Annotated in this window: 86 protein-coding genes and 1 pseudogene (1 of these 87 running past the window's edge); 50 read left to right on the top strand and 37 right to left on the bottom strand. The window is 67.6% G+C overall.

Annotated features, from left to right (window positions below; all coding sequences use genetic code 11):
- The 4 genes from VDQ83_RS00435 to VDQ83_RS00420 form a co-directional block, all read left to right on the top strand.
- On the top strand, positions 1–269 hold the 3' portion of the coding sequence (locus VDQ83_RS00435) for an ExbD/TolR family protein (RefSeq protein ID WP_263395912.1). It extends 145 nt beyond the left edge of the window; the window shows 269 of its 414 coding nt (coding positions 146–414); its start codon lies beyond the left edge, outside the window; its stop codon occupies positions 267–269.
- Positions 270–273: 4 nt separating this feature from the next.
- Complete coding sequence (locus VDQ83_RS00430; protein ID WP_455433472.1) at positions 274–978, top strand: energy transducer TonB family protein; 705 nt, start codon at positions 274–276, stop codon at positions 976–978.
- A gap of 53 nt (positions 979–1,031) precedes the next feature.
- A complete protein-coding gene (locus VDQ83_RS00425; protein ID WP_455433471.1) occupies positions 1,032–2,753 on the top strand; it encodes a putative porin in 1,722 nt (573 codons plus the stop codon).
- 95 nt (positions 2,754–2,848) lie between these two features.
- On the top strand, positions 2,849–3,643 hold the full coding sequence (locus tag VDQ83_RS00420; protein WP_455433470.1) for a SapC family protein: 795 nt from the start codon (positions 2,849–2,851) through the stop codon (positions 3,641–3,643).
- Here VDQ83_RS00420 and VDQ83_RS00415 read toward each other — a convergent pair.
- The 3 genes and pseudogenes from VDQ83_RS00415 to VDQ83_RS00405 form a co-directional block, all read right to left on the bottom strand.
- Positions 3,607–3,693, bottom strand: a pseudogene (locus VDQ83_RS00415) (hypothetical protein); the annotation flags it as partial. The gene VDQ83_RS00420 and the pseudogene VDQ83_RS00415 overlap by 37 nt on opposite strands.
- Positions 3,694–3,788: 95 nt before the next feature.
- Positions 3,789–4,532 carry an SDR family NAD(P)-dependent oxidoreductase gene (locus VDQ83_RS00410; RefSeq protein WP_455433469.1) on the bottom strand — a complete coding sequence of 248 codons (744 nt, stop codon included), beginning with the start codon at positions 4,530–4,532 and terminating at the stop codon, positions 3,789–3,791.
- An 18-nt stretch (positions 4,533–4,550) separates the two neighbouring features.
- On the bottom strand, positions 4,551–4,958 hold the full coding sequence (locus tag VDQ83_RS00405) for a DoxX family protein (RefSeq protein WP_455433468.1): 408 nt from the start codon (positions 4,956–4,958) through the stop codon (positions 4,551–4,553).
- 92 nt (positions 4,959–5,050) lie between these two features.
- On the opposite strand from VDQ83_RS00405, the gene VDQ83_RS00400 reads away from it, so the two are divergent.
- A complete protein-coding gene (locus tag VDQ83_RS00400; protein ID WP_263395906.1) occupies positions 5,051–5,446 on the top strand; it encodes a winged helix-turn-helix transcriptional regulator in 396 nt (131 codons plus the stop codon).
- A 256-nt stretch (positions 5,447–5,702) separates the two neighbouring features.
- Here VDQ83_RS00400 and VDQ83_RS00395 read toward each other — a convergent pair whose 3' ends face one another.
- From VDQ83_RS00395 to VDQ83_RS00340, 12 genes are all read right to left on the bottom strand, one after another.
- Positions 5,703–7,745: a TonB-dependent receptor gene (locus VDQ83_RS00395; RefSeq protein WP_455433467.1), complete on the bottom strand. Its 2,043-nt coding sequence runs from the start codon at positions 7,743–7,745 to the stop codon at positions 5,703–5,705.
- A 42-nt stretch (positions 7,746–7,787) separates the two neighbouring features.
- Positions 7,788–9,071 (bottom strand): DUF3526 domain-containing protein, encoded by a 1,284-nt coding sequence (locus VDQ83_RS00390; protein ID WP_455433466.1) that lies wholly within the window; start codon positions 9,069–9,071, stop codon positions 7,788–7,790.
- Positions 9,068–10,507 carry an ABC transporter permease gene (locus VDQ83_RS00385; RefSeq protein WP_455433465.1) on the bottom strand — a complete coding sequence of 480 codons (1,440 nt, stop codon included), beginning with the start codon at positions 10,505–10,507 and terminating at the stop codon, positions 9,068–9,070. Before VDQ83_RS00385 ends, VDQ83_RS00390 begins: the two co-directional genes overlap by 4 nt.
- Positions 10,504–11,226, bottom strand: a complete 723-nt coding sequence (locus VDQ83_RS00380; RefSeq protein ID WP_455433464.1) for an ABC transporter ATP-binding protein — start codon at positions 11,224–11,226, stop codon at positions 10,504–10,506. The genes VDQ83_RS00385 and VDQ83_RS00380 overlap by 4 nt, the downstream gene beginning before the upstream one ends.
- Positions 11,227–11,912: 686 nt before the next feature.
- Complete coding sequence (locus tag VDQ83_RS00375) at positions 11,913–12,143, bottom strand: hypothetical protein (protein WP_455433463.1); 231 nt, start codon at positions 12,141–12,143, stop codon at positions 11,913–11,915.
- A gap of 187 nt (positions 12,144–12,330) precedes the next feature.
- Positions 12,331–12,690, bottom strand: a complete 360-nt coding sequence (locus tag VDQ83_RS00370) for a hypothetical protein (RefSeq protein WP_455433462.1) — start codon at positions 12,688–12,690, stop codon at positions 12,331–12,333.
- A gap of 151 nt (positions 12,691–12,841) precedes the next feature.
- Positions 12,842–13,798 (bottom strand): SDR family oxidoreductase, encoded by a 957-nt coding sequence (locus VDQ83_RS00365; RefSeq protein ID WP_455433461.1) that lies wholly within the window; start codon positions 13,796–13,798, stop codon positions 12,842–12,844.
- Between the two features lie 155 nt (positions 13,799–13,953).
- Entirely contained in the window at positions 13,954–15,330 is a 1,377-nt protein-coding gene (locus tag VDQ83_RS00360) for an NTP/NDP exchange transporter (protein WP_455433460.1), read from the bottom strand.
- Positions 15,331–15,562: 232 nt separating this feature from the next.
- Positions 15,563–16,681, bottom strand: a complete 1,119-nt coding sequence (locus VDQ83_RS00355) for an SDR family oxidoreductase (RefSeq protein ID WP_455433459.1) — start codon at positions 16,679–16,681, stop codon at positions 15,563–15,565.
- Between the two features lie 288 nt (positions 16,682–16,969).
- Positions 16,970–17,761 carry a MipA/OmpV family protein gene (locus tag VDQ83_RS00350; protein WP_455433458.1) on the bottom strand — a complete coding sequence of 264 codons (792 nt, stop codon included), beginning with the start codon at positions 17,759–17,761 and terminating at the stop codon, positions 16,970–16,972.
- 55 nt (positions 17,762–17,816) lie between these two features.
- Positions 17,817–19,220 (bottom strand): NTP/NDP exchange transporter, encoded by a 1,404-nt coding sequence (locus tag VDQ83_RS00345; RefSeq protein WP_455433457.1) that lies wholly within the window; start codon positions 19,218–19,220, stop codon positions 17,817–17,819.
- A 47-nt stretch (positions 19,221–19,267) separates the two neighbouring features.
- Positions 19,268–19,705 (bottom strand): hypothetical protein, encoded by a 438-nt coding sequence (locus VDQ83_RS00340; RefSeq protein ID WP_455433456.1) that lies wholly within the window; start codon positions 19,703–19,705, stop codon positions 19,268–19,270.
- A 213-nt stretch (positions 19,706–19,918) separates the two neighbouring features.
- Here VDQ83_RS00340 and VDQ83_RS00335 point away from each other — a divergent pair, with 213 nt between their 5' ends.
- From VDQ83_RS00335 to VDQ83_RS00305, 7 genes are all read left to right on the top strand, one after another.
- A complete protein-coding gene (locus VDQ83_RS00335; protein WP_455433455.1) occupies positions 19,919–20,584 on the top strand; it encodes a response regulator transcription factor in 666 nt (221 codons plus the stop codon).
- Entirely contained in the window at positions 20,584–21,984 is a 1,401-nt protein-coding gene (locus VDQ83_RS00330; RefSeq protein WP_455433454.1) for a sensor histidine kinase, read from the top strand. The genes VDQ83_RS00335 and VDQ83_RS00330 overlap by 1 nt, the downstream gene beginning before the upstream one ends.
- Positions 21,985–22,262: 278 nt before the next feature.
- Positions 22,263–22,919: a TetR/AcrR family transcriptional regulator gene (locus VDQ83_RS00325; protein ID WP_455433453.1), complete on the top strand. Its 657-nt coding sequence runs from the start codon at positions 22,263–22,265 to the stop codon at positions 22,917–22,919.
- A gap of 419 nt (positions 22,920–23,338) precedes the next feature.
- Positions 23,339–23,701, top strand: a complete 363-nt coding sequence (locus tag VDQ83_RS00320; RefSeq protein ID WP_455433665.1) for a DUF2946 family protein — start codon at positions 23,339–23,341, stop codon at positions 23,699–23,701.
- 53 nt (positions 23,702–23,754) lie between these two features.
- Positions 23,755–25,893 (top strand): TonB-dependent receptor family protein, encoded by a 2,139-nt coding sequence (locus VDQ83_RS00315; RefSeq protein WP_455433452.1) that lies wholly within the window; start codon positions 23,755–23,757, stop codon positions 25,891–25,893.
- A 10-nt stretch (positions 25,894–25,903) separates the two neighbouring features.
- Positions 25,904–26,530, top strand: a complete 627-nt coding sequence (locus VDQ83_RS00310) for an SCO family protein (protein ID WP_455433451.1) — start codon at positions 25,904–25,906, stop codon at positions 26,528–26,530.
- 84 nt (positions 26,531–26,614) lie between these two features.
- Positions 26,615–27,172, top strand: coding sequence for a copper chaperone PCu(A)C (locus tag VDQ83_RS00305; RefSeq protein ID WP_455433450.1), 558 nt, complete (start codon positions 26,615–26,617; stop codon positions 27,170–27,172).
- A gap of 198 nt (positions 27,173–27,370) precedes the next feature.
- Here the strand turns inward: VDQ83_RS00305 and VDQ83_RS00300 are convergent, their stop codons facing one another.
- Genes VDQ83_RS00300 through VDQ83_RS00285 form a run of 4 tightly spaced genes read right to left on the bottom strand, consistent with a single transcriptional unit; the run spans position 27,371 to position 31,895 of the window.
- On the bottom strand, positions 27,371–28,816 hold the full coding sequence (locus tag VDQ83_RS00300) for an efflux transporter outer membrane subunit (protein WP_455433449.1): 1,446 nt from the start codon (positions 28,814–28,816) through the stop codon (positions 27,371–27,373).
- Positions 28,813–29,697: an efflux RND transporter periplasmic adaptor subunit gene (locus VDQ83_RS00295; RefSeq protein ID WP_455433448.1), complete on the bottom strand. Its 885-nt coding sequence runs from the start codon at positions 29,695–29,697 to the stop codon at positions 28,813–28,815. The genes VDQ83_RS00300 and VDQ83_RS00295 overlap by 4 nt, the downstream gene beginning before the upstream one ends.
- A 1-nt stretch (position 29,698) precedes the next feature.
- Positions 29,699–29,908, bottom strand: coding sequence for a DUF1656 domain-containing protein (locus VDQ83_RS00290; protein WP_455433447.1), 210 nt, complete (start codon positions 29,906–29,908; stop codon positions 29,699–29,701).
- Between the two features lie 4 nt (positions 29,909–29,912).
- A complete protein-coding gene (locus VDQ83_RS00285) occupies positions 29,913–31,895 on the bottom strand; it encodes an FUSC family protein (protein ID WP_455433446.1) in 1,983 nt (660 codons plus the stop codon).
- 77 nt (positions 31,896–31,972) lie between these two features.
- On the opposite strand from VDQ83_RS00285, the gene VDQ83_RS00280 reads away from it, so the two are divergent.
- The gene (locus VDQ83_RS00280) at positions 31,973–32,791 is read left to right on the top strand and encodes an AraC family transcriptional regulator (RefSeq protein ID WP_455433445.1); all 819 of its coding nucleotides are present in this window, start codon (positions 31,973–31,975) and stop codon (positions 32,789–32,791) included.
- Between the two features lie 155 nt (positions 32,792–32,946).
- On the opposite strand, the gene VDQ83_RS00275 is transcribed toward VDQ83_RS00280, so the two are convergent.
- On the bottom strand, positions 32,947–35,067 hold the full coding sequence (locus VDQ83_RS00275; RefSeq protein WP_455433444.1) for an AAA family ATPase: 2,121 nt from the start codon (positions 35,065–35,067) through the stop codon (positions 32,947–32,949).
- 168 nt (positions 35,068–35,235) lie between these two features.
- Between VDQ83_RS00275 and VDQ83_RS00270 the strand changes: the two genes are divergently transcribed.
- From VDQ83_RS00270 to VDQ83_RS00245, 6 genes are all read left to right on the top strand, one after another.
- On the top strand, positions 35,236–35,490 hold the full coding sequence (locus VDQ83_RS00270; protein ID WP_455433443.1) for a type II toxin-antitoxin system Phd/YefM family antitoxin: 255 nt from the start codon (positions 35,236–35,238) through the stop codon (positions 35,488–35,490).
- Positions 35,490–35,915: a PIN domain-containing protein gene (locus VDQ83_RS00265; RefSeq protein ID WP_455433442.1), complete on the top strand. Its 426-nt coding sequence runs from the start codon at positions 35,490–35,492 to the stop codon at positions 35,913–35,915. Before VDQ83_RS00270 ends, VDQ83_RS00265 begins: the two co-directional genes overlap by 1 nt.
- A gap of 207 nt (positions 35,916–36,122) precedes the next feature.
- Entirely contained in the window at positions 36,123–36,770 is a 648-nt protein-coding gene (locus VDQ83_RS00260) for a DUF2026 family protein (protein WP_455433441.1), read from the top strand.
- Positions 36,771–36,774: 4 nt separating this feature from the next.
- A complete protein-coding gene (locus VDQ83_RS00255) occupies positions 36,775–37,698 on the top strand; it encodes a hypothetical protein (protein ID WP_455433440.1) in 924 nt (307 codons plus the stop codon).
- A gap of 10 nt (positions 37,699–37,708) precedes the next feature.
- A complete protein-coding gene (locus VDQ83_RS00250) occupies positions 37,709–38,470 on the top strand; it encodes an abortive infection family protein (protein ID WP_455433439.1) in 762 nt (253 codons plus the stop codon).
- A gap of 368 nt (positions 38,471–38,838) precedes the next feature.
- Positions 38,839–39,279: a SymE family type I addiction module toxin gene (locus tag VDQ83_RS00245; RefSeq protein ID WP_455433438.1), complete on the top strand. Its 441-nt coding sequence runs from the start codon at positions 38,839–38,841 to the stop codon at positions 39,277–39,279.
- 204 nt (positions 39,280–39,483) lie between these two features.
- Here the strand turns inward: VDQ83_RS00245 and VDQ83_RS00240 are convergent, their stop codons facing one another.
- The gene (locus VDQ83_RS00240; RefSeq protein WP_455433437.1) at positions 39,484–40,233 is read right to left on the bottom strand and encodes an SDR family oxidoreductase; all 750 of its coding nucleotides are present in this window, start codon (positions 40,231–40,233) and stop codon (positions 39,484–39,486) included.
- A 100-nt stretch (positions 40,234–40,333) separates the two neighbouring features.
- Here VDQ83_RS00240 and VDQ83_RS00235 point away from each other — a divergent pair, with 100 nt between their 5' ends.
- From VDQ83_RS00235 to VDQ83_RS00205, 7 genes are all read left to right on the top strand, one after another.
- Complete coding sequence (locus VDQ83_RS00235) at positions 40,334–41,284, top strand: AraC family transcriptional regulator (RefSeq protein ID WP_455433436.1); 951 nt, start codon at positions 40,334–40,336, stop codon at positions 41,282–41,284.
- Between the two features lie 162 nt (positions 41,285–41,446).
- On the top strand, positions 41,447–41,707 hold the full coding sequence (locus VDQ83_RS00230) for a helix-turn-helix domain-containing protein (RefSeq protein WP_455433435.1): 261 nt from the start codon (positions 41,447–41,449) through the stop codon (positions 41,705–41,707).
- 1 nt (position 41,708) lies between these two features.
- Positions 41,709–43,049 (top strand): type II toxin-antitoxin system HipA family toxin, encoded by a 1,341-nt coding sequence (locus tag VDQ83_RS00225; protein WP_455433664.1) that lies wholly within the window; start codon positions 41,709–41,711, stop codon positions 43,047–43,049.
- 178 nt (positions 43,050–43,227) lie between these two features.
- Positions 43,228–45,396 (top strand): type I secretion system permease/ATPase, encoded by a 2,169-nt coding sequence (locus tag VDQ83_RS00220; RefSeq protein ID WP_455433434.1) that lies wholly within the window; start codon positions 43,228–43,230, stop codon positions 45,394–45,396.
- Positions 45,393–46,811 carry an HlyD family type I secretion periplasmic adaptor subunit gene (locus tag VDQ83_RS00215; RefSeq protein ID WP_455433433.1) on the top strand — a complete coding sequence of 473 codons (1,419 nt, stop codon included), beginning with the start codon at positions 45,393–45,395 and terminating at the stop codon, positions 46,809–46,811. Before VDQ83_RS00220 ends, VDQ83_RS00215 begins: the two co-directional genes overlap by 4 nt.
- 68 nt (positions 46,812–46,879) lie before the next feature.
- The gene (locus VDQ83_RS00210; RefSeq protein WP_455433432.1) at positions 46,880–47,464 is read left to right on the top strand and encodes a hypothetical protein; all 585 of its coding nucleotides are present in this window, start codon (positions 46,880–46,882) and stop codon (positions 47,462–47,464) included.
- A gap of 44 nt (positions 47,465–47,508) precedes the next feature.
- On the top strand, positions 47,509–56,466 hold the full coding sequence (locus tag VDQ83_RS00205; protein WP_455433431.1) for a putative Ig domain-containing protein: 8,958 nt from the start codon (positions 47,509–47,511) through the stop codon (positions 56,464–56,466).
- Positions 56,467–56,521: 55 nt separating this feature from the next.
- On the opposite strand, the gene VDQ83_RS00200 is transcribed toward VDQ83_RS00205, so the two are convergent.
- The gene (locus VDQ83_RS00200) at positions 56,522–57,712 is read right to left on the bottom strand and encodes an FG-GAP repeat domain-containing protein (RefSeq protein ID WP_455433430.1); all 1,191 of its coding nucleotides are present in this window, start codon (positions 57,710–57,712) and stop codon (positions 56,522–56,524) included.
- A gap of 648 nt (positions 57,713–58,360) precedes the next feature.
- Positions 58,361–59,833 (bottom strand): sensor domain-containing diguanylate cyclase, encoded by a 1,473-nt coding sequence (locus VDQ83_RS00195; protein ID WP_455433429.1) that lies wholly within the window; start codon positions 59,831–59,833, stop codon positions 58,361–58,363.
- 200 nt (positions 59,834–60,033) lie between these two features.
- Here VDQ83_RS00195 and VDQ83_RS00190 point away from each other — a divergent pair, with 200 nt between their 5' ends.
- Both VDQ83_RS00190 and map read left to right on the top strand, forming a co-directional pair.
- Positions 60,034–60,246 carry a ParD-like family protein gene (locus VDQ83_RS00190; protein WP_263395890.1) on the top strand — a complete coding sequence of 71 codons (213 nt, stop codon included), beginning with the start codon at positions 60,034–60,036 and terminating at the stop codon, positions 60,244–60,246.
- Entirely contained in the window at positions 60,243–61,019 is a 777-nt protein-coding gene (map, locus tag VDQ83_RS00185) for a type I methionyl aminopeptidase (protein ID WP_455433428.1), read from the top strand. Before VDQ83_RS00190 ends, map begins: the two co-directional genes overlap by 4 nt.
- Positions 61,020–61,384: 365 nt before the next feature.
- On the opposite strand, the gene VDQ83_RS00180 is transcribed toward map, so the two are convergent.
- The 3 genes from VDQ83_RS00180 to VDQ83_RS00170 all read right to left on the bottom strand — a co-directional run bounded on the left by VDQ83_RS00180 (position 61,385) and on the right by VDQ83_RS00170 (position 64,589).
- A complete protein-coding gene (locus VDQ83_RS00180; RefSeq protein ID WP_455433427.1) occupies positions 61,385–62,281 on the bottom strand; it encodes a TolB family protein in 897 nt (298 codons plus the stop codon).
- Complete coding sequence (locus VDQ83_RS00175; protein WP_455433426.1) at positions 62,274–63,317, bottom strand: Gfo/Idh/MocA family protein; 1,044 nt, start codon at positions 63,315–63,317, stop codon at positions 62,274–62,276. The genes VDQ83_RS00180 and VDQ83_RS00175 overlap by 8 nt, the downstream gene beginning before the upstream one ends.
- A 408-nt stretch (positions 63,318–63,725) precedes the next feature.
- Positions 63,726–64,589, bottom strand: a complete 864-nt coding sequence (locus VDQ83_RS00170; protein WP_455433425.1) for a LysR substrate-binding domain-containing protein — start codon at positions 64,587–64,589, stop codon at positions 63,726–63,728.
- Positions 64,590–64,704: 115 nt separating this feature from the next.
- Here VDQ83_RS00170 and VDQ83_RS00165 point away from each other — a divergent pair, with 115 nt between their 5' ends.
- The 12 genes from VDQ83_RS00165 to VDQ83_RS00110 all read left to right on the top strand — a co-directional run bounded on the left by VDQ83_RS00165 (position 64,705) and on the right by VDQ83_RS00110 (position 77,674).
- Positions 64,705–65,313 carry an isochorismatase family protein gene (locus VDQ83_RS00165; RefSeq protein WP_455433424.1) on the top strand — a complete coding sequence of 203 codons (609 nt, stop codon included), beginning with the start codon at positions 64,705–64,707 and terminating at the stop codon, positions 65,311–65,313.
- Positions 65,314–65,420: 107 nt separating this feature from the next.
- Positions 65,421–65,831: a DoxX family protein gene (locus tag VDQ83_RS00160; RefSeq protein ID WP_455433423.1), complete on the top strand. Its 411-nt coding sequence runs from the start codon at positions 65,421–65,423 to the stop codon at positions 65,829–65,831.
- A gap of 17 nt (positions 65,832–65,848) precedes the next feature.
- The gene (locus VDQ83_RS00155) at positions 65,849–66,769 is read left to right on the top strand and encodes a pirin family protein (protein ID WP_455433422.1); all 921 of its coding nucleotides are present in this window, start codon (positions 65,849–65,851) and stop codon (positions 66,767–66,769) included.
- Positions 66,770–66,808: 39 nt separating this feature from the next.
- A complete protein-coding gene (locus VDQ83_RS00150) occupies positions 66,809–67,117 on the top strand; it encodes a hypothetical protein (RefSeq protein ID WP_455433421.1) in 309 nt (102 codons plus the stop codon).
- A 123-nt stretch (positions 67,118–67,240) separates the two neighbouring features.
- On the top strand, positions 67,241–68,416 hold the full coding sequence (locus VDQ83_RS00145; protein ID WP_455433420.1) for an efflux RND transporter periplasmic adaptor subunit: 1,176 nt from the start codon (positions 67,241–67,243) through the stop codon (positions 68,414–68,416).
- Positions 68,413–71,517 carry an efflux RND transporter permease subunit gene (locus VDQ83_RS00140; protein WP_455433419.1) on the top strand — a complete coding sequence of 1,035 codons (3,105 nt, stop codon included), beginning with the start codon at positions 68,413–68,415 and terminating at the stop codon, positions 71,515–71,517. Before VDQ83_RS00145 ends, VDQ83_RS00140 begins: the two co-directional genes overlap by 4 nt.
- A 130-nt stretch (positions 71,518–71,647) precedes the next feature.
- Positions 71,648–72,328: a response regulator transcription factor gene (locus VDQ83_RS00135; RefSeq protein ID WP_309914685.1), complete on the top strand. Its 681-nt coding sequence runs from the start codon at positions 71,648–71,650 to the stop codon at positions 72,326–72,328.
- The gene (locus tag VDQ83_RS00130; protein WP_455433418.1) at positions 72,321–73,670 is read left to right on the top strand and encodes a sensor histidine kinase; all 1,350 of its coding nucleotides are present in this window, start codon (positions 72,321–72,323) and stop codon (positions 73,668–73,670) included. The genes VDQ83_RS00135 and VDQ83_RS00130 overlap by 8 nt, the downstream gene beginning before the upstream one ends.
- Before the next feature lie 159 nt (positions 73,671–73,829).
- Positions 73,830–74,630: a MipA/OmpV family protein gene (locus VDQ83_RS00125; protein WP_455433417.1), complete on the top strand. Its 801-nt coding sequence runs from the start codon at positions 73,830–73,832 to the stop codon at positions 74,628–74,630.
- Positions 74,631–74,752: 122 nt separating this feature from the next.
- The gene (locus VDQ83_RS00120; RefSeq protein WP_455433416.1) at positions 74,753–76,204 is read left to right on the top strand and encodes an efflux transporter outer membrane subunit; all 1,452 of its coding nucleotides are present in this window, start codon (positions 74,753–74,755) and stop codon (positions 76,202–76,204) included.
- Positions 76,205–76,303: 99 nt separating this feature from the next.
- Positions 76,304–76,501: a hypothetical protein gene (locus VDQ83_RS00115; protein ID WP_309913658.1), complete on the top strand. Its 198-nt coding sequence runs from the start codon at positions 76,304–76,306 to the stop codon at positions 76,499–76,501.
- A gap of 186 nt (positions 76,502–76,687) precedes the next feature.
- Positions 76,688–77,674, top strand: a complete 987-nt coding sequence (locus VDQ83_RS00110; protein WP_455433415.1) for an aspartyl/asparaginyl beta-hydroxylase domain-containing protein — start codon at positions 76,688–76,690, stop codon at positions 77,672–77,674.
- Between the two features lie 104 nt (positions 77,675–77,778).
- Here the strand turns inward: VDQ83_RS00110 and VDQ83_RS00105 are convergent, their stop codons facing one another.
- The 3 genes from VDQ83_RS00105 to VDQ83_RS00095 all read right to left on the bottom strand — a co-directional run bounded on the left by VDQ83_RS00105 (position 77,779) and on the right by VDQ83_RS00095 (position 81,017).
- Positions 77,779–78,768 carry an MBL fold metallo-hydrolase gene (locus VDQ83_RS00105; RefSeq protein WP_455433414.1) on the bottom strand — a complete coding sequence of 330 codons (990 nt, stop codon included), beginning with the start codon at positions 78,766–78,768 and terminating at the stop codon, positions 77,779–77,781.
- Between the two features lie 79 nt (positions 78,769–78,847).
- Positions 78,848–79,486, bottom strand: coding sequence for a TetR/AcrR family transcriptional regulator (locus VDQ83_RS00100; RefSeq protein WP_455433413.1), 639 nt, complete (start codon positions 79,484–79,486; stop codon positions 78,848–78,850).
- A gap of 13 nt (positions 79,487–79,499) precedes the next feature.
- Positions 79,500–81,017: an FAD-dependent oxidoreductase gene (locus tag VDQ83_RS00095; protein WP_455433412.1), complete on the bottom strand. Its 1,518-nt coding sequence runs from the start codon at positions 81,015–81,017 to the stop codon at positions 79,500–79,502.
- 257 nt (positions 81,018–81,274) lie between these two features.
- On the opposite strand from VDQ83_RS00095, the gene VDQ83_RS00090 reads away from it, so the two are divergent.
- Positions 81,275–83,533, top strand: coding sequence for a methyl-accepting chemotaxis protein (locus tag VDQ83_RS00090; protein WP_455433411.1), 2,259 nt, complete (start codon positions 81,275–81,277; stop codon positions 83,531–83,533).
- 220 nt (positions 83,534–83,753) lie between these two features.
- On the opposite strand, the gene VDQ83_RS00085 is transcribed toward VDQ83_RS00090, so the two are convergent.
- The gene (locus VDQ83_RS00085) at positions 83,754–84,233 is read right to left on the bottom strand and encodes a VOC family protein (protein WP_455433410.1); all 480 of its coding nucleotides are present in this window, start codon (positions 84,231–84,233) and stop codon (positions 83,754–83,756) included.
- Between the two features lie 293 nt (positions 84,234–84,526).
- On the opposite strand from VDQ83_RS00085, the gene VDQ83_RS00080 reads away from it, so the two are divergent.
- Positions 84,527–84,682: a hypothetical protein gene (locus VDQ83_RS00080; RefSeq protein WP_263395867.1), complete on the top strand. Its 156-nt coding sequence runs from the start codon at positions 84,527–84,529 to the stop codon at positions 84,680–84,682.
- Between the two features lie 179 nt (positions 84,683–84,861).
- Here VDQ83_RS00080 and VDQ83_RS00075 read toward each other — a convergent pair whose 3' ends face one another.
- The 6 genes from VDQ83_RS00075 to VDQ83_RS00050 all read right to left on the bottom strand — a co-directional run bounded on the left by VDQ83_RS00075 (position 84,862) and on the right by VDQ83_RS00050 (position 93,970).
- Positions 84,862–88,035: a bifunctional cytochrome P450/NADPH--P450 reductase gene (locus tag VDQ83_RS00075; protein ID WP_455433409.1), complete on the bottom strand. Its 3,174-nt coding sequence runs from the start codon at positions 88,033–88,035 to the stop codon at positions 84,862–84,864.
- Entirely contained in the window at positions 88,032–88,736 is a 705-nt protein-coding gene (locus VDQ83_RS00070) for a TetR/AcrR family transcriptional regulator (RefSeq protein WP_455433408.1), read from the bottom strand. Before VDQ83_RS00070 ends, VDQ83_RS00075 begins: the two co-directional genes overlap by 4 nt.
- 229 nt (positions 88,737–88,965) lie before the next feature.
- On the bottom strand, positions 88,966–90,270 hold the full coding sequence (locus VDQ83_RS00065; protein ID WP_455433407.1) for a carbohydrate porin: 1,305 nt from the start codon (positions 90,268–90,270) through the stop codon (positions 88,966–88,968).
- Positions 90,271–90,543: 273 nt separating this feature from the next.
- Positions 90,544–91,473, bottom strand: a complete 930-nt coding sequence (locus VDQ83_RS00060; RefSeq protein ID WP_263395863.1) for a dihydrodipicolinate synthase family protein — start codon at positions 91,471–91,473, stop codon at positions 90,544–90,546.
- A gap of 136 nt (positions 91,474–91,609) precedes the next feature.
- Entirely contained in the window at positions 91,610–93,007 is a 1,398-nt protein-coding gene (locus VDQ83_RS00055; protein WP_455433406.1) for an MFS transporter, read from the bottom strand.
- Positions 93,008–93,112: 105 nt separating this feature from the next.
- The gene (locus VDQ83_RS00050; RefSeq protein ID WP_455433405.1) at positions 93,113–93,970 is read right to left on the bottom strand and encodes an IclR family transcriptional regulator; all 858 of its coding nucleotides are present in this window, start codon (positions 93,968–93,970) and stop codon (positions 93,113–93,115) included.
- 538 nt (positions 93,971–94,508) lie between these two features.
- Here VDQ83_RS00050 and VDQ83_RS00045 point away from each other — a divergent pair.
- The gene (locus VDQ83_RS00045) at positions 94,509–94,922 is read left to right on the top strand and encodes a hypothetical protein (RefSeq protein ID WP_455433404.1); all 414 of its coding nucleotides are present in this window, start codon (positions 94,509–94,511) and stop codon (positions 94,920–94,922) included.
- A 111-nt stretch (positions 94,923–95,033) separates the two neighbouring features.
- Here VDQ83_RS00045 and VDQ83_RS00040 read toward each other — a convergent pair whose 3' ends face one another.
- Positions 95,034–95,783 carry a DUF4440 domain-containing protein gene (locus VDQ83_RS00040; RefSeq protein WP_455433403.1) on the bottom strand — a complete coding sequence of 250 codons (750 nt, stop codon included), beginning with the start codon at positions 95,781–95,783 and terminating at the stop codon, positions 95,034–95,036.
- A 456-nt stretch (positions 95,784–96,239) separates the two neighbouring features.
- Here VDQ83_RS00040 and VDQ83_RS00035 point away from each other — a divergent pair, with 456 nt between their 5' ends.
- The 7 genes from VDQ83_RS00035 to VDQ83_RS00005 all read left to right on the top strand — a co-directional run bounded on the left by VDQ83_RS00035 (position 96,240) and on the right by VDQ83_RS00005 (position 115,113).
- The gene (locus VDQ83_RS00035) at positions 96,240–97,631 is read left to right on the top strand and encodes a sensor histidine kinase (RefSeq protein ID WP_455433663.1); all 1,392 of its coding nucleotides are present in this window, start codon (positions 96,240–96,242) and stop codon (positions 97,629–97,631) included.
- Between the two features lie 72 nt (positions 97,632–97,703).
- Positions 97,704–98,420, top strand: coding sequence for a response regulator transcription factor (locus VDQ83_RS00030; RefSeq protein ID WP_455433402.1), 717 nt, complete (start codon positions 97,704–97,706; stop codon positions 98,418–98,420).
- 617 nt (positions 98,421–99,037) lie between these two features.
- The gene (locus VDQ83_RS00025; protein ID WP_455433401.1) at positions 99,038–106,783 is read left to right on the top strand and encodes an SdrD B-like domain-containing protein; all 7,746 of its coding nucleotides are present in this window, start codon (positions 99,038–99,040) and stop codon (positions 106,781–106,783) included.
- Positions 106,780–110,160 carry an Ig-like domain-containing protein gene (locus VDQ83_RS00020; RefSeq protein WP_263395855.1) on the top strand — a complete coding sequence of 1,127 codons (3,381 nt, stop codon included), beginning with the start codon at positions 106,780–106,782 and terminating at the stop codon, positions 110,158–110,160. The genes VDQ83_RS00025 and VDQ83_RS00020 overlap by 4 nt, the downstream gene beginning before the upstream one ends.
- A 10-nt stretch (positions 110,161–110,170) precedes the next feature.
- Entirely contained in the window at positions 110,171–111,190 is a 1,020-nt protein-coding gene (locus VDQ83_RS00015) for an OmpA family protein (RefSeq protein WP_455433400.1), read from the top strand.
- Positions 111,191–111,864: 674 nt separating this feature from the next.
- Positions 111,865–112,671, top strand: coding sequence for a YiiX/YebB-like N1pC/P60 family cysteine hydrolase (locus VDQ83_RS00010; protein WP_455433399.1), 807 nt, complete (start codon positions 111,865–111,867; stop codon positions 112,669–112,671).
- Positions 112,672–112,851: 180 nt separating this feature from the next.
- Entirely contained in the window at positions 112,852–115,113 is a 2,262-nt protein-coding gene (locus VDQ83_RS00005; protein WP_455433662.1) for a methyl-accepting chemotaxis protein, read from the top strand.
- Positions 115,114–115,343 lie beyond the last annotated feature (230 nt).

Here is a 115,343-nt window from a genome sequence, read left to right as displayed (position 1 = left end):
AGGCCAGCTCGAGCATGGCGCTGGAGAAGCCGAAGACCAAGGCGATTACTGTCGACAACGCCGGCCAGATCTTCCTGGACGCCTTTCCGGTCAGCCTGTCCGAACTGGAAGACCGGCTGCGCAGCGAGAAGGCGGTCAACCCCGACTTCCCGGTGATCGTGCGCGGCGATGCGCAGGTGCAGTACGCGCGCGTGGTCGAGGTGCTGGACCTGCTGCGCAAGGTCGAGATCAGCCAGGTCGGGCTGGTCACCGGCAAGCCACAGGGGTGACGGCGTGACTTCCTCCCATCCCGATCGGGGCGGACCCACGCGCCCATGGCCACGCTGGCTGCCGGCAGTCCTCGCCTCCATCGGCCTGATCGCGGCGCTGGGCTTTCTGGCCTGGTACCTGCTCTTCAAGGACGCGGCGAGCACGCGGCGCCCGGTGGCGGAGACGCCGATGGTGATGTTGCCGCCACCGCCGCCACCGCCGCCGCCGGAACCGGAGCCCGAACCGGAACCAGAGCAGGAGCCGGAGGAAACGATGCCCGAACCCGAGCCGCTGGACGAAGCGCCCAAGCCGGCCGAGGAAGCGCCCACGCCCGACGCAGCGGATCCGGTGACCATGGATGCCGACGCGCAGGCCGGCACCGACAACTTCGGCATCCAGTCCGGCAGCGGCGGCGGCAGCACCGGCGCGGGCGGCGCCGGTGGCGGCGGCAACGCGTCCTACGGCCGCTACCTGGGCTACGTGCTGCAGCAGGCGGTGTCCCGCGACGAACGCATCCGCAAGCTGGCCTTCCAGCTGACCGTGCACGTGTGGCTGGACGGTTCGGGCCAGCTGACCCGCGTGGAGCTGTTGCGTGGCAGCGGCAACCACGAGGCCGACGAAGCGGTGCTCGCGGTCATCCGCGCGGTCGGGCGCGTGGACGAGATTCCGCCGGCCTCGTTGAAATTTCCCGCGCGCGTGCTGGTGCAGGGACGGCGTCCGGCCGGATGAGCATGCGTTCGAATCAACCCTTTCGAAGACTTCCAAACCTTGTGAGCAAGCAGATGACCCGTTCGACCATACGCTCCGCCTTGCGCGGACTGCGCACCACCGCCGTCGCCGCCGGCATCGGCCTGGCCCTTTTCGCCACCGGCGCGCAGGCGCAGGGCGCGCGCAGCGAAAGCACGATGATCAAGCTGATCCGCGGCCTGATCGACAGCGGCGCACTGAAGCCGGAAGTGGGGCAGGCATTGCTGGAGGAAGCCCAGCGCGAGGCCGCGCCGGCCACAGCGGCGTCGGCGATCGCCGCGCAGCCGGGCGACGTGCGGGTGCCGTACATCCCGGACACCGTGCGCGACGGCATCCGCGACGAAGTCAAAGCGCAAGTCATGGCACAGGCCAAGGCCGAGCGCTGGGCGGCGCCGGAGCAGGTGCCGGAGTGGACGCAGCGCCTGCGCGTGCAGGGCGACGTGCGCGTGCGCAACGAATCGCGCCTGTATTCGGAGCGCAACAGCGACATCGAGGTCGACTGGAGCCGCATCAACGCAGGGTCCGGCTACGACATCAACGAGAACACCAATCTCAACCTGCCGCCGCTGCGCAATACCCGCGAGGACCGCAACAATTCCTGGCGCATCCGCGCGCGCATCGGAGTGGTCGCCGACCTGGGCGAACACACCCGCGCCGGCGTGCGCCTGGCGTCGGGCAGCGACGACGGCCCGGTGTCCACCACGCAGACCCTGGGTGGCGGCCTGGCCAAGAAGGACGCATGGCTGGATCAAGCGTGGCTGTCCTGGTCGCCGGTCGACTGGATGGAGATCGTCGGCGGCCGCTTCGGCAATCCCTACTGGTCCACCGACACCCTGTTCTCCAACGACCTGAACTTCGACGGCATCGCGTTCAAGTACGCCGACGAAGTGGGGCCCGACGGCCTGTCGCTGTTCGCCACGCTGGGCATGACCCCGCTGGAGTATTCGTCCGACGGTTTCCCCAGCACCAGCCAGAACAAGATGCAGAGCGAGAACAAGTGGCTCAACGGCCTGCAGGTGGGCGCGGGCTGGGAGTTCGGCAACGCGCAGAAGCTGCGTGCGGCGGTGGCTTACTACGACTTCCGCAACGTCGCCGGCGAGTTGTCGCAGCCCTGCGCGCTGTATGCCGGCGCCGACCATTGCAGCACCGATTGGTCGCGTCCGGCGTTCATGCAGAAGGGCAACACGCTGATGCTGCTGCGCGATATCGCGCTGGATCCGCTGGACCCGGCCAACACGCCGCTGCCGCAGTACGTGGGCCTGGCGTCGGAGTTCGAACTGCTGGATGTCAACCTGAAATGGGAAGCGCCGGCGTTCGCCGGCTACGGCGTGCGCCTGGAAGCGAACTGGCTGCAGAACCTGGCCTACGACCCGGCCGAAATGTGGAAGCGCGCCAACGGCGGCATCGTCACCAACCTGGGCGCAGCGGCCGGCGCCGTCGCCGGGCCGCAGGATATCCGCAGCGGCGATACCGCCTACTTGGCGCAGGCCACGTTCGGCAACCTGGCGCTCACCCAATCCGGGGACTGGAACGCCTGGCTGGGCTACAAGCGGATCGAGGCCGATGCACTGCCCGACGGCTTCAACGACTCCAACTTCCATCTGGGCGGAACCAATGCCAAGGGCTACTACCTCGGCGCCTCCTACATGTTCGACAAGAACGTGTGGTTGAGCGGGCGCTGGATGGCGGCCAAGGAAGTGACGGGCGCGCCGTTGTCGATCGACCTGTTCCAGCTGGAAGTCAACGCCGGCTTCTGACGCATCCAGTGGCCCCGGAACGCCGTGCGTCGATACGTACGGCAATACCAATACCCCTTGTTGCACCAACGACATCGAACCAGACGGGACACGACATGACTTCCGAAACAATGGACGCCGCAGCCACATCGCCGACGGACCACGCCGCCGGCGCGCCGCCTCACGCCGGCACGCCGCCGCAGCCGGCGGCCTCGCCTTGGCCGATGTTCTATCGCCGGCCGGTGCTGCTTTCCTCGCACGACCACGCGGATTGGCGCGTGCGCCCGGCCGGCGTGGGCTTCGCCGCGCGCAGCCACTCGGTGCCGGTGGTGGCCGGCGAGTTCGCCGCGGCGTCGCGTTGCTACCCGCTGGTCTTCGCCGGCAACGACTACATGCCGATGGCGCTGCTGGGGCTGCAGGCGGACAGCAACCGCTTCGTCGACGGGGAGGCCTGGGCGGCCGGCAGTTATGTTCCCGCCTACGTGCGCCGCTATCCGTTCGTGTTCGTGCAGATGGACGAACCGGAAGGCTACGCGCTGGCGATCGACGCCGAGGCCGACATGGTGGTCGCGTCCGGTGAGGAGGGACTCGCCTTGTTCGAAGGCGGCCAGCCCAGCGAGTTGACCCGGCAGGCGCTGCAGTTCTGCGAAGCCTTCACCCGCGAAGACCGGGCGACCCGGCAGTTCACCGCGCAACTGGCCGCACAGGGCCTGCTGCTGGAGCGTACCGCCAACATCACCTTCCCCGACGGCCGCAAGGCCAGCATCGACGGCTTCCACGTGGTGGACACGGAAAAGTTCGCCACGCTATCCGAGGAGGTCATCGTCCAGTGGCACCGCAACGGATGGCTGTCGCTGGTGCATTTCCATCTGGCTTCGCTGGCGCGCTTCACTGACCTGATGGCGCGTTGAGCCGCCGGGTCGGCATCTTCGGCCAAGTACTTTGGCAGCGGCGATCCCAGGGCCTGCGACCACCACGTGGCGAGCTCCTGCGGATCCGCCGTGTCGATGGTGATAGCGTGAATTTCGTGTTCTTTCCTTGTCGATGGATAGCGAATCAGCGCGCGCTGTCGATGATGGAGCCGCCGTCGGGGGTGAGGCTCGACCCGGTGATGAACTGGCTGTCCTTGCTGGCCAGGAACAGCACGACCGGGGCAATGTCGTCTTCTGGCGAGCCATAGCGGCCCAGCGGATTGGTCGGCGCCGGCACGTTGGCATCCGCTCCCCAAGTTTCAGCGACCGGCAGCACGTTGTTCACGGTGATCTTGTCGGCCGCCCACTCGCGTGCGGCGGTACGGGTCAAGGCGCGCACAGCTTCTTTTGCCATGTTGTAGGGTGCATAGCCGGCCAGTCCGACAACGCCGGCCATCGAGCCGAAGTTGATGATGCGTCCCTCGCCGCTTGCCTTCAGGTGGGGATGGGCCGCCTGCATCGCGCGCAGATAGGCGATGGGACCGAGGTCGAAATTGCGTTGCAACTGCTCCGTCGACAGATCGAGGACGGACGAGAACGGCGCGGTGGGATCGAAGGCGTTGTTCACCAAGATGTCGATGCCGCCATAGGTGGCCGCTACCTTGGCGATCGCGTCCTCGAGTTGCTCGGCATTGCCGATGTCGCAGGGAACGCCAAGCGCGCTGCCGCCGGCAGCGGTGATGTCGGCCACGACCGCATCCACGTTCGCTGGCGTGAGAGAGAGGACGGCAACCTTGGCGCCTTGTGCTGCGAACAGCTTGGCAGTGGCGCGACCGATGCCGCGACCGGCACCCGTGACGATGGCTACTTTTCCGTTGAGGCGGGACATGGATTTCTCCTAGGAGGGTCAAAAATTGCTCTGTTGCGCCGCGAACACCGCGCCATATGTCGAAGGAGTGTCGCGAGCGAAGTTTTGCGTGGAAAACGAGACGACCAGCAGCACCAGGCCCAGGAACGCCGGTAGCGCGCCCTTGGGCTTGCGTATGCCCAGGTGCGCGGAGCCGGACAGCAGCAGGTGAAAGAACATGCCGGCATAGGCCAGGTCGCTCAGGGGCACGCTGACGCGCGACAGGATGGCCAGCGGCCCGAGCAGCTTGATCGCGATCATGAGCGGCACAAGGTAGGAAGCGGGATAGTTCAATTCGACCAGCGCTTGGCGTACCCAGTCCTTCCTGACGAGATAGAGCGTAGCGGAAGCGATATATAGAAATGTCAGTAATGTGGTGCTGACCCAGTAGACATATTGCGCAACCATAACGGGTTCCTAAATTCGGTTCAGATCGACTTCCTCCAAGAATGTCGTCTAAGATGAAACGCAACAAGTAGGATGAATAAGTGGTACTTAGTATGGAAAACATGACGAATGGCAATTCCGCCGTGAACATGCACGAGGAAATGCGTCGCGCGTTCGCACTGCTCTCGGGTAAATGGAAGCTGGAAATCATGTGGCTGCTCAACCAGCGGGTCTACCGCTTTGGGGAGCTACGCAAGGCGATTGCTGGCATCACTCAACACATGCTGACGGCACAGCTGCGCGAGCTGGAGGCCGACGGACTCGTATCGCGCACGGTGTTTCCGGAGGTGCCGCCCCGTGTCGAGTACGCGATCACGACCAAGGCGCGTGGCCTCGGGCCGACCATGGAAGCGTTGACGGTCTGGTGGAACGAGCACGGAGGCAGCGTGCCGGCGAAGCCGGCCGCACGCGGACGTAAAGCCAATACCGCGGGACGGAAGACGAAGTGATCTTCATGCCGTCAACGTGGCTGTAGGCGCGCCGTTGGTTGGTCGTCGGAACTCGACCTCAGTGCGCTGGAATATCTGAATATTGCGAATATTCAAGAGCGCGGTTCGGTTGTTGGTAGGCAACCAATAAGCAATCCAGGGACGTCGGGTTTAGTTCCAGGGGCTGCGGTAACTGGTCGCAATCCCGGCGTTGGAATGTTGCCACTTGCGCGTTACGCGTCACCGGGTGGAGATCCACCCGGCGCGCAGCCGGTGCTCAGAGCTTCAGGCTCAACGACACGAACGCGGACCGCGTGGGCGCGGGCGAGAACATCGGGCGTGCGTCGCTGCCCCAGAAGAAGCTGTCGTACCAGACGTAGGCGTATTCGCGGCCGGTCACGTTCTTGAGCTGCAGGTCGATGCGCGCGCGTTCGGAGAGCCGGTAGCCGGCGCTCAGGTCGAGCACCGCGAAGCCACCGAACTTGCCTTCGGTGTTGCGCGCTTCCAGGTAGTAGTCGCCCTGCGCACGTGCCTGCGCGCCGAAGCGCAGGCGCTCGGAGGCGTCGAACTCCACGCCGATGTTGGAGATGAAGCGCGGCGTCGCCAGGACTTCGTTGCCGGCGAGGGAGGTACCGTCGTCGGCGAACGCGCTGACCACCTTGGCCTCCTGGTAGGCGTGCGAGCCCCACAGCGACCAGCGCTCGCCGATGCGCGTGCTGGCCTGCAGGTCGACGCCACGCCGGCGCGTCTGCCCCAGGCCGACGGTGGTGCCGGTGGCCGGCATGTTGGCCACCTCGTCGGTGGCGTCCTGCTGCCAGATGGCCAGCCGGACGTCGGTGCCGTTGGCCCCGCTGAACTTGATGCCGGCTTCCTTGCCGGTGTTGACCGACGGTGCGAAGGCTTTCTGGCCGGCGGTGAGGTAGGCGGGCGCGGTGGAGCCGGTGAGGATCTGGAACGTGCGGCCCCAGTTGGCGTAGACGTTCAGCGCCGGGGTGAGCGCGTACATCACGCTGAGCTTGGGCTGCTCGATGGTGCCGTAGCGTTGCAGCGGCGCCTCGATGCCGCCGGGCAGCCGGGTGTGGCCATCGAAGCGGTCGACGCGGAATGCCGGCACGATCCGCAGCGCGGTCACGGGCGCATAGATCGCCTGGACGTAGGCGCCGGTGTTGTCGAGCGTGTAGCGGTCGTCGTTCTGGATGCGCCTCGGCGCGGCATCGAAGTCGGTCGGGATGCCGAAGCGGAAGCGGCTGCGCCGGTAGCGGTTGTCCTGATGCTCGCGGTTCACCCCGCCTTCGAGGGTGAGCGTGTCGCCGGCCACCCAGGTCAGCGTCGACAGCAGGCCGGTCTGGCGCTCGTTCCATTCGCGGCGCTGGCGCGGCGCATCGCCCACGGGGTAGTCGCTGAAGGTGACGTAGCGGTCGTCGTCGTAGCCGTTGTAGTACAGCTTGCTGCTCAGGTGCACGTTGTCGGACAGCCGCAGATCCAGGTGGGTGCTCAGTTGCCGCATGTCGCGATCGTCAAAGTCGTTGGCATTGCGCGGATCGGATGCGCGGCGGTCGGCGGTGAGCTCCTCGGCGGTCATGAATCCCGACTCGTCGGCCTCATGGTGGTACAGGCGGGCGATCACGCCGAACTTCGCCACGTCCGCGTCGCTGCCGAAGAACCATTTGCTGCCGACGCTGATCTTCTTCGAGCCGTCGTGCGCGCGGTAGCCATCGGACGCCTGCGCGCCGAGGAAATAGTTCTGCGCGAAGCCGTCGGCTTCGCGGCCCAGCGCGATCTGCGCCTCGCGGGTGTCGAAGCTGCCGTAGGTCAGCCGCGCATCGGTGTAGTCGCCGCCCTGGCGGGTGCCGAAGTTGATGTTGCCGCCGATGTTGTGCAGGCCGTAGCGCGGGTCGTTGGTGCCGCGGACGACCTCGATGTAGTCGATCTCCAGCGGGAAGAGCATGTCGATGAAGCGCTGGTTGCCGCTGTTGACGTTGCTTGGAATGCCGTCGATCAGGGTCTTGATGCCGTTGAGGTAGCCTTCGCCGTTGAAGGCGCGGAAGGTCACCTTGCCCGACTCGGCGCCCTGGCGCGTCTCGGTCAGCTGCATGCCCGGCATCTGGCCCAGCAGTTCCCAGCTCTGCATGACCGCCTTGTCCTCGATCCGCTCGGCACCCAGGACATCGACCGAGGTCAGCACCTCGTTGGCGGTCAGCTGGGCCTGGCCGTTGCGCACCTGCACGGCGCCCATGGTGGTGGCGGCGCCTTGCACTTCCGCGTAGGCGGCGGTGCTGGATTGGGCCGCAAGGACAGCGGCGATGAGGCGGATCTTCATGGGGAGGGATGCTCGTGAGTTCGTCGGCCGTTGCGGCCTCGGTCAAAGGGAGGAACGGCGGGCCGCACCGGGATCGGTGGGCGCGAACGCCGGCGCGCGCGCGAAGTCGTCCGCCGTGAACGGCCGGTCGCGGAACAGGTAGCCGTAGTAGAAGTGGCGCAGTTCGCCGTGGTAGGCGCGGATGCGGTCCTGGTAGGCCAGGTGCGCGCCCATGTCGGTGGATGCCCAGCGCGTCAGCAGCGCCTGCATGCCGACCGGCGGCAACAGCCAGCCCAGGCGCGTGGCTGCGGCCGAGCGGTGCTCGATGCCGTGGCGATAGGCCGCCGCCATCGCGGCCACGCTGTCGTCCCCATTCTGGTGGAAGGCCAGGTACCACTTGTAGTGGAAGGCGGTGCCGAGCGGCGCGGAATCGCTCCATTGCGGATGCCGCGCGTAGAACCGCTGCATGGTGACCTCGCGCGGGATGTCCCAGGCGCGGTTGACCGCCTCGCGCTGTGCGCGCGCGATTTCGGCGCCCTGGTCGACCGGGATCGCGCGCTCGATGGCCACATGCGACAGCGCCGGCAGTACCAGCGCGATCGCCACCCATGCGCTGACCAGCGCTGCGGCATTGGCCGCCGACGACCAGCCCCGCAGCGCCACCACAAGCGCCAATGCGATCCAGAACAACAGATACGCCGCGGTCAATCCGACGACGCCGACGATCTGCACGAACGGCACCTGCTGCTGTAGCGCGAAGCAAGCGAAGGGGATCGACACGCACGCCAGCAACGCGGCCCAGCGCACCACGCTGCGGCGCAGATACAGCCGGCGCAACGACGCGGGCAGGGCGCCGAGCAGGCGCTCGCGCCCGGACTCGGTGTCGGCCGAGCGCAGGTCGTGGAACAGCACAATGGCGAACACCGGCAGCAGGAACGTCAGCAGGAACGCGAAGTCGAAGCGCCCGGCCAGCGCCAGTTCGGGATTGAAGGTGTCGCCGTCGTGGATCTGCGCTTCCAGGCCCAGCGCGCGGACCCGCAGGATGTAGGGAGCGACATCGCGCATGCCGACCGCGGCGAAGGCCAGCGGGGCCGGGGCGTCCCACGTGGGATGGAAGGTGTAGTAGGCCGCGCTGCCCGCGTCGGTCGACGTGCCATGCGCTTTCATCACCGCCGCGAGGTCCACCTGCTGCAACGACGCGATGCGCGCGATCGCCTCGCGTTGGCTGCCGATGCGCTGCAGCCCCGACGCCAGGCTCGCTACCGCCAGCAACGCCAGCAGCGCAAGCCCGGCCATGGACATCCGCGAGCGCAGCACCATCAGGATTTCATAGCGCCAGATGTTCATCGCGTCGCCCCCAGTCGGCGTGTCGCCAGGCCAAGCAGCGCGAGTGCGGCCAGCAGCCACGCAAGCAGCACCAGCGCACTCGGGAGCAACGCCTGCAGCACGGCGGCTGACGCGCGCGGAACGAAGGCGAAGGCCGGGATGTCCTGCCAGTGCCCGCTGTCCACGCGCTTGCGCCGGTCGGCGCCCGCGTCGGCGGCGGTGTCGTCGGCATACGACACGCCATCGGCCTGCAACTGGTTGAGCTGCTGCACCATCCGGTAGCGGTGCGCTTCGGCCTGCTCCAGGAAGCGCAGATGCGCGGACAGGTCGGTCGCGGCCGCGGCCATCGACAGCTGGCGCAGCGCGATCGCCGGGCTCAGCGCGGCGAAGGCGGCGACCAGCCTGTTTTGCCGGTGCTGGATGTCGGCGCTGCGCGCGGCGTAGGCGTTGAACAGCCCGGACGTGAGGCGTTCGCCTTCCACCGCCACCAGGCCCTTGTAGTTGACCGGCAGGTCCTCGATGCGGGCGACGCCGTAGCGCGCCAGCACGTCGCGCTTGAAGCCGGAGAAGTACGCATCGTTCGGGTCGTGGCTGTCGCCGATCGCGCGCAGGTCCGCACCGATGGCCACATCGGTCTGCAGCCGGTCGGGCAGCGGATGCGCGGCGTAGGCCACGTCCGGCGCGATCCGCGGCACCAGCAGCGCGGTCAGCGCCCACAACGCGACCAGCGCCAGCAGCGCATCGCGCCGGCGCGGGATCAGGCCCGACAGCGCCACGATCAGCACGCACCACAGTGCCAGGTACAGCGCATAGGCCGACGCCAGCGCCAGCGCGACGGCAGCCGATGCGCCGGGCGCGGCGGCCATGCTCGCCAGGCCAGCGAAGGCCGGCAACAGGAACACCGCGGCCACCGCCAGCAACGCGCCGAGCTTGCCGGACACGATGACCCGGCCCGATGCGCCCTGCAGCATCAGCTGGCGCAAGGTGCCGCGTTCCCGCTCCTGGGCCAGCACCCCGTGGCCGAGGAAGATCAGCACCAGCGGCGCCAGGATCTGCAGCACGAACGCCGGCGTCAGCTGGCCGAACCGCACCAGCACCGAGCTTTGCATGACGTCGCCGAAGTTGGCCGTGTTCTGGCGGTGGCCTTCCAGGAACATGCTGCTGCCGGTGAACGGATCGACGCCGGCATCGAAGGCGGCCAGCGCCGACGGCAGCCGATAGACGAAATGTCCGTAGTGCACCACGCGGTGCGGATGGCGGTCCGGCTGGTTGTCGAACGCCGTCTGCGCCGCCGCCTGCTGGCGGGCACGGTAGTCCGCGGCGGCGCCCATGTGGTGCATCGACACGACGGTGGAGACCACCGCCAGCATCGCCAGCAACACCACGCCGGTCAGCGCGGTGCGGTTGCGCGCCATCGCCCGCCACTCGTTGCGCATCACCGAAGCGACGACGCTCATGCCGCCTGCGCCCGCCCGGCGAAATGCGCGTGCAGCGCGGCCAGGTCGAACTGGCCCCTGTCCGCCGCGTAGGCGATGCGGCCGCGTTCGAGCACGCCGATCCGGTCGGCGACCTCCATCGCGCCGACCAGGTCGTGGGTCACCATCAGCACCGAGGTGCCGCGCGCGCGGACCGATTCGAGCAACGCATGGAAGTCGGCGCTGGCGCCCGGGTCGAGGCCGGAGGTCGGCTCGTCGAGCAACAGCAGCGGCACTTCGCGCATCAGCGCCGCCGCGATCGCGACCTTCTGCCGCATGCCCTTGGAGAAGCCCGACAGCCGCTGCGTCCATGCCGGCTGCTGCAGGCCCGCCCCGCGCAGGGCCTCGTGGATGGCATCGCGGGATTGCCTGCGCCCGCTCAGCGAGAGCAGGTAGTCGACATTCTCCAGCGCCGAGAGGTGCTCGTAGAGCGCCACGTTCTCGGGCAGGTAGGCCAGTTGCGCGCGTGCCTTCGCCGGCTCCCGCCAAGGCTCGATCCCGGCCACGAACACGTGCCCCGCGGCGGGCTTGATGAAGCCGAGCAGGGCCGACAGCGTGGTCGACTTGCCGGCACCGTTGCCGCCGAGCAACGCATAGATGCAGCCGGGCTCCACGCGCAGGTCGAGCCCGGACAGCACGGGCTTGTCCGCATAGGAAACGGAGAGCTGGCGGATATCCACCGGGAGGGATGTGGCGAGCATGCATGGGCCCAGTCGCGCGAAACGGCCCGCATGTTAATGTAATAACATTACATTTCCAAGGGGCGAGGCGATCACGGCCTGCGTCGTTCCGGGTGACAAGCCCCTGTCCAGCTGCCTACCCAGTCGCCCCTCGGCCGCCACAGTGCCGCGGCAGGTTCGCGTGAGGCGGCCGCGGGGCCGCTGCGCGCGCAGTGGTGGATCGCCTCGACCAGGGCGGCGTCGAACTGTTCAGCCGCTGTGCCGGCGGACAAGCAGTTGGGTCCGGCCATCGGCGCAATTCATGCCCGGCGTATCGCTGGACACTGCAGGCGCTGGCCGAGCATGCCTGCAGATCGCGCTCGGCCTTCGCCCGCAGATTCAGCGAGGTTGCTATTGCCCGGCGACAGACGGGATGAGTTCCATGATTTCGTTGATCGACGGCGATTCTGTACCAGAGTCCGATGACCGGGCTCGACGGCTACCTATCAGTGCACGTACGGGTCGCATTGCGTTCGATCTCCCCAGGCGCACCGCCACCACGTGCGTCGCGGCGAGTCGCTGGCCCAGCCGTTGTCCAGTCGCCGGGGCCGCGGCGCGGGGCCGAATCCCATGCATCATCGGGCAGTGTATGGCGCCCACCGGCGAGCACTACGATGCACTATGGATGCCGGCCGCGCGCTCCGGGTAGGTACGGCCGCTAGCGATGTTCATCCAGGGAGCTGGCGCGGCGCGAACGCTCGGGATGGCATGTTCTTGTCGATGAGATCGGACAGAAAGGAAAGCACGAGTTCGCCTTTGTCTTCCCAGATGAGCTCTATCGGCCTTCGATCATCGAGGGCTGGAATCTGCTCTTCGGTTATCCAGCGGTAGACGTGCTCCGGGTCGCTGTCGAGCTGAAGCGCAAGATTGGCGACTTGGCGGACGATGCCGTGCTTCATGACGGTGGCCTCCTGTTCTTTGCCTGTGGGTAGACGGAGAAGGGCGAGTTCCGCTCGCGCGAATGGAACGCAGGATCCGCTCCAGGCCGGGCGTGAACCGATCGGGCGAACATGCGTATGCACTTGCGCGCGCACATGCCGGGCCGGGACCTGGAAGGGCGCAGGAGCGCCCCTTCATGCAGCGCGGTCACCGGGTGACGAAGACGGCAACAAGCAGCGCAAGAAAGATTCCAGCGTTGAGCTTGGGCTCCCGGTACTCCATGAACATGAACGTGATTGCGAGCCATCCAAGCGCCGCCGCGATCGACAGGACCAGCATCGGCGTCTCGCTCAGCAGGTCCCTGGCCCGCCAAGCCAGGAAGACCCCGAGCAGTCCGAAGGCAACCTGCCCCAGCGAAAAGGCGGAGTTCAGTCCGTAGTACAGCGTGGTTTCCAAGCTCGGTTCGCGTTTCCCGCGTAGATGCTGGGATATCACGTCGATGGCGAAATGCAGCACCCCGCTCAGGGCGAGCCAGCCGTAGGCCGCGTAGACGATGTACTTGTGCATGGTGGTTGCTCCTGAGGATCGGCGGGACGGGCGGCTTCTCGCGGGCGACTGCAGCTACGCGCCGGCGCACGGCCCATTGGCGTAGGTAGCCACGTGGCTCGGCCGTCGGGGAAGAAATCCGGTGCAGGGATGGCGGCGGCAGCGCGAGCGATCATTTCCCGATGTACGCCATGTCGGGAGCGCGTGTGTGGACCGCAGGGAAAGGCGCTCCCGTCAGCCGTTCCGACTCGCGCCACAGCTTTTCGGCGCCGCTCACGTCCAGCGCTTGCGCAGGCACCTTGGCGATGGCAGGGTGGCCTCGCGTCTCGCTCAGCTTGTCCGGGCCGTAGTAGCTGCCGCCTTGAACCTGCGGCGAAGTCGCGGCGAAAAGCGTGGGCAAGGCGCCCTGCGCGGCCGGCTGGAACAGGAACCACAGGACGCGGCGGGCGAGGCCGGAAGCGCTCCTGGCGCCCGCGCCATTGGGCAACAGATCGGTGCGCGAAACGCCCGGATGAGCCGCCACGCTCCGTATTCCCCAGCCAGCCGCATCGCTGTGGCGTTGCAACTGGAGCGCGAACATCAGGCAGGCCAGTTTCGACTGGCTATAGGCGACCATCGGCTTGTAGCCGCGCTCGGACTGCAGATCGTCGAAGTTGATCGTACCGCTGCGCGCGGCGACGCTTGAGAGCGCGACCACGCGCGGCTGGCTGGCCTTGCGCAGCAGCGGCAGCAGCTGCGCTGTCAGGAAAAAATGGCCGAGGTGGTTGGTGCCGAACTGCAGTTCGAACCCGTCGGCGGTCACCTGCCGCTTCGGAGGCGCCATCACCCCGGCGTTGTTGATCAGCAGATCGAGGCAGTCGATCGAGGAGCGCAGCCGCTCCGCGAACGCCCCGATGGAACCGAAGCTGGCGAGGTCCAGCGCTTCGAACCGCACATCCGCGTTGGGCACGCGTTTGCGGATCTGTTCGACCGCGAGCGCCCCTTTCGACGGGTTTCTACCGGCAATGATGACCTGCGCACCGGCGCGTGACAGCGCCAGCGCATCTTCGAACCCGAGGCCTCCCGTGCCGGTGACGACCGCTATGCGACCGCGTTGAGAGGGTGTGTCTGAAGCTTTCCAGTGGGCCATGGTGGTCGCCTTTAGAGTGGTTGCGCAAAGTGCATTAAAAATTGCACTCAGTGCATAATGTAAGTATCCGGATCCGGCTTTGCAACCGGCTGTTGGGCGCCGTGGACTCTTTTCCTTCAAGGGACCGTAGTGCCGTACCGGGGAGAGCGCGGGAACTACGCAACGGGCCGGACGGAATGATTGTTCGCGCCGCCGGATGGCAGGGGGCTGCCGCGCGCCAGCGGCAGCGCCGCGTGCCGCGCCTGCGCGTGGCCGAGCCACAGGCCCAGCGCCACCCACAGCAGCGCCAGCGGCACGACCACGCCGGCCAGGCCACCCATCGCCAGCCCGACCCGGCCCAGCGCACCCTCGGTCTGCGCTCCCACCACATCGCCTGCGCGGTGGATGAAGGTGTCGACGAGCGCCTTGGCCTTGTATTTGCCTTCGCGGTCGACCACGGTGAACAGCGCCTCGCGCGCCGGTTGGGTGATGCCGCGTTGCACTGCGTGGGTCACGGCCTCCAGCAGCACCAATACCGCGAACGAGCCGTAGATCGCCAACCCGACGAAGCCGGCCGCGGTGGCCACCGGCAGGATCGCCAGCGCGACGCCCAGGCCGAAGCGCTTGATGATCCGTCCGGCCAGGGTGAGCTGCAGCGCCAGCGCAGCGACATGCGTCCACATGTCCATCTTGCCCAGGATCGCCGCGCGCGCATCGATGCCGTCGGCGATCGCCGCGACCATCTGCAGGCGGGTGAAGTACACGAAGGTCACCATCACCGCCATCAGCATCACGTAGCCGGCGATGCAGGCCAGATAGGGCGAGCGGAGAACCAGGCCGATGCCGGCCCAGGCGCTGCCGCCGATGCGCGCGGCGTCATCCGCGCGCAGCGACGCGGCCAGGCCGGTGTCGGCCGCACGGTCGGGCACGACCCTCAGCAGCAGCCAGGCGGCCAGCATGCCCAGCAGCAGGAAGCCGCTGGCGACCAGCAACAGGCTGGGCGTGCCGAGCGGCTCGGCCAACTGCGAGGCGAGCCATGGGCCAAAGATCGCACCGAGCGTGCCGCCGATCGAGATCAGGGCGAAGAACCGCCTGCCCTGGTCGCTGCTGAAGCGTTCGGTCACCAATGCCCAGAACACCATGGTGACGAACAGGTTGAACACGTTGAACCAGACGTAGAACACTTGGCCGGCCCCCTGGCGTACCGCACCGGGTGCGAACGTCATCAGGCCCCAGAAGCCAACGAGGGTCAGCGCGAGGAAGCCGTAGGTCGCGCCGACGAACTGCAGCCGGCGCAAGCGGCTGACCAGCCAGCCGAACAGCGGGTTCGCCGCCAGCGTCAACACCGCGGTCACGGTGATCAGCCGGCGTACGCCTTCGATCTCGTGCTCCATGCCCAGGGCGTCGCGCGCGGGCCGCAACACCATCAAGGCGGTCAGCACGAAGAAGAAGAACAGCGACGCGATCAGGACCGGCCCGAGCTCGTCGCGGCGGAGGTTGAACGCGGCCTCCCACAGGGGCGGGCGCTGGATGGGCATGTCGGTCCGGCTCATGGTGGTTCCCGGGCGCGCCGGCGCCCGGGACGCCAGCAGTCGATCGATTCGGTCGAGCACGCGGCGGCCTTGCCGGATGCTCACAGGAAGCAGTCGCAGACGGAACGCAGGCATCGCACAGGAGTGCAAACACGCGATGACAGCGTTCTGTGACCTTCTCCCGTGCGCGACGTGCTGACGCTTCGACGCTGGAGTCCAAGGCGCGCGGCCGTCGCCCGCAGTGGCCGATGGATCAGCGGGCGCGCGTGGGAAAGCGCGTGCCGGTGAGTTCTTCGCTGATCGTCCACAGGTAGGCCGCCACCGTCGCATCGTTGGCTGCGGCGGGAACGGCCGCCAAGCCGAGCGGGCCGGCGAACTCGTTCGGTCCGGTCGGACCGTAGTAGGCCCCGCCTCGCGCCTCGGCCGCGGTGGCGGCGTACAGGGTGGGCACCGCGCCCTGGGCGGCGGTCTGCATGTGCTGGCGGTTGCTGGACCACTGCCGGCCCTGTGCGCTGTCCAGGCCGGGACCGCGCGCAACCAGTTCGGTCACCGCGACGCCGGGATGGGCGGCGATGCTGCGGATGCCCCAGCCTTCGGCCTCGCTGTGCCGCTGTAGCTCGAAGGCGAACATCAGGCACGCCAGCTTGGACTGGGCATAGGCGCCCATCGGGTCGTAGGCCTGCTTGGATTGGAGATCGTCGAAATTGATGCGGCCGCGATGCGCTGCGATGCTGGACACCGTGACCACGCGAGGCGACGGGGACTTGCGCAGCAGCGGCAACAGCTCGGCGGTCAGGACGAAATGCCCGGCGTAGTTGGTGGCGAACTGCATCTCCAGGCCATCGGCCGACGTGCCGCGCTCCGGCGGCGCCATGATGGCGGCGTTGTTGATCAGGCCATCGAGCCGGGGCAGGGCGGTGCCCAGGCGTCGTGCCAGTGCGCGAACCGAGGACAGGTCGGCCAGATCGACGGCTTCGAACTGCACCTGTGCGTCGGGCGTGCGCTGCTTGATCCGGTCGATCGCCTCCTGGCCCCGCTGTGGGTTGCGCGCCGCGATCACCACCTGGGCGCCTGCAGCGGCCAGGGCTTGGGCATCTTCGTATCCCATGCCGCTGGTGCCGCCGGTGACTAGGAAAATGCGGCCTTTCTGCGAGGGAAGGTCGGCCAGACCCCAATCGGGCTTCGGCGGGTTCTGCGCAAGCGCGCTGCCTGTCGAGAAGGCGCAAGCCAGCAGCACGCAGAGGAGGGCGAGGCGGTTGCGCCATCCGTAGCCGGCGGCACGCGAGTCCCGGGAGCGGTGGCCGCCAGTGCCGGTGGCCAGCGTCGCGCGCTGGCGTCGAGAGAGAATCGTGCGAACTGTCCAGTTGGTCATGATCGTCTTCCTAAAGATGAAGGGGAGGAGGGGGGCCGAATTCCTTGGCTGCGGTAGCGGCATTCCGTATGGCGCTTGGTTCGACAAGGGCGGTGAAGCCATCCGAGGTGGAGTCGTGGCCGACGCCTTTTGCCGCGAGGTCGCGTGCGATGGCTTGAGTTGGCGGGAGGGGCCGATCCGGTAGCCGAGGCAGGGGGACCTCACGGCGGATCGGTGCGTTCGGCGTCGCCAGGCGAGCGTCGCATCCGTGTCCCTTCGCCAGATGCATCGTCGCCTCGCGTGGCGGGATCAGAAGCGCCTGCTGAGCCCGAGTACCACGCGCCCGAGTCCGTTGCGTCCGGGTTCCAGCAGCGGGCTGTCGCTGAGCTCGCTTGGCAGGAACCGATACTCGATAGACCCGAGCAGCTGCCACTGCGTCGTTCCGATCGGCTGCATCAGCGTCAGTCCGACGCGCGGGACCAGGGCCGATCCCGGCGCGTACGCGGCGACACCGCGTGCGACTTCCTCGTCGAGTATTCCGAAGTAGTAGTTGGCCAGATCCGCCGACATCCAGCTCGCGCCCGCGCTGGTCGCAAGCGTGCTGCGGTCGAACGACCACGTGTACCGATAGTCCAGGGAGATCTGGTAGCCGTCGCTGGCATCGGACATGTCGTGGACGGTCTCGAGCGCGATCGTGCCCCACGTCGAGCCGACGCTGGCGCGAAAGCCGGCATCGATGCCGTCGTCGCGATCGCTCAGCAGGTCGGGATTGACGCCGTTGGCGAGAAGCTCGGTCCGCCCGAGATCGCCGATGTCGAACCCGTCGAGCCGGGCGGACAGCAGCGCATCGAGCGTGAACCCGCCGGACTTGTACAAATGCACGCCGCCGGAGATGCCGCGCAGGAACACGCGTTCTCCCTCGTAGCTGACCAGGGGAAAGGGCCGTACCCGCGTCCCTTCGCCGGCATACGGGCTGTCGATGGCCGCAGCCCCGGCACCGAGGGACCACGCGCCGGAGGCGGGCGGGGACTGCTGGCCGAGCGCGGTGGCGGGAAGCGCGAGAAGCGCGAGCTTTACGAGGTTGCGTGCTGTCATGTTCATGCGGTGGCTGCCGTGGTGATGGGTGGGTGGATTGGTGGAGCGCGGACAATTCGCGCTATGGCGCGGAAGAAGCGGTGGTAGGCGCCGCAGGGGGGCCGGGATTTTCGTGCCGGCTGCCGGAAGGCGCAGGCGCGGCCTGCGCCGGCGGCGCGCTGCGCCGCGCTTGCGCGCGTCCCAGCCACAGGCCCAGCGCGGCCCACGCCAGCGCCAGCGGGACGACCGCGCCGACCAGTCCGCCCATGGCCAGGCCCAGCCGCCCGAGCACGCCTTCGGCCTGCGCGCCGACGACGTCGCCGACGCGGTACATGAAGGTGTCGACGAAGGCCTTGGCCTTGTACTTCTCCTCGCGGCTGACCACGGTGAACAGCGCCTCGCGCGCCGGCCGGGTGATGCCGCGCTGCACGGCGCGGTTGGCGGCCTCGAGCAGGATCAGCGCCGCGAACGAGCCGTAGATCGCCAGCCCGACGAAGCCGAGCGCGGTGGCGACCGGCAGGATCGCCAGCGTCACGCCCAGGCCGAAGCGCTGGATGATTTTCCCGGTCAGGGTGAACTGCAGGACCAACACCGCGACCTGCGTCCACATGTCGATGCTGCCCATGATCGCCGCGCGCGCGTCCAGCCCGTCCGCCGCGGCCGCGACCATCTGCAGGCGGGTGAAGTAGATGCAGGTCGCCAATACGGTCATCAGCACGATGTAGCCGGCGATGCCGGTCAGGTAGCGCGACCGGAACACCGCGCGCAGGCCCGCCCAGGCGCTGCCGCCGATCGGCCCGGCCTCCTTCGCCGATCCGGCCGCGGCGCCGGGCGCCTGGCTGCCCGCCCGGTCGGGCGCCACGCGCACCAGCAACCCGGCGGCAGCCAGGGCCAGCAGCAGGAATCCGCCCGCGACCAGCAGCAGGCTGGGCGTGCCGAGCGGCTCGGCCAGCTGCGAGGTCAGCCAGGGCCCGAAGATCGCGCCCAGGGTGCCGCCCACCGAGATCAGGGCGAAGAACCGCTTGCCCTGGTCGAGGCTGAAACGGTCGGCCAGCAGCGCCCAGAACACCATGGTGACGAACAGGTTGAACACGCTGAACCACACGTAGAACACCTGCCCGCTGCGCTGCCCGATCGCACCGGGCGCGAACGACAGCAAGGCCCAGAAGCCCAACAGGCTCAGCACGAAGAACCCGTAGGTGACGGCGATGAACTGCAGCCGCCGCAGGCGGCTGACCAGCCAGCCGAACAGCGGGTTCACCGCCAGCGTCACCATCGCGGTGCCGATGAACAGCCAGCGGATCCCCTCTATGCCGCGCTCCATGCCCAGCGCATCGCGGGCCGGGCGCAGCAGCATCAGCGCGGTCAGCACGCAGAAGAAGAACACGGATGCGATGAGTACCGGTCCGGCCTCTTCGCGGCGGAGATTGAACAGGGCCTGCAACGGGCTTGGGCGACGCGGTGCCGGTGTCGTGGTTCGACTCATGAGTGGGGTCCTGGTCGGTGCACGCCGCACGGGCGCGCGTTGGCAATTCAGTCGGTCAGGCGCGATGGATAGCGCGCGTCGCCGAGCTGTTCGCTGATGGCCCAGAGGCGGATCGCGGCCTGGGTGCCGGTTGCGGCGGCGGGCAGCTCGGCGAAGCCCAGTGGCCCGCGCATTCCCATCACGCCGGTCGGCCCGTAGTAGCGTCCGCCCCGTGCATCGGGCGCGGTGGCGGCGTACAGCGTCGGCAGCGCACCGCGCGCCGCCGGCTGCAGGATGAGTCGGCCCAGGCTGCGGCGCGCAGCACACCGGCGCGGGGCGAAGAAGTGCTCACGCACATCGGGCAGAAAACGCCCAACGCGCACGTAGCTTGCAACGTCGGTGTCGGTGTCGGCCGCAGCGAGAGCGCGTCGAGAGGGAGTGCCGGTAGCTGTCCAGTGGGCCATGATCGGTGCCTTGCGGTGGAGGGAAAGAGGGATCGGGCGCATGCAATCCATGCATCGGCGGGAGCGGACGCCGCCAACTTCTGCCGGCGCGATTAATTTGGGTTTAAGGCGATCGGCACGCAGGCGCTTCCGCAGCGCGCCGGTGCCGGCCGCGGCGGGCGATGGACCCCGACGGGTTTTGACTGCGGCGTTTAATCCGGTATTAATGCCTGCATCGGAACATCGCCGATCGCTTCCTCTCCTGCCTGCGCCGCCATGGATGCACTCCTCCTCGTCGAAGACGACCACATGCTCGGCCGTGCGCTGACGGCCGCGCTGGGCCAGGAAGGCTGGCGCGTGTTCCATTGCGAGGACGCGGCCTCGGCGCGCGCCGCGCTGGTCGACCATGCCTTCGTCGCGGTGCTGCTCGACCTCGGGCTGCCGGGCGGCTCCGGGCTGGACGTGCTGGCGACGATGCGCAGCCGCTACGACCCGACGCCGGTGCTGATCATCACCGCGCGCGATCAGCTCAGCGACCGGGTCCGCGGACTGGACGCCGGCGCCGACGACTACATCGTCAAGCCGTTCCAGCGCGACGAAATGCTGGCCCGGCTGCGCGCGGTGCTGCGCCGCGCCCGCGGCGCGGTGACGCCGGTGCTGCGCTGGCGCGATGTCGAGGTCGATCCGGCCGCGCGGACGGTGACCCGTGGCGGCAAGCGGGTGAGCCTGAGCGCGAGCGAGTACAGCATCCTGGTGGCGCTGCTGCAGTCGCGCGGCCGGGTGCTCAGCCGCGATCAACTGCGAGACCGGCTCTACGGCGGCGACGCGGAGATAGGCAGCAACACGGTCGCGGTGTACGTGCACCAGCTGCGGCGCAAGCTCGGCGACGAGGTGGTGCTGACCGAATTGGGCTTCGGCTACCGCGCCGGGAGCGAGGACTGATGCGCGCACTGCGTACGCGGCTGCTGGTGGCGCTGGCGGCGGTGCTGCTCGCCGCCTGGGGCAGCTGGTTCCTGATCCAGTACCTGGAGATGACAGCGCGGCAGGGCGGCGAGGTCGACGGCATGTTGCGCAATGTCGCCGAGCAGATCCTGTATTCGCTGCCGGCGGATATCGCGACCGCCGGCCAGCAGCGGCAGTTCGCGCTAGGCGGCGAAGCGACGCCGGCCAGCGGCAAGTTCGCCGCGCTGGGATTCCAGGTCTGGGAGCGCGGTACCGGGCGGCGGCTGATGTCGTCGCGGCCGGCGCCGGCGCATGCGATGGTGCCGGACTTCGCGGACGGCTTCTCGGAGACGGCCATCGCCGGCGCACCCTGGCGCGTGTACGCGCTCAGCGATGCGGACGCACGGGTGCAGGTGCAAGTCGGCTTGCCGCAGGCCGCGCTGCGGGCCGAGCTGCGGCGATGGTTCGGCGCCAGCCTCGGCAGCGCGTTGCTGCTGCTGTTGTGCATCGGTGTCGCGATCTGGCTAGTGATCCACTGGTCGCTGCGGCCGGTGGTGCAGGTCAGCGAGTCGCTCGCCAGGCGTGCGCCGCTGGATTTGGCGCCGCTGCCGGAGCGCGGGTTGCCGGACGAGTTCACGCCGCTGGTGCGCTCGTTCAACCAGTTGATGGCGCGGCTGGCGCAGGCGCTGCAGCACGAGCGCCAGTTCCTGGACGAGGCCGCGCACGAGCTGCGCACGCCGCTGGCGGCATTGCTGACCCAGGCGCAGGTATTGCAGCACGCCGGCGACCGCGACGAGGCGCGCGAGGCGCTCGACCATCTGGTCGCCGGGATCGAGCGCGCCTCGCGGCTGGCGCAGCAACTGCTCGATGCCGCGCGGGTGGAGGGCGGCGGCGGCATCGCGCGCGCGGCGGACGTCGATCTGGCGCTGGTCGTAGGGATGGTCGCCGACGAATTCGAATTGCTCGCGCTGCGCACCGGCCAGTCGATCGAGGTCGAAAGCGGGCACGCGCCGGTGCACGGCGACATCGACGACCTGGGAATCCTGGTCCGGAACCTGCTCGACAACGCCTTGCGGCATGGAGGGCCCGGTACGCGCGTGCGGCTGGAAACCCGGGTCGAGGGCGAGGGGCGCGCGCCGATGGCGGTCCTGACCGTTGCCGACGATGGTCCGGGCATCGCCGAGGGCGAGCGCGAGCGGGTATTCGAGCGGTTCTACCGCGCCGGCACCGGCCATCGCGCACAGGGCATCGGCATGGGGCTGTCGCTGGTGGAGCGCGTGGTCGCCTCGCATGGCGGGCGGCTGCGCTGCGGCGCCGGGCTCGACGGCCGCGGCTTTGGCGTCGAAATCCGGTTGCCTGCCCTCCCTGCAAGCGGTTCCCACGCCGACCGCGGCCGCTAGCGCGTACCAAACAGCGCCGACCCGGCGCGCCGGCCACGCGCCGCGGCCGCATCGCGATTCGCGCACCGGCTGCGCAAGGCCGCCCTGCCGCACCCGGGCGAGGCTCGGGCCTGTTGCGGGCCAAGCCGTTGGCGGCGGCAGCCGCGCCGCCGCGACGAGAACGCGAGCTCGGCCACCGGCATCGCAACCGTCGTGGGACCGCGCCAGGTGGCTTGTCGACGGCGCTCCCGATGGCCACGCTCTGGTAAGCTGAGCGCATAAATCAGTGCACTGGATGCTTGGAATTGCGCCAAGTGCAATCATGCAACGGGCGCCCATTCACGATGTCGGAACTCCTTCCCCGCGCGGGCATTGCGCCCACAGAAGGCTTGCGCGAACGCAAGCGCCGCCAGACCCAGCAGCGCATCGCCGAGGTCGGCCAGCGCCTGTTCCTCAGCAAGGGCTACGACAGCACGACGCTGGACGCGATCGCGGCGGAGGCCGGCATCTCGCGCCGCACCTTCTTCTCGTACTTCAAGTCCAAGGACGACATCATTTTCTTCTGGCTGGACACCGACCGGGCGAGCCTGATCGCCAGCCTGCTGAAGACGTCGCCCGACGTGCCTCCGCTCGACGCGGTCCGCGATGCGATGGTCAAGCACATCGCGCAGTACACGACCGAACAGATGATCGCGGTCGACAACCTCATGCTGTCGAGCGAATCGCTGCTTGCACGCAAGCAGGCGCACTACGCGCAGCAGGAACAGGCGCTGTTCGATGCGCTGTGCGAGGTCTGGCGGCAGCCGGAACGCCGCGCGGCGCTGCGGATGGTGGCCATGGTCTCGATCGGCGCGATGAAGATCGCGCTGCAGGCGTGGCGGGAACAGACCGGCCAGCGAAAGCCGGCCGCCAAGTTCTTGCGCGACGCCTTCGACAATCTGAAATCGGTACTTTGACGGCACCGGGATCGGATCCGCCGGCGCCGGCGCGCCGATCGGCCGATGCCGCATCCATCCCGGCGAAGCGGCTGACTGCGACACGGGCGCGCCGCTCTCACCTCGCTGTCAATGCATGAGTGCCTCGAGCCGGCGGTTCGCAGCTTCGGTGGCGCATGCCAAGCGGCTCCACGTGTAGCCTGGACCAGGCTTGGTGCCGCCGGACGTCGAGCGCTTGGCCGACGGCGCGACGGCGCCGTTGTCCAGGCTGTACATCGAATTTCCTTGGACGCACCCGATCTCGCACCGATTCGCGCGAGCAGTGCTGGTAGCGTTTCGGGCCGAGCGGCAGCGGGCGCTCGCCAGGGACGAGCGCGCCACGGCTACAATGCAGCCGGATGCGACACCCGGCCTTCCAGCGCAGGATGATCTTGTTGGCGATGCTCGCCGTGGCGTTGTTGTTCGCCATGCCGATCGCATCGCGGCTGGTCGCGTCCGCCGCCGGCGATGCGAACGGCACGTGGGCCCAGCTGTGCACGGCCAGCGGCATGAAGCTGGTCAAGATCGCGGTCGGGTCGTCCACCGCGCCTGACGGCGAGGCGCCGGCGGCGCCGGCCATGGATCACATGCACGACGACTGCCCGTATTGCCCGCTCGCCGCGGGCATGGTGCTGCTGCTGTGCCTGCTGCTGGCCCTGCAGGCCACGCCGCGCCGCAGCGCATGGACGCTGCGGTTCGATGTCGCACGCGCGTTTCTGCATCCCAACGGACTGGGCTCCCGAGGGCCCCCGCTTTCGGCCTGAAGTCGATCCTCCGCGCGCCGCATGCGCGCGCCACTTCATTCCGGGAGTTCTTCATGTCGATTCTTTCCGTCGCGGCGCCGCGTGCGTCGCGCTTGGCCATGGCCATGGCCATGGCCGTGGCCGCCATTCTTGTGCCGAACGCCGCGCTGCGCGCCGCCGAGCCGGCCACGCCCACCACGCTTGATGCCGTCCAGGTCCGTTCGGCGGCGCCCGAACGCATCTACGCCGAACAGGCGCTGACGCCGGGTGGCGTCAGCGTGCTCGATGGCGATGCGTTCCACGAACGCGCGGTCGCCAACATGGCCGATTCGCTGCGCTACGTGCCCGGCGTCTGGGCCGAGAGCGGCACCGGCGGCGATGCCATGTTCCTCTCCAGCCGCGGCTCCAACCTCGATGCCACCGACTACGACAACAACGGCGTCAAGCTGTTCCAGGACGGTCTGCCGGTCACCACCGCCGACGGCAACAACCACAACCGCTTCATGGACCCGCTGGCCGCGCGCCACGCCATCGTCGCCCGCGGCGCCAATGCCTTGACCTACGGCGCCAGCAACCTGGGCGGCGCCATCGACTTCGTGAGCTACACCGCGCGCAACAGCGCGCCCTGGCAGGCCGCCATCAGCGGCGGCAGCCACGGCCTGCTCAGTGGCCGCTTCACCGCCGGCGGCGTCTCCGGCGACCTGGATGGGCAGGTGACGGTGGAAGGCAAGCATTTGGACGGCTATCGCGAGCACGGCCGGCAGAACCGGACCGGCGTCTACGCCAATGGCGGTTGGCAGGCGTCGCAGGATCTGGACCTGCGCGTCTACGCCATGCACGTGGACAACCGCGAGCAGTTGGCCGGCGCGCTCAGCAAGGCGCAGTTCGACCAGGACGCGTACCAGGCCAATCCGTCGGCGATCAGCGGCAACTTCCAGTGGAACACCACCACCGACCGCCTGGCGCTGAAGGGCGACTGGACGCCGGATGCGGACAGCCGGCTGGAGTTCGGCCTGTCCTACGAGAACCAGGATCTTTACCATCCCATCGTCGACAAGGTCATGGTCGACTTCGATGGCAGCGGTCCCGCGGCGCCCGTGGAAGTCTTCAGCCTGCTCAAGAACACCGACCAGCGCACCTGGGCCGGCATGGCGCGCTACAACGTCAACCGCGGCGATCACGACCTGCTGCTGGGCCTCAACCTGGCCGATACGCGCGAGACCGGCGGCAACTACCGCAACGACCACGGCCAGCGCAATGGCCGCACCGGCAGCATCGACAACCGCTCCGACAGCACCGAGGTGTTCGTCGTGGACCGCTGGAAGCTCGCCCAGGACTGGACGCTGGTCTACGGTGCGCAGGGCGTGTTCACCGGCCGCGACGTGCGCAACACCGACCTGGCCAGCGGCACGCTGCGCAATCCGAAGGCCGACTACCGCGCCTTCAATCCCCGCGTCGGTGCGATCTATACGATCGCCGAGGGCAGCGAAGCCTACGCCAGCATCAGCCGCCTCTACGAAGCGCCGACCACCTTCGACCTGGAAGACGACGTGCGCGGCGACGGCTCCACCCTCGATGCCATACGCGGCATCGTCTACGAGCTGGGCATGCGCGGCAGCACGCCGCCCGCTTCGCAGTCGGTGAGCTGGCAGTGGGACGTGGACGTGTACTACGCGCAGATCCGCGACGAGATCCTCTCCGTCGACGCCGCCGCCGCACCGGGCACCAGCCTGTCCGCGAACATGGATCGCACCGTGCACGCCGGCGTCGAGGCGCTGCTCAGCGCCAGTGTTCCGCTCGGCGACGGCGCGCAGCGCATCGAACCGCTGCTCAGCGCCAGCTACAACCGCTTCGCGTTCGATGGCGATCCGCACTACGGCAACAACGCCCTGCCGGCCGCGCCGGACTACGCGCTACGCGGCGAGGTGATGTATCGCCACCAGAACGGCTTCTACGCCGGGCCTACGTTCGACCTGGTGGGCGCGCGCCACGCCGACTTCAGCAACACCTATCGCATCGGTAGCTACGGCCTGGTCGGCCTGCGCACGGGTTTCGCCCGCGATCGCTGGCAGTTCTTCCTCGAAGGTAGGAACCTTGCCGACAAACGCTACGTGGGCAGCATGAGCGTGCGCGACCGGGCGAGCGCCGACGCGGCGATCCTGCAGGCCGGCGCGCCGCGCTCGGTGTATGCGGGCATGCGGTACCAGTACTGAGGGCGCGCACATGAACACTTCGACATTCGCGCTATCCCGACGGCAGGACGGCCGCCCAACGCGGCACCGCGCCCGCCATGCGGCGTTCCTGCTGCTCGCCTTGTTGCTGTGCGGCTGCAGCCGTCCGCCACTGCACGGCGCCGACCTGAGCGCGGCCGGGCGCGGCGTGAGCTTCTACCTGATCGACACGCAGGGCGTCCCGCGTCCGCTGCAGAGCTTCCGCGGCAAGGCGCTGGTGCTGTTCTTCGGCTTCACCCGCTGCCCGGACATCTGTCCCACCACGCTGGTGCGCGCCACGCAGATCAAGCGGCAGCTCGGCGAGGACGCGCGCCACGTGCAGTTCGCGTTCGCCACGCTGGATCCGGAGCGCGACACTCCCAAGGTATTGCGCACCTATGTGCAGGCCTTCGATCCGGACTTCGTCGGCCTGACCGGCACCGAGAGCGAGATCAAGATCGCCACCGCGCAACTCAACGTGGCCTACACCAAGGTGCCGATGGGCAACACCTACACCATCGACCATTCCACCCGCAGCTATGTGTTCGACGCCGCGGGCGATCTGCGCGTGGGCCTGGCGCACAAGCAGAGCGTGGAGGAGTGTGTGGAGGATATCCGCCAGGTGCTGGCGTACGACTGACCGCGCCCGCTCTCATACATCGCACCACAACACGCCGATCCCCGCATCGCGGCGGTCTTCTCCAACAACCCAAGAGGAATCACCATGAAAACCCGCGTCACCACACTCGTCGCCGCGATGCTCGTCCTGGCAGCCTGCCAGCCATCCAACGACCATGCAGCGCAGGACGGCCCGACCGCTGCGCCAGCTCCGGCCGCCGATGCCGCCGCCGCGCCTTCCCGCTCGGCGTCGCCGAGCGTGCACATCGGCCAGGCCTGGGCGCGCGCCACGCCGCCCGGCGCGGCTGTGGGCGCCGGCTACGTCACCTTGCGCAACGACGCCGACACCGCCGACAAACTGGTCGCGATCCAGTCGCCCGCCAGCGCGCGGGTGGAAATCCACGAAATGCGGATGGATGGCGACGTCATGAAGATGCGCCGGCTCGATGAAGGCCTGGACCTGCCGCCGCACGCAACCGTTGCGCTGCAGCCGAGCGGAAACCACTTGATGTTCATCGAGCCGCACGCGCCGTTCGTCGCCGGCACGCCGGTCGAGGCCACCCTGACATTCCAGCACGCACCGCCGATGACGGTCCATTTCGACGTGCAGCCGATGGGCGCCGATGGCCCTGGCGAAGGCGACCACGGGCAGCACATGCACTGACGCGTTGGCGTTCGTATTCGGCGCGTGTTCTCCGCCATCGGCGGTTCTTGGCCGATGGTGGAGTCAAGGAGCCGCGTTGTTGGCGGGACGTCGAAGTTCGGCCCAAGCGGTCGATTCCAACGACGTCCTATGCAGTGGATGGAATAGCGCTCGGCATGGTCCCGCTCAGGCACGGGGACATGCGCCGGCGATGGATCGCTATCGACGTGTTGCCGTCTGACCGGCCTCCGGCCCCGTGTCCGACCAGCCACCGCCGAGCGCCAGGAACAGATCCACCTGGCGGTCGACCAACTGCGCGCGCGAGGACGCAAGCGCCGATTCGGTGTCCGCCAGCGCCGCCTCGGCGGCAAGGACATCGAGGAAGCCGATCCTGCCGAACCGATACAGTCGCCCGGCCTGGCCGCTCGCGCGGGCTGCAGCGTCGCGCGCCTGGGCGAGGCTGCGTTCGCGGTCGATCTCCTGGGCATAGGCCGACAGTGCGGTTTCCGTTTGCCGCAAGGCCTGCAGCACCGCGCCATCGAACGACGCCAGTGCGGCATCGGCGTCGGCGCCGGCCGCATCGATACGGGCCTTGGCCAGCCTGCGATTGGGCCAGCGCCACGACAGCAGCGGTCCGAGGGTCGCGCCGAAGCTGTCGCCGGACAGCAGTTTCCCCAGCGAATTCGCCATGCCCGCGGAGGCGCCGATGCTCACCTGCGGGTACAGATTTGCCGTTTCCACCCCGATCGTGGCGGTGGCGGCCGCCAGGCTGCGCTCCGCCGCGCGGATGTCCGGGCGGCGCTGGATCAGTTGCCAGCCATCGCCGACCGGGATCGCGCGTTGCAGACTAGGCGGCTGCGGGCAACGGCGCGCGTCCTGCGGGTAGTCCGACGGCAGCCGGCCCATCAGCGCGGCCAGTTCGAACAAGGCCGCCTGGCGCTCGGCCACCAGATGCGGGATCGCCGCCGCGCTGCGGTCGACCGCGGCCTGGGCCCGGCTGACGTCGAACGCCGTGCCGCGGCCGCCCGCCGTGAGCCGGCGCGTGGCATCCAGCGTGGCGCGCTGCGTCTCCATCACCCGCTGCGTGGCCGCCAATGTCAGGTTGGCCGAGCAGGTGCCCAGATAGGCGCGGGTGACGGCCGCGGCGACGACCACCCGCACGTGGTCGCGTGCCGCGGCGACCGCCTGCGCATCCGCGCTGGCGGCCTCGATGCCGCGGCGGATGCCGCCGGCCAGATCCAGCGGATAGGACAGGTCGATGCCGAGCGCGTACACCTGCGGCGGCGACGAGGGCGAGGTGTATCCCCCGGCATGCGCCAGCGTGGCCGACGCGTTCGCGTCGGTGTGCAGCGCGCCTTGGGCGCGGTACTGAAGCACCGTCGCCGAAGCGCGCCGCAGGTTGGCGTCCGCCATGCGCAGGTCGGTGTTGGCCTGCAGCGCCTCGGCAACGTAGGCGTCGAGTTCAGGATCGTCGTAGAGCTGCCACCAGCGCTGCGGCGGCTCGGCCAGTGCGAACGCCGGGTCCTGGCCCGAGACGAACGCGCGCCCGGCCTGCGGTGCGGCCGCAACCGCGTTGGCCGGAACGCGGTAGTCCGAACCGGACACGCAGCCGGCCAGCGACAGCGCCAACGCGATCGCGCCGGCGCGGCGAACCTTGCCGCTCATTTGCAGGCACCCGATGCGCTCGGGATCACGGTCACGCTCGCGGTCCTGCCGATGATGAGCCGGGACTGCGGAGCGACATCGTCGATCCGGATGCGGACCGGAATGCGTTGCGCCAGCCGCACCCAGGAATAGGTCGGCGCCACGGCGGGCAGCAGGTTGTGCGTGCTCGCGCGCTGGTCGTCGGCAATGCCGGCGGCGATGCTCTCCACATGCCCGCGCACCGCGCGGCCATCGCCCATCAGCCGGGCGACGGCGGCGTCGCCTTCGCGGATGCACGCGAGCTTGGTCTCCTCGAAATAGCCTTCGACCCGGACGCTGCCGGCATCGATCAGCGCCATGGCCTGCGCCCCCGGCTGCAGGAAATCGCCGGCGTGCAGGTCGAGGTTGGTCACGATGCCATCGGTGCTGGCGCGCACCTCGGTGCGCTGTACGTTCAGCAGCGCCACCCGCCGCTGCGCCTGGGCCTGCGCCAGGTTCGCCAGTTCCGTCTCCACCTTGGCGGCGTTGCGCTCGCGCGTCTCCGAAGCGACCAGATCGCCCAGCGCCATGTCCCGTTGCGATTCGCGCCGGGCCAGGCCGAGCGTGGCCTGCGCGCTGCGCACGCTGGCCTCCGCCTGCTCCAGCGCGGCGGCGACGCGCGGCTGGTCCAGCACCAGCAGCAGCTGGCCGGCCTTCACCCGCTGGTTGTCGTGCACCAGCACCTGCGTGACCAGCCCGCCCATGTCCGATGCCACGCGCACCACGTCCGCGCGCACCCGGCCATCGCGCGTCCATGGCTGCGTTTCGTAGCGGTTCCAGATGGACAGGGCCGCGACGACGGCAATGGCGAAGACGGCGAGCGTGGCGCTCCAACGTCCAATGACCGCAAGCATGTGCTTCATTTCATTTCTCGAGCAGGGGCGCGAGCCGGATCAGCAGCTCCGCCAGGATCACGAACAGCGACAGGCCCACCAGCGGCCGATAGGCGAACACCCGGTACAGGCCGAGGCGCGCCAGCAGCCGCGACACCAGCAACGACAGCGCCAGCGCGACCAGCGCCACCGCCAGCAGGCCGGGAACGAAGACGCCATCGATGGAAAGGTCGGAAAACATCGCATCAGTCCCGTTGCACGATCAGCGGCGCCAGCAGGTCGCGGCGCAGAACCGAAAGCAGCGAGAGCACGCGTTCGCCTTCGGGCTCCTTGTCCGCGACCACCGCCATGCGCAGGCGGTCGAGGGAACCCAGCAGTTGCCTGTCCAGCGCGTGCGCGGGCATGGCACGGGTCCGGAAATGGGCGGCCGCCCGGTCGAGCAACTCGGCATGGCAGACGCGGGCGTCTTGGCCCTTCAGCGCCTTGCCCATCGCACGCAACTCGGCCACGGCACCTGCCGCGCGCATGTCCGCAAACAGCGTGCGCAGGGTGTGGGCGGCATCTGGATGGCCGCGCAGGCGCGGGGCGAGCAGCCCGAGCCGGTCCACCATGCGGCTGGTCCAGTCGGCGCTAGTGCGTCCACGTCCGCGGGCGCGACGTGCGATGGCGCGCGCGATCGACCCCAGCAGCCGCTTGCGGGTGCGCTGCGTGTCCATGGTCTGGAACAGCAGCATGCTGCACAGCGCCGCCGCCGTGCCCACGAACAGCGCCACGCTGCCGTTGAGCGCGCCCGCGAAGCTCGCGGCATTGGTGGCGCCCAGGCCGGCGATGAGCGGAAACGTCAGCACCACCCCCAGCGCGCCCATGATGAAAGCCGGGCGCGCCAGGAACGACCCGCACAGCAGCAACGCCGGCGCCAGCGCGGCCGCCAGGCCGATGAAATCGGACAGGCTCGGGAAGATCACGAAGCCGTACAGCAGCCCGACCACGACACCGATGGCCGACCCGGCCAGGTAGCGCATGACATGGCCGGCAGGCGCCTCGGTCGTGCCGAACAGCAGGCACGCCGTGCCGACGATGGACACCGCCGTCGCACCGTCGGACCACGCCGTGGCAATCCACAGGCCGCAACTCAGCACGATGCCGACGAACGCACCGAACGCGGCGCGCAGCGCGAGACGGTGATCGCGATGCAGGACGTGGCCGTTCGCCTTCTTCGCCAGCCGCGCGGGAACCTGCCGGCGCCAGTGCGGGTTGGCGGCGCGCAACTGCGCTTCCAGCAAGCGGCAATCGCGATGGGCGGTGTCCAGCTCGGCGAGGCGCGAGGCCAGGTTGGCCTGCAGCACGTCGCGCCAGCCGTCCGGGTCGGCCATGTCTACGGCACGCGCACCGCGCTCGGCTGCGCGCAACTCGGCCAGCGCATCGTCCACGGCACTGGACAGCATCAGCACGTCGAGCATCCGATCGTGCAGCGCCCGCAGCATCTCCACCTGGGCAGGGCCGTACGCGCTATCGAAGCGCAGGTGGACGGAAAGCGTGTGCAGCTCCAGCAGGTCCACCGCCGCCTTCGCGCGATCCTCCGCCAGCACCGTGTCCTTCTCAACAGCCCGCATGTCCTGCGTCCAGCGCTCGGCATCGGACAGGATCGCGGCCACGCGCGCCTGCACGCGGGGCGCCACCTTGCGCGGCAGCACCAGCCCATGCACCAGCGTGGCGGCCAGGATGCCGATGGCGATTTCCTGCACGCGGGTGATGGCGATGCTGAAGACCTCGCCGGGCACCATCACGCTCGGGAAGCCGATCAGGCTGGTCGTGTACCCGGCCAGCAGGAACGCGTAGGAACGCGGCGTCCGGTCGAGCATGGCCAGGGACAGGCACAGCCCCATCCACGCGGCCAGCGCCACGCTCAGCACCAGCGGCGCGTTGGCCAAGCGCGGCACCAGCGCCACCGTGGCGACCGCACCGCCCAGCGTGCCCACCAGGCGGAACAAGCCACGGCTCAGTGTGGCCCCGGACAGCGGCTGCGACACCAGGTACACCGTGCCGATCACCCAGAACGGACGCGTCAGGCCGATCCGCAACGACAGGTACAACCCGAGCAGCGCGGCGGCCAGGCACTTGAGCGAGAACAGCGCGGCCTCCCGATCGGCCTGCAGCGCGGGCGCCGCCAGCAGCGCGAGCGGCCGCGCGAGGAAGGAGCGGGCAGGGGAGGGGTCCGGCGTGTGCATGGGCACATCGTAGGCAGCGGCCCGCTCGCCGAATTTCGCTACAATGACAACGTTTCGCTAAATCCGGTCAACCTGACATGACGCGCGTGACGCTCCCCGGCTTCGATCTGGACCCGGACGCGACGGACCGGCCAGCGCTCGCCAGCCGCCTGCAGGTGGCCGACCACGATGCCGAGATCCCGGTGCACGAACACCGCAAGGGGCAGTTGATCCTCGCCCTGCACGGCGCCGTGACCTGCCAGGTCGAACGCGCCCTGTGGATCGTGCCGCCGCAGTGCGGCGTGTGGATTCCCGGCGGCATGCCGCACAGCAACCGCGCCACCGCCAACGCACGCCTGTGCTACCTGTTCGTCGAACCCGGCCTCGTGGACTTGCCGCAGCACTGCGTGACCCTGTCCATCTCGCCGATGGTGCGGGAGATGATCCTGCACCTGGCCGACGCGCCGCCCGACGACCCGCGCGACGGGCACACCGACCGGCTCGCGCGCGTGCTGCTGGACGAACTGGTGCAGATGCCGGCGGAACGCCTGTACCTGCCGGTCAGCCACCACCCGAAAGTGCGGGCGCTGGCCGACGCGCTGGCCGCGCATCCGGCGGACCGCAGCACCATCACCGACTGGGCCAAACGCCTGGCGCTGGGCGAGCGCACGCTGACGCGCCTGATCGCCCGCGAAACCGGCCTGTCCTTCGGCCGCTGGCGGCAACAGCTGCACCTGCTCATCGCCATCCGCGACCTGGCCGGCGGCGCCCCGGTCCAGCGCGTGTCCGAAAGCCTGGGCTACGAATCGGTCACCGCGTTCATCACGATGTTCAAGAAGGCGCTGGGGCTGTCGCCGACGCGGTATTTTGCGGTGCGGTCGCGGGGTCGAGCTTCTGGTGGGCTGGATGAGAAATGAGTCTTTGGCCGCGGAAGCGAACATGCGCAGCGTTGTGCTGGCGCATGCCACCAACCGCCCTTCGGTCGCTTGCATGCTGTCTGCTCTTCAAGATGAGCGGACGTTGGAAGTGAACCTGACACCGTTCTTGTTCGAGCAGCAGTTATGGTTCGCTTTTATGCTAAGCGCTGTTGCAGCATGCCTAATATGCCTTCTAGATTTTTTTGGGTTTCCTCCCCAAAAGCATCGTTGTGGCTCTCGCTAGAAAACTTTTCTGCCAGGTATAGCCCAATCTGTTTCTTGTTTGGCTTGGAAGTTAGGCCAGCATGAATTTTAATTTTTTCAATTGTGTCAATGCAGATTAGATCCTCGAGTCGTTTTCCTGAAAGTTTGGTGTCAATATCCGCAAGGGTGAATATTTGATCGTCGTTCAAGTACCAATTTGTTTGGTACTGCTCTTTTGCACGCCGTCCTGCTGCGTCGTCATCCAGTAAAACTAGAAAGTGGTCTCCGCGGCCAAGCAAAATTCCTATTTGCGGCCCAGATGCGCCGGCTCCCACTCCTGGCATGATAGAGAATTTGTGTTTTTTCTTTATATTTCGATTGGCAATTTTAAGCCCATAAAAGTCTGTGATGCCCTCCACCAAAACGTAAGGAGGATCTCCGATGACAGCTGGGGTTACATATTCCAACATGTCGATCACTGGTTGGAAGTAACTTGTGCGATTTGGATGTTGAGCAACGAAATTTCGGTATGGAGTCGCAATAATATTAGTTGGCTTTACATTCAGTCCAAATGTATCATCATCTGAGTCATAATCAAGGGCGGTATTTTCAATTATATAAGCACCGGTCACCCAGTTAGGATTTATCATGTGATGGCTATGAGTGGAATATACGATTCCATCGCCGTCAGCTACAGTGCGTGAGAAGCTCTTAAGAAGCTCGGTTTGTGCCTTTGCATGAAGGTTTGCGGCGGGTTCGTCGAAAACAAAAAGTGTTGAACTCTTTGCTTTGTGTTTAAAGGCTGTAAAAATTAGAAAAGAAAAAAACCAGCGAAATCCAAGTGATCGCTCGCTTATATAATATCTGCTTTCCCCATCGAAAATTGAGAAAGTGGCATAGGGTAAATCGTCTTTTTCAGCATCAATATGCCATTCAACCAAGATGTTTTTTGCTGATATTTTTCTGTGGAAAACTCTTTGCCAACTCCCAAGTACTTCTTTGGTGACTTTGCTTGATATTTTGGTGAAAACTGAATCAATCGGGGACTTTTGAGTGCCTCCAAACAGGCTTGAGAACCAATTTCCGGAGGTGTCAGATTCTTTAAACTTGTTAATCCTTTCCACTACATGTTTACCAAGATCAAGTCCCTCGTCGATACTGTCGAGTATGTCTTGAATGACCAGTCTATAATATCTATTAACGGCAGTTTCACTTGGGTGCTCTGCAAGGTATATTTTCTTGGGCATATCTACCAAGAAAGTAGGGAAGTACGCAATCCGGGGAAGCCCTTCGCCAATAGAATTCGCGACAGAATGCCACAAGCGAGAGCCTTCGTCCTTGAATTTACTATGATATTTGAATGAGGTCGTGGATCTACTTTTCGATTTTTTCCGTATATATAGGGTGAAGTTGAAGTAATTCATCGTACCTGTCGGTATACTATCTTCAAAGCTATAGCGACGTTCCACTATGAAGTCCTTCATTAACCTTGCTTTGTCGATTTCTAATCCATGCTTTTCTGCCAGGGCGTTTGCCCTTTCGAAATCTGATTCTGATATTGATACCATCGCGCTTATTCTTATATGTCCTGTAAACGCTGCTTTTTTGCTAACTGGTATCAATGTGTCGATAGCTGATTTTGAATGAATTCCATCAAATAGACTTGAGACGGCATTGTCTCCCGTCACAAAGTGCGATAATGCTTCTAATATCGTTGTTTTTCCGCTTTCGTTTAGCCCAATTAGTGTGTGGACAGGGGCGGAGTGTCCGGTATTGAACTTTAATGTGAGCTCTGTGATTCCCTTAAAGTTCTCAATTTTTACAAATCTAAAATTCGCCATTCCGTTTTGCTCCGCTTGTCCGAAGCCCAAATCTACTACTTCTGGCGATCGTCCAAAAGTGGGGGAAGCACCTGCTTGCAGTTGAGTTTGGCTCTTTGTAGTACTTTTGGAAGCAGTAATAGGAGCGATGATTGATCTTGGCGCCAAGTTGTAGTTGCCGCTACGGCCACGGTATGAGTGGTTCGGCGTCTGCGTCCCGTTGGTGACGGTGCGACCTAGTCGCGCCGTCACTGCGCCGCGGCACCGCCATGTTCTAAACAATCAGGTGCTACTTCGAGGATGTAGCGTCTGCTGTTCAATGGAGCGGAGCAACCTCCTGTCTCGCTCTCAGAGTCCGGCTGTTTGCCTATCTGGATTTTTGTAGTAACGTAACTACAATAGTTGACAGTTGAGGCGCTCATGACCATCACCACACTATCTAGCCGCGAGCTGAATCAGGACGTGACCCGGGCGAAGAAGGCGACTAAGAACGGCCCTGTGTTCATCACCGATCGCGGGAAGCCTGCGCACGTGTTGTTGAGCTTCGAGGACTACCAACGGCTGACCAGGCAGCGGCGCAACATTGCCGATGCGCTGGCGATGCCGGGCGTTGCAGACATTGAGTTCGAGCCGCCGCGCGTGACGATTGGAGCCAGGCCGGCTGATCTCTCGTGATGTACGTGCTCGACACCAACGTGCTGTCCGAGCTGCGCAAGGTGCGGCTCGGCAGAGCGGATGCGAATGTGGCGGCGTGGGCGGAAAGCGTCGATGCCGCCGATCTCTTCATCTCGGCCATCACCGTCACGGAACTGGAGCTTGGCGTCCTGTCGATTGAACGCAAGGACGCTACCCAGGGTGCCATGCTGCGTTCGTGGCTGGAACAGCACGTATTGCCTGAGTTCTCCGGACGCACATTGCCGATCGATACCGCTGTGGCGCAACGTTGCGCCCGGTTGCATGTGCCCGACAAGCGCGGCGAGCGCGACGCGCTTATCGCAGCCACGGCACTGGTGCATGGCATGGCGGTAGTTACGCGAAACGTCTCTGATTTTGAACCCGCGGGAGTTCCCATCGTCAATGCTTGGGAGCCGTTGCCATGATCACCTACGAGCTTACGCGCAAGGCAATTGGAAATTGCCCGCTATGGAAAAGCGAGGTTAGAAGTCAACCTGACCCCCGTCTATTCGAAATCGTTGCCGCCAGCGGCCGTCGACCAGATGGAGATAGGTGCATGAAAACGTCGGGAAACCTTAGAGCCTGATTCCATTCTTTAGGGGCGGCAACTCACGACCGGGGAAACAATAAATATGGCCAAGGACATAGCGGCTTCGCCGAAGCTCCAGCTCACGCTGCCTGAATACAATCGCATCTATGAGATCATCTATTCCGTGCTTGAAGGAAGAGCAAATACGCCTTTCGCATGCATGTTTTTTGCTGCCGCTGGGGCTCTGATCCTTAACAAGCACCACAAGATTCCAGCTCGTGCAGTAGCAGGCGCTTTTCTGCTATGTGCTGATCCTGCGCCTTCGGTCATCAGCATTGCGAAGAACGAATATGGCGTGGTCACGTCTGATCGAGATGGGTTTCATATGTGGGTTCAGACCGAAACCCATGTGATTGATTTCATGGCGCCGATCTTTAACGAGTCAATCAATGGCAAGGGCTATCCTGGCACCGTGCCGCGCAAAATGTTTCAGCGCTCGCTGTCTGCGGAAGTGGAGTCCATCGAGCAGCTGCGCGCGCCCGGCGACTACTTCACGATGCCCAGCATTGAGCTGACCAAGGAGCTTGTTGATTCACTATTTGAGCGACCTGCAAATGTGGATCTTCTGAATGCAGTAGATTGTTGGTTCAAGAAATACCCAAAGAAACTGGATGGCCTGAGTCTGTTAAATGACCTCGGCGAAGTGCACAAGCTGACCTTGAGCGCACCCCGGATTTCGGGAGCTTGGTAAGCGCATGATTACACTCAGCAATGAGCGGGGGCTTGTTCGCATTGCGTCTTGGGACGACATCGAGTCCGTCCCCGGATTCACGGCGGACATTGACCCAAAGACGGTGAGGCTCAAAGAGATCATCGGCAGCTACACGTTCGATGCTCTGATTCCATGCGGGCTTTCGACTTGTCACCAGCCCCACGGCAACGGATTCCTTGTTGCGGCGTCAGATGGGAGAGTGACCAACATCGGACGCATCTGCGGAAAGCGGCATTTCTCCGTGGAGTTCACACAGATGAGTCGCATTTTTCTTGCCGCTGTTAGGGCGCAACAGAACCGCGAGTTCTTGGGTGAATTGAGGAGCCGACTTCCCACCATCACGACAGAAGTCGCCACCATCAAGAGCGAACAGCATGGTGCCGCGTGGATCAATACCCGCGTTAATCAGCTCACCGGGAAATCTACTGCTCTTCCCACGCCGATCATCAATGCGGTTCGCCAAGCAGTCCGGCGAGGCAATGGAATTCTAATCATTGAGCGCGCGGCGACCAAGCAAGAGCGCGAAGAACGATCCGCTGCGGTGGATGTCAAGGGTCTTGAACACCTACGCCGAAATGTCTCGTTTGTTGTTGAGGATCAAGTTGGTCAATTGGATGGATTCGCTGCGCTTGCACCTGGCAATGGACTAAGGGAAATCCTTGGGGAGATTGAGCCGTTCCTGAAAGGCCTTTCGGAAGCAGATATTGAGAGCCTGCCGGACAAACAGCTCCGGGAGCTGTCGAAGGTAGGTGGCGAGCTTGATGCGAATCTTGATCGGCTTCGCGCCATTGTCGCTGCCGGAAGGCGATTGCTGACACGGCAGAACATTCAGCAGCTCATGCGGTTCGCCACTAGCAGCGCGGAAAACCGCTTGTTTGCGATGTTCTTGAGCGACCTTCCTAACTGAGTACTTGACCTTGAACATTCGCGACGCTTTGCAAGACCCCAGCATGTCAGGCAAGTTGATGCTTGCCTTGCAACGTGCGGTTTCTGACCAGTTCACCCAAACCGATTGGGAAGAGCTGGGCTACGAAACCGGCGAGCACGACTACATTGCCGGGCACCAGCGTCTCATGCGGAGCCTGTACTTTGGTGATGAGGACTATGGTTCTTGCGTCTTCCAAGCACTTCGGTACTTCGCTGACCACAACGCGGCTGCCATTGAGGTGCTTCTCAAGCGGAAGAAGATTCGGTTTGCATTGGAGAATGATGCTCCGGAGTTGCTGCATGATTTGGGGCTGATCGAGTCGCATGTTCCGGCAATTCCGTCTGGCACCATCACAGCGTCGCAAGTTGTGGAGCGCGCGCTGGCAGACGCGAATCATCTGCTAGCGAAGAGCGGTCCCATCAGCTGCATCGACCGCCTGCACACCGCGCTCCATGGGTACTTGAAGGACTTGGCTATTCGCGCTGGGCTAGTTGTTGATGACCAATCATCCCTCACTCAGCTCTTCAAGCTGCTTCGCGCCAGCCATCCGAAGTTCCAGCACCTCGGTAGCCAAGACAAAGACATTGTGCAAGTGCTTAACTCGCTCTCCAACGTGGTTGATGCGCTCAACACGATCCGGAATCATGCGTCGGTCGCACACCCCAACGAAAATCTGCTGGATGAGGCGGAAGCGATGCTTATGGTGAATATCACGCGTACCCTGTTCCACTACATCAACGCGAAGGTCTAGCGGGCGGCAAGATGTCGGGGTCAGGCTGACTTACTCTGCTCCCGCAGGATGTCCTGCAATTGTCTACAGGCGTCCTGCTTTAAACGTTGACAGCTTCTTTTGGTCGAGTAACTATTTATCCGCTACGGCAAATTCCGCAGCCGGGATTGGTCTCCCGAAATCTACAAGGCGCATCAGCGCCCATCTTCGATGTCCGGCGCTTTTTTGTTGCCCGATCGAGACGAGGCAGGGCTTGCAGCTTTATGGCGGGCGGTGCGCGGGGGCCTTCGGGCCCGCCGGTTGCCTTGTGGCCGGTAGACCAACCCGCACCGTCCGCCACCTTTGATTGGTCTCGGGGATGGCGGACTCCACTACACAAGGAGAACGTCATGTCCCGTAACGCTTCCGCTCGTTCGAAGTCCGCGTCTATCCGCCGCGCCGCCGAGGCGCCGCCATGCTGGCTCAAAGTCGAATCGCCCGATCCCTTGGCGGCCATTGCCGACGAACCGCTGCTACCGCCGCCTGGCTCAGCCTCGGCACTGCCTGCGTGCACCGAGGCCGACGAGGTCGCCGCGCCCAGACGCTCGATCCCGCGTCGGCCCACGCAATGCACCATCGGCTATCGCTACTACGATGTGGACCGCGATGGCATGCGGGTCGGGCGGCAGGTGCCCAGCTTGCGCTTGCATGGCCTGTGGCTGGAAGGCATCGGCTTTGCGGTGGGCGGCAAGGTGCGGATCACGATGGCCAATGGCGCCCTGTTGATCACGGCCGAGCCGGCGGCGCCGCCTGCGGCGAAGACGCGGCGCGGCGCCACTGCGGCGCTGTAGCCGCTTGGCCCTGTATGTGTAGCAGTTGGCGGGGCGCAATGTGTGCCCAGCACGCAATCACTGCTGCCTGCCGACCCTGCAAACCCTTGGCTTCCAGCGATGTCGTTGACCACCTGCCGCAGGTTGACGACACCGTTGCAGGTTTCCAGCAAATGCCGGAGCCGTCAGCCGCGTCGTGCGGACACGCCCGGCGCACCCGCCGGCTCAGCTTGCCTCTGCCGCCCACTGCAGGGCATCCACTCCGGCCGGCAGGTACATCGGTGTCGACGCATCGGTCGCCGCGCGCCAGACGGCTTCGGCGACATCCTGCATGCGCGTCCCCGCGCCGGTGGATTCGGCCATCCGCGCGATGGTGCGGCGCATGAAGTCGCCATAGATCGCATCGTCCATGCCGCGCAGGCGGGTGCGGGCGGTGTCGCGAAACCGCGTCTCGCCGGAAGAGCCGGGCAGCACGATGCGCACGCGCACGCCGAACGGCTTGAGTTCGCCCGCCAGCGATTCGGAGAACGCATTCACGGCCGCCTTGGCCGCCCGGTAGATGCCGACCAGCGGCAGCGGCTTGTAGGTGACGCTGGAGGTGACGTTCACGATGACGCCGGCACCGCGCGCGCGCATCTGCGGCAACACCGCTTGCGTGACCGCCATCGTGCCGAAGGTGTTGGTGTCGAACAGGGCGCGCACGGTCTCCATGTCGGTCAACTCGAACGGCGCGGGCGCGCCGAAGCCGGCGTTGTTGACCAGCACGTCGATCGGGCCGGCGGCCGCGACGGCCGCGCGAATGCTCTGTGCGTCGGTGACGTCCAACGGCAGCACGCGCACCTGCTCCGAGGGCGGCAGCAGGTCGTCTTGCGGCGTGCGCATCGTGGCGAGCACGCGCCAATCGCGGGCGAGGAAGTGGCGTGCGGTTTCCAGGCCGAAGCCGGAGGAGCAGCCGGTGATCAGGACGGTCTTCAAGGGGGATTCCTTCGATGGGTGGACGATGCAGCGACGATAGATTGCCGCCGCCGTACTCGCTACGATTCAGAGTCCTTGATTCGTTTGCGAGCGTCCAGCGATGGTGGATCCTCTTGCCGAGGTGGTCACGCTGCTGCAGCCGACCGCCCGGTTCTCCAAGCATGTGGTCGGCGCAGGCCCCTGGCGCATCCGGCGCTCGGACGCCGGCCAGCCCTTCTACTGCGCCGTGCTGGAGGGCGGCTGCCGGCTGGCGCTCGACGGCGGCGAGCCGATCGTGCTGCAGGCAGGCGATTTCGTCCTCGTCCCGGCGGCTTATGTGGTCACGATGTCCAGCCTTGTGCCGCACGAGGGTGCGGCCGAGACCATGCCGACCGCGCTAGGGCCGGGGCTGTTCCGGATTGGCGCGCAAGAGGGCCCGACCGACCTGCGCATCCTGGCCGGCCACTGCAGCTTCGGCTCGCCGGATGCGGCGCTGCTGGTCTCGCTGCTGCCGCAACTGGTCTGCGTGCGCGGCGAGCAACGGCTCGCCACGCTGGTGCACCTGGTGAGCGAGGAGTCGCGCGAGGCGCGGCCCGCGCGCGAGGTGGTGCTCGCGCGCCTGCTGGAAGTGCTGCTCATCGAAGCCCTGCGCTCGGCCGCCGGCACGGGGGCGTCGCCAGGCCTGGCGCGCGGGCTGGCCGATGCGCGCCTTGCAGCGGCGATCCGCGCGATGCACGAACAGCCCACGCGCGCATGGACGGTGGTGGCGCTGGCGAAGGAAGCCGCCCTGTCGCGCTCGGCGTTCTTCGAGCGTTTCGGCCGCACCGTGGGCATGGCGCCGATGGAATACCTGCTCGCCTGGCGCATGGCATTGGCCAAGGACCTGCTGCGCCGTACCGAGTTCGGCATCGCCGACATCGCCGAGCGCGTCGGCTACAGCTCCGCGAGCACCTTCAGCGTCGCCTTCGCGCGCCACGTCGGACAGCCGCCGACGCAGTATGCGCGCGCAAGTGGTCGCGGCAGCGCGCGCAGCCAAGCAGCGGTCTCGGATCGAGTCGAGGGCATGGAGTAGCTGCGCTTCGTGTCGCCCAGGCGACGCCCCCCGCCTCCGCTACGGCGCACGGCGATCGGACGCGGCCATGCGCAGAATGCCTACTTAACTTGCATATCAGCTATTTGACGCTTATTTGTTTTGCAGGTATTTTGCGTTTAGCTGGATTACGGGTACAGCCCAATGTCGATACGCCATGTTCTGGTCACCGCGACGCAGCTAGGCGCGACGCTGCAGGCCGCGCGCAAGGCCAAAGGCCTGACTCAGGAGGCGTTGGCTAGCCGTCTTGGCTTGAGCCAATCGCGCGTCTCCCATCTGGAACTGAACGCCCATGCGTTGAGCGTCGAGCAACTCTTGGCCTGGTGCGCGGCGCTGGGGTTGGAGTTGACCATTGGCGCCCGCGGCGACGCTGGCGCGCGCTCCAGCGCGCCTGTGGGGTGGTGACATGGGGCGCCGATCCCACAGCCGCAGCCTGTCCATCTGGACCAACGGCGTCCGCGTCGCGCGCTGGACGATGCCCACACGCGGGGACATGGAACTGCACTACGACACGGACTGGGTGGGTGCCGACGTTGGCCGGCCGCTGTCGCTATCGCTGCCGTTCAATCTGCAGAACCAGCCGCTCAAGGGCGAGAAGGTCTTCAACTACTTCGACAACCTGCTGCCGGATAGCGATGCGATCCGCCGGCGCGTGGCGCAGCGCTTCAGGGCGCAATCCACCGATCCCTTCGATCTGCTGAGCGCAGTCGGGCGCGATTGCGTGGGGGCGGTGCAGATCCTGGGCGATGACGAGGTGCCGCAGGATGTCGAACGCATCGACGGCGTGCCCCTGTCGGAAGAGGACATCGAACGACACCTGATCGAGACCGTCTCGCCGCATGCCTTCGCCGCGCACCGCGACCCGGATGCGGACTTCCGTATTTCCTTGGCTGGTGCGCAAGAGAAGACGGCCTTCCTGTGGTGGGGCGGCCAATGGCACGCACCGCGCGGTGCCACGCCGACCAGCCACATCTTCAAGCTCCCGATGGGCCTGGTGGGCGGGCGGCGGGCGGATTTCAGCACCTCCGTCGACAACGAATGGCTGTGCCTGCGGCTGTTGAAGGCCTATGGGTTGAACGTGGCCGATGCGCGCATCGCCCGCTTCGGCCAGCAGCGCGTGCTGGTGGTGGAGCGCTTCGACCGGCGCCTGGCGCCCAATGGACAGTGGCTCATGCGCCTGCCGCAGGAAGACTTCTGCCAGGTCGAGGGCTGCTCACCGCTACGCAAGTACGAGAACGAGGGCGGTCCAGGGCTCAGGGCTCTGTTCGGCACACTGCGTCAGTCGGTCGATGCCGAGGCCGACATGAAGACGGTGCTGGCTGCGCAGGTGCTGTTCTGGCTGCTGCGCGCGCCCGATGGCCATGCCAAGAATTTCAGTCTCCAGCTTCTGCCGCGTGGCCGCTTCCAGTTGACTCGGCTGTATGACGTGATGTCGGCCTATCCGGTAGTGGGCGATGGCCCCCATCAATGGTCGCCCTACGACATCAAGTTGGCCATGGCCCTGCTGGGCAAGAACAAGCATTACGCGATGCACAGCATCCAGCGCAGGCATTTCAGCAGCACGGCGCAACGGGTTGGCTACGCGTCGACCGCCGAGCCGGTCATCGAAGAGCTCCTGGCGCGCACACCTGCCGCCATCGCCGAGGCGCGCGCGGACTTGCCACAGGATTTCTCGCCGCGCGCCGCCGACGCCATCCTGGGCGGGCTCGAACAGGCTGCCGCTGCGCTCGAGGGGATGGCCCCTTAGCTGGGCCAACCGAAACAAGCGAACAGCGCGCCATGATGGCAGCGGCGGCGGCGATGCTTGCCAGGTCGTTGAGGTCGAGGGTGACAGCGCGAACGGATCGTGGGGTTGTTGACATCGCGTGAAGATCCCGCAATGCTCCGCGCCATTAGGCCATTGAGGGCCGCATAGCAGGGACGTTATGCAACAGGGGGGAGTCGCGTTAGCGCTCGTTGGGGAAGAAGTGCCTGCGGCAGATCCGCCGCCGGATCTTGCATTGCGTGGCCTGGTGCTGTTGGCGCAGTTCCACGGAATCGCGGCCGATGCGTCCCAGCTTGCACATGAGTTCGGCAGGAGCGGGGAGGCCTTCGACGAGGTCACTCTGCTGTTGGCTGCGCGCAAGCTTGGGCTGAAGGCCAAGGTCGCCAAGGTCCCGGCCGCTCGCCTGTCCATGGCGAACTTTCCGGCGCTGGCCTGGGGAACGGCGGGCGAGGCCTTTCTGATTGCCCGCATTCAAGGCGACCAGGCGCTGATCCACGATCTCGCCGAGCGACGTCCGCGCCAGATCGCGGTGGAGGAGTTGGAACGGCGGTATGGCGGGCGCCTGCTGCAGGTCGCTTCGCGCGCGTCGGTGCTGGGCCAGCTGGCCAAGTTCGACTTCACCTGGTTCATTCCGGCGATCGTCAAGTACCGGCGGATGCTGCTGGAAGTGTTCGTCGTCTCGCTCTTCATCCAGCTGTTCGCGCTGGTCACGCCCCTGTTCTTCCAGGTGGTGATGGACAAGGTGCTGGTGCACAACGGCCTCACCACGCTGGACGTGATCGCCATCGGCCTGGTCTGCATGGCGGTGTTCGAGGTGGTGTTGACCGGGCTGCGTACCTACGTGTTCGCCCATACCAGCAGCAAGATCGACGTGGAGCTGGGCGCGCGGCTGTTCCGCCACGTGCTGGCACTGCCGCTGGCCTACTTCGAATCGCGCCGCGTCGGCGACACCATCGCCCGCGTGCGCGAGCTGGAGAACATCCGCAGTTTCCTGACCGGGCAGGCATTGACCTCGGTACTGGACCTGCTGTTCACCGTGGTCTTCCTGGCGGTGATGTTCTGGTACAGCGGTTGGCTGACCTTGGTGGTGGTGATTTCGTTGCCGGTGTACGCGCTGATTTCCGGCGCGATCACGCCGGTGCTGCGCAAGCGCCTGCAGGACAAGTTCGCGCGCGGTGCCGACAACCAGTCGTTTCTGGTCGAGACCGTCAGCGGCATCGGCACGGTCAAGGCGATGGCGGTGGACCCGCGCGCCACCCGCACCTGGGACAACCAGTTGGCCGGCTATGTCAGCGCCGGCTTCGGCGTGACCCGCGTGGCGACCATCGGCCAGCAAAGCGTGCAACTGGTGCAGAAGCTGGTGGGCGTGGCGATCCTGTTCTTTGGCGCAAAACTGGTGATCGACGGAAAGCTTTCGCTGGGCCAGCTGATCGCCTTCAACATGCTCTCCGGACAGGTCTCGGCCCCGATCATCCGCCTGGCGCAGCTGTGGCAGGACTTCCAGCAGGTTGGCATTTCGGTCGAGCGGCTGGGCGACATCCTCAACACCCGGACCGAGCTGCCCGGCAGCAAGATGGCGCTGCCGCCCATCCAGGGCCGGGTCAGCTTCGAACGCGTGCACTTCCGCTACCGTCCGGAGGCACCGGAGGTTCTGGCCGGGGTCGAGCTGGACATCAAGCCCGGTGAGGTGATCGGGATCGTCGGGCGCTCCGGCTCGGGCAAGAGCACGTTGACCAAGCTGGTGCAGCGGCTCTACACCCCCGAGCGCGGCCGCGTGCTGATCGACGGCCATGACTTGGCCCTGGCCGATCCGGCCTGGCTGCGCCGCCAGCTCGGCGTCGTGCTGCAGGAGAACTTCCTGTTCAACCGCAGCATCCGCGAGAACATCGCGCTGGCCGATCCCGGGATGCCGCTGGAGCGGGTCATCCACGCCGCGAAGCTGGCGGGCGCGCACGACTTCATCACCGAATTGTCCGAAGGCTACGACACCTCGGTGGGCGAACACGGCACCGGCCTGTCCGGCGGCCAGCGCCAGCGCATTGCCATCGCCCGGGCGCTGATCACCGATCCGCGCATCCTGATCCTCGACGAGGCCACCAGTGCGCTGGACTACGAGTCCGAGCATGCGGTGATGGCCAACATGCACTCCATCTGCAAGGGCCGCACCGTGTTGATCATCGCCCATCGGCTATCGACGGTGCGGCGCGCCAACCGGATCGTGGTGGTGGAGAAGGGGCAGATCGTCGAGACCGGCACCCATGCCGAACTGGTCGACCGCCCGGACGGGCATTACGCGCGGCTGCACCGGTTGCAGGCGGGGGTGGCATGAAGCACGTCGTCGAGGGGTTTGGTGCGTTCGCCCAGCGCTACTGGGACGTGCTTCGCTCGGCCTGGGCCGTGCGTCGCGAGCTGGACTCGCCCGAGCGCAGCGACGACGAACGCGCGTTCCTGCCGGCCCACCTGGAACTGATCGAAACGCCGGTCTCCCCCACGCTGCGCTGGACGATGCGGATCATCGTCGCGTTCTTCTGCGTCGCCCTGCTGTGGGCGTGCCTGGGCAAGCTGGACATCGTCGCGGTGGCGCCCGGCAGGACCGTGGTCGATTCGCGCACCAAGGTCATCCAGCCAGCCGAGACAGCCGTGGTGCGACGCATCCTGGTGCGCGATGGCCAGCAGGTGAAGGCCGGCGAAGCGCTGATCGAACTGGATGCCACGACCACGGGCGCCGAGCTCGCCCAGGTCGGCGAGACGTTGACCGAGGCGCGCCTGGCTTCGTTGCGCCTGACCGCCCTGGCCACGGCCATCGACAGCGGCACAAGCCCGCACCTGGCCCCGGCGCCGGACGTGCCGGCCGGGCGCTTCGCCGCCGAGCAGGCCTTGGCCAGCAGCCAGTTCGAGGCATTGCAGGCCAAGCGCCACAACCTGCAGGCGGCCATCGCGCAGCGACGGGCCGAACTGCGGACCACGCGCGATGCGATCGAGCCGATGGCCGAATCGGCGCGCATCTCCAAGGCGCGTGCCGAGGACTACGGCCGCCTGGTCGAGGGCAAGTACGTCGGCCGCCACGACTACTTGTTGCGCGAGCAGGAGCGCATCGCCGCCGAGCGCGACCTGGCCACGCAGCGCAACCGGATGCAGGAGATCGGTTCGGCGCTGAGCGCGGCGGAGGAGGAACTGCGCGTGCTGGTGGCCGACTTCCGGCAGCAGACGCTGGACCAGTTGCGCGAGGCAGAGCAGAAGGTGGCGCAGGGCACGCCGGAGCTGGCCAAGGCAGGGCGGCGCGATGGCCTGATGACGCTGCGCGCACCGGTGGACGGCACCGTGCAGCAATTGGCGGTGCATACCGTCGGCGGGGTGGTCACGCCGGCGCAGGAGCTGCTGGCGGTCGTGCCGCAGGAGGCGCTGGAGGTCGAGGCGACGGTGCTCAACAAGGACATCGGCTTCGTGCGGCCGGGACAGCCGGTGACGGTGAAGATCGAGAGTTTCCCGTATACGCGCTATGGCTACCTGACCGGAAAGGTAGTGAGCGTGTCGCACGATGCGGCGCAGGACGAGAAGCTGGGGCTGGTGTTTCCAGCGCGGATCCGTCTGGACGGCAGCAAGCTGGACATCGACGGCGTGGTGGTGAGCATGAGCGCCGGCATGACGTTGAGCGCAGAGATCAAGACCGGGAAGCGGCGGGTGATCGACTACCTATTGAGTCCGCTGCGGCAACATGGCGGGGAAGCCTTGCGAGAGCGATGAGCGAAACCACAAGCTAGTCATTTGGTTAAAAATCGAAATTCTGATTTACGAAGCAATGGGGAGGGCTCATGAAAAATTCAAGCATGCGTGTCATTCGTCTGGCTCTTTTCTGCATCCTTCTCGCGATGCTGGCAGGTTGCGGTCGGGTGAGCCTCGCGTGGAAGGAGGAGGTTCGCCTGGCCGATGGGCAGCTGATCACCATTGATCGAACAGCCAAGGGTCACATTCAACGCGAACTTAGCGGGCCGACGGGCTGGGAGCCAAGCGAGGAGACGCTGCGTCTATCGGGCATATCGGGCATATCGGGCGCCAAGGCTCCGCCGACGTGGCGGTCAAACTTGGTTCCAATTGTGCTGGACTACGACGCGGCGACATCGACTTGGACCGTGGTGGCCACATACGCGTACTGTGGCACTTGGTACAAAATGGGAAAGCCGCAGCCCCCCTATGTCGAGTATGTATCGACCGATGGCGGTGAATGGAGAATAATTCCACTGGATCCAGGGCGCATCGGCCAACTCGCGAATCTGCTTGCCAACGTCCGCCATACCGGAGAGCCCGCTTTAGTCCGCGAAGCGGATAAGGCGGAACGGAGGCGAAGGGACTCTGATTGGTTCAAGGAAATCATGAAGACCAATAAAAAATATTGCTAGTGCATCATCCCACTTGGAAGTGACAACCACCTTAAGGACTGGATATGGCAGACAAACTTGACTACGCACTCCTGGCAAGCCGGGTCTATGATCGCCCAATCGCGAATCGAATCTCCTTATCGCGGGGATGGACGGAGGAACCAGGGTCATGGCACGACGACGACTTGATCACTGGGTTTTCTGCTGGTTTCTATAAGCGTGGCAACGAGGTCGTGATTTCGTTCGCGGGTTCCAATGAGGCCCTGATCGAAGATTTTGGCGTGGCAAACATACCGATCGGCCTTGGTGCAAGTTCGCCGCAAGTATTGCAGGCGATGGTCCTGGTAATGAAGGTCATGGCGCAGAACCCAGGAGCACAGATCAGCTTCACGGGTCATTCGCTCGGCGGCGGTCTGGCATCTATGATGAGTGTCTTCTTTGACTTGCCATCCACGACGTTCGATGCTGCGCCTTTCCAGGCCACCGCGGTCGACCCGGTAGAAGTTTTAAATCTTCATGCGCAACTCGCGATTGCGGGCTACTTTAATGCCGAGTTCGATACTTATGCGCAGTCTATGGCGGCCGAATTCGCCGTGCGGGAGTCGCAGGTAACCAGCTACTTCCTTGAGGGCGAGATCCTCGAATTGATTCGATTTCCCACAACAGTCATCGAAGGGAATGCGATGCCGGCAATAAGCATCGGCACACCTTCAATTCTCGACGGAACAAGCTTTCTCACGAGCCTGAGTCCTCGTGCTGAACTCCATTCGATGACGTTGTTGCAGGCGGCGATGTATTCCGAAGACTTCCGACTGGGAATGAGCCAGCAGCGCTTTGCGCTCGCGGAGTTCATCGATCCTTCGCTCTATGGAGGCAGTCCGGACGAGGAACCGCCAAAATTAATGGCGCAACTCATGATCCGTCACTTGGCTGATCTGGAGGCTGGCAGTTCGTTGGCGCGGCTGGATGCGATTGGCCAGGACCTGCAGCGCATCGGCACCGCGGGAACCGCATCCGAGACGACTCTCAACAAGGGCATCATCGACGCACTTGCCGAATACTATTTCTTTCAGAAAGACGCGGTCAGCGCCGGCTTGTTGGAGAACGTCAGTGGTGGAATCTCGCTAGATATGTCGCGCTTTTCCCAAAATGGAGATGGGCGAGGCAAGAACCGCCTTTCCAGAGCGTTGTGGGATTTCCTCAAGGATGGCGGCAGCACCTCTCCCTTGCTTAGTGGAATGGGAAAGCTGGTAATCCAGAATGGCGATAGCGGCCTTTCCTACGATGGCGACGGCAGCAACGAGCTTGTGATCGGTGGGAAAGAGAGCGACACGCTTAGAGGAGGGGGGGGCGATGACTACCTTTATGGTCTGGACGGTAGCGATGACCTAGAGGGTGGCGCAGGAAACGACTTCCTGGCAGGTGGGCTTGGCGACGACAACTATCGTTTCTGGAGTGGCGATACAACGGAAATTACCCTGGATCGCATCGCCGATTCGGACGGCAGCGGACATGTCTGGTTTGATGGTAGCGTCATCACGGTTGGGCAACGGACTTCGGAAGTCGCCTGGCTGGACAGCACAGGCAAGCTCCAGTTGACCTTTCTGGACAGTGGCAACGGCCGCGGCACCTTGGTCATCGACGTGATTGCAACGCATGGCAGCATCCGGATTCAGGACTGGGCCCAGGGCGATCTGAGTTTGAGCCTGGGCGGTCAAGTCCCCGTCGTTGATGGCTCACAACTGACCGGTGAGGATGATCTTTTCGGTAGCAATGGCAACAACGTTGGCGCCGACACTATCAAAGCATTGGGCGGCAATGATGGCCTTGAAGGCGGTGCAGGAGACGACCACCTCGATGGTGGTGCCGGTAATGACTTGATTCTCGGCGGCACGGGTAATGACGTACTGATCGGTGGCGAAGGCAACGACTACATCTACGATGGATACGAGCGGGCGAGCTTCAGCGAGCTTGACACGACGCCTGATCCCGATACCGGCAAGAGCGAACAAGACGAGTTCTACGAACGTGTGAACGAGCTGGGTGCCGCGGTCCTCGATCATGGCAAGGCCTGGTACATCGCGGATTTGATCTATGCGCCTGGCTGGACCGAACTGGATCCGAACGCTACACCGAGCGGAAACGACATGATCGATGCCGGCGGCGGCAACGACACGGTGGTGGCCGGCGACGGTAATGACATCATTCGCGGAGGAAGCGGAAACGACCGCCTGACGGGTGGCTACGACAATGACGTAATCTTCGGCGAGGCCGATGACGACACCATCAGCGGCGACTATCCGGATGCCGCAGGCGCCGGGAACTCTATAGGGTGGCGTTCGTCCGACCAGGCGCATCACAACGGCAACGACGTGATAGACGGCGGCGCCGGCAATGACAGCATTAGCGGCAATGGTGGCAACGACGTACTGTCCGGAGGCGACGACAATGACCGGATTTGGGGCCGAGGCATGGCAGGTGCTGCCGACAGCGACGATGCCGACAGCGACTACATCGATGGTGGCGCTGGCGACGACATTCTGACGGGCGATGACGGTGACGATGTCATCATCGGCGGCATAGGCAACGACAACATCTGGGGAGACAATAGCCAGGCCGGCACGCGTCACGGCAACGACAGCATCGATGCCGGGGCAGGCAATGACTTCGTCAGCGGTGGCGGAGGCGATGACATGATCGAGGGCGGTGCCGGCTCCGATACCCTGACCGGCGATGCTCGGGACATCGACGGATCTGTGCATGGACGTGACCTGATCCGCGGCGGCGCCGACAACGACATCATCGATGGCGGGGGCGGGGACGATGCGCTGTACGGCGACGATGGGGATGACCAGATCGTTGGTGACGTGGCTTCCGACGGAACGCTGGCCGCCGCCTATCACGGCAACGACTATCTGGACGGGGGCGCCGGAAACGACCTGCTGATCGGCAACGGCGGAAACGACCAGTTGTCCGGTGGGACGGGGGATGATGAATTGCAGGGTGGGGACGGTGACGATTTGCTCGATGGCGGTGCCGGCAAGGACGTTCTCTACGGAGAGGCCGGCGACGACACTCTCAGTGGAGGCGGCGACGACGACAGGCTGTACGGTGGTGTTGGCGATGACCGCCTCAGTGGCGGCGCTGGCGTGGATACGCTCGCAGGCGGGGACGGCAAGGATGTTCTTGATGGTGGTGAAGGCAACGACATTCTTGATGGTGAGGCTGGCAACGACACGATCTATGGCGGCGCTGGCGACGACACCATTGATGCTGACGACGGCGACGATACCGTCTATGCCGGTGTCGGCAATGACAGCATCTACGCAGGGGCCGGGAACGACATCATCCATGCCGAAGACGGAAATGATATCGTCACCGCCGCCGAGGGCGACGATCAGGTTTACGGCGGTGCCGGCAGCGATACGCTCCATGGCAGTGCAGGCAACGACACACTGTATGGCGAAGATGGCGACGACTATCTGATCGGTGGTACGGGCAATGACACCCTTATCGGTGGAGCAGGGCTGAATCGCTACTACTTCGACCGTCAATTCGGTCAGGATGTTGTCGAACTTGCCAGCGGTAGCCAGGACCAGATCTATCTGCAGCAGGGAATCGCGGCGGAGGAGGTTGCCTTCACCCGCGACCAGAGCGACTTGGTCTTGGCCATGGCCGACGGCAGCAGCCTGCGCTTGGCAGGCTATTTCGCCACTGGCACCGCCGCATGGATCCAACTGGGCGACGGTTCCTGGATCAGTCGTGAATTGATCGACTCAGGCGTCTACTACGGTGCCGTCACCGGCGGCAGCGGCGCTGGAGAAAACCTGCAGGGCACGGAAGGCGACGATCGCCTGTACGGCTTGGGCGGCGACGACACGATCGACGGCCAGGGCGGAAACGACTTGATCGACGGTGGCCAGGGCAACGATACCCTATCGGATGGGCAGGGCAACGACTTTGTCTATGGCGGCGCCGGAAACGATGTCATCAATCTCGTCCACAACGGGGGAGGGAACGGTTCGGATGTCATCGACGGCGGTGCCGGCGACGATACCTACAACATCGCCTGGGGCTCAGGTTACGATGTGATCGGCAAGCTGGATGCCGCCAACGCCGGTAGCGACACCATCAATCTGGTCGGCATCAGCCAGAACATGGTGATGAACTATCAGGTCGACGGCAACGACCTGATGATCTTCATCTCCGGAAGCGCCGGCAGTCCGGGTACAACCGCGGACAACATGGTCGTGTTGGAGGGCTTCCTCGCCAATGGCGGCCATCGCGTCCGCTTCGCGGAAGGAACCGAGCTCTCGGCTGCCGACTTCCAGCAGCGATCGTGGACGGGGACTTCGGGAAACGACACTTATATCGGAACTTTTGCGCCGGACGTCATCAACGGACTAGGGGGCAACGACACCCTTTCCGGGATGGACGGGAACGACAGCATCTACGGCGGCGAGGGTGATGATGTGCTCGACGGTGGCTCGGGCAACGACGTCCTGTACGGAGACGAAGGCAATGACATCGTTCGCGGTGGTGACGGCGACGATCGTCTCTACATGGGGTTTAGGGGAAATTATGTCGATCGCTATATCGGCGGCAACGGCAATGACGCCTATTACCTCAACCACAATTTCACCTCGTCTGTATCTCCGCCGACCACGCAGAGCAGCAATATCGAGGAAGAGGCTGGCGGTGGTATCGATACGCTCTATACCAACTTCTACAATTCCACGCTTGGTGCGAATGTCGAGAATCTGGTCTATACACCTGCCAACTTCTGGTATCCGAATTCGCCAAGCCAATTGAATGGCAACGAGCTCGACAATGTCATCCAGATCATCAAGACCTCCAGTGCGTTTCACATGCCGGACTTAAGCTTCCGGCTGGACGGAAAAGGCGGCAAGGACACCTTGATGGGAAGTTCCAGCAAGGATACCTATGTGGTTGACAGTGCGGACGACATCATCGTCGAGCAGCAGACAGACTACGACTCGATCGACACCGTCGAGGCGAGCCTGGACTTTTCGATCGAAACCCGGCTGGAGTTGGAGAACATCCGGCTAACAGGAACCGCCGTGTCGGCCACGGGGAACTCGGACGCCAACGTACTGGAAGGCCATCTCGTCTCCGGTGTCAACCAGCTATCCGGTCTGGGTGGCAACGATACCTACCTGGTGACGCGCAAGGACATCGTGATCGAGTCGGCCGGCGGAGGCAACGATACGGTGGTGATTGCAGGCTGGGACGAACTCACCGATGTCTGGATGTGGATTTCGGTTTCAGACTACGGCAATGTCGAGAACCTGACCTTGTACAACGTCGGCACTAGCGGTCTCAATGGCGCCGTATGGCTGCGAGGCAATCTACAGGGCGATGCGGGCGACAATGTCCTGATGGGCAACATGTACTCTAACGAGATCCGTGGTGGCGCGGGCAACGATATTATTAAGGGTTACTACAAGAATACAGGTGACAGCGAGGAAAGTAGCATCAATGGCGTGGACCTGCTGTATGGTGGGGATGGGAACGACACCATCTATGCATCGGTCTATGGTGCTGATATCTACGGTGGCAAGGGCGACGATATACTGATTGGTACTGGTGGAGCTGCCTACTCCGGAGGGCGCAGCGGTAGTGACCGGTTCTTCTACGACATCGGTGACGGTACAGATCACATTCGGTCCATCAACAGTGCCCGAGATACCGATCGGGTCATCTTTGGCGTGGGTATCGATCCGGATGACGTGACTTGGTCGAGGGAAGGAACCAGCCTGATCGTCCAAGTTGGTAGTGGCACAAACGACCGCCTTATCGTCGAGAACTACTGGCGCGAGGATTCGCCCGGCCAATTCACCTTGATGCGAGCTATCGAAGAGTTCGAATTCGCCGATGGCACGATCCGCCGCGGCGACCTCGACCAGCTGCGGGTTACCAACAATGCACCTGTAGCAACCTTGTTCGCACTGCCGTCGACCGTCCGGATCGGCGAGCCGTTCGAGATCATGCTTCCCGAAGGGGCCTTCGTCGACGATCCTGGCGATACGTTGACCTATTCCCTCTCAGGTCCCGAATGGATGAGCATAAATTCGCAAACTGGAACCATTTCTGGTACTCCACCGCAGAGCGCTGAATACGTGAGCTTTACCATTACGGCTGCGGACCGTTTTGGGCAGACCGCTTCCCGGTACCTGAGTTTTAGCGCGGTGCTCGTCCTGACCGGCACCCAGGGAGACGATTTGATTGTCGGCAGCACTCGGTCCGAGGAATTGCATGGTTTGGGAGGCAATGATCGCCTGGAAGGGAATGGCGGCAGCGATGTGCTGTATGGGGGGGCGGGCGATGATACCTATGTCCTCAGCAAAGATGCCTTCGTCACTGTGGTGGAATTGGCCGACGAGGGGTTCGATACCGTCGAGAGCGGGCAATCCAGTTACACGGCTGTGGCAGGTATCGAGCGGGTCGTCCTGATAGAAGGGAGCGAGGCGCAATCAGCGACTAGCGGCGACGGGTCCCAGGAGCTGATCGGAAACTCTGCCGACAATTATCTCGATGGTGGGGCCGGCGCCGACAAGATGACCGGTGGCCTCGGTGACGATTACTACGTTATCGACGATGCAGGCGATGTCGTCATCGAAGCCGCCGCCGGCGGTGCCGATGAGGCCATGTCCTATGTGACGTGGACCTTGTCAGGCAATGTGGAGATAGGTCATCTCGGCGACGGATCAGGCCTGGACTTGACAGGCAACGCATTGTCCAACCAACTGCATGGAAATGCCTGGGACAATGCACTGGATGGCGGTGGCGGCGCCGATATCTTGTATGGCTACGCTGGCAACGACATCTATTACTTGGACACTGATTCCGACCAGATTATTGAGCAGGCGGGCGAGGGCATCGACACGGTGGTGCGCGGCTTCGGCAGCCAGTACATCCTGGCTGACAATGTCGAGAATCTGCGCCTGACAGGAAACGCCAATCAAGGCAATGGCAACGCTCTGGACAATCTCGTCGAGGGCAACGCGATTGCCAACTCGCTGCTCGGCCTGGATGGCAACGATCAGCTGCGTGGCATGGCCGGCAACGACGCGCTGTGGGGTGGCAATGGCGACGACTTACTGGTGGGCGGCGAGGGTGACGACACATATGTCATCGACGCCACGACCGGCAGCGATCGGATCGACAACACCGGCGGCGGCACGGATACCCTGCTGACCAACGCAGTTGCGATCGGCCGGCTCGGTTTCGCTCGCGATGGCGACGACCTGCTCGTCACCATCGACGGAGCGGTCATCCCCGCGGCTCGGATTACTGGCCATTTCCTGGGCGGCAACGCTGCGATCGACTACGTCCAGGCCAGCGACAATCGCTACAGCGCCGCGCAGATCGCCGCCATCATCAGCGGCGGCAGCAATCCAGGGACCAGCTTCGACCAGACGCTGACCGGCACCGTCACCGGCGAACAGCTTGTCGGCAGCGCCGGCAAGGACCTGATCGAAGGCCTGGGCGGCGCCGACACTCTGTTTGGCATGGGCGGCAACGACACCCTGCGCGGCGGAGACGGCAATGACTACCTGGCCGGCGGCAACGGCAATGGCAGCGGATCGGGCGATGACGTGCTCGAGGGTGGAATCGGCAACGATACGTTGCGCGGTGAAGACGGTAGCAACACGCTGATCGGTGGGGCGGGAGACGACCAGTATGTCTACGGAGGGGGCATCGACGTCATCCACAACACCGGCGGCGGCACGGACTGGCTGATCTTCCAGAACGGCATCACAACGTCGCAGCTGGCCCTAGTCCGCGACGGCGACGATCTGGTCATCACCGTCAACGGCAACGCCAGCCAGCGCGTCACGGTCACCGACCACTTCCTCGGCGGCGACATGGCCCTGGACTACCTGCAGCCGGCCAGTGGCTCGGCCTTGAACACGGCGGCGATCAATGCACTGGTCACTAACAATGGCGGTGGGGGCGACAACGGCGGCGGTACGCCAGGGACTGGCAACGATGCGGACTACCCGTCGCAGAAGACCGGTACCGCCACCGGCGAGCAGATCGTCGGCACCAGCGGCCGTGACCTGATCAAGGGCCTGGGCGGGGCCGATACGCTGTTCGGCATGGGAGCCGACGACAAGCTCGACGGAGGCGACGGCGACGACTATCTGTCTGGCGGCAACGGCAGTTTCAGCGGATCGGGCAACGACATCCTGATTGGCGGCGCCGGCGATGACCAACTGGTGGGCGAGGACGGTGCCGACACGTTGTTCGGCGGCACGGGCAACGACACTTATTTCTATGCCGCCGGCTCCGGCGTGGACACCATCGACAACACCGGCGGCGGCACCGACTGGCTGTACTTCGATGGCATCGATCGCGCCCGCCTGACCTACCACCGCGACGGCGACGATCTGATCGTGCGCGTGGATGGTGATGCAGGGCAGCAGATGCGTGTGCTTGGCCACTTCCTCGGCGGCGAACGTGCGATCGCTTACGTGCAGCCTGGCGATGGGGGCTTTGCTATTTCGGCCGCGACCATCGCCGGCCAACTGACGCCGCTGGGTTCAGCCAGCCGCAGCGCATCTGCAGCCCCGCTGGCGGCGGCGCCGACGTTTAGCTTGAGCGAGGACGAGGCGAACAACTTGGCACAAGCCATCGAAGCCTTCGCCATCGGCGCACCGATCCTCCGCGCGCCGGCGACGATTGAAGTGGGCACGGCACCGGTGGCAAGTCCACAGCACGGGATCGTTCTGTCGCCGCCGGCCAGTGGTGGCGTTTCAGAGTTAGGGGGCGGCAAGTCGGAGCCGCCGATTTCACCTCTGGTCCCGGCTGGTGCGGTCCAGCAACCCCATGCTGAATTGCGCCAGCTTGTCGATAGCTTGGCCAGCTTCGCCGGCCAAAGCGTGCTGTCGACGTCCAGCGACATCGGGTTTGACGAACCTGGTATCTCCAGCAGGATGCCGACCTGGCGGATGTCGCACACCAGCCCCGGTCTGCGCTTGCGACAGATGGCACTGTAAGATCGAGAGGCGGAGGGCAGTGGCGACTGCCCTCCTGGTTCCGTCCTTGCCACGCTCAAGGGCAAGGGCACTTCTGAGCGGGCTGGCCCGGCGACGCCGCAGGCTTCTGCGGGCCGACTTTCGCGCGGTCGGTCAGCAGCAGGCGGGCCTGCGAGCGCCAGCCGCCGATGAAGATGTCGGGCTTGCGGTCGCCATCCAGGTCGCCCTGGGCCATGCTCCAGCCGCGGCCCACGGTGGCGCTGGGCATTGCCTGCAGGGTGACGTCCTCGAAGTTGCCGCGGCCGTCGTTCTGCCAGGCGCGCACCTGCAGCGGGACGAAGCCCGGCACCTGGATCGCGCTGACGAGCAGGTCCGGCGCGCCGTCGTGGTTGAAGTCGACCACGGTGCCGCCCCAGCTGGAAAAACGGTGGGCGGGCAGCCGCTTGCCGGTCTGGTCCTTGAAGCGGCCCTTGCCGTCGTTGATCAGCAGGCGCGTCTGCGGGTCCTTGTCCCAGCCGCCGTTGTTGCTGGTGAGGTTGAAGAACACGATGTCCGGGTGGCCGTCGCGGTTGGCATCGAACACGTGCACCTCGCGCGTCTCCAGCGGCACCGGCAGCTCGAGCCGGTCGCTCGCATCGACGAACCGGCCGGTGCCGTCGTTGAGCAGGAGCCGATTGGGGGGCGACTGGTTGGCGACCACCATGTCCAGGTCGGCATCGCCGTCCATGTCGGCCAGCGCGATGCCCTGGGTGTGGTCGTCGCTGGCCGGCAGGTGGGTGGCGGTCGCGTCGATGAAGTGCCCCGGGCGCTTGCTGTCGTTGAGCCACAGGAAGTTGCGGGCCGGGCCGGGCTTGTCCTCGGGCGTATTGCCGACCACGATGTCCGGCAAGCCGTCGCCGTTGACGTCGCCTACCGCCAATCCATTGCCCTGGCTGGTGCGCGGCAGGCGCGGGTTCATGGGCACGAAGCCGCCCTTGCCGTCACCGAAGAACAGGTTGTGCACTTCGTCGGCCTCGGCGACGAAGACCACGTCCATGATGCCGTCGCCATTGAAGTCCGCGGCGCGCACGTGCTCGTTGTCGTTCGGGGTGTCGCCGAACACGCCGGGCTTCCATGTCAGCTTGCCGTTGCCGTCGTTGAGGTAGAGCACGTTGGCGCCGTGCTCGACGGCGACGACCACGTCCAGGTCGCCGTCGCGGTCCACGTCGATCATCGTCGCGTCCACCGCATGCAGGTCGGGCGCCTGCGGCACGTGCGTGTTCGTCACGTCGACGTAGGGGCTGGGCGCCTGCCCCTGCGCGGATGCCGTGGCAGAGGCCAGGCAGCAAAGGAGGGCGGCACCCAGTGTCGTGCGCGATCTGTTCATCGAGGCAGAGGCTCCCTGGTCGAATGGCGATGCGTGCTAGCGCCACCATAGTCGCTCGTCACACCGTCCTCAAGATATTGACGAGTAGCTCGATTCCCCACGGCGGCGGCACCATTTGCCTGCTGAATGCAGTGGTATCCACTTCCTTCTTGAAATGCTGCATGCGACGCAGGAATCAACCACGGCGGAACCGTGCCTGCGTTCCCCGCACGTCTGCGTGCACACGCGGAACTGACGTTCCGTGTTTGTGGAGTCCGTGTGCGACCGGCACCTGACGCTACCTTTGCCGGGGGGACTTCGCGTTGGCGACCGTCATCTTCGGCACCGTTCCGCAACGCATTCGAACGGAATTTGCCGCCGATGGCGGCGCGTGGGTTGCAACGGCAGCTTGTTCTGCTGTGCCGTGCATGCCTGGCTGCCAGTGCCTTGGTCGGAGGCAGGGAATGACGTGTCCACCAGCCCAGGTGTCGCTGGGGTTCGTGTATTCGGCCTATCGCTTTCCGTCGTCACAGGCCGGTAGGTTTGCCACCGCCGCTCGTCGGGCCGGCCCTACGCAGAAACCCGATCCCGCCCCGCCTGCTTGGCCCGGTACAACGCAGCGTCCGCCTTGCCGACCAGGTCCGCAGCCGACCAGCGTTGGTCCTCGATGCTCGCGCATGCGACGCCGATGCTCACGGTCACCTGGGAACTCGTCGGGCTGGAGGCGTGCGGCAGGTCCAGTGCGTGCACCGCCGCGCGCACCTGCTCGGCCAGTTTCTCGGCGCCGGCCTGGTCGGTGAACGGCAGGACGATGGCGAATTCCTCGCCGCCGTAGCGGGCGGCGGCGTCGTGCAGGCGCAGGGCGCAGGCGGCCAGGGCCTGGCCCACCTGGCGCAGGCAGGCGTCGCCGTTCACGTGTCCGTAGGTGTCGTTGTAGAGCTTGAAGTGGTCGATATCGATCATCAGCAGCGCGACCGGCAGGTGCCCGGCTTCGCTCTGCTGCAGCGCGCGGCGCAGCTTGTGGTCGAAGCCGCGGCGGTTGTAGATGCCGGTGAGCGGGTCGATCCAGGCCTCGGTGCTGAGCTTGGTCTCGCTGGCGTGCATGCGTCGCAGTTGCTGGTCCAGCCAGATGCCGAGGCCGATGAACAGGACGCAGCCGATGAGGGTGATGATGGAGCGGCGCACGGCCAGTGCGCGCCATGGCGCGAGCACTTCGTTGGAGGAGACGCCGGCCAGTACCGACAGCGGATATGGGCGGGCCTGGGCGAATCCGGAAATGCGCTCCACGCCGTCCAGCGGGGACACGTTGATGACCCAGCCGCGGTGCAGTTCCTGCATCGTGCGGTGGATCGGGGTGCCGGCGATGCTGGTGCTGCTGAGGCTCTCGTCGCCGGGGTGGCGCGAGACGATGGTGCCGTCGTCGTGGATGATGGCGATGGAGCCGTGCCGGCCGACGTCGAACGTGCTGTGGAAGCGCTTGAAGTACTCCACGCGGATGCTGGCCAGCACGACGCCGCCGAAGGAGCCGTCGGGATTGTTGATGCGCCGGGTCAGGGTGACGATCCACGAGCCGTCGGAACGGCTCTGGATCGGGTGGCCGACGAACACCAGGCTGTCGTTCTGGGCCTGGTGGTGCTTGAAGTAGGCGCGGTCGGAATTGTTGTGGTGCCTGGGCCCGCCCGGCAGCGAGGAGTTCACCCATTTGCCGTCGGCGTCGTAGACGAAGATGGCGTGTACGCGGTCGGAGCGGTTGGCTTCTTCCACCAGGAACGCGTGCAGCGCCTTCGGCTCGGTGTTGCCGGTCTCCACGCGCGCGGCGATGCCCGACAGCACGGTCTCGGCGATTGCGAACGAGTCGCTGGTGTGCTGGGCGAGGGAGCTGGCCAGGTTCAGCGAACTGGTCTGCGCGGTGCGCAATGCGGTGGTTCGGGCGTCGCGCAGGGACGAGTACTCGGACGCGACCAGCATCGCCCACGCCGCGGTGACGAACAGGTGCAGCGCGACGCGCTGGACCAGGTACCTTCGGTGTTTGCCTGCAATCATGTCCGCCTGCCGCTCGGGGCTATTGGACCTAGCTCTGCAATCCCTGTGCCGCGATTGGCGGCGCCTCCTTGGCGCCGCGCCGGCGGGCATGTGCGGCAGCGCTTGGCTGGAAGGGGCGGGCGATTCAGGGTGATGCCGGCCGATTGCTGGGCATATACGAAACGTATATGATCCATGCATAACTTCCCTCGAGAGCCGACATGGGCATCGTCAACATCGACGACGACTTGCACGACCAGCTGCGCCGCGCCTGCACGGTGACCAGCCGCTCGATCAATGCGCAGGCCACCTTCTGGATCAGGATCGGGATGCTGTGCGAGATGCATCCGGAGCTGTCGTTCCAGGACCTGGTGGCGCGCGAGCTGCGCGCGGCCGGGGTGCAGCCGCAGGCGTTGAAGCCGGGGCGGGCGTGATCAAGCGGCCGGACGAACTCGCGTTGATGGCCGAGTCCGGCCGGCTGCTGGCGCAGGTGTTCGATGCGTTGGACCAGCTGCCGCTGGAAGGCCGCAGCACACTGCAGATCAACGATTTCGTGGAACGGATGATCGTGGAGGAGCTGGGCGCGCGGCCGGCCAGCAAGGGCCAGTACGGGTTCCCGTTCGTGCTCAACGCCTCGATCGACGACGTGGTCTGCCACGGGGTGCCCGCGGCCGACGATGTGCTGCGCAGCGGGCAGATCGTCAACCTGGACATCACCCTGGAGAAGAACGGTTACATCGCCGATTCCAGCACCACGTATCTGGTCGGCGAGGTCGCCTATCCGGCGCGGCGGCTGGTGCAGACGGCCTACCAGGCGATGTGGAAAGGCATCGGCGCGGTGCGCCCGGGCGCGCGGCTGGGCGACATCGGCCACGCCATCGCCCGCCATGCACGCGAGCACGGCTACAGCGTGGTGAAGGAGTATTGCGGGCACGGCATCGGCCGCGAGATGCACGAGGATCCGCAGATCCTGCACTACGGCCATGCCGGCACCGGGCTGGAACTGCAGGAAGGCATGGTGTTCACCATCGAGCCGATGCTCAACCAGGGCCGGGCGGCGATCCGCTCCGAGCCGGAGCAGTGGCCGGTGCATACCCGCGACGGCAAGCTGTCGGCGCAGTTCGAACATACGGTGGCGGTGACGCGCACGGGCGTGCGTGTGCTGACGTTGCGGTGTGATGAGAAACCGCTTTGTCGGATCGACTGATGCGGGTGCGGTGCGGGGCGTATACCGGTTTGTCGGAAGCTGGCGCGTGCATCACCGGACTCCCGCATCGTGCGCCGACGACATGGTGTCGCGCGGCGGGCGCGCTGGCATACCGCCGTTGCGGGCGACCACGATGCGTCCGTCCAGTCACACGAACTGGAACGCAACAGGCTACACGCTCAACAGGGCATGCTGGATCGTCTCGGGTTGGCCGGCGAAAGTCGGGAGAGGCATGGCCGCAGCGGATGCCTGCGCTAAACCGGGAAAACGCCAGGCAGGCCGCCTGGCGCAGGGTGGTGCCGCCGCACTGCGTCGCGCAGCGTCTAGACGCTGCGCGTCATTTCCGATTTCTCGGCGCCGAAGCGCTACGCCTGCATGCCTGCGGTCGGATAGGCGGCATACGCGAAGAACCTGCCGTCCGCGGACCAGCTATTGACGTTCATGCTGCCTTGGCCGCCGTAGACGCGCGCGAGGGTCTTGCCGGATCGCCACTCGGGCAGGTCGATCCGTTTGATCTCCACCCAGACGTCGCCCGGGTGGCCCTGGGTGCCGGGAGGAAATGCCAGGTAGACGAGCTTGGTTCCATCCGGCGACAGGTGGGGAAACCAGTTCGCGCAATCGTCGAACGTCAATTGCGCGATCTCGCTCCCATCTGCGCGCATGCGTGCGATCTGCATGCGGCCGTCGAACGCTTCGGTGTTGAAGTAGAGCCATTGTCCGTCCGGGCTGTATTCGCAGCCGTCCGCGGGACCGAGGCCATGCGTCAACTGGCGGTAGCCGCCACCTGCCGTGGACATGGTGTGGACCTGCGCCTGCTGCGCGCCAGGCGTCCCGCCGCGGTGCACGCCGATGAAGGCCAACTGCGCCCCGGCAGGGTCGATGCCATGCAGGAAATGCATCATGTCGGCGGCCTCCGAGATCCGCGTGGCGGCGCCCCCGGCCACTGGCGCACGATAGAGGTGGCCATCGTCCGCCGAGAGATAGACATGGCGCCCTGCGCGATCGACCACGTGGTCGTTGTTGATCGGCGGAATCCCCGAGATGGGGACAGAGCCGAGGCGCGCGTCGGACAACGACAACCGGAACAGGCGGCCGTTGCCGTTCAGGAGCAGCGCGTCTTCGTGCGCAAGCCAGTTCGGCGCTTCGAGCAGAATCTCCTGCGTTGCAAAGGCGAGCCGGGATCGGCCTTCCACCACATCCGCGATCCAGACTTCGCAACGCTGCCCTGGCTGCAGGGCGCGACCGCCTGGCGTGTCAGTCACCGCTACCGGTACCCAGTTGCGCCCGCGCCGCGTCCAGCGTGGCCATGATCCGGACCACCTCGTCGAGCGGATGAAGCGGCGATTCGGTGCGGCCTTCGCCGATGTAGCGTGCGGCCGCTGTCGCTTGCCACGCAAGGCCGCCGTAGCCCTCGATGCCGGTGGGATCCTTCCACACCGATGGTTCGCTGGCGTAGTCGTTGCCGGCAAGGCATAGCGTCGTGGGATTGTGGAACGACCCGCCGAGGTCGATGCGTCCCCCCGTCCCGGTGACATGGGCGGTGGAGCTGCTGCGGGCCACGATCGAACTGATCAGCGTCGATTGCGCGTGCCGTCCATGGGCCAGCACCACGGTGGAAAACGCGTCGACGCCGGCGTCCGTCAGTGCGCCGTTCGCCGCGATGGCCGTGGGCGCGCCCAGGATCATCGACGAGAACTGCACGGTATACACGCCGAGGTCGAGCAGCGCGCCGCCGCCGAGTTCCGGTTTGTGCAGGCGATGCGCGGGGTCGCTGGGGCCCAATTGGCTCAAGTCCGCAAAGACATGGCGCACGTCGCCGATCGCACCGTCGGCCAGCAACTTCCGCAGCACCGAGGTGTGCGGAAGGTACCGGCTCCACATGGCCTCCATCAGGAAACGCCCGCGCTCGCGCGCTTCCCGAACCAGCAGGCGCGCATCGTCCGCGCGCATCGCGATGGGCTTTTCGATCAGCACATGCTTGCCCGCGCGCAAGGCCAGCAATCCATTCGCCAGATGCTCGCTGTGGGGCGTGGCGACGTAGACGATGTCGACTTCGGGATCCTCGACCAACGCCTCGTAACTGTCGTACGCGCGCTGCAGCCCCCAGGTCCTGGCAAAGGCGTCGGCGCGTTCGGGATTTCGCGAGGCGACGGCGAATGGCCGCTGCCGGGTGTGGCTGCGCAGCGCCTCGACGAACGCCGATGCGATCGATCCCGGGCCGAGCACGCCCCAGCGCAGGGATGGCTCGCCTCGACCCGGGGAAAACAGGTCGGGTTCGGGAAACTTCATTGGCGCCATGAGCGTTGCTTGTGCGGTTCCAGGTCGGCGCATCGTAGCAAACGCGCGGTTTTACCCTCGCCGGTCTGCACTGCCGTTACCGCGCCTTCCTGACGGTGGTGGAGCAGGCTCCATCGGCTGGATGGTTGCTTGCTGTCGCAGGCAAACGCTGCAGGCGATGCTAGGTGGAGCGTTGTCGATCGCACCTGCGCGCGATGCACCGCCTGTGCTGCGAAAGGGTGCGCGTCCATGTGGCTTGCGATTGCGCGTGCATGCCGCCGCTCACGTTGTAGCGTCGGCAGTTCAACCGTGGGCTCGCGGCTTCGATCCAGTGCAGCAGCTTTGCGAATCGATGGATGCGCGTAGTTCGCCATCGGCCTTCGGGCGCACCTGTGCATCTGCACGAATCGCGCAGGCGCAGGATGCGTCTCAGCCGAAGTGTTCGATCAGCAGGTCGGTCAGCACGCGGATCTTGCGCGCCGGGTGCGCGGCCGGCGGCCTGACCACGTACAGGCCGGCCGCGGACGGGGGGTAGTCGGTCAGCACCCGCACCAACGCGCCGGAGGCGATGTGGTCGGCGATCAGGAAATCCGGCAATGCGGCGATGCCGAGCCCGGCCAGGACGGCGGCGGTCAGCGCGGCGCCGTTGTCGGCCTTGAAGCGCCCGCGCGGGTGCAGGGTGATCGTCTTGTCGCCGTCCGTCAGCCGCCAGGCCTCGGTGCCCTGCATCAAGGCTTCGTGCGCCAGCAGCGCCTCGGGCGTGTCCGGTTCGCCGTGCTCGCGCAGGTAGTCGGGGGTGGCCACCAGGCTGCCGCGCATCGGCGCCACGCGGCGCGCGACCAGGCTGGAGTCGGGCAGGTAGCCGAGCCGGATGGCGCAGTCGAAGCCCTCGGCGACCAGGTCGATGTAGCGGTCGCTGTAGCAGGTGTGCACGTGCAGCGCGGGGTGCCGGCGCGCCAGTTCGGCGAGCACCGGCGCCAGGTGGGTGGGGCCGAAGGTCAGCGGCGCGGCGATGCGCAGGCGGCCGCGCAGGTCGCCGGCCGGGAAGATGGTCTCGCGCGCCACGTCCATCTCGGCGCAGATGCGCGCGGCGTGTTCGCGGAAGGTGGCGCCGGCCTCGGTGACGGCCGCGCCGCGGGTGGTGCGGGCGAGCAGTTGGGTGCCCAGCTCCTCCTCGAGCCGGAGCAGGCGGCGGCTGACGATGGACTTGGCCAGGCCGAGGCGGCGCGCGGCCGGCGACACGCCGCCGGCATCGGCCACCTCGACGAAGGTGCGGAGATCCTCGATGTCCATGGATGTTCCTGTTTCTGCGACACGGAATGCCGGTTTGTGTGGCTAGTATGCCGGAATGGGGAACGTCAAAGTCTGCTCCAAGGTCGCCATCCCGGCGGCCACCGAGGAGACGGCAATGAGCAACAGCAAAGGCGTGTGGCGGTCGGAAGACGTGGCCCTGGTCCTGATCGACTACCAGAAGGAAATGTTCGAGCACGTGCGTTCGGAGACCGACGCGGCGACGATCGATCTGAACGTGCGCCTGTTGATCAAGGCGGCCAAGGCGTTCGGCATCCCGGTGGTGTTGAGCACCGTCGGCGTGCAGATGGGCGTCAACGGGCCGACCCGCGCCTCGATCCTGGAGGAACTGCCGGGCGTGGAGGTCATCGACCGCAGCTCGATGAACGCATGGGAAGACGGCGCCTTCCGCGCGGCGATCGAACGCACCGGCCGCAAGCGGCTGGTGTTCGGCGCGCTGTACACCGAGATCTGCCTGGCGTTCCCGGTCGTGGACGCGCTGCGCGACGGTTATGGGGCGATGTTCGTGGTCGATGCGGTCGGCGGCATGTCGCAACTGGCGCACCGCACCGCGATCGAGCGGTTGACCGCGGCCGGCGCGGTGCCGACCACGGCGCTGGCGCTGTGGACCGAGCTGTTCCGCGACTGGAAATCCCCGCTGGCCGACAAGGCGCGCGAACTGTTCGCCTGGTACGTCCCGGAACTGCAGGCGCTGGCCGCGCGCTGAGCCTGCGCATGCCTGCGGCGGTGCACTCCAATGCGCCGCCGCATCTGCATGGCGGCAGTGTCCGTTCCACACCTATTCCTCTTCACACTCCATCGAGACCGCACACCATGACCACCTCTTCCTTTCCCAACCACGCGCCGTCCGGGCGCCTCACCCGCGGCCTGTCCTGGACGCTGCGGATCTTCGCCGCCGTGGCCTTCCTGGCGGCCGGCGGCGCCAAGCTGGCCGGCGTGCCGATGATGGTCGAGGTGTTCGACCACATCGGCCTCGGCCAGTGGTTCCGCATCGTCACCGGGGTGATCGAGGTGATCGGCGCGATCGCGTTGCTGCTGCCGGCCACGGTCGCGTTCTCCGGCGCCTGGCTGGCGGCGATGATGTTCGTGGCCGCCGGCGTGCACCTGTTCGTGATCGGCGGCAGCCCGATCCCGGCGATCGTGCTGATGCTGGTCACCGCCACGGTCGCCTGGTTGCATCGCGGCCACTTCGCGACGGTGCTGCGCACCGTGCGTCCGTCATGAACGCGGGAGCGCACGCCATGCAGACACTGACCACCCCGGTTCTTCCCCTCGCCACGCCTGCGCCCGCGCTGCCGCGTGCCATCGTGTACCGCACCCGCGGCCATGGCGCAGGTCCCATCACCCGGCTGATGAGCCCGTCCGATCTCGGCCAGGCGCTGAAGCCGTTCGTGTTCCTGGACATCTTCGAGGCGCAGGGCCCGACCCTGCAGGCGATGGCCGGTATGCCGCTGCATCCGCATTCGGGCATCGCCACGGTCACCGTGTTCACCGAAGGCTCGATGCGCTACGACGACCCCAGCAGCGGCCGCGGCGAGATCGGCTACGGCGGCGTGGAATGGATGCGCGCCGGGATCGGCGTGTGGCACGGCAAGGAGATGACCCCGCCACCCGACGCGTCGCACATCCAGGGTTTCCAGCTGTGGCTGGCGCTGCCGGCGGCGCTGGAGACGTCGGAACCGCAGAGCCGTTACGTCGAAGCGCAGGACATGGCCACGGCCGGGCCCGCGCACGTGGTGATCGGCCGCTACGACGGCATCCACAGCCCGATCGACGCGCCGGACGGGATCAACTATCTGCTGGTCACGCTGCGTCCGGGCGAGCGCTGGGTCTACCAGCCGCCGGCCGGCCACCAGGTGGCGTGGCTGGCGCTCGCAAGTGGCGCGCTCGATGCCGGTGCGCCGGTGTCGCGCGGCGAGATGGTGATCTTCGCCGACGACGGCGCGCCGATCGCGCTGGAAGCGCGCGGGCAGGCGCCTGCCGTGTTTGTGCTCGGATCGGCGGTGCCGCATCCGCATGCGCTGCACATGGGCAACTACTCGGTACACACCTCGGCGCAGGCGCTCGCGGCCGGCGAGCAGCGCATCCGCGACCTGGGCCGGAAGCTGAAGGCCGCGGGCGACCGCAGCACCGCGTCCGGGACGATCCCGGTGTTCAAGTGAGGTAAGCGCCTGCGTCATCGGTGGCGGCGCGCGTGCAAGATGAGATGCACCCGCCTCGCCACCGCGCAGGAACTGCGGGCCGGGTGGGACGTCACGGCGGACGCGTCGGGCGTACCGCCGCGTTGCGCATGCGTAGTTCGGCGCGCCAGCCGGCGTGCCTTCGTGCAGCGCGGCCGCCTCTCCGGCCTCGACGTGCTGCGCAGCGTGCTGATCGTCACCCTGGAGATCACTCTGGAGAAGAACGGCGACATCGCCGATTCCAGCACCGCTTATTTGGCATGCCGCTGCGCGACTCCCGCGCAGGCGCGGCGTCACCGCTTGCGCCATCGAGCACTGCGATCGCTCTGAGCTTTTGCTGACGACCGCCGGCCGCGACCGCGGCGCGACATTTCCGCGACATCCGCGGCCGATGATCGGCGCAGGCCCCCTCTTGGGCCGAGCGGCAAGCGCGCCACAAGCGAAGGAATCCCAATGAAGCAACGCCGAATCGTGCCCATCGGCGCGGTGGTCCTGATGATGTCCATCGCCGTGGTGGTGGTGGCCGTGAAACCCGGAAGCGACAGCCAGGCCGACGCAACCGCCGCAGCGCCGGTGCCCGTGCTGTCCGTGGTCATGACGACGGCGCAGGTGGCCACGCTGCCCGTGCGCATCCCGGCCAGCGGCAATATCGCCGCGTGGCAGGAAGCCAGTGTCGGCACCGAAGTGGATGGGCTGCGCCTCACCGAGGTGAAGGTCAACGTGGGCGATACGGTGCGGCGCGGCCAGCTCCTGGCGCAGTTCGCGCCGGAGATGGTGGCCGCCGACGTGGCCGAGGCGCAGGCGTCGGTGGCCCAGGCCAAGGCGCAATCCTGGGAGGCGCAGGCCAATGCCGAACGCGCGCGGAAACTGGACAAATCCGGTGCGATGTCGACCCAGCAGGTCGATCAGCTGGTCGTGGCGGCCAGGACGGCGCTGGCCAGGCTGGACGTGGCGCAGGCGATCGAGACGCGGCACCGCCTGCGGCTGGCGCAGACCCGGGTGCTCGCGCCCGGCGACGGGATCATCACCTCGCGCTCGGCCACGGTCGGCGCGGTGATGCCGGCGGGACAGGAACTGTTCCGCCTGATCCAGGATGGCCGGCTCGAATGGCGGGCGAGCGTGGCGATGGCGGACATCGCAAGGCTGGCGCCGGGGCAGCGCGCGGTGATCGCCGTGCACGGGCAGCCGTCCATCGAGGGCCGGCTGCGGATCGTCGCGCCGGCCATCGATGCGCAGACGCACACCGGCCTGGTCTATGTGGATCTGCCGCCCGGCCGCGCGCTGCAGGCCGGTGCGTTCGCGCGCGGGCACATCGAGGTCGGCGCGAGCCAGGCGCTGACCGTGCCGCAGGGCGCGGTGGTGCTGCGCGACGGCTTCCACTACGTGATGCGCCTGGATCGCAAGTCCAGCGTCATGCTGACCAAGGTGGCGGTCGGGCGGCGCGTGGGCGAGCGCATCGAGATCGTCGGCGGGCTCGCCGCTGCCGAGGCCATCGTCGCCTCGGGGCTGAGCTTCCTGAGCGAGGGCGACACGGTCAGGGTGGTGCGCGGCGCCGGCAGCGCCGGGCGCAGCGCCGCCGCCGATCCCGCGCGGCCGACTGCGGCGGAATTTCGCGGGGCCGCGCCATGAGCCTCAATGTATCCACCTGGTCGATCCGCAATCCGGTCGCCACGTCGCTGCTGTTCATCCTGTTGACGCTCGCCGGCATCGGTGGGTTCCTGGCGATGAAGGTGCAGAGCTTCCCCGACATCGATTTCCCGATCGTCACGGTGAGCGCGGAGCTGCCCGGCGCCTCGCCGCCGCAGCTGGAAAGCGACGTGGCGCGGAAGATCGAGGACGCGCTGGCGAACATTCCGCGCATCAAGCACATCACCAGCACGCTGACCGACGGCACCGCGATCGTCACCGCCGAGTTCCATCTCGACAAGCCGGTGCAGGAGGCGATGGACGACGTGCGCGACGCAGTGTCGAGCACGCGCGCCGACCTGCCCGCGGACCTGCGCGACCCGGTCATCACCAAGGTGGACCTGGCGAGCAAGCCGGTGCTGACGTACACGGTGACCTCCACGCGGCTGGAAGGCGAAGCGCTGTCCTGGTTCGTGGACAACCTGGTCCGCAAGCGGCTGCTGGCGGTGCCGGGCATCGGTGCGGTGTCGCGCGTGGGCGGGGTGACGCGGGAAGTGCGCGTGGAACTGGATCCCGACCGCCTGCTCGCCTTGAACGCGACCGCGGCCGATATCTCCGCGCAGGTGCGCGAACTGCAGCAGGAGGCGTCCGGCGGGCGCGTGGAAGTGGGCGGCGCGGAGCAGTCGGTGCGCACCATCGCCACCGTCGCCACGGCCGACGACATCGCCTCGCTGGACGTGTCGCTGGGCGATGGGCGCCGGGTGCGCCTGGACCAGCTCGCCACGGTCACCGACACGGCCGCGGAACCGCGCTCGCTGGCGCTGTTCGACGGCCGCCCCGCGGTGGGGTTCGACGTGTTGCGGGCGCGCGGCGCTGGCGAGATCGATGTGGCGCAGGCCGCGCGCGCCATCGTGCAGGAGCTGAAAGCCGCGCATCCCGAAGTGCAGTTCACCGAGGCGGTGAACTCGGTCGATCCGGTCGTGGACAACTACCGCGGATCGATGACGCTGCTGCTGGAAGGCGCGGTGCTGGCGGTGCTGGTGGTGTTCTTCTTCCTGCGCGATTGGCGCGCCACCGTGATCGCCGCGGTGGCGCTGCCGCTGTCGGCCATTCCGACCTTCGCGGTGATGTACCTGCTGGGGTTTTCGTTGAATATCGTCTCGCTGCTGTCGTTGTCGCTGGTGATCGGCGTGCTGGTGGACGATGCCATCGTGGAGATCGAGAACATCGAGCGGCATCTGCTGATGGGCAAGCCGCCGATGCGCGCGGCGATCGAGGCCGCCGACGAGATCGGCCTGGCCGTGGTGGCCACCACCTTCACGCTGATCGCGGTGTTCCTGCCGACTTCGCTGATGGGCGGGGTGGTGGGCAAGTACTTCGTGCAGTTCGGCTGGACCGCGGCCATCGCGGTGTTCTTCTCGCTGGTGGTGGCGCGGATGCTGACGCCGACGATGGCCGCGTATCTGCTCAAGGCGCCGAAGACCGAGCCCAGGAGCCCGAAGTGGATCGCGGTCTATCTGCAATGGGTGCACGCCTGCCTGCGGCACCGCGCCGCCACCCTGGGCGCGACGGCGCTGCTGGTGCTGGGCGGGCTGGCGATCGCGCTGCAGCTTCCCGGCGAATTCATTCCTGCCGACGATGGCGACCAGACCCAGGTCACCCTGTCGCTGCCGCCGGGCAGCAGGCTGGCCGAGACCCGCGCGTTGGCCGAGCAGGCGCGGCGCACGCTGGCCGCCCATCCGCACGTGGTCTCCGTGTACACCGCCATCGGCGCGCCGGCCGCGTCGTCCGATCCGGACGAGGGCGGCGGGCCTGCGGCAGGCGTCACCACCGCCGTGCTCACCGCGAACCTGACGCCGCGCAAGGAACGCGACGGTGCGACCAGGCAAGCCATCGAAAGCCAGCTGCGCAAGGACCTGGTGCTGTTGCCGGGCGCACGCGTCAGCATCGGCAGCGGCGAGAGCAGCGAAGGCTACGCCTTGGTGCTGGCGGCCGAGGATGGACAACTGCTCGCGCAGCATGCGAGCCGCGTGGAGCGCGAACTCAGGAGCATTCCCGGAATCGGCGCGGTCACCTCGTCGGCCAGCCTGGTGCGGCCGGAGCTGGTGGTGCGTCCCGATTTCGCCCGCGCCGCCGACCTGGGCGTGACCTCGGCGGCGATCGCCGAAACGCTGCGGGTGGCGACGGCGGGCGACTACAGCCAGGCGCTGGCGAAGTTGAACCTGAGCGAGCGCCAGGTGCCGATCGTGGTGCGGCTGGCCAACAGCGGCCGCGACGATCTGGACACGCTGCGCCGGCTGCCGGTGCCGGGCGCGCGCGGGCCGGTGCCGCTGGAGAGCGTGGCGGATCTGCAGATCCTGAGCGGGCCTTCCGAACTCACGCGTTACGACCGCACCCGCAACGTCGATCTGAGCGTCGAGCTCAACGGCCTGCCGTTGGGCGAGGTCGAGGCCGCGGCGGCGGCGCTGCCGAGCCTGCGCAACCTGCCCAAGGGCGTGTCGGTGGCCGCGACCGGCGATGCCGAGGCGATGGGCGAGCTGGCGACTGGCTTCGCGATAGCGATGCTGTCCGGGGTGCTGTGCGTCTACATGGTGCTGGTGCTGCTGCTCAAGGACTTCGCGCAGCCGCTGACCGTGCTGGTGGCGCTGGTGCTGTCGGTGCCCGGGGCGTTCGTGGCCTTGCTGGCGACCGGCTCCACGCTGTCGATGCCGTCGATGATCGGCCTGATCATGCTGATGGGCATCACCACCAAGAACTCCATCCTGTTGGTGGACTACATCGTCATCGCCCGCCGCGATCACGGGCTGGACCGGCTGGCCGCCATCGTCGACGCGTGCCGCAAGCGCGCCCGCCCGATCGTCATGACCACCATCGCCATGGGCGCGGGCATGCTGCCGATCGCCATCGGCCTCGGCGCCGACCCCAGTTTCCGGTCGCCGATGGCGATCGGCGTCATCGGCGGGCTGATCACCTCGACCGTGCTGTGCCTGCTGGTGATCCCGGTCGCCTACAGCTACATGGACGACGCCATCGAAGCGGCCAAGGCGCGGCTGAAGGGGCGTGCGGACGCTGCCGCGCGCGGCGCCGCCGGGACCGGCGCATGAGCGGCGCGCGCGGTCCCGGTGCGGGCGGTGCCGGCCGCGACCGGCGGCGGCGCGCAGCGAGCGGCGCCATGCGTTTGGTAACGTGGACGCAGGCGGCAGCGCACAGGGCAGGACCATGAGCAAAGAGCATCTGTCCATTCTGATCATCGAGGACAACGCGCAGCTGGCGGCGAACCTCTACGACTACCTGGCCGGGTGCGGCCACAGTCTGGATGCCGCGCCCGATGGCCTGTCGGGATTGCACCTGGCCTCGTCCAAGGACTACGACGCGATCCTGCTCGACTGGAACCTGCCCCGGCTCGACGGCCTCACCGTGCTGCGCAGGCTGCGGCAGGAAGCCAGGAAGCAGGTGCCGGTGATCATGCTGACCGCGCGCGACCAGCTCGCGGACAAGATCGACGGCTTCGAAGCGGGCCTGGACGACTATCTGGTGAAGCCGGTGGCATTGCCGGAGATCGAGGTGCGCTTGCGCTCGCTGGTGGCGCGGCTCAAGCAGGTGGCCGCGCCGGACCACGTGCTGGCCATCGCCGACCTGCAGTTCGATCTGCGCACGCTGCAGGTCCGGCGCGCCGGCAGGAACGTGGCGCTGACCCGGATCGGGCGGCGCCTGCTGGAGCTGCTGATGCGCGAGAGCCCGAACATCGTCAGCCGCGCGCGGCTGGAGCGGGCCGCGTGGGGCGACATCGTGCCCGGGACCGATCTGCTGCGCTCGCATATGCACGTGCTGCGCCGGGCGATCGAGACGCCGGCGGACACGCCGCTGCTGCACACCGTGCCCGGCCACGGCTACCGGCTCTGCGACGATGCGTAGGCTGATGCGCCTGATCCGCCGGCCGCGCGGCGTGCACTGGTGGATCAGCGCGGCCTTGATCGGCTCCGGCCTGGCGATGCTGACCGCGCTGAGCGTGCAGAGCTTCAGGAGCCAGCAACTGATCGAGCACAGGTTCTGGGTCGATCTGCTGCGCTCCACCTCGGCCGACCACGCGGCCCGGGTGCGCGTCGGCCAGGCCGATGCGCTGCCGCAGAGCGGCATCGTGCGCTCCTGGTATGTCGCGCCCGGCCGCGCGGCTGCGCGCATGCCCGTGTATCTGGCGGCGCTGCCGCCCGGGCTGTACTCGACCGAGGCCGCGTATGGCACGTTCCAGGACAACGTCGCCTTCGAGGGCCTGGGCGGACACAGGAGTTTCCACGCCCTGATCGTCGATCTTCCGCCCGGCCGGCTGATCACGACCATCGATATCGCCCAGCTCGAGGACCAGCAGAACTGGAATTCCGTGCAGAGCGCCGTCTGGGGCTGCTTCTTCGTCGTCTTCATCGGCGGGGTGATCGTCTGGCTGCATGCCAACCTCGTGCGGCCGGTGCGGGATCTGGCGCAGCGCATGCAGGCCATCGTGCCCGGCACCGCCGGCGAGCGGCTGCCCACCACCTACCGGCGCGAAGAGATCCAGATGATCGCGCACGCCAGCAATGCGCACCTGGAACGGGTGGAGCAGTTCATCGAGCGCGAGCGCAGCGTGCTGGCGCAGGCCAGCCACGAGTTCAGGACGCCGATCGCGGTGATCTCCGGCGCGGTCGACGTGCTCAAGCAGATGGCGCTGCCCGACGTCGCCACGCCGGTGCTCGCGCGGATGGAAAGCGCGGTCGGCGATCTGTCGGAAACCATGGTGGCGCTGCTGCACCTGGCCCGCGAAGCCGGCGCGGGCGAGGAGCCGATGGATGTGACGGTGTTGCACGACCTGCTGCCGCGGTTGGTGGCCGATCACCAGCACATGCTCGGCGACAAGGCGGCGCACCTGCGGGTCGGGGAGATCGAGCCCACCTTCATCGCGGTACCCGAAGCCATGGTCCGCATCGCGGTGAGCAACCTGATCCGCAATGCGATCGAAAGCACCGACGACGGTTACGTCGAAGTCGCGCTGCGCGGCGGCGTGGTGTCGGTCGCCGACTCGGGCAGCGGATTCAATCCCGTCGAAGCGGCCCGGCGCTACCGCGAGAACCTGCGCCGATCGGCGCCCATCCGTGGGCAGGGCCTCGGCCTTTTCCTGATCGGCCGGATCTGCGACCGCTTCGGCTGGTCGCTCTCGATCGAGCCGGCCGCCGGTGGCGGTACGCGCGCCGCGTTGGACGTCGCGGCGAGCGTCATCGCACTGTAGTTTCCAGTACAGGCATCGTTCAGTCGCTCGCCGCAGCACGCGACATTTAGGCGACACCGCCGGTCCATTCTGAGGTGGATGTCTGCAGCGCCCCGTCGCCAACGCACGGCTCGCCGCAGACGCGCTCTCTCTCCACCACTCACTGAGGTTCGGCGTCCCATGAAGAAACTCCTGTCGCTTGCGTTGCTGTCTGCCCTGTCGCTCGACGCGATGGCCCAAACGGCGGATGCGGATGATGCATTTTCAGAGCAGGGGCCGCCGCGATGGGGGCTGGGGGTCGCCGCCGTGGTCAGCGACAGCCCCTACGCCGGCGAGGGCACCCGGGTGACGCCGTTCCCGCTGGTGAGCTTCCAGGGTGAGCGATTCTCCTTCAGGGGGCTGACCGCCGGCTACAAGCTGATCGGCGGCGATGCCTTCGAGCTGTCGGCGATCGCCAAATTCCGTTTCGACGGTTTCGACATCGACGACCTGGGCAAGAAGGAACTCGCCGCGAACGGCCTGGACTATCGGTTGCTCGAGGATCGCGACGACGGGCTGGATCTCGGGCTGGCGGCGACGTGGAGCGGTGCGGCAGGCGAGATCGAGGCGGAGATCCTGGCCGACGCGATCGACGCCAGCGGCGGCCAGGAGGTCTCGCTCCAGTACGGCTATCCGCTGCAGCTGGGCAAGGGCCGGCTGACCCCGAACGTGGGCGTCACCTGGCTGTCCAAGGACATGGCCAACTACTACTACGGCACGCTCGACGAAGAGGTCGCGCGCGGCGTGGTGGACTACAAGCCGGGCGCGGCGACCATTGCGCACGTGGGCGCGTCCTACATGCGGCCGATCGGCGAGAAGTGGTCGGTGCTGGCGTTCGTCAAGTACAGCGTGCTGCCCGACGAGCTCAGCGACAGCCCGCTCATCGAGCCGGACACCGACGGTACCGCGTCGATGTTCATCGGTTTCTCGCGCGGCTTCTGACCGTTCGGCGGCCACGGCGCTGGCCGTGGCCGCCGCTTCGATCGCACCGCTACGACAGTCGGGCGCGCGTCGCCCGGCCGGCGCCCGAATCGCGCGTTCCGCGCAGCAGCGAGAGACCACGCATGCATCCGCGTTCGACCTTCCACACCCGGCGATCGGCCGTGGCGTCCCTGGCCGTTGCGCTGCTGCTGGCAGGATGCTCCCTGGCGCCGGCCTATCAGCGGCCGCCGGCGCCCGTCCCGGAGCAATGGTCGGATGGCACCGCCGCGCACGAGACGAATGAGTCCACGCCTCCCGCTGTCAACCTGGATTGGCAGGAATTCGTGGTCGATCCGACGCTGCGCGAATTCGTCGCGTTGGCATTGGCCAACAACCGGGACCTGCGGCAGACGCTGTTGAACGTGGAGGCCGCGCGCGCCGAGTACCGGATTCAACGCGCCGATCGCCTGCCCACGCTGCAGCTCGACGCCAGCGGCGTGCGCCAGCGCGCGCTGGGGACGCCGGAGGTGGAGCGCAGTTACGAGGTCGGCCTGGGACTGGCGGCGTTCGAGCTGGACCTGTTCGGCCGCGTGCGCAACCTCTCCGCCGCGGCGCTGCAGGACTATCTGGCCACCGAGCGGGACGCGCACAGCGCGCGCGTCAGCCTGGTCGCCGAGGTGGTCCAGGCCTACCTCGTGCGCGACGGCGCGCAGCACCGCTACCGGATCGGCACCGACATCCTCGCCGCGCGCGAGGCCTCGCTGCAGTTGACGGCGCAGCTGCGTGACCTGGGCTTCGCCAACGAACTCGACCATCAGGAGGCCATCGGCCTGGTGGAACAGGTCAAGGTGGATTTGGAGTGGATCGACCGCGAGTTCCGCCAGGCGACCAACGCATTGACGCTGTTGCTCGGCGTCGCCGATGCGGGCCAGCGCCTGCCCACGCTGCCCGCCGACGGCACGGCGCTGGTGCAGAAGATCGCGCCGGGAACGCCGTCGGCGCTGCTGATGCGGCGCCCGGACATCCGCGCCGCGGAGCATCGGCTGAAGGCGCGCAACGCGAGCATCGGTGCGGCGCGGGCGGCGTTCTTCCCGCGCATCGCGCTCACCGGCACGTCCGGACGCGGCAGCATCGAACTGTCGGATCTGTTCGGGTCGTCGGGCCAGCGCCTGTGGTCGTTTACGCCCCAGCTCACCCTGCCGATCTTCGATGCAGGCCGCAATCGCGGCGATCTCGACCTGGCGCACGTGCGCAAAGACGTTGCCGTCGCCGCCTACGAACACGCCATCCAGGTCGCCTTCCAGGAAGTGTCCGACGCGCTGGCGGCCACCGACACGCTGGCGCGCGAGGAAACCGCGCAACGGGCGGCGGCGCAGGCGACCGCGGAAGCGTTGCGCTTGTCCGAGGCGCGCTACCGCAGCGGGGTCGACGACCACCTGCGCTTGCTGGACGCGCAGCGCAGCGACTTCGCCAGCCAGATGGCGCTGGTGGACGTGCAGACCCAGCGACAGATCGCGCTGTCCACGCTGTTCCGTGCGCTGGGCGGCGGCTGGCGCGGCGATCTGTCCGCGCCGGCGTCGTTGCCGGCGCCTTGAACGGATGCCAGTGCCAGCCGCACGCCGGCGCGTGCGCCGCCAGCCAGGAACGAGAGCAAGGACCATCCGCGCGATCCATCACCTCCCCCAGGAATCACGATGCACGCCCATCCCCCAAAGCAGAAAGACTGGAGCAAGCGCGAAGGCTTCCTCGCGCTGCGGGATCTTCCCGAACTGCCGTCGCTCAAGAAGAACCTCGCCGCGCGCCGCCACAACGCCTGGCTATGGCGGGTGACGGTGTGCTTCGTGCTGATCTCGCTCGTACTGATCGTGCGCGCGATGGTGCTGCATCCGTGAATTCGCGACATGAGCAAGCAAGGCATCGCGGCTGTCCTTGCGTCATGACTGCAGCACGTGGCGATGCCCCTAGCGCGTGAGTCGCCGCTGCCGCGCGCGACATTCCGATGACATCCCCGCTCCACCATCCGACGCATCCGACGCCATGGCGATGCCGCACGCGCGCGTCCAGCAACGAGACCTCCAATGCCGTTCAGCACGCTCGCCCTCTGCGCGATGGGCCTCTATGCCGTGGCCGCCATCGCCTACGTCTACAAATGGCGCGCCCGCCTGCGCTACGCCGGTTTCGGCCAGTACCTGCGCAAGAGCTGGCCGCTGTTCGCGCCATTCAACTGCCTGCTGTACATGGCCACGCGCCGGTTCGCGCGCCGTCCGGTGATCGACGCCGGCTACCTCGCGGGCATCTCGGTGCTGCGCACGCACTGGCCGCAGATCCGCGCCGAGGCGCTGGCCCTGCACGCCAGCGGCGAGCTGGACGCCACCAGCCAGCCCGGCTCGGCGGGCTACCACGACCTGGGTTTCCGCACGTTCTACAAGCGCGGCTGGAAGAAGTTCTACCTGACCTGGTACGGCGCGCCGCACCGCTCCGCACAGCGGCTGTGCCCGCAGACGCTGCGGCTGCTGGCGCAGGTGCCGGGCATCCGCGGCGCGATGTTCTCCGTGCTGCCGCCCGGCGCGGAGCTGAGCCTGCACGCGGACCCGCTGGCGTGCTCGTTGCGCTATCACCTGGGGCTGGCCACGCCCAATGACGCCGGCTGCTTCATCAACGTGGACGGCCACGCGCTGTCCTGGCGCGATGGCCAGGATTTCGTCTTCGACGAAACCTACCCGCACTTCGCCCGCAACGACACGAACGCGCTGCGGCTGATCCTGATGTGCGACGTCGAGCGGCCGATGCACGTCGCCGGCCGCGCATTCAACCGCGTATACGCGCTGCTGGCGCGCGCGCTGGCGGTGCCCAACACGGCGGAGGACCGGCGCGGCCTGCTCACCGGCGTGTTCGCGACGCTGGCGCCCTGGCGCATGCGTGGGCTGGCGCTGAAGGCGCGCCACCGCAGCCTGTACCTGGTGATGAAGTACGCGCTGAACCTGACCCTGGTCCTGCTGGCATTCCTGCCGGTGTACGCCGCGCTGCAGTGGGTCGAGCGCGCCGGCAGCGTTACGCTCGACTAGGCGCTGCAGCGCACCGGTCATGCCGGCGTCTGCCACGCAGGCGCGCATGCTCTGGCCGGGTGCGGAGCGATGGCGTGCACGTGCGCAGGCGCAGTGCAGGAAAACTAGGCGGACGGATCCTTGAAGTCGAACACCTGCCCAGGCTCGGCCGCAACGAATCGGTCGGCTGCAACGCCTGCCAGTTGCAATGCCTCGGTCAGCTTTTCGCGCGGCTCCTCGCGGCCTTCGTCGGTGAGCTGGAAGGTGCCCCAGTGGATGCCCAGCGCCTGTCGGGCGCCGGTGTCCAGGAAGATCCGCACCGCTTCCGCTGGGTCGACGTGTTGCGGCGCCATGAACCAGCGCGGCGCGTAGGCGCCGATGGGGATCAGGGCCACGTCGGGTGCGCCGACCCTGTCGCGGATCTCGCGGAAGATCGCGCCATCGCCGTAGCCGGTGTCGCCGGCGAACCAGACGGAGCCCCGTGCGGTCTCGACGAAGAAGCCGGCCCACAGCGCCATCCTGCGGTCTCTCACGCCGCGGCTCGACCAGTGGTTGGCGCGGGTGAGCGTCACCGTCGCGGTGTCGCCGAGCGGCACCCGGTCGTGCCAGTCGCCGGTCTGGATCCGCGCAGCGGGCGCGTGCTTGCGCAACAGGAGGTCGTTGCCCAGCGGCATCACGAACAGGGGGCGATGCGCCTGGTGCAGCTTGCCCAAGGTGGCGAGGTCGAAATGGTCGTAGTGGTTGTGGCTCAGCAGCACCGCATCGATCGGCGGCAGGTCCGCGAACGCCACGCCTGGCGCCGTGACCCGCTTCGGACCGGCGATTTGCGAGGGACTGGCGCGCTGCGACCACACCGGATCGGTGAGCAGGTTGAGGCCGGCGACCTGGATCAGCACGGTGGCGTGGCCGACCATGGTGATGCGCAGCCGATCGTGCCGCTCGGCGGGAACGGCCGGGCGCACCGGCACGCGGTCGGGCCAGCGGACCGTGCCCATGGCCGCCTTCCAGCGCAGCACGCGTGCCAACGAGTTGTCGACGGTGGGCTGGCCCGGGTTGAAGAAACGCACGCCATCGAAGTGGTCGCTGGCGGGGCCGTCGTAGTAGGGGTTCTTCATCGGACGTGCGATCCGGGCGATGGCGGGCGACGGCGCAGGGTGCGCCGCGGCGATGGGAACGGCGAGCTGCGGTGACGGCTCATCCGGTGACGCCCCTGGGCGCGATGCCTTGCAGCAGCAGGCGCCCGTGCTGGTCGGCCAGCGCGGCGAGGTTCGGGGCGTGCGCGCTGTCGCGGCCGAAGACCTGGTGGAACAGCATCGCCATCAGCATCGGGCCCATGATCGACAGCACGTAGAGCTTCGGGTCGCCGGCCGGGGCGGTGCCGCGCGCCTGGGCCTTCTCGATGAGGCCGGCAACGGTGGACATCACCCGGTCGATGGCTTCGGCGTGCCAGATGCGGGCCAGTTCCGGAAACGCGCGGCTCTCGCCGATGACCATGCGCAGGATCGCCGGCAGGCGCTGGTCGCCCATGCCGTCGGCGGCGCGCGCCAACAACAGGCTGCTCAGTTCGGCAAGTCCGCCGTCGAAGGTGGCGGCGGCTTGCTCGAGCGGCGCAAGGCTGGTCAGCAGCCCGTGCCGCACCACCGCGGCGAACAGGTCCTGCTTGTTGTCGAAGTAAAGGTACAGCGTGCCCTTGGCGATGCCCGCGCGCTTGGCCACGTCCGCCAGCTTGGTCTCGGCGAAGCCGTGCTCGACGAAGGCATCGAGCGCGGCGCTGAGGATCTCTGCGGGGCGGTCTTCCTTGCGGCGTTTCCATTTCGGCGGCGCGTCGGTCATGCGGTCGATGTGCTCAGTGCGGGGCGTATCCGTGCGCCACACGATACCCGTCCAGCGCCGCGAGCGAGGCGTTGGGCGCGGCGCAGGCGACGTAGCCATCGGGCCGCAGCAGATAGGCCGCATCCTGCGCGAAGCCGGCGTGCTGGTGCTCGGGTTGCCATGCGAACACGCGCAGGGCGATATCGTGCGCGTCGCACCAGGCCTGCAGTTCGGGCCGCGCGCTGCCGTAGACGTGCAGCTGCCAGCCGATCTGCGGCAGCGGCGCGTAGTTGTCGGTGTCGTGCGTCTGCACCCACGGCAGGCGATCGCCGCCGGCGACGTCGCCGGCCTTGCCGGCGCTCAACGGGCTGTCGCGATAGTGCAGCATGGTCTGCGAGACGGTGCGGAACATCAGCTCGCTGAGGTTGCGGCTGCGGTAGGCCAGGCTGGCCAGGGCCGGGGCGACGTAGGTCCTGATGAAGCTGGCGACGCCGCCTGCGGCGGTGACCAGGGTGAAGGCGCGGTCGGTGGTGTTGACCAGGGTGCGGGCGAAGGCCTGGCGCTCTGCCGCGTAGCTGTCGAGCACGGCATCGGACGTGCGGCCCTTGAGCACGTCGGCGAGCTTCCAGGAAAGGTTGATGGCATCGAGGATGCCGGTATTCATGCCCTGGCCGCCGACCGGGCTGTGGACATGCGCCGCATCGCCGAGCAGGAACGCGCGGCCATGGCGGAACGTCTCGGCGACGCGGTGGTGCACGCGATAGGTGGAGAACCAGTTGACCCGGTCGATGCTGACGCCGAGGTTGCGGATGGCGTCGTCGCTGACGTCGGCGAAACTCAGCTGCTCGGCGCGTTCGGCACGCGCGTCGCGCACGGTGCCGATGAGCCGGTAGTTCCCCGTCGCGCTGTAGGCCAGCACCAGGATGAAATCGCCGTCGCCCAAGGCGATGTGCGCCTCGTCGGTCGACTGCAGGCCGCTCAGTTCGACATCGGCGACGTAGAACACCTGCCGGTAGGTGCCGCCTTCGAAATCGACGCCGAGCCGATGGCGCACGGTCGAGCGCGCGCCGTCGCAGGCCGCCAGATAGCGCACCTCGGCGGCCTGCTCGCTGCCGTCGGGCAGGCGCAGGCGCGCGGCGACGCGATCGCCGTGGTCGTCGAAGGCGACGAGTTCGGTGTCGCGCTCGACCGCCACGCCCAGCGCCGCGAGCTGCGCGAGCAACAGGCGCTCGTGCTGGTCCTGCGGGTACACCAGCACGAACGGGTAGGGCGACAGGCCCGTGGCCGAATCGCGCAGCGCGATCCGCGCGCGGCGCTTGCCGCGGGCCCAGATGTTCATGGCCGGGGTGCGGTGGCCGGCGGCGACGACGGCCTCGGCGATCCCCACCTGCCGGTAGAGCTCCAGGGTGCGCGCCTGCACCGCCATGGCGCGCGAGGTCTCGCCCGGGCCGGCGCTCTTGTCGATGAGGCGCACCGCGATCCCCTGCCGGGTCAGCCACAACGCCAGCGTGAGCCCGGTGGGGCCCGCGCCCACGATCAGCACCTCGCTCATGCCGTACCTCGTTTATATGACCCGTGGGTCATTTAAATCAGTTCGCGGTCTTGCCGTCAAGCGGCGGGTGCGCACGTTCCCCGGTTTCGGCGGTTCCCTGAGCTGTTCAGCAAGAAACCGGGATGGCGCTCTCAGGTTTGCGCCGTGGGCGCCGTTACCTCTCCAGACAACGCCCCAATCCCTCGTGCATAGCGGAATTGGATGCCGCCGGCCGTCCATCAGCGACAGTCCGGACACTCTTGCCTGGAGTTGCGCTCATGAAGTGGTTCCACGATCTGCCTATCGCCCGCAAGCTGGCGGTGGGGTTCACCCTGACGACGCTGATGACGATCATGCTCGGCACCTTCGCCCTGGTCCGCCTGGGCGGCGCGCATACCGAACTGGCGGCGATGGCCGGCAACGAGATTCCGTCGGTGCAGCACCTGGGCGAAGTGCGCGCGCAGCTCGGCGAGTTCCGCACCTTCGAGCTGTCGCAGCTGACCATGCTGGCCAAGCCCGACAAGGTCGCCGACTACAACAAGCGCATGGACGCCACCACCAAGCTGGTGCGCGAAGAGCTGACCGCCTATGCGGCGCTGCCCGCCGACGACAAGGAGCAGGGGCTGTACCGCAATGTCGAGGCCGACGTGAACGGGTACTTCGGCGCCAATGCCGAGATGCGCGCGGCCATCGCCGCCGGCGATGGCGTGCTGGCGCAGCAGATCTCCGACGACAAGTCGCGGCCGGCGCGGCGCAAGCTGTTCGAGTCGCTCAAGGAACTGGGCGCCTACAGCGCCGAGCAGATGCAGGCGAAGATCGTCAAGGCCGACGCCACGCATCGCGCCAGCGTGATCGCCATCGTCGCCTGCATGCTGCTGCTGTCGCTGATCGCCGCCGCGCTGGCGGTGGTGATCTCGCGCGCGGTCACCGGCCCGTTGGGCAAGGCGGTGCATGCGATCCAGTCGGTGGCGCGCGGCGACCTGTCGGTGAACATCCAGGCCACCAGCGCCGACGAGGCAGGCAAGATGCTGGCCGCGACCCGCGACATGACGGTGATGCTGCGCCGGTTCTCCGGCGAGACCCAGCAGATGGTCGAGATGCACGCCGGCCCGGACATCGGCCACCGCATCCCGGAAGATTTCCCGGGCGTGTACGGCCAACTCGCGGTCGGCATCAACACGGTGATCTTCGAACACCTGGACGCGATCAAGGACGCCATCGCCGTGCTCAACCGGTACGCCGCCGGCGACCTGTCGCAGGATGCGCGGCGCCTGCCCGGCAGCCGCGCGATCCTGCACGAATCGATGGATGCGGCCAAGGCCAGCCTGCTGGCGATCAACACCCAGATCCAGTCGCTGGCGCAGGCCGCGGCGGTCGGCGACTTCAGCCAGCGCGGCGACGCGCTGCGCTTCGATCACGATTTCCGGGTGATGATCGAACACCTCAACACCATGATGCAGGTCGCCGACGGCAACCTGGGCCAGGTCTCGCAGCTGCTGCGGGCGATCGCCAACGGCGACCTGACCGCGCGCATGCACGGCGACTTCCACGGCGTGTTCGCCGGCATGCGCGACGATGCCAACAGCACCGTCGCGCAGCTGACCCAGATCGTCGGACGCATCCAGCAGGCCTCTTCCAGCATCAGCACGGCCGCCGGCGAGATCGCCTCGGGCAACGACGATCTGTCGCGGCGCACCGAGCAGCAGGCCGCCAACCTGGAAGAAACCGCCGCGTCGATGGAGGAGCTCACCTCCACCGTGAAGCAGAACGCCGAACACGCCCGCCAGGCCAACCAACTGGCGATCGGCGCGGCCTCGGTCGCCTCGCAGGGCGGCGAGGTGGTCGGCCGCGTGGTCACCACCATGCACGAGATCGACGCCTCCTCGCGCCGCATCGCCGACATCATCACGGTGATCGACGGCATCGCCTTCCAGACCAACATCCTTGCGTTGAACGCGGCGGTGGAAGCGGCGCGTGCCGGCGAGCAGGGCCGCGGCTTCGCCGTGGTCGCCTCGGAAGTGCGCACCCTGGCGCAGCGCTCGGCCAGCGCCGCCAAGGAGATCAAGGGCCTGATCGACGAGTCGGTCGGCAAGGTCGCGGTGGGCTCGCAACTGGTCAACCAGGCCGGCGACACCATGGGCGAGATCGTCGCCTCGGTGCAGCGCGTGACCGACATCATGGCCGAGATCGCCGCGGCCTCGCAGGAGCAGTCCGCCGGCATCGAACAGGTCAACCAGACCGTCACCCAGATGGACGAGGCCACCCAGCAGAACGCTGCGCTGGTGGAAGAAGCCACCGCGGCGGCGCGCTCGATGGAAGAGCAGACCGGCCACCTCAACGATGCGGTGGCGCTGTTCAAGCTGGACGCGCACGCCGCGGCGCTGGCGCCGGCGGCCGCGCCGCGCGTGGCTGCGGCGGCGCTTCCGGTGCGTGCACCAGCCAAGGCCAAGGCCGCCGCCCCGGCACGCCGCGCACCGGCCCGCGAGCCGATCCGCGAAGCGGTCGCGGCCAACGCCGGCGACTGGCAGGAGTTCTGAAGTCCCGCCAGCATCGACGCCTACGACGAGGCCCCGCTCCGGTGGGGCCTCGTCGTTTGTGCTCGGCGGGATGCTGTTGCGCGTGCCTGCTCAAGACGCTGGCCGAAGGCGTCGTTCCGCCGCTGGAACAGGGACTGCTGCCGGCACGGATCTGCGCAGTTTCCTGCTGCCCCTCGTCGCGACTGAAGTCGCTCCCACAGGGGGCTCGACGAGGCGCGGGTCAGCCGCGTCGCGCGGCCTCGATCGCGGCGATGTCGATCCTGGTCATGCTCATCATCGCCTCGAACGCGCGTTTGGCCACCGCCGGATCCGGGTCGGCGATCGCATCGGTCAGGGCGCGCGGGGTGATCTGCCACGACAGGCCCCATTTGTCCTTGCACCAGCCACAGGCGCTTTCCTGGCCGCCGTTGCCGACGATCGCGTTCCACAGGCGGTCGGTCTCGGCCTGGTCGTCGGTGGCCACCTGGAACGAGAACGCCTCGCTGTGCTTGAACGCCGGGCCGCCGTTGAGGCCCAGGCAGGGAATGCCCAGCACGCTGAACTGGACCGTCAGCACGTCGCCCTGCTTGCCGGAGGGGTAGTCGCCGGGGGCGTGATGCACGGCGTGCACCGCGCTGTCGGGGAACGTCTGCGCATAGAACGTGGCGGCCTCCAGCGCGGTGCCGTCGAACCAGAGGCAAATCGTGTTCTTGCTGATCATCTGGACTCTCCTGGGTAGAAAGAGACAGCGGTGCGCAAGGTGCCAGAACTGAGCAGGTGCATGGCGCGTGTGCAGCAATGGCATGTGCAGTTCGACGCAACGCAATCCGGTGCGCTCGTGTTGCACGGCGGATTCTACGTCGCTGCTGGCGCTGCGGGTCGAGCCGGAACGCGTGCGCGCGTCGCGGTCGGCGCACGCGGCTGGGCCTGGCGAGCGCCGATGCGGAGCCGGGCTAGCGGGCTCTTCACCTGCGATGTGGTGTCGTTGGACATCGCACAACCACGGAGCTTTGCATGGACACCACGCTGATGCCATGGGTCGCCGGACTGTTCATTTTGTTCGTCGGCGCGGCCTTCTACCTGATCACCCGGGCCAAGAACAATCGCAACCGCCCGGCCAAGGACGCGGCCGCGACCAAGGCCGGCGACGATGCCTCGTTGAGGAAGTAACCTGCGCGACGCGGCGGCGAATCGGCCATGCCGTGGGCGCCGGGCTGTGCGACGTGCGTGTTGCGATCGGACCCGAGCGCGCAGCGCTCACGATGCGTTGCGGGCGCCGCGCCGGATCGTCGCTCGCAGCGACGCGCCTGTGTCGCCTGCCTGCTGCGCCGTCCGTGGCTCGGCGTCGGTCACGAGAAAATATCCGCCACATAGCGGCCGTGTTCGCGCTCGATCCGGTCGGCCCAGGCGTTGGCCTCCTCGGCGCTGACGTCCATGCTCTCGCGATAGATCCGCACGAAGGTATCGCGTACCGCCGGTGCCATGCGTTCGCCGTCGCCGCAGACGAAGACGGTGGCGCCTTGCCGGAACAACGCGGACACCTGCGCGCGGTCCTGCCACAGGCGGTGCTGGACATAGGCCACGCCGTCCTGCGGCGCTTGCGAGAAGGCCGGGCGCACATCGACCACGCCCATGTCGCGCCAGCGCTGCAATTCCTCCCTGTATAGATAGTCGACGTCGGGATGGTCGATGCCGAAGAACAGCAACGCCTCGCCGACGTCGCGGCCGCCCGCTTTCTGGATCGCGCGCTCCTGCAGGAAGCCATGGAACGGCGCGATGCCGCTGCCGGCGCAGACCAGGATGACCGGTGTGGCCGGATCCTCCGGCGGGTGGAAGCTGGCCTGCGACGGCCGCACCGCGACCGAGACCGGCGCGCCTTCGCCCAGGCCGGCCAGGTAGCTGGAAGCCACGCCGCGACGGCGCCCGATCCCGGACAGTGCCGGCGCGTCGAGCACGGCCACGGTCAGCGAACACTGCGCAGGGTCGCGCAGCGGCGAGGAAGAAATGGAATATTGGCGCGCGCGCAACGCGGGCAGCGCGTCGAGGAAGGCGCCCAGCGACAGCTCGCAGGCCGGGAAGCGTTCCAGCAGATCGAGCAGGCTGGTCTTCTTGGCGAGGACCTCGTCGGCGTAGGCCGGCTCGGCGGCCAGTGCCTGCAGCGCGTCGCGATCGGGCGGGCAGCGCGTGGTGGCGGCCAGTTGCGCCACCTGCGCGCGGGTCGCCGGTTGCGCCAGTTCCACGTAGTCGGTGAGCACCTCGGCCAGCGCCACCGGATAGCCGCTGGGCAGGGCGGATGCGGCGCCGGGCCGCTTGCCGATGAGCACCTGGGTATCGCTGGCCAGGCCGAAGCGCCGCAGCACGCGCTCGACCTGCGCGGCGGGGTTGCGCGGCAGCACCGCGAGATAGTCGCCGGTGCGGTAGCGCATGCCCTCGGGCAGGGCGATCTCGATGTGGCGCTTGGAGCGCGCGAACGGCGCGGCCATGTCGACCAGTTCGCGGTTCTCGACGATGCGGCCCTGGTCGAGCTCGGTGAGCCGCAACGCGCCCAGGCGCGCGGAGGGAACGATGTCCACCTGCAGCGCGTGCGCGGTCTGCGCCGTGGTCGCCTTCCCCAGCGCCTGGCCGAGGTCGGGCCACAATCCGGCGTACCAGGCGTCGAAACCGCCGAAGAAATCGCCGCCGGCATCGGTTTCGCCGCGGGGCTTGAAGCGCGCGGCGCCGGCCGCTTCGAATGCGGCATCGACCCGCTTCGGAATCGCCTGGTAGGTGCGCGCCCACTGCCGGTTGCCGCACCCGAACACGGTGTAGCGCACGCCGGCCAGTTCGCCGGCGGGCAGCGTCTCGATCCAGTCCACGAAGCGGCGCGCGTTGTCCGGCGGCTGGCCTTCGTAGGAGGAGGCGACCACCACCACTGCGCCATCGCTGGGCAGGCGCGCGGCGTAGTCGTCCAGGGCCGCCACGATCGGCGCATAGCCCTGCGCCACCGCATCGCCGCCGATGCGCTGCGCGAACGCTTCGCACGAGCCGGAATTGCCGCCGTACAGCACCAGCAGCGGGGTGCCCGGCGAAGTGCCGTCGGCTGCCGGCGTCGCCGCCGGCGCCAGGGGTTTCTGCGGCGCGGACGGCACCGCGCTGCGGCGGCGCAGGGCGACGGCGTCGCGCCGGCGCGCGCGGATGCGGAAACCGTCCGGCTTCAAGGTCAGCGTTTCCGCCACCTCGAGCTGATAGTTCGGATCGACCTGGTCCAGGTCGAAACGCTGCAGGATCATGCTCAGCACCAGCTGCGCTTCCTGCATCGCGAAGCCGCGCCCGATGCAGGCGCGCGCGCCGTTGCCGAACGGTTTCCAGGCATTGGGCGGGAGCCGCTCGGCCGCCTCGGGCGCGAAGCGCTCCGGCCGGAACGCTTCCGGGTCCTCCCATACGGCCGGGTCGCGGTGCAGGCCGGGAATCAGCACGAGCAGGGTGTCCTGCGGCGCAATCGCATAGCGGCCGGCCAGTGTGGTCGCTTCGCGCGCCGCGACCGCGAACGCCGGCGCGGTGGGCCACAGCCGCAGGGTTTCCTGCAGGATCTGCTCGATGTAGCGCAGCTTGGCCAGGTCCTCGACCTGCGGCGGCTGCGTGCCCAGTGCGGTGTCCACCGCCTGGCGCGCGCGCGCCAGCGCCGCCGGATGGCGCAGCAGCAGATACAGCGCGAACGACAGCAGGCCGCTGGTCGTCTCGTGGCCGGCGATCAGGAAGGTCACCAGCTGATAGCGGATGTTCTCGTCCGACAGCGCTTCGCCGCTCGCCTGGTCGCGTCCGTACAGCATCAGGTTGAGCAGGTCGTCGCGCGAGGCCGCGTCCGGGTCGGCCCTGCGCTCGGCGATCAAGGTATCGGCGACGCTGCGGATCATCGCCAGGTCGGCTTCGTAACGGCGCCGGCCGGGCGCCAGCAGGCGATTGGCGAGGTCGGGGCGGCGCGCGCGCGCTCCGGCCTCGGCCAACGCGCCCACCATCGCCGCGACGAAGGGGTGCATCTCGTTCTGGTAGAAGCTGTTGAAGCGGTAGTCGAAGGCGCACAGCGCGATCGTGTCCAGGGTCAGCCGGGTCATGTTGTCGGCCACGTCGATCGCCGCGTCCGGGCCGAACCGCTCCCAGCGCTGCAGCATCTGTTCGGCGATGTCCTCCATGCGCCCGAACATCGCGCGCACGCCGATCGGGCCGAACGCCGGCATCAGCAGCCGGTGCGCCTTGGCCCAGTTGGGTTCGTCGTTGTAGGCGGTGAACAGGCCGTCGCCGCCGAGGTCGCGCAGCGCTTCGAGCGGGCGGTGCAACTTCTTCTCGAAGCGGGTCTCGTCGCAGACCTCGTCCACCAGGTGCTGCCCGCTCAGCACGGTCAGCGACAGCGGACCGCTGTTCAGGCGGAAGATCGGGCCGTGCACCTTGGCCAGGCGCATCAGGCTCTGCACGGGGGCATCGCCATCGAGGTGGTGGAAATTGCCGAGCAGCGGCAGCGAACGCGGTTGCGGGATTGCGTCGGTCATGGGGTGCCTTCCTGTGGGGAGCGCAGCGTGGCGAGCGGCGGGGCGCCGGCATCGCTGTGCGGGGGATGCAGCAGGATGGCGAGGACGGTCTCGACCAGCCGCGTCCGCGCCGTGGCGGCGCCGATTTCCGGGGCCAGCCGCGCCAGCAGCTGCGGGAACTCCGGCGGCTGGCTCAGCATGCTGTTCAACAGCACGAAGAACAGCGCCGGATGCGTCGCCTTCACGATGCCGGCCTCGATTCCTGCAAGCACCAGTGCATGCCCGGCCGCGTAGGCAGGGCGCAGCAACTGCTCGGTGACCACGGCGGCCCGCTCGGGGCTTTCGGAGACCACGCGCGCGACGAAATCGCGCACTGCCGGGTTGGTCTCGTAGAAGGCGGCCATGATCAGGATCGCGTCGGTCAGCCGCTGCAGCAGCGCGCGCCCGTCGTGTTCGGTCAGTTGCGCCATCGCTGCAAGCCGGGGCCGCAGGGCATGCGAGAGCTGCTCCACGCAGGCGCTCCACAGCTGCGCCTTGCTGCCGAAATGCACGCGCACCAGGCTCGGGCTCACTCCTGCGGCCGCGGCGATGGTGCGGATGTCGGCGCGGTCGAAGCCATGCCGGGCAAAGATGCCGGTCGCCGCCGACAGCAGCGCCTGGCGGCCGTCGGCCCGGTCTCTGGTCGGGCGGCCGCGGGGGCGTGGGGGTGGCTTGGCGCTCATGTCCGGGTGTGCGTCCGCATAAATGTTCAGATGTACATTTAATGCCGGCCGCGGTGTTCTTCAAGGTGGCCGTTCAGCGGGTAGTTCGTTTGCTGCTACGACCGCAGGCAGGGGCAGCGCTGCCCCTGCCTGCCAATCGCCATGGTGCTGGTGCCGGCGCGCGGCGAAGACGGGCGATCGGCGCCGTGTCGCTGCTTGCGCCGCCTTCTTCGCTCAAGCCGCAGGCGCTTCACTTCGGGGTGCCCAATCCGCCGATGTTGACCATCACCCGCAGGCCGATCACCAGCGCGTTGTCCGGCGCGCGGCGTGCGGCGGTGTTGCCGAGGATGTCGGGATTGACGATGTACTGCACGTTCGGGACCAGGGACAGCGGCAACTGTGCGACGCGATAGCTGTAGTTGAGTTCGAGGATCGTCTCGTTGCGCGAGATCCCCGGCGCGGCGCCGCGCTTGCGCAGCAGGTCGTTCATGTAGCCCTGCTGGTCGGCGCTGAAGCGGTAGTAGTTGGCGATGGCGCCGAATCCGTCGTTCGGGCGCGAGTCGAACGGGCCGGCGTAGTACAGGCCGGCGGTGAGCTGCAGGTCGTACACCTGGCGCGCATCCAGCGGCGCGGCGATGTTGCCGAACGCGACCAGCATGCGTTTGCTGGCCATGCCTTGCGGCCGGTAGAGCGCGCGTTCGCCCATCAGGTAGGCGCCCCAGCGCCCGCCGTCGTACATGCGCGCCGGTCCGCCGGACAGGCCGCGCAATCCGCCGGCCTGGTTGTAGCGCAGGTCGGCGTAGTCGGCCGAGTTGTACCAGAGGCCGGCCACGTAGCGCGGCGCGCCCTGGCCGCGCGCCGGATCGGGTTCGTAGCCGACCTCCAGCGTGCCGAGCACGCCGTTGCTGTCGGCGGTGCTCCAGTCCAAGCCGTTGGTGTTCTTGCGTTGCGGATTGAGTTCGAACGCGCCGACCGAGACGTAGCGCGCATCGGGCTTGTAGCGCAGCTTCGCGCCCCAGTTGACGTAGGGAAAACCGACGAAGCCGCCATCGGCCTGGCTCAGCTGGAACGGGCAATCCGAGGCGCCGACGAAGCGGCAACCGTAGCGGCTGCGCGCGAACTGCCAGGTGGTGTTCATGCGCCCGGCGACCAGCTGCCAGCGGCCATCGGCGAACGCCTGCTCCCAGGTCAGCTGCGCCAGTTGCGCCTGTTGTTGCGGATACCAGTAGCCCTGCACCTTGACCGCGTTGCCGATCTGGCGCTGCGACAGGCTGTCGCCGTAGTACCAGGCGCCGGTCGCGTGCACGGTGGCGCCGGGGATGCCGAACAGGCGTTCCAGATCCAGGTCGGCACCGGCGACCACGCCGCCGGCGTTGCGATCGCCGCGCGCCAGTCCGCCGCTGGCGTTGCGCGCATAGTCGTTGGCCCAGACGAAGCGTGGCGCAATGCCGTGTTCGTCCAGCCAACTGTCGGTATCGGCGGCAACGGCGGTGGCGGACAGCGTGGCCGAGGCCGCCAGCGCGAGGAACGGGACGAAAGAACGCGATCGGGACATGGGACGCTCCACGGGACGAGGCGATGCACGCGGCGGACGCGCGCGGCAGGGACGCGGCGTCGCGGCAGTGCGCGAAGGGAAGACAGCGTCCGGTCGCGGAGCCGTAGGACAGCGTCGCGTCCGTCACTAAGCGGACACGGCATTGCGCAGGCTCGTGGGAGGACCGGCAAAGTCGCGGCGACAGGTGCATTGCGCGGCGCCGATGCGCGCCATCGCCGCCGCGGACGGGCCGCGCGGCGGCGCGGCCCGTCGGACCGGATCGGACTGCCTGGGTCAGGCCACCTTGCCGAGGCCGGCGGCGGCCATCGCGTCGGCGATTTCCTTGTCGGCGCCTTCGGCCAGCGGCAGCAGCGGCGAACGCACCGTGGCGTGGTCGAGCAGGCCGCGCGCGGCCAGCGCCCACTTCAGCGCGACCGAGCCTTCCATGTGCGAACCGCGGTGATAGACGCTCTTGGTCACCGGCAGCAGGCGGTCGTGCAGGGCGCGCGCCTTGGCGTAGTCCTTGGCCTTGCCGGCGGCGATCATCTCGATCAGCGGCTCCGGCGCGATGCAGCCGTAGCCCACCAGCGCGCCGTCCACGTCGAACATGGTGTGCAGCAGGTATTCGTCGTGGCAGGTCAGCACCGGCACGTGCGGCCGCTCCTTGCGGAACACCGGGATCTCGGTGTCCCAACGCTTCATGTTGCGCACGCCGTTCTTCATCGCGATCACGCCCGGCAGCGCGGCGATCTCCAGCAGCGTGTCCAAGTTGTAGGTGGCCTTGGTCACGTCCGGGTACTGGAACAGGATCATCGGCAGGCCGCTGGCCTCGTGGATGGCCTTGTAGCGATCCTGCGGCGCGCCCTTCTGGTAGCCGAAGCGCAGCCAGCCGTGCGAGGGATAGATCAGACCGGCCGAGGCGCCGGCGGCGACCGCGCGCTTGGCTTCGTCGGCGGCGACGCGGGTGCCTTCCAGGGTGATGCCGGCGATGATCGGGATGCGGGCGTCGACCGCATCGCGGAACGCCTCGATCACCTTGGCCTGCTCGTCGCGCTCCAGGAACGTGCCTTCGCCGGCGTGGCCGAGCACGGTCAGGCCCTTGACGCCCTCGATGCCGCCCAGCCACTTGCCGATGCGCTTGATCGCGGGATAGTCGACGGCGCCGTCGCGGGTGAACGGGGTGACGGGCGCGGGAACCAGGCCTTTCAGGTCGATGTTGCTCATGCTGTTTTCCTCTTGTTTCGGATCAACGGGGGATGGAGTCGAACGCAGCGTCCGACGTGGGGGTGGTGCGTGGAGGCGCAGGAAGCGGCCTCTGGAGGGAGGCGTGCGGTGTGGGCGGCTGCGGCAGCCGATGCGCTCAGGGCGAGAGTTCTTCCAGCGATCGGCCCTTGGTTTCCAGTGCGCACAGCAGCGTCACCGCCGCGCCGGCCAGCAGCACGACGGCGAAGGCGACGAACACGTAGCGCAGGCCGATGCCGGCGATGACCGCGCCGACCACCAGCGGTCCGCTGGCCGACCCCAGGCGCAGCCAGGCGCTGCCCAGGCCGGTGCCGATGGCGCGGATGCGGGTGGGGTAGAGCTCGGCCGAATACAGGTACAGCGAGAAGGTGATGGTCTGCACCGCGGCGTAGGCCAGCGCTGCGAACACCAGCACCTGCAGCGCCGAGGTGCCGCCCAGCATCGCCAGCGCCAGCAGCGGAATGCTGCCGGCGGCGAAGGCGATGACGTACCAGCGCTTGCGTCCGACCTTGTCGATCGACAGGGCGCACACCACCGCGGCGGCGACGCCGGCCAGCGAGGTGAGGAAGCCATAGGCGATGCTCTGCTGCAGCGGCAAACCGAAATGCTGGCGATACAGCGTCGGCAGCCAGGTGATGATGCCGTTGGCCACCAGATAGGAGCAGAACCACAGGCACCAGATCACCAGCGTGCGCTTGAGGTAGACGCTGCCGAACAGTTCGCGCCAGTCCGAACGTTGCGCCTTGGGCAGCGCGTTGCGGTCGAACACCGGCGCCGGCAGCGGGCCATGGCGGCGCTCGGCGCTGCGCTCCAGTTCGGACACGATCGCATCGGCCTTGTCGTAGCGGCCCTTGGAGGCCAGCCAGCGCGGCGACTCGAACATGAAGAAGCGCAGCGGGATCATCACCACCGCCGGGATCAACCCGACCATGAACATCGCCTTCCAGCCGTAGGCCGGCACCAGGAAATAGCCGATGCCGCCGGCGGCGACCAGGCCCAGCAGGAACATCACTTCGTACAGCAGGAAGAAGCGGCCGCGTTTCTTGGAGCCGATCAGTTCGTTGATGTAGGCGCTGGCCACCGGCACTTCGCCGCCGGTGCCGATGCCCTGGATGAAGCGGAACGCCATCATCGCCGCGGCGCTGCCGGCGAACAGGCAGGCCACGTCCATCGACACGAACAGCAGGATGGTGAACAGCAGCACGTGCAGGCGGCCGACGCGCTCGGCCAGCCAGCCGAAGAACACCGCGCCGAGCAGTTGGCCGAGGTAGCCGGCCGACAGGATCATGCCGATCTGCGCCGGCGTCAGCTGCCACTCCTTGGCCAGCACCGGCATCGCGTAGGCGATGGCGATCACCGTGTAGCCGTCGAAGAAGGTGGCGGCGCCGACGATGTTGCGTGCCCACCACACCTGGCGGGTGACGGGAAGGCGTTCGAGCCGGGCGCCGATCTGCGCCTGCGCCTCGGCGGGCGGCAGCGAACGTACGGCAGTGGCGGTGGCGGCGGTGGTGGGCATGAGCATCGTTGCTGCCTCTCACAGGACAAGAAGAACCCGGCGCGGGCGCCGGAGCGTCCACGAAGCGGTCGGATTGCAGGGGAACCGGGCGGGGCGCCCGGGCGGTCAGGTGCTGGGTGCGGTCACGGCGATACTCCCGCTGGCCTGGATCGCGAAGGCGATGTCCTTGGCCGCGAGCAGGGTGGGTTGCAGGGCGGTGCGCAGCAGTTCGTCATGGCTGGTGCGCACCGACGGCGCGGCGACGCTGATCGCGCCGAGCGGATAGTCGTCGGCATCCAGCACCGGCACCGCCAGCACGCGCAGTCCCTCGGTCAGCATCGAGTCGAGGATCACGTGGCGGTCGCGGCGGATGCGTTCGAAGGTGCCGAGCATGGCGGCGATCTCCGGCGCGTGCGGCGCATGCACGTTCACCCCCGTCACCCGGGTCACTTCCTCTGGCGACAGGTGCGCGAGCATGGCCAGGCCGATCGCGGTGCGGGTGCTGGGCACGGTGGTGCCGATGCGGATATCCACGCCCAGCCGGGTGATGCCGGCGCGGACCCGCTCGATGTAGAGCACGTCCGGGCCCTGCAGCACGGCGAAGCTGGCCGCTTCGTTGACGTCGCTGACCAGTGCGCGCAGCAACGGGCGCACCACGCTGCGCAGGTCGCGGCGGGCGATGGCGTGGAAGCCGAGGTCGAGCACCTTCAGCGTCAGCCGGAAGCGGCGGCTTTCGGGAATGCGGCTCACGTAGCCGAGTTCGACCAGCGTGTTGAGCATGCGGAACGTGGTTCCCGGGTCGAGCTTGGCCAGCGCCGCGATCTGGCTCAGCGACAGTTCCTCGTGCTCGGAGGAGAACGCCTCGAGCACTCGGAAGCCCTTGGCCAGCGATTGCACGGTGCTGCGCAGCTTCTTGTCCGCCGCGGCCTCGTCGCCGTCTTCGGCGGCGGGATCCAGCGTACCTGGGGAGATCGTCTTGGTCATCTGCACATTCCTGGTGGCCGTCGTACGTCGCCAGCTTGCCGAACCGGCCGGATGGTGTCGCTTGACAAGCGCGTTTCGGATTGCGAAAATTATTTCGAAAGTACATGCCAAGGTTCGCCAAGCGCTCTCGCCGCGTCAAGTTGCGGCGCAGCATCGGTGGCGAGCCGGTCGTGCGCGTCGCGATCGGCGACATGGTCCGCGCCTGGTTCCAGGTGGCCGAGCGTGCGCCGCAGGATCGAATTCCCAATCTTCATCCCGGCTGCATTGCCCTGCGCGTGGCGCAAGACGTAGCGCCCTGTCGAAGTAGCTGGAGCCGTGTCTTGGATTCGCCGCGGCGGCGGCACCATGTGAGATCGGTGCGATTCCAATGCTTCGAGCGGCGTGCGCGCTGTGCCGGATCGCCATGTAGACGAACGGCTCCGCGATCGGCAGCGCAAGCGTTGCTGGCAGACAACCCCGCGCGGCGCCGATAGCGTGGCGTATGGCCCGAACCAACCGACAGGCGCCGCAACCACCTGCGCAGAAATGGTGGCAGACGTTGTCGTTCAAGCGCGCCGCCGCCGAGGTGTCGGCGGTGCTGGTGCTGGTCGGCGGCACCTACGGGTTCGTGCAGTACGTGGAGGTTAAGCCGCTGGAGCGGCGCCTGGCCGAAGCGCAGGCCGCCGCTTGCAAGCCGGCGCCGGCGCCGGCGTGGATGCCGTTCGGCCTGTTGCCGGGCGACAGCCGCGTTCTCTGGGACGGGGCGCTGACCGTGACCAACCTGACGCGCCGCGAAGACGGTGCGACCGTGCGACTGCGGGCGGCGCCGCGTGATGGTGCGCCGGTCGAGCGGGCAGGGCTGTCGCCAGGCGACAGCTTCGACGTGCCGGTCTCCGGACAAGGCACCTATCGGGTCTACTTGAAGAGGAATGCAGCCGATTTCATCGAAGGGGCCGTGCTGCATCGGCCATGACGGCTGCGATGGGCGAAGGCGGCGCGTGCCTGCAACGCCTGCGCGGCGATCTCGTTCTCGTCAACGGATGCTGGACCTCGCGCAGCGGCGTCCCGGCACTACTGCGGCTGGTCACCGCGCCTGCGCGGTCTCGACCACGGCGCCGTTCTCGTACACGGTCAGCTGGCGTGCGCCCGTGTCCGCCGCCGGCGCGAACACGAAGCGCAGGTCGCGTTCCATGGCAAAGAAGCGGGTCGGCGATTCGGCGTGCAGGGTCACCACCAGTGCGCCGGCGCTGAGCTTCAGATGGTCGCCTTCCACGGCGACGCGGATGTCGCCGATGCGCTCGCCGCGATAGTCGCCGGCGTAGCCGGCCAGGACCTCGGGTGCCAGGCGCAGCTGCGTGGTAGGCGGCACGTACGCCGCCGCGGCGTGCGCGTAGCTGTAGATGCGGCGCATGCGCCAATGGCCGTCCACCGACTGCCAGAGATTGGTGAACTCGGCCTGCCCGTCCAGGCGCTCGGGCTCGCCGTTGCGCTGCACGTGGAAGCGATGCGTGCCCGCCAGCAGCGCGAAGCCGCCGGCCAGCGGATGGAACTGCACGTCGCCGGCGGCCGCGTCGCGACGCAGGTGCATCGCCGGGTCGGCGCAGGGGCCATCGCGCAAGGATCGCAGCACCGCCGCCTTCGATGCGGTCAGGCCGGTCTTGTCGTGGTAGAACTCCACGTCGTCGGTGAGCAGTTCGCCCATCGTGCGCATGTCGCAGGCGTTGTAGGCCTGCCAGTAGCGCGCATCGGCGGCGCGCACCGCCGCTTCGTCGTCGGCCGCCGCGGCGGCGCTCAGGCCCAGCAGCGCGCACAGCGCAAGATGGCGAAGGGACATGGCGGACTCCTGCAGCAGGAGTGCGATTGCAACCCAACGCTGCGCGCCCGCCGCGTGCAACACGTCATGGGCACCGATGGACGTCGGCGTTCGGTGGTCATGGCGAAGGGCACCAAGCGCGGCAATGCAGCGAAGGCGGCGCTGCCGAGGCTGCTGATCAGCTGAAAGAGATGCCGTGCCGGCAGCGCCGCATGGCCGAGCCGCGAACGCACGACGTCGTCGCGTCGCAACCGCAGAAAAGCCGCGTCTGCACGTTGCCGCACACCGGCCGCTGGCGCTGCGCAATACCGTTACCATGCCCTGCGCCGCGACAGGCCGCGTGCGCCTGCATGCGGCCGCATGTCGCCAAGATGACGGCGATCGCGCGCGCGCGATGAGCGCGAAGATGCGTCAGCTACGCAATCGTCGCATACTGGGCACGCAGGGGTGCGAGGGGAGGAGTTGTTGGCGGTGCTGATGCAAGGCGGTGGGACGTTCAAACGAGTGCTGCACGGCCCGGCCAGATGGCTGCGTGCGGTGCCGATCGCCGACCCGGTGGATCTGCGCAATGCGCCGATGTTCCAGGTGGTGCTGTTGCTGTTCGGGACCCTGCCTGTCGCTGCGTGGCTGTATCGCGCGATCGCGGTGCCGGTGGCGTGGCGTCCCGGCGAATTGACCAGTCTGGCGTTGAGCGCACTGTTCAGTGCGGTCGCGCTGCTGGGCGTGGTACTGATCCGTTTCGGCCGCTTCCGCTGGGCCGCCTACCAGATGTTGGGCGTGTTCGCGATCTCGGTCCTGGCCAGCCACGCCGCCAGCGGATTCGGTGGGCAACGCTTCGAGCAGCCGGTGCTGGTGGTGCCGATGGCGATCGCCGCGCTGGCGGTGGGGCGGCCGGCGCTGTGGACGATGTTCGCCGCCGTCGTGCTGTCGTTCGCGCTCGGAACCTATGTGGACATCGGCAACGGTGAGCCGCAGGACGTCATCGGCGATGCGGTCATCAGCGGCGTCATCTTCCTGCTGATCGCGGTGGTGCTGGACCGCACCTCGGCCGCGTTGCGGCAGAGCCTGCGCGAGGTGCAGGTACGCGCCGAGCAACTCGGTCTCGCGCACGACACGCTGCGGCGCGAAGTGGAGGAGCGGCAGCGGATCGAAGACCAACTGGTGAACGCCAAGAAGGTGGAGGCGGTGGCGCGGCTCGCCTCCGGCCTCAACCACGATTTCAACCATCTGCTGAGCCTGGTGCTGGGCTACGTGCGCCAGGGACGCCGCGCCGGCGACGCGCCGGCGATCGCCGCGGCGTTCGACGGGGTCGAGTCGGCGGCCAGGCGCGCCACCGCGCTCAGCGCGAAGTTGCTCAGCTTCAGCCGTCAGGACGAGACCCAGGCCGAGACGCTGGATCTCGGCGAACTGGTGGCGACGTTGCGGCCGCTGCTGAAGCAGGCGCTCAAGCCCGGCATCGCGCTGGAGGTGCAGGTGCCGCCCGGGCTGCAGGTGCATTTCGACCGGCAGCAGCTGGAGTTGATCCTGCTCAACCTGGTCGCCAATGCCGACGATGCGATGGAACACGGCGGCACCGTGACCCTGCACGGCCGGCGCGTCGGCGGCGAAGCCTGGCTGCAGTGCCGCGATACCGGCCCGGGCATTCCCGCGGCCCTGCGCGAAAAGATCTTCGAGCCGTTCTTCACCACCAAGCCGGTGGGCCACGGCACCGGGCTCGGCCTGGCGATGGCCAACGGGCTGATGCAGCGGCATGGCGCGCGCATCTGGATCGACGCCGAGACCGGCGCCGGTGCCGCGTTCGTGCTGAGCTTCCCGCACGGGCAGGCGCAGCCGCCTGCGCTGGCGGGCGCGAAAGGCGTGGAGGGCTAGCCGCGTGGCGTGTGCTTGCCGATTGCAGTACGCCGCGTGTGCGTGGCTGGCGCCGTCCGGGACGTGCCGGCGATGACGGCGTCGCCGGGGCTGGTGCTGGCCGGGGTGCGGATCGCGGTGGTCGAGGACGACCCCGAACTGCGCGCGATCGTGGTCGACGAACTGCGCCACGAAGGCGCCCAGGTGCTCGGGTTCGGCAGCGCCGAGGCGTTGTACCGGCACCTGCTGGGCGATGTCTGCGATCTGGTGGTGCTGGACGTCGGGCTGCCGGGCGAAGACGGCTATTCGGTGGCGCGCTATCTGCGGCAGATCGTGCCGCAGGCGGGCATCGTGATGCTGACCGGCCGCGGCGCGAACACCGACATGACCCGCGGCCTGATGCAGGGCGCGGACCTGTATCTGGTCAAGCCGCTGGACGTGGAACTGCTGATCGCCGCGCTGGCCAACCTGCGCCGGCGCCTGCAGCCTGCGGCACCGTCCGCGGCGCCGGCCGTGCAGGACTGGCGGCTGAGCGACGACGGCTGGACGCTGTTCGCGCCGGGTGCGCGGACGCTGGCGCTGACCGAGGCCGAGCGTGGTCTGTTGAAGACGCTGTTCGCGCAGCGCGGCGCGCCGGTCGACCGCGACACGCTGATCGCCGCGGTCACCGATGCGCCGTGGGATTTCGATCCGCACCGCCTGGAGGTGCTGGTACACCGGCTGCGCGCACGGGTGACGGCCGCGACCGCGGCGACGCTGCCGCTGCGCGCCGTGCGCGGGCAGGGGTATCTGCTGGGCGAGGCGGCGTAGCCCAGCCGACCCGGTCGGGATAGGTCGCGCTGTGCCTGGCGCGTGTGCGGCCGGTAAGGCCGGGGGCTGTCTTCCGCAGGGAGCCGAGCCGCTGCGGCCCGGTGCGCCCGAGCGTATCCCTTCGAAGTGCCGTGTTCGGCGTCCGGGCGGCTTCGCGCCTCGGACCGGCGGCCGCCTGCCGCGCCGCCCGCGCATGACCACCCGCACGCCGGCACCGCCGATTCGCCTCTCCAATCGCGCAATGTCCCCAGGATGTCTCCCGGATGTCCCGCATTCGTGCATGGGCCGCGGATCCGATGCTTGCGCGATCGGTAGACAGATTGGCGGGTTTCGCCGGCTGCGCCGGCGTCCATTCTTTCGTCACAGCCCAATAACGAGGGCGTCCCATTGCGGTTGCGGCATCCGTCTCGTTGCGCGCGTGAGGAAGTGAGAGCGAACGCGAACCGCTGCTACTGACTGCCTGCACTCGCCTGCGCAGAATCCGCGCCACCACACCGGCAGGCCCAGCCTGCGCTTTCGGAGTGGGTTCCGATCCCGATCGCAGCGCGCCCCGCACGGCTTAGGCCTGGGGCGCCGGTTCGTGGGTCCGGTTTGGATGCTTGGGGAGAGAGAGGCACATGACTTATCTGATGCGCGGCAGCCGCATGGCTGCATTGCGGGCGTGGGCGCGTGTCGCCTGCGGCGACCACCGCGTTCCGGCGTTGCCGGGGCGAAGCCTGCGGCTGATGATGGCCGTGTTGCTGCTGGCCGCGCCTGCGCTGGCGGCGGCCGCGGACCTGCAGATCACCAACCTGTCCGACACCGGCTACGATCCGACGCCGGCCGGCGGCACCGTGGTCTACAGCGTCACTGTCGAGAACAGCGCCGCCGATACGGTCAACAACGCGGTGGTGATCTTCGATCTGCCCGCCGGCGCCCAGGCCGGCGCACCGCTGCCGGCCACCTGCAGCGTCGCCGCCGGCAACGCGCAGCGCATCGAGTGCCGGGTCGGCACCCTGGTCGGCACCTTCTCTTCCAACGGCGCGCCGGTGACTTTCCAGTTGCCGGTGAGCACGGTCGGCCTGGCCCCGGGCACGATCGAGATCCGCGGCGCGATCGGCGTTGAACCCGGCCTGCCGGCGGCGAGCACGCCGATCGCCTCGCTGCTCGATGGCGACGCGTTCTTCGCCGGCGACAGCAACGCTGCCAACAACCGCCGCCTGGAAGCGACCACGCTGGAATCGGCGGGCGACCTGAGCGTGGAGAAGACCGCCACGCCGAACCCGGTCGTCGCCGGCGCCGAGGTCACCTATACCGTCACCGTGCGCAACGCCGGGCCCAGCGCCTCGGCCGGCTTCACCGTGGTCGACACGTTGCCGGCCGCGGTGCAGTACGTGGCCAACAGCTTCAGCGGCAGCGGCTGGACCTTCAACAGCGGCACCATGACCGCCACCCACGCCGGTTCGCTGGCCAACGGCGGCAGCAGCAGCTTCACCTTCCGCGCCCGCGTCACCGCGGCCAGCGGCAACATCGTCAACACCGCGCGCGTGCAGGCCGGCTCCACGCCGGACCCGCTGCCCGACAACAACACCGGCAGCGTGACCACCACGGTCAACGCCGGCGCCGACCTGGCGCTGAGCAAGAGCGTCAACCCCTCGCCGGCGATCTCCGGCCAGCCGGTCACCTTCAACATCCAGGTCCGCAACCAGGGCCCGAGCGCCGCGCTCAATCCGCGCTTCGTGGACAACCTGCCCACCGGTTTCCTGGCCACCGGCGGCACCGTGCCGGCCGGCTGGACCTGCACCAACAGCAACGGCAACGCCACCCGCACCTGCGCGTTGAACGGCAGCCTGGCGGTCGGCGCCGTGGCCGATTTCACCATCGAGAGCACGGTGCCGGCGTCCGGCACCAACAGCAGCGGCGACGTCACCAACAGCGCCACCGCCAGCTCCGACACCCCGGATGCGAACAGCGCCGACAACACCGGCAGCACCACCTTCACCGTGCTCGCCGACGGCGCCGACCTGTCGATGCAGAAGACCAAGACCCCGGCGCTGGTGCCGGTGTGGAGCGGCATCGGCAGCGATCTGGACAGCCGCATGACCAGCACCATCGTCGTGCGCAACATGGGTCCGCGCCCGGCCACCGGCCAGGTGCAGACGGTGGATACGCTGGCCACCGGCGAAGAGCTGTTGCAGCCGGACGGCAGCGTGGCGCAGCCGGGCGTGCCGTTCGCCAGCGGCGCGTGGACCTGTTCCGTAGACCAGGCCTACAGTGGCTCCAGCGTGCAGCACGTGACCTGCGACCTCGGCGCCGGTTCGCTGCCGTTGGCGGTGGGCGCGCAGGCGCCGACCCTGCAGCTGCTGACGCGTGCGCGCAGCTCCTCGGCCAACCTGCTCAACAACGCCTGTACCGGCGGCTCCGGCGGCTCGATCGAACCGCTGACCGGCAACGGCATCGACCGCGACCCGGAAACCGACAACGACTGCTCCGGCGCGGGCACCCGCACCACCGACGAGCGCGCCGACCTGGCCATCGCCAAGCAGACCAATGGCGTCGGCGCCGCCGACAACGTGCTGGCGGCCAACCAGGACACGCTCAGCTACACCCTGACCGTGACCAACAACGGCCCGGACAGCACCACCGGCGTGGTGGTCAACGACACCGTGCCCGGCTTCGTCAACGGCCGCACCCAGATCAGCGTGACCACCACCCCGGCCGGCTGGAACTGCGCCATCAACGGCGCCTCGGTGGTCTGCCGCTCCGGCACCACCGCGCTGGCCAACGGCGCCACCGCGCAGATCGTCATCCAGGTCCAGCGCGCGCTGTTCGACAGCTTCAACCAGGCCGCCGGCACCTGCGGCGGCACCGCCATCAGCGGCGCGTTCTGCAACACCGCCGGGGTCGGCATCGATGCGGCCGTGGCCGGTTCGGTGGGCGAGCTCAACGGCAACAACAACCAGGCCTCGGACTGGATCCGCATCGCGCGCGTGGCCAACGTCGCCACCACCGCCAAGACCATTTCCTCGGGCACGCCCGGCCGCGCCGGCGTCAACACCACCTATGTGATGTCCTACATCAACCGTGGCCCGTCGACGGTACCCGGGGTGATCTTCCGCGACGTGTTCACGCTGCCGGCCAACGATTCCGGCTTCGTGCTGGTGTCCGCGCAGCGCACCGGTGCCGGCACCCGCGCCTGTACCGCCACCGCTGGTGCCGGAGTGACGGTCACCGTCGACGCCGGCGGCACCTCCTACGCCAACCCGACCGGCGCGCCGGCGCAGGTCACCGTGCAGTGCCCGGCGCTGCCCTCGCTCACCAACGAGCAGACCGAAACCCTGCAGGTGGTGATCCGGCCAAACGTCAACAGCGGCAACACCGGCCGCCAGTTCGACAACATCGCCGACTTCGTGGTGGACATCGATGGCGACGGCACCGGCGATGCGACCGCGGGCACCGATGGCGACGGCAACACCTACGACTTCAACACCGACACCAGCGACGACAGCAAGAGCGCGCAGCTGCCGTTCGAGGCCGGCCAGGTCGACCTGATCACCAACAAGGTCGACACCGGCTTCACCGGCGGCGTGGATCCGCTCGGCTACGACGAGACCAACCCCACCGCGAACCTGATCACCTACCGGATCACGATCCGCAACAACGGCCCGTCGGTCGCCACCGACGTGCGCTTGGCCGACAGCTTCACTCCGCCGTCCGGCCGCACCGTCACCTTCATCGGCGCCTCGGCCACGCCCACCGGCACCTTCGACCCGGCCGCCTGTTCGGTGACCTCCGGCAGCAACCCGACCGTGGGCGCGGTGCAGGTGCTGAACTGCCTGATGCCTGGCATCGGCTTCAGCAACAACGTCGCCGGCGTGGTCGCCTCCGGCCAGACCAGCACGCTGTACCTGCGCTACCGCTACGACACTCCGCCGGGCGCGGCCGGCGACACGGTCAGCAACCTGGCCCAGGCCACGTCCGCCGAGGCCGACAGCAACACCGCCAACAACGACGCCAGCCAGGAAACCACGATCCGCGCCTCCGCCGATGTGGGCGTGAGCAAGCACGTGATCACCACTGCGCCCGATGCCGATCCGGATGCGGCGCTGCCGGCCAACGCCACCTCGGTGGGCCTGCGCCAGCCGTTCTTCTACGTCATCGACGGCATCAACAACGGTCCCGGCGCGAGCCTGTCGCGCGACCGCAGCGGCACCAGTCCGCTCAACGGCACCGGCACCGTGGTCAGCGACACGCTGCCCGCCGGGCTGGTGGTCGTCGGCCAGGTGACCTGGCAGAAGAAGGGCCCGATCCCGGGCGGCGGCGGCGGCGAAGTGCCCAACGGCACCGGCAGCTGCACCCAGGCCTCGGCCACGCTGACCTGCAACCTCGGCGACGTCACCGTCGGCGGCAAGCTGCGCATCGTGGTGCCGGTGCGCTGGGATACCTATCCGGGCGCGTCGGCGATCAACAACACCGCGACCATCACCACCGAGCAGGTCGATCGCGTCCCGCCGAACAACACGTCCACCGTGCCGATCCTGGTCACCCGGGCGTCGCTGGCCGGCACCGTGTTCGAGGACCGCGACCGCGCGGGCGGCAACGGCGGCGTGCGCCAGAACGGCGAACCCGGCATCGCCGGCGTGACCATCGTGCTGACCGGCACCGATGCCTATGGCAATGCGGTCAACCGCAGCACCACCACCGCGGCCGACGGCAGCTACAGCTTCGATAACCTGTCGGCGGCCGGCGCGGGCGGCTACACGCTGACCCAGACCCAGCCCACCGGCTACCGCAACGGGCCGGTGGATCCGCCGGTCGCCGGCGCCAGCGCGCCGTCGCTGGGCGGCACCTATGCCGCCGGCAGTCCCAACTCCAGCTACACCACCGTTCCGGTCGGCGCGACCGACGCAGCGGTGCGCTACGACTTCCCGGAAGTGCGTCGCCCCAGCCTGTCCGGCCGGGTCTATGCCGACCTGAACTTCAACAACGTGCGCGACGGCGGCGACCCGGCGATCGCCGGCGCCACCGTGGAACTGCTCGACGCCACCACCGGCGCCGTGCTGGCCACCACCAGCACCGACGGCAACGGCGCCTACCGCTTCGACGATTTGGATCCGACCCTGACCTACAGCGTGCGCGAGCCGCTGCCGGCCGGGCAGTACAGCAACCGTCCCAGCGCGATCAATCCCGGCCAGATCGGCGGCGCGGCGTGCACGCCGGGCAGCTGCGTGGCCGGCACCGCGGTGGCCGCCCCGGGCGGTCCGGATGCGGCCACCACCGACCGCATCTCGCAGATCCAGCTGGGCGCGGGCCTGGACGGCACCGAGTTCAACTTCGGCGAGAACCCCAGCGGCAGCGCGATCCAGGGACAGGTGTGGCGTGACGACGACAATGACGGCGTGATCGACCCGACCGAGACCGGCCTGGCCGACGTGGACGTGGTGCTGACCGGCACCGACCAGAACGGCCAGGCGGTCAATCTGACCACCAAGACCGACGCGACCGGCAACTACAGCTTCATCGGCCTGCTGCCGGGCACCTACACGGTGACCGAGCCGACCCAGCCGACCGGCACCCTCAACGGCAAGACCGTGCCCGGCGACAAGGGCGGTACCGCCACCGACGTGGCCACCACGCCGTCGGCGATCGCCACCATCGTGCTCGGCGTCAACCAGCAGGGCCAGCACTACGACTTCGGCGAAGTGCAGGCGGCCTCGCTGTCCGGCCGCGTGTACTACGACAACGACGACAACGGCGTGGTCGGCAGCGACGAGACCGGCATCGGCAACGTGCGCGTGGTGCTGACCGGCACCGACGATCTCGGCGCCGCGGTGCAGCTGACCGTGCAGACCGACGCGCAGGGCCACTACCGCTTCGAGAACCTGCGTCCGGGCACCTACACGGTGACCGAACCGGACCAGCCGGCCGACACCCGCAACGGCATCACCACCGCCGGCACCGTCGGCGGCGCCACCCGCGGCGTGGCGACCCCGCGCGAGACCGTGCCGTCGGCGATTTCCGCGGTGGTCCTGGCCCCGGGCGCGCAGTCGATCGACAACAACTTCGGCGAGATCGCCAACACCCCGGACCTGGTCGTCAGCAAGATCGCCGACCCGGTCAAGTTCACCGTCAACAACACCGCCACCTACACCATCAGCGTGCGCAACATCGGTCCGCGTCCGACCGCCGGCGTGTACCAGGTGCAGGACCGCCTGCCGCCGGGCGTGACCCTGGCGGCGCTGCCCACCGGCAGCGGCTGGACCTGCGCCGGCGCGGTCGGTGCTGATCGCTTCAGCTGCGACGCCAGCACGCTGATCGCGCCCGGACAGACCGCCAGCGACCGCATCCAGGTGCAGGTCGCGGTCGGCGCCGCGGCGGCGACCGGCAACCCGGTCAACAATGCGGTGCTGGTGCAGGGCGGCGGCGAAGATGCCGCGCACAGCCCGACCCCGACCGAGCGCGGCGCGTTCGACGGCGACGTGACCCAGTTGCCGGTGTGCGATCCGGCGATCACCCAGAACGCCTGCCGCCTGCCGACGCAGGTGCAGCTGGCGGCCTCGGTGACGGGCACGGTCTGGTTCGACGTCGGCAACGACGACACCCTGCTCGACGGCGGCGATCGCCGCCTGCCGAACTGGATCGTCGAACTGGTCGATCCGACCAGTGGCCAGGTGGTCAAGACCACGCTCAGCGCCGCCGACGGCAGCTACCGCTTCGGCGACGTGATCCCCGGACAGAAGTGGCACATCCGCTTCCGCGATCCGAGCTCCGGAGTGATCTGGGCGTTCCCGGTCAGCGGCGAGACCGCTTCCGGCGCCGCCGCCCCGTGCGCCGCCGACGCGGCGATCAGCAACGGCAGCACCAGCTCGTGCCGGGTCAGCGACGGCGGCATCAGCCAGCTGGAAGTGGTGCTCAAGGCCGGCGAGAACCTGCCGCAGCAGAGCCTGCCGGTGGATCCGTCGGGCGTGGTCTACGACGCGGTCACCCGCGATCCGGTGCCCGGTGCGATCGTCACCCTGGCCCCGGTCGGCGTCTGCGCCGGCTACGACCCGGCCACCAGCCTGCTCAACACCCAGGCCGGCGGCTACCGCATCGAAGGTAACGCGGTGTCGATGACCGTCGGCAACGATGGCTACTACCAGTTCCTGTTCGGTCCGGCGGCGCCGGCGCGCTGCGAATTCCAGCTGACGGTGACCCCGCCGGGCGGCTACGTGTTCGTCTCCACGCTGATCCCGGCCGAAGGCAACTCGCTGTCGCCGCCCGGCGCGGTGGGCAGCAACTACCAGGTGCAGCCCAACGCGCTGGCGCCGACCGGTCCGGTCGGCACCGCGACCCAGTACTACCTGCGGCTGTTCGCCGGGTCGGCCACCGCCGGCATCGTGCACAACCACATTCCGCTCGATACCGCGGTGGCCACCGGCCTGGCCATCACCAAGACCGGCGATCGCCAGACCGCCGAAGTGGGCGACACCGTGCAATACACCATCACCATCCGCCAGACCGCCGGCAGTCCGCTGCAGATGGTCAACGTGGTCGACCGCCTGCCGCGCGGCTTCACCTACATCGACGGCACCGCGCGCGCCAACGGCGTGGCCGTGCCCGAACCGCTGGGCAAGCCCGGTCCGACGCTGGGCTTCAGCGCCGGCCCGATCCAGGTCGGCCAGCAGATCGCGCTGACCTACCGCGTGCGCATCGGCGTCGGCGCGCAGCAGGGCGACGGCATCAACCGCGCCCAGGCGCACGGCTGCTCGATCGCCGGCGGCTGTCTCGACCCGGTCTCGCTGCAGCCGCGTCCCGGCGCGCTGCCGTCCAACCAGGCGCAGTACCGCGTGCGCGTCACCGGCGGCGTGTTCACCGAGGAGGGCTGTGTGCTCGGCAAGGTATTCGTGGATTGCAATGTCAACCATGTGCAGGACCGCGAGGAGATCGGCATTCCCGGCGTGCGCCTGTACTTCGAGGACGGCACCTGGGTGATCAGCGATTCGGAAGGCAAGTACAGCTACTGCGGCCTGCCGCCGCAGAGCCACACGCTGAAGGTCGACGCCAGCACGCTGCCGCAGGGTGCGCGCCTGACCACCAGCAGCAACCGCAACCTGGGCGACGCCGACAGCCTGTTCATCGACCTCAAGAACGGCGAGCTGCATCGCGCCGACTTCATCGAAGGCAGCTGTTCCAACCCGGTGCTGGAGCAGGTCAAGGCGCGGCGTACGCAGGGCGAGGTGCGCGCGCCGGAGACCGAAACCGGCAATGCGCCGCTGCGCTTCAGCAGCAAGCCGACGCGCGCCCCGCAGCAGGCCACCGACTCGGCGGCGCAGTCGCCGATCGTCAAGCCGCGCGGTACGCCACCGCCCGATGTCACCGTTCCTGCGGAGGTGCAGCCATGAGCCGGCCCGTCACGACGCGCCGCCTGCCGCGGCTGACCCTGCTGGCGTGCGCCCTGGCGACGCTGCCGGCCATGGCCCAGCAGACCGTCGGCAGCAGCCGCTTCACTCCGGTGCTGGGCGAGGCCGGCACGCTGTACCCGCGCACGCCGGGCAGCGCTGACGCCGCCGCGCAGACCCTGGCGCCGCCGCGTTCGGGTTCGCTCGACGCGCGCGCCGCGCAGGGCATGGACCAGGTGCAGGTCGAGGTCGACCGCGATGGCGCGCCGGCCGACGGCCAGACCCCGGTGCACGTGACCGTGCGTCTGCTCGACGACGCCGGCAAGCCGTTGCAGGGCGAGCACTTCGCCACCATCGAGCACACCGGCGGGCGCATCCTGCTGCCGGGCTCGCGGACCGACGAGCTGGGGCCGGGCGCGGCCGACTCCGACAAGGTCACGCCCGGCGTGCAGTTGCCGGTGCGCGACGGCGTGGCCGAGTTCGACCTGCTGGCGCCGGACCAACCGCAGGACGTGGTGCTGCGGGTCACCGCCGGCGCCCACAGCGCCGAGGGCACCATCGGCTTCGTGCCGGAAATGCGCGAGATGATCGCCACCGGCCTGATCGAAGGCGTGGTCAATTTCCGCCGCCGCGACAACAGCGGGCTGATCGCTCCGGTCGACCACGACGACGTGTTCGAGCGCGACATCCGCCGCTGGGAGAAGCAGTTCAACAACGGCAAGGCCAACGCCTCGGCGCGCACCGCGTTCTTCGTCAAGGGCCGGATCAAGGGCGAGTACCTGCTCACCGCCGCCTACGACTCGGACAAGCAGGTGCGCGGGCGCCTGCTGCGCGACATCCAGCCGGAGGAGTACTACCCGGTGTACGGCGACTCCTCGCTGCGCGGCTTCGATGCGCGCTCGGCCGAGCGCCTGTACGTGCGCGTGGACAACCGCCGCAGCTACCTGCTGTACGGCGATTTCCAGACCGGCGACACGCTGGCCACCGCGACCGGCATCGGCGCGCGCAGCAGCATGCCGCAGCGCAGCCTGGGCACCTACAACCGCACCGCCACCGGTCTGGGCTGGCACTACGAGAACGAGCGCGTGCGCACCAACGTGTTCGCCATCCAGGACTCGCTGCGCCAGGTGATCGAGGAGTTCGCCAGCCAGGGCAGCGGCCCGTACGCGCTGCGCAACAATGCCGTGCTGGAAGGCAGCGAGCGGGTGGAAGTGGTCGTGCGCGACCGCAACCAGCCCTCGCGGATCGTCTCGGTGCAGCCGCTGTCGCGGTTGGTGGACTACAGCTTCGAGCCGTTCTCCGGGCGCATCCTGCTCAACCAGTTCCTGTCCGCGTACGACAGCAACCTCAATCCGGTCTCGCTGCGCATCACCTACGAACTGGACCAGGGCACCGAGCGCTTCTGGGTGTACGGCGCCGACGGCCAGCTGCGGCTGACCGATGCGCTGGAAGTCGGCGCGGCGGTGGTGGACGACCGCAACCCGTTCGCCGAATTCCGCATGGGCAGCGTCAACGCCGGTTACCGCTTCGGGCCCAACACCGCGCTGGTGGCGGAGTTCGCGCGCACCCAGAGCGAGATCAACACCAACTCGATCAACCAGATCGCCACCCCGGGCCTGCAGGATCTCAGCGGCCGCGTCGAAGGCGACGCCTGGCGGGTGGAGTTCGGCCACGACGGCACCAAGCTCGACGCCAACCTGTTCGCCGCGCGCACCGATCCGGCGTTCAACAACCCGGCCTCGCCGCTGTTCGGCGGGCGCGGCGAGTACAACGCCAAGGTCGAGTACCACCTGACCGAGCGCGTGGACCTGTATGTCGAAGGCCTGCGCAGCGAGGACCGCAATCCGGACGGCGGCAAGCGCGACGCCGGCGGCGCCGGCGTGCGCGTGGGCGCCACCGAGAAGCTGACCCTGGACTTCGGCCTGCGCTCGATCCGCGAGACGGTCGGCGCGTACTCGCCGTGGTCCACCGACACCGGCTACGGCAACAGCGGCGGCCTCACCGGCGGCTTCGCCACCGGCTCCGGCGGCGGCGCGCTCGGCTATGGCCAGCAGCCGCTGGATCCGCTGACCGGCCTGCCGGTGATCGGTTCCAGCAGCGCCGTCACCGGCACCGCCAGCGACCTGCCGATCGGCACCCGCCTGGAATCGGACAGCGCCCGCATCGGCGCCGGCTACCGCATCGGCGCCAAGCTGTCGCTGGGCGCCGAGTACGAGCAGAGCGTGTCCGGCGAGGACCGCAACCGCGTCGCCGCCGGCGTCGACTACCAGGTGCTGGAACGCAGCCGCCTGTACGGCCGCTACGAGAAGCAGACCGGCCTGACCAGCGCCTACGGCATCACCACCGTCGACCGCGAGGCCGATGCGCTGGTGTTCGGTATCGACAGCAGCTACGTGCGCGACACCCAGGCGTTCTCCGAGTACCGCATGCGCGATGCCATCAGCGGCCGCGACGTGCAGGCCGCCTCCGGCATCCGCAACACCTGGGACGTGCGCGAAGGCCTGCGCCTGAGCAGCTCTGCCGAGCACGTGAAGATCTACGACGGCAACACCGGCGATGCCACCGGCCTGGCGCTGGCGCTGGACTACAGCGCCAACCCGCTGTGGCGCGGCTCGGTGCGGGTGGAACACCGCATCAGCGGCGACGTCGCCGAGACCGAGACCGACGAGGCCTTCGACACCACGCTGGTGCAGTTCATGCTGGCGCGCAAGCTCAGCCGCGACTGGACCCTGCTCGGCCGCAACTATCTGCTGCAGACCAACTACGCCGCGCGCGGCGACGTGCTGCAGAACCGCTTCCAGCTGGGCGTGGCCTACCGCGATACCGATACCAACCGGATCAACGCGCTGGCCCGCTACGAGTACAAGCTGGAGCGCGACGAGAGCGGGCTGACCCTGCTCGACGGGCAGGCGGTGGACGGCAGCAGCCAGGACATCAGCAGCCGCGCGCACATCGTCTCCACCCATGCCGACTGGCATCCGTCGCGGCCGTGGTGGCTGACCGGGCGCGTGGCCGGCAAGTGGCAGCAGGACCGCTTCGCCTATGCCGACGGCGGCCGCGTGGACAGCCGCTTCCATGCGGTGCTGGTGTCCGCACGCGTCGTCTACGACATCACCGAGAACTGGGACATCGGCGTGCTCGGCTCCACCTTCCGCGGCCAGCTGGGTTCCAACCAGTACGCCTACGGCCTGGAAGTGGGACGGCTGCTGCGCCAGAACCTGTGGCTGTCGGCCGGCTACAACTGGTCCGGCTACGAGGCCGACCGCGACCTGTCCGGCTACGAGTACACGCAGCAGGGCGCGTTCCTGCGCCTGCGCTTCAAATTCGACGAAGACCTGTTCCGCCGGGATCCGGTCCGTTACCGCGACCCGGCGCGCTGAGGAATCCATGATGACCACGACCCACTCCCGCTTCGTCCTGTCCCGCACCGTCGCCGCCGCCTTGCTGCTCGGCGCCTGTGCCGCCGGCAACGCGCAGACCCAGTTGCTGCCGCAGCAGCAACGCATCAGCGACGAGGCCATCGCCGCCGACCTGCACGGCTACCAGTCCGTCCAGGACCGCATCCAGGCGCTCAACGATGGCGGCCGCCCGGTGCGCGACTACGCCTTGTCCAAGGCGCAATGCTGGCTCGACGTGTCCTTCCACGAGTACACCCGCAACGACCGCAGCGCGTTCCCGCAGGGCGCGCTCAGCGAATCGGAGAAGCTGGTGCAGCTGATGGAGCAGGGCGCCACCACGATCCCCACCGAGACCCCGCTGGTCAACGACGCCAAGTACCTGCGCGACGACCTGTGGCAGCGCCTGCGCGCGCTGCACGGCACTGCCGGCTTCAGCTGCGCGCAGCAGGCGGCGGCCTGCGGCGAGGTCGAGCTGGTGCACGCCGGCAACGAGTTCAACCAGCAGCAATGGCGCCATGCCAAGCCCTACATCCAGATCGCCGAGGACATGGTCAACGATGCCGAGGCGCTGGCGCGGCAGTGCGGCGGACCGGAGCGGCCGGACACGCCGGTCGCCGCGCCGATCCCGCTGGTGGCCAACGTGCTGTTCGAGTTCGACCGCGACGGCTACAAGGACATCCGCACCCATTCGCTGGAAAGCCTGGACCGCGCCCTGGCGCGCATCGCCGAAGAGAAGCTGACCCTGCAGAAGGTGGAGCTGGTCGGCCATGCCGACCGCATGGACGGCCGCGGCCACGACTACAACCAGGGTCTGTCCGAGCGCCGTGCGCGCACCGTGCGCGAGCTGCTGATCGGCCGCGGCATCCCCGCCGACCGCATCCGCTACGAGTACCGCGGCGACAGCCAGCAGGTGCAGCAGTGCGCCGGCGTCAAGCCGCGCGCCGCGCTGCTGGAATGCCTGCTGCCGAACCGCCGCGTCGAAGTGCGCCTGGTGGTCGGCCGCGGCGACTGATCCGCCGCGCCAGCTTCAGCCCCTCTCCCCCCGGGAGAGGGGTTGGGGTGAGGGTACGGCGGCGAAGCCCTCGCGATGTTTGGCCGCATCGAGCTGCGCCCGTACCCTCATTCGCCCCTTCGGGGCACCTTCCCCCAAAAAGGGGGCCATGGTCCCGAAGGGAGAAGGGAAGGCAGCGGCGCCGCACAGTGTCAGGCTTCAGCCCCTCTCCCCCCGGGAGAGGGGTTGGGGTGAGGGTACGGGGCGAAGCCCTCGCAATGTTCGGCTGCGCCAGGCTTCGCCCATACCCTCGTCCGCCCCTTCGGGGCACCTTCCCCCGAAAAGGGGGCCATGGTCCCGAGGGAAGAAGGAAGCGCGTCGTGCTGCCGATACCGTTGCAGCACAGCGCCAGGCTCAAGCCCCTCTCCCCCCGGGAGAGGGGTTGGGGTGAGGGTACGGGGGCGAAGCCCTCGCATGTTCGGCTGCACCAGGCTTCGCCCGTACCCTCATCCGCCCCTTCGGGGCACCTTCTCCCGATGGGAGAAGGGAAGCATCGCGCCGCCCATAACGCTCAGATGGGCCACAAGCCGCAGCACGACCACGGCTATGCTCAAGATTCTCCCGGCGCCGCCGCCATCATGGAGAAGCGAAGTCGCTTTCGCCGCCCGGGTCGGGCCGTCCATGAGGTCACGCGCATGCTGTCATTGCCACGCCTGCTGGGGCGCCACCTGGCCAAGTTCCTGTCCAAGCCGCGGCGGCACCGTTCGGAACTGCCGACCAGCCCGCCGCAGCTGCTGCAGGCGGCGCTGCGCAAGGGCGACGTGCTGCTGGTGGAAGGCAACAGCCGCTTCTCGACCGCGATCAAGTACCTCAGCCAGTCCACCTGGTCGCATGCCGCGCTGTACATCGGCGATCACCTGGGGCCGGCGGCGGACGCGGACGCGCCGACCTTCTGCGACGTGGACATCAACGTCGGCGTGCGCCTGGTCGGCCTGCGCGAGTTCGCCGGCCTGCACACGCGCATCTGCCGGCCGGTGGGGCTGCGCGCCGAGGAGATCGCGGCGGTGGTCGACTACATGGTCAGCCGGGTCGGCAACAGCTACGACCTGAAGAACATCTTCGACCTGGCGCGCTACCTGATCCGCACCCCGCCGCTGCCCTCGTCGGTGAAGCGCCGTTTCCTGGAACTGGGCAGCGGCGAACCGACCAAGGCGATCTGCTCGACCCTGCTGGCGCAGGCCTTCGGTGCCATCCGCTACCCGATCCTGCCGGGGATCGGCCACGCGCCGATGCCCGACGCGCAGGATGCGGAGATCCTGCACAACCGCCATCACAGCCTGTACCTGCCGCGCGACTTCGACGTCTCGCCGTACTTCGACGTGGTCAAGCCGCGCCTGCAGGCCGGCTTCGATTTCCATCGCCTGGTATGGCAGGGCGATGCCGACGAAGACGCGGCTGAGCGCCGACGCGAGCGCCAACCCGCGCCGCAGCCTGTCCTGTAGGGACAGGTGACGCTCGCAGACGCCGCCTGAAAAGTGAGCGAGCGCACAAAACGGTGCGCCCGATCACAACGCTTCAGCCCGGCAGCCGGCCAGGCGTCAAGTTTGAAATGCCTGTGGCCGATATCAGTGGATATACCTCACCGCATCGCCATCAGGATCGTCATGAATCCCATCCATTTCCTGCGCCGCCGCATCGCCAACCTGCCGATGTCGCGCAAGTTCGTCGTGCTGTGCACCCTGCTCGCCATCGGCGTGGTCCTGCTCGCGGTCGCCGCCGCGCGCCTGCAGTACCTGGACCTGGTCGCCGCGCGCAAGCAGAGCGTGAAGACGCAGGTCGACATGGGCATCAGCGTGATCGAGCACTACGCCGCCAAGGCCAAGCGCGGCGAGCTCAGCGAGCCGCAGGCGCAGGAGGCGGCGAAGGCCGCGCTCGCCGACATGAAGACCAACGGCGGCGTGGACTACTTCTTCATGCTCGACCCGCAGATGCGCATCGTCATGCATCCCAAGCGCAAGGTCGGCACCGACATGAGCGGCTACAAGAGCGATGCCGGCGAATACGTGTACCGCGACATCCGCACCGCGGTGACCAGCGGCGACGGCTTCAGCTACTACAGCGCGGCCAAGCCGGGCAAGAAAGAGCAGCTGCCGAAGATCAGCTACGCCAAGCTGTACCCGCAGTGGAACTGGGTGCTGGTGATGGGCGTCTATGCCGAGGACATCCAGGTCGAGGCGCTGGGCTTCACCAAGATCCTGACCGTGATCGGCGCCGGCCTGGTCGGCCTGGTGGTCGGGCTGTGCTGGCTGATCGCCAGCGCCATCGTCACCCCGCTGCGCGCTGCCACCCGCACCGCCGAGGCGATCGCCTCGGGCCGCTTCGACAACGCGATCAAGGTGGAGTCGCGCGACGAGACCGGGCAGCTGATGACCAGCATGCAGCAGATGCAGACCCAGTTGCAGCGCTTCAACGGCGAGATGCAGACGCTGGTGCGGCTGCAGCAGGGCGAGGACATCAGCCACCGCATGCCGGAGGATTTCCCCGGCGACTACGGCACCCTGGCGCGCGGCATGAACACCGCCCTGTTCGAACACCTGGACGCGATCATCGAAGCGATGACGATCATGGGCGAATACGGCCGCGGCGACCTGCGCCGCGACATGCGCCGCCTGCCCGGCCAGCGCGCCGCGCTGCACGAAGCGCTGGACGCGGTGAAGACCAACCTGTCGGCGATCAACGGCGACATCGCGCGCCTGGCCGATGCGGCGGCGCGCGGCGATTTCTCCGCACGCGGCGACGAGTCGCGCTACCAGTTCGCGTTCAAGGAAATGGTGGAAGCGCTGAACCGCTTGATGCTGCAGGCCGAAAGCGGCCTGGCCGACGTCGGCCGGATCATGGGCGCGATCGCCGACGGCGACCTGTCGCAGCGCGTGGACGCCAGTTACGAGGGCGCGTTCGGCCAGTTGGCCGAGGCCGCCAACCGCACCGCAGAGCAATTGACCTCGATCGTGCAGGGCATCCAGCGCTCGGCCGAGTCGATCAACACCGCCGCCGGCGAGATCGCCAGCGGCAACAGCGACCTGTCGGTGCGCACCGAGCAGCAGGCGGCGAGCCTGGAAGAGACCGCCGCGTCGATGGAAGAGCTGACCTCCACGGTCAAGCAGAACGCCGACAGCGCGCGCCAGGCCAACCAGCTGGTGCTGGGCGCCGGCGAAGTGGCCGAGAGCGGCGGCCGCGTGGTCGAGGACGTGGTCACCACGATGGCCTCGATCAGCGCCGCCTCGGCGCGCATCGCCGACATCATCGGGGTCATCGACGGCATCGCCTTCCAGACCAACATCCTGGCGTTGAACGCGGCGGTGGAAGCCGCGCGTGCCGGCGAGCAGGGCCGCGGCTTCGCCGTGGTCGCCTCGGAAGTGCGCTCGCTGGCGCAGCGCTCGGCGGCGGCGGCCAAGGAGATCAAGACGCTGATCTCCGATTCGGTGCAGGAAGTGGAGCAGGGCTCGACCCTGGTCGCGCGGGCCGGCACCACCATGGCCGAGGTGGTGACCTCGGTGAAGCGGGTCACCGACATCATGGCCGAGATCTCCGCGGCCAGCGCCGAGCAGAGCTCGGGCATCGAGCAGGTCAGCAAGACGGTGATGCAACTGGACGAGACCACCCAGCAGAACGCGGCGCTGGTGGAGGAAGCCACCGCGGCGGCGAAGAGCCTGGAAGATCAGGCCTCGGACCTGACCCGCGCGGTGGCGGTGTTCCGCCTCGCCGGCGGCGCCCAGCCAGTCGCCGTGGCCGCGCCGCGGCCGGTGGCCGTGCAGGCACCGGTCCGCGCGGTCGCCGCCGCGCGCGCGCCGCTGAAGAAGACGCCGGCACCGGCGGCGCGCCCGCTCGCGCGCAGCAAGGCCGGCGGTGCATTTGCGGAAAGCTCGGAGTGGGAAGAGTTCTGAGCCTGCGCCACGGCGCCGGCGACGCACGCCCACCCGTGCTGGTAACGACGCCGATGCCGCAACGCATCGGCGTCGTCGTTTCTGCGCTGGCCGCAGTTGCGGCCGCGGCGGTGTGATACCAGGCCGCGAGCGACGCAAGGCGATCCAGCGCGACCCGATCAAGACGACGCCACTTGTGGGAGCGACTTCAGTCGCGACGGGCCTTCCCGGTAGAGCCCGTCGCGACTGAA

It is taken from the genome of Xanthomonas sp. WHRI 7945, from assembly GCF_035026585.1.
Note: the sequence above shows the minus strand (reverse complement) of the source record. Positions and strands in the feature narration are given on the sequence as shown.

Bases quoted from the DNA above. Each gene is read 5' to 3' on its own strand.
- VDQ83_RS00425 (WP_455433471.1), top strand. From the start codon at position 1,032: ATGACCCGTTCGACCATACGCTCCGCCTTGCGCGGACTGCGCACCACC.
- VDQ83_RS00420 (WP_455433470.1), top strand. From the start codon at position 2,849: ATGACTTCCGAAACAATGGACGCCGCAGCCACATCGCCGACGGACCAC.
- VDQ83_RS00410 (WP_455433469.1), bottom strand. From the start codon at position 4,532: ATGTCCCGCCTCAACGGAAAAGTAGCCATCGTCACGGGTGCCGGTCGC.
- VDQ83_RS00405 (WP_455433468.1), bottom strand. From the start codon at position 4,958: ATGGTTGCGCAATATGTCTACTGGGTCAGCACCACATTACTGACATTT.
- VDQ83_RS00400 (WP_263395906.1), top strand. From the start codon at position 5,051: ATGGAAAACATGACGAATGGCAATTCCGCCGTGAACATGCACGAGGAA.
- VDQ83_RS00395 (WP_455433467.1), bottom strand. From the start codon at position 7,745: ATGAAGATCCGCCTCATCGCCGCTGTCCTTGCGGCCCAATCCAGCACC.
- VDQ83_RS00390 (WP_455433466.1), bottom strand. From the start codon at position 9,071: ATGAACATCTGGCGCTATGAAATCCTGATGGTGCTGCGCTCGCGGATG.
- VDQ83_RS00385 (WP_455433465.1), bottom strand. From the start codon at position 10,507: ATGAGCGTCGTCGCTTCGGTGATGCGCAACGAGTGGCGGGCGATGGCG.
- VDQ83_RS00380 (WP_455433464.1), bottom strand. From the start codon at position 11,226: ATGCTCGCCACATCCCTCCCGGTGGATATCCGCCAGCTCTCCGTTTCC.
- VDQ83_RS00375 (WP_455433463.1), bottom strand. From the start codon at position 12,143: ATGAAGCACGGCATCGTCCGCCAAGTCGCCAATCTTGCGCTTCAGCTC.
- VDQ83_RS00370 (WP_455433462.1), bottom strand. From the start codon at position 12,690: ATGCACAAGTACATCGTCTACGCGGCCTACGGCTGGCTCGCCCTGAGC.
- VDQ83_RS00365 (WP_455433461.1), bottom strand. From the start codon at position 13,798: ATGGCCCACTGGAAAGCTTCAGACACACCCTCTCAACGCGGTCGCATA.
- VDQ83_RS00360 (WP_455433460.1), bottom strand. From the start codon at position 15,330: ATGAGCCGGACCGACATGCCCATCCAGCGCCCGCCCCTGTGGGAGGCC.
- VDQ83_RS00355 (WP_455433459.1), bottom strand. From the start codon at position 16,681: ATGACCAACTGGACAGTTCGCACGATTCTCTCTCGACGCCAGCGCGCG.
- VDQ83_RS00350 (WP_455433458.1), bottom strand. From the start codon at position 17,761: ATGAACATGACAGCACGCAACCTCGTAAAGCTCGCGCTTCTCGCGCTT.
- VDQ83_RS00345 (WP_455433457.1), bottom strand. From the start codon at position 19,220: ATGAGTCGAACCACGACACCGGCACCGCGTCGCCCAAGCCCGTTGCAG.
- VDQ83_RS00340 (WP_455433456.1), bottom strand. From the start codon at position 19,705: ATGCGCCCGATCCCTCTTTCCCTCCACCGCAAGGCACCGATCATGGCC.
- VDQ83_RS00335 (WP_455433455.1), top strand. From the start codon at position 19,919: ATGGATGCACTCCTCCTCGTCGAAGACGACCACATGCTCGGCCGTGCG.
- VDQ83_RS00330 (WP_455433454.1), top strand. From the start codon at position 20,584: ATGCGCGCACTGCGTACGCGGCTGCTGGTGGCGCTGGCGGCGGTGCTG.
- VDQ83_RS00320 (WP_455433665.1), top strand. From the start codon at position 23,339: ATGCTCGCCGTGGCGTTGTTGTTCGCCATGCCGATCGCATCGCGGCTG.
- VDQ83_RS00315 (WP_455433452.1), top strand. From the start codon at position 23,755: ATGTCGATTCTTTCCGTCGCGGCGCCGCGTGCGTCGCGCTTGGCCATG.
- VDQ83_RS00310 (WP_455433451.1), top strand. From the start codon at position 25,904: ATGAACACTTCGACATTCGCGCTATCCCGACGGCAGGACGGCCGCCCA.
- VDQ83_RS00305 (WP_455433450.1), top strand. From the start codon at position 26,615: ATGAAAACCCGCGTCACCACACTCGTCGCCGCGATGCTCGTCCTGGCA.
- VDQ83_RS00300 (WP_455433449.1), bottom strand. From the start codon at position 28,816: ATGAGCGGCAAGGTTCGCCGCGCCGGCGCGATCGCGTTGGCGCTGTCG.
- VDQ83_RS00295 (WP_455433448.1), bottom strand. From the start codon at position 29,697: ATGAAGCACATGCTTGCGGTCATTGGACGTTGGAGCGCCACGCTCGCC.
- VDQ83_RS00290 (WP_455433447.1), bottom strand. From the start codon at position 29,908: ATGTTTTCCGACCTTTCCATCGATGGCGTCTTCGTTCCCGGCCTGCTG.
- VDQ83_RS00285 (WP_455433446.1), bottom strand. From the start codon at position 31,895: ATGCACACGCCGGACCCCTCCCCTGCCCGCTCCTTCCTCGCGCGGCCG.
- VDQ83_RS00280 (WP_455433445.1), top strand. From the start codon at position 31,973: ATGACGCGCGTGACGCTCCCCGGCTTCGATCTGGACCCGGACGCGACG.
- VDQ83_RS00270 (WP_455433443.1), top strand. From the start codon at position 35,236: ATGACCATCACCACACTATCTAGCCGCGAGCTGAATCAGGACGTGACC.
- VDQ83_RS00265 (WP_455433442.1), top strand. From the start codon at position 35,490: ATGTACGTGCTCGACACCAACGTGCTGTCCGAGCTGCGCAAGGTGCGG.
- VDQ83_RS00260 (WP_455433441.1), top strand. From the start codon at position 36,123: ATGGCCAAGGACATAGCGGCTTCGCCGAAGCTCCAGCTCACGCTGCCT.
- VDQ83_RS00255 (WP_455433440.1), top strand. From the start codon at position 36,775: ATGATTACACTCAGCAATGAGCGGGGGCTTGTTCGCATTGCGTCTTGG.
- VDQ83_RS00245 (WP_455433438.1), top strand. From the start codon at position 38,839: ATGTCCCGTAACGCTTCCGCTCGTTCGAAGTCCGCGTCTATCCGCCGC.
- VDQ83_RS00235 (WP_455433436.1), top strand. From the start codon at position 40,334: ATGGTGGATCCTCTTGCCGAGGTGGTCACGCTGCTGCAGCCGACCGCC.
- VDQ83_RS00230 (WP_455433435.1), top strand. From the start codon at position 41,447: ATGTCGATACGCCATGTTCTGGTCACCGCGACGCAGCTAGGCGCGACG.
- VDQ83_RS00225 (WP_455433664.1), top strand. From the start codon at position 41,709: ATGGGGCGCCGATCCCACAGCCGCAGCCTGTCCATCTGGACCAACGGC.
- VDQ83_RS00220 (WP_455433434.1), top strand. From the start codon at position 43,228: ATGCAACAGGGGGGAGTCGCGTTAGCGCTCGTTGGGGAAGAAGTGCCT.
- VDQ83_RS00215 (WP_455433433.1), top strand. From the start codon at position 45,393: ATGAAGCACGTCGTCGAGGGGTTTGGTGCGTTCGCCCAGCGCTACTGG.
- VDQ83_RS00210 (WP_455433432.1), top strand. From the start codon at position 46,880: ATGAAAAATTCAAGCATGCGTGTCATTCGTCTGGCTCTTTTCTGCATC.
- VDQ83_RS00205 (WP_455433431.1), top strand. From the start codon at position 47,509: ATGGCAGACAAACTTGACTACGCACTCCTGGCAAGCCGGGTCTATGAT.
- VDQ83_RS00195 (WP_455433429.1), bottom strand. From the start codon at position 59,833: ATGATTGCAGGCAAACACCGAAGGTACCTGGTCCAGCGCGTCGCGCTG.
- VDQ83_RS00190 (WP_263395890.1), top strand. From the start codon at position 60,034: ATGGGCATCGTCAACATCGACGACGACTTGCACGACCAGCTGCGCCGC.
- VDQ83_RS00175 (WP_455433426.1), bottom strand. From the start codon at position 63,317: ATGGCGCCAATGAAGTTTCCCGAACCCGACCTGTTTTCCCCGGGTCGA.
- VDQ83_RS00170 (WP_455433425.1), bottom strand. From the start codon at position 64,589: ATGGACATCGAGGATCTCCGCACCTTCGTCGAGGTGGCCGATGCCGGC.
- VDQ83_RS00165 (WP_455433424.1), top strand. From the start codon at position 64,705: ATGAGCAACAGCAAAGGCGTGTGGCGGTCGGAAGACGTGGCCCTGGTC.
- VDQ83_RS00160 (WP_455433423.1), top strand. From the start codon at position 65,421: ATGACCACCTCTTCCTTTCCCAACCACGCGCCGTCCGGGCGCCTCACC.
- VDQ83_RS00155 (WP_455433422.1), top strand. From the start codon at position 65,849: ATGCAGACACTGACCACCCCGGTTCTTCCCCTCGCCACGCCTGCGCCC.
- VDQ83_RS00150 (WP_455433421.1), top strand. From the start codon at position 66,809: ATGAGATGCACCCGCCTCGCCACCGCGCAGGAACTGCGGGCCGGGTGG.
- VDQ83_RS00145 (WP_455433420.1), top strand. From the start codon at position 67,241: ATGAAGCAACGCCGAATCGTGCCCATCGGCGCGGTGGTCCTGATGATG.
- VDQ83_RS00140 (WP_455433419.1), top strand. From the start codon at position 68,413: ATGAGCCTCAATGTATCCACCTGGTCGATCCGCAATCCGGTCGCCACG.
- VDQ83_RS00130 (WP_455433418.1), top strand. From the start codon at position 72,321: ATGCGTAGGCTGATGCGCCTGATCCGCCGGCCGCGCGGCGTGCACTGG.
- VDQ83_RS00125 (WP_455433417.1), top strand. From the start codon at position 73,830: ATGAAGAAACTCCTGTCGCTTGCGTTGCTGTCTGCCCTGTCGCTCGAC.
- VDQ83_RS00120 (WP_455433416.1), top strand. From the start codon at position 74,753: ATGCATCCGCGTTCGACCTTCCACACCCGGCGATCGGCCGTGGCGTCC.
- VDQ83_RS00115 (WP_309913658.1), top strand. From the start codon at position 76,304: ATGCACGCCCATCCCCCAAAGCAGAAAGACTGGAGCAAGCGCGAAGGC.
- VDQ83_RS00110 (WP_455433415.1), top strand. From the start codon at position 76,688: ATGCCGTTCAGCACGCTCGCCCTCTGCGCGATGGGCCTCTATGCCGTG.
- VDQ83_RS00105 (WP_455433414.1), bottom strand. From the start codon at position 78,768: ATGAAGAACCCCTACTACGACGGCCCCGCCAGCGACCACTTCGATGGC.
- VDQ83_RS00100 (WP_455433413.1), bottom strand. From the start codon at position 79,486: ATGACCGACGCGCCGCCGAAATGGAAACGCCGCAAGGAAGACCGCCCC.
- VDQ83_RS00095 (WP_455433412.1), bottom strand. From the start codon at position 81,017: ATGAGCGAGGTGCTGATCGTGGGCGCGGGCCCCACCGGGCTCACGCTG.
- VDQ83_RS00090 (WP_455433411.1), top strand. From the start codon at position 81,275: ATGAAGTGGTTCCACGATCTGCCTATCGCCCGCAAGCTGGCGGTGGGG.
- VDQ83_RS00085 (WP_455433410.1), bottom strand. From the start codon at position 84,233: ATGATCAGCAAGAACACGATTTGCCTCTGGTTCGACGGCACCGCGCTG.
- VDQ83_RS00080 (WP_263395867.1), top strand. From the start codon at position 84,527: ATGGACACCACGCTGATGCCATGGGTCGCCGGACTGTTCATTTTGTTC.
- VDQ83_RS00075 (WP_455433409.1), bottom strand. From the start codon at position 88,035: ATGACCGACGCAATCCCGCAACCGCGTTCGCTGCCGCTGCTCGGCAAT.
- VDQ83_RS00070 (WP_455433408.1), bottom strand. From the start codon at position 88,736: ATGAGCGCCAAGCCACCCCCACGCCCCCGCGGCCGCCCGACCAGAGAC.
- VDQ83_RS00065 (WP_455433407.1), bottom strand. From the start codon at position 90,270: ATGTCCCGATCGCGTTCTTTCGTCCCGTTCCTCGCGCTGGCGGCCTCG.
- VDQ83_RS00060 (WP_263395863.1), bottom strand. From the start codon at position 91,473: ATGAGCAACATCGACCTGAAAGGCCTGGTTCCCGCGCCCGTCACCCCG.
- VDQ83_RS00055 (WP_455433406.1), bottom strand. From the start codon at position 93,007: ATGCCCACCACCGCCGCCACCGCCACTGCCGTACGTTCGCTGCCGCCC.
- VDQ83_RS00050 (WP_455433405.1), bottom strand. From the start codon at position 93,970: ATGACCAAGACGATCTCCCCAGGTACGCTGGATCCCGCCGCCGAAGAC.
- VDQ83_RS00040 (WP_455433403.1), bottom strand. From the start codon at position 95,783: ATGTCCCTTCGCCATCTTGCGCTGTGCGCGCTGCTGGGCCTGAGCGCC.
- VDQ83_RS00035 (WP_455433663.1), top strand. From the start codon at position 96,240: ATGCAAGGCGGTGGGACGTTCAAACGAGTGCTGCACGGCCCGGCCAGA.
- VDQ83_RS00030 (WP_455433402.1), top strand. From the start codon at position 97,704: ATGACGGCGTCGCCGGGGCTGGTGCTGGCCGGGGTGCGGATCGCGGTG.
- VDQ83_RS00025 (WP_455433401.1), top strand. From the start codon at position 99,038: ATGACTTATCTGATGCGCGGCAGCCGCATGGCTGCATTGCGGGCGTGG.
- VDQ83_RS00020 (WP_263395855.1), top strand. From the start codon at position 106,780: ATGAGCCGGCCCGTCACGACGCGCCGCCTGCCGCGGCTGACCCTGCTG.
- VDQ83_RS00015 (WP_455433400.1), top strand. From the start codon at position 110,171: ATGACCACGACCCACTCCCGCTTCGTCCTGTCCCGCACCGTCGCCGCC.
- VDQ83_RS00010 (WP_455433399.1), top strand. From the start codon at position 111,865: ATGCTGTCATTGCCACGCCTGCTGGGGCGCCACCTGGCCAAGTTCCTG.